Annotated in this window: 90 protein-coding genes and 3 pseudogenes (1 of these 93 running past the window's edge); 43 read left to right on the forward strand and 50 right to left on the reverse strand. The window is 60.3% G+C overall.

The features are described from left to right. Positions 1 to 201: 201 nt before the first annotated feature. Complete coding sequence (locus tag CGA21_RS16225) at positions 202 to 1719, reverse strand: nucleobase:cation symporter-2 family protein (RefSeq protein ID WP_110749210.1); 1518 nt, start codon at positions 1717 to 1719, stop codon at positions 202 to 204. A 255-nt stretch (positions 1720 to 1974) separates the two neighbouring features. Between CGA21_RS16225 and CGA21_RS16230 the strand changes: the two genes are divergently transcribed. Together CGA21_RS16230 and CGA21_RS16235 are read left to right on the forward strand one after the other, a co-directional pair. Then, positions 1975 to 2256: a BrnT family toxin gene (locus CGA21_RS16230; RefSeq protein WP_188264596.1), complete on the forward strand. Its 282-nt coding sequence runs from the start codon at positions 1975 to 1977 to the stop codon at positions 2254 to 2256. A 3-nt stretch (positions 2257 to 2259) separates the two neighbouring features. Next, entirely contained in the window at positions 2260 to 2583 is a 324-nt protein-coding gene (locus CGA21_RS16235; RefSeq protein ID WP_020795516.1) for a BrnA antitoxin family protein, read from the forward strand. A 63-nt stretch (positions 2584 to 2646) separates the two neighbouring features. On the opposite strand, the gene CGA21_RS16240 is transcribed toward CGA21_RS16235, so the two are convergent. Beyond that, positions 2647 to 3474, reverse strand: a complete 828-nt coding sequence (locus CGA21_RS16240; RefSeq protein WP_188264597.1) for an arylamine N-acetyltransferase family protein — start codon at positions 3472 to 3474, stop codon at positions 2647 to 2649. Between the two features lie 96 nt (positions 3475 to 3570). Next, complete coding sequence (gene xth / locus CGA21_RS16245) at positions 3571 to 4365, reverse strand: exodeoxyribonuclease III (protein ID WP_188264598.1); 795 nt, start codon at positions 4363 to 4365, stop codon at positions 3571 to 3573. 155 nt (positions 4366 to 4520) lie between these two features. On the opposite strand from xth, the gene CGA21_RS16250 reads away from it, so the two are divergent. Further along, positions 4521 to 4820 (forward strand): hypothetical protein, encoded by a 300-nt coding sequence (locus CGA21_RS16250; RefSeq protein WP_110749217.1) that lies wholly within the window; start codon positions 4521 to 4523, stop codon positions 4818 to 4820. A 53-nt stretch (positions 4821 to 4873) separates the two neighbouring features. On the opposite strand, the gene CGA21_RS16255 is transcribed toward CGA21_RS16250, so the two are convergent. Then, complete coding sequence (locus CGA21_RS16255; RefSeq protein ID WP_110749219.1) at positions 4874 to 6280, reverse strand: DUF1254 domain-containing protein; 1407 nt, start codon at positions 6278 to 6280, stop codon at positions 4874 to 4876. 123 nt (positions 6281 to 6403) lie between these two features. Then, complete coding sequence (locus CGA21_RS16260) at positions 6404 to 7975, reverse strand: GGDEF domain-containing protein (RefSeq protein WP_188264599.1); 1572 nt, start codon at positions 7973 to 7975, stop codon at positions 6404 to 6406. A gap of 208 nt (positions 7976 to 8183) precedes the next feature. Between CGA21_RS16260 and CGA21_RS16265 the strand changes: the two genes are divergently transcribed. Beyond that, the gene (locus CGA21_RS16265; RefSeq protein ID WP_188264600.1) at positions 8184 to 8654 is read left to right on the forward strand and encodes a hypothetical protein; all 471 of its coding nucleotides are present in this window, start codon (positions 8184 to 8186) and stop codon (positions 8652 to 8654) included. A gap of 7 nt (positions 8655 to 8661) precedes the next feature. On the opposite strand, the gene CGA21_RS16270 is transcribed toward CGA21_RS16265, so the two are convergent. The 3 genes from CGA21_RS16270 to CGA21_RS16280 form a co-directional block, all read right to left on the reverse strand. Continuing rightward, positions 8662 to 9321: a ribonuclease T2 family protein gene (locus CGA21_RS16270; RefSeq protein ID WP_110749225.1), complete on the reverse strand. Its 660-nt coding sequence runs from the start codon at positions 9319 to 9321 to the stop codon at positions 8662 to 8664. A 145-nt stretch (positions 9322 to 9466) separates the two neighbouring features. Beyond that, complete coding sequence (locus CGA21_RS16275; protein ID WP_110749227.1) at positions 9467 to 10255, reverse strand: 6-hydroxymethylpterin diphosphokinase MptE-like protein; 789 nt, start codon at positions 10253 to 10255, stop codon at positions 9467 to 9469. 110 nt (positions 10256 to 10365) lie between these two features. Beyond that, positions 10366 to 12156 (reverse strand): murein L,D-transpeptidase, encoded by a 1791-nt coding sequence (locus CGA21_RS16280; RefSeq protein WP_188264601.1) that lies wholly within the window; start codon positions 12154 to 12156, stop codon positions 10366 to 10368. Between the two features lie 82 nt (positions 12157 to 12238). Here CGA21_RS16280 and CGA21_RS16285 point away from each other — a divergent pair, with 82 nt between their 5' ends. From CGA21_RS16285 to codA, 5 genes are all read left to right on the forward strand, one after another. Then, positions 12239 to 12940, forward strand: a complete 702-nt coding sequence (locus CGA21_RS16285) for a murein L,D-transpeptidase catalytic domain family protein (protein WP_020795526.1) — start codon at positions 12239 to 12241, stop codon at positions 12938 to 12940. A 104-nt stretch (positions 12941 to 13044) separates the two neighbouring features. Then, entirely contained in the window at positions 13045 to 14124 is a 1080-nt protein-coding gene (locus CGA21_RS16290; RefSeq protein ID WP_020795527.1) for a hypothetical protein, read from the forward strand. Between the two features lie 75 nt (positions 14125 to 14199). Further along, positions 14200 to 14556, forward strand: a complete 357-nt coding sequence (queD, locus tag CGA21_RS16295) for a 6-carboxytetrahydropterin synthase QueD (RefSeq protein WP_008056290.1) — start codon at positions 14200 to 14202, stop codon at positions 14554 to 14556. Between the two features lie 83 nt (positions 14557 to 14639). Beyond that, the gene (locus tag CGA21_RS16300; RefSeq protein ID WP_188264602.1) at positions 14640 to 15470 is read left to right on the forward strand and encodes an alpha/beta fold hydrolase; all 831 of its coding nucleotides are present in this window, start codon (positions 14640 to 14642) and stop codon (positions 15468 to 15470) included. Positions 15471 to 15641: 171 nt separating this feature from the next. Beyond that, on the forward strand, positions 15642 to 16889 hold the full coding sequence (gene codA, locus CGA21_RS16305) for a cytosine deaminase (RefSeq protein WP_110749233.1): 1248 nt from the start codon (positions 15642 to 15644) through the stop codon (positions 16887 to 16889). A 110-nt stretch (positions 16890 to 16999) separates the two neighbouring features. On the opposite strand, the gene CGA21_RS16310 is transcribed toward codA, so the two are convergent. Next, complete coding sequence (locus CGA21_RS16310; protein WP_188264603.1) at positions 17000 to 17992, reverse strand: diaminopimelate epimerase; 993 nt, start codon at positions 17990 to 17992, stop codon at positions 17000 to 17002. Between the two features lie 166 nt (positions 17993 to 18158). On the opposite strand from CGA21_RS16310, the gene CGA21_RS16315 reads away from it, so the two are divergent. Next, on the forward strand, positions 18159 to 19310 hold the full coding sequence (locus tag CGA21_RS16315) for an MFS transporter (RefSeq protein WP_020795531.1): 1152 nt from the start codon (positions 18159 to 18161) through the stop codon (positions 19308 to 19310). A 60-nt stretch (positions 19311 to 19370) separates the two neighbouring features. Here CGA21_RS16315 and CGA21_RS16320 read toward each other — a convergent pair whose 3' ends face one another. From CGA21_RS16320 to CGA21_RS16400, 17 genes and pseudogenes are all read right to left on the reverse strand, one after another. Next, complete coding sequence (locus CGA21_RS16320) at positions 19371 to 21788, reverse strand: TonB-dependent siderophore receptor (RefSeq protein ID WP_188264604.1); 2418 nt, start codon at positions 21786 to 21788, stop codon at positions 19371 to 19373. Between the two features lie 99 nt (positions 21789 to 21887). After that, positions 21888 to 22871 (reverse strand): FecR family protein, encoded by a 984-nt coding sequence (locus CGA21_RS16325; RefSeq protein WP_110749241.1) that lies wholly within the window; start codon positions 22869 to 22871, stop codon positions 21888 to 21890. 40 nt (positions 22872 to 22911) lie between these two features. Beyond that, positions 22912 to 23412 carry a sigma-70 family RNA polymerase sigma factor gene (locus CGA21_RS16330; RefSeq protein ID WP_110749242.1) on the reverse strand — a complete coding sequence of 167 codons (501 nt, stop codon included), beginning with the start codon at positions 23410 to 23412 and terminating at the stop codon, positions 22912 to 22914. Between the two features lie 390 nt (positions 23413 to 23802). Continuing rightward, positions 23803 to 23919 (reverse strand): annotated as a pseudogene (locus CGA21_RS16335) (aldehyde dehydrogenase family protein); the annotation flags it as partial. A 63-nt stretch (positions 23920 to 23982) separates the two neighbouring features. Then, entirely contained in the window at positions 23983 to 24888 is a 906-nt protein-coding gene (locus CGA21_RS16340; protein ID WP_110749244.1) for a LysR family transcriptional regulator, read from the reverse strand. 90 nt (positions 24889 to 24978) lie between these two features. Then, positions 24979 to 25515 (reverse strand): 2,4'-dihydroxyacetophenone dioxygenase family protein, encoded by a 537-nt coding sequence (locus CGA21_RS16345; protein ID WP_110749246.1) that lies wholly within the window; start codon positions 25513 to 25515, stop codon positions 24979 to 24981. A gap of 176 nt (positions 25516 to 25691) precedes the next feature. Beyond that, on the reverse strand, positions 25692 to 26711 hold the full coding sequence (locus tag CGA21_RS16350) for a substrate-binding domain-containing protein (protein WP_110749248.1): 1020 nt from the start codon (positions 26709 to 26711) through the stop codon (positions 25692 to 25694). A gap of 174 nt (positions 26712 to 26885) precedes the next feature. Next, positions 26886 to 27848, reverse strand: coding sequence for a cyclase family protein (locus CGA21_RS16355; RefSeq protein ID WP_110749250.1), 963 nt, complete (start codon positions 27846 to 27848; stop codon positions 26886 to 26888). A 60-nt stretch (positions 27849 to 27908) separates the two neighbouring features. Then, complete coding sequence (locus tag CGA21_RS16360) at positions 27909 to 29024, reverse strand: glycerol dehydrogenase (RefSeq protein WP_110749252.1); 1116 nt, start codon at positions 29022 to 29024, stop codon at positions 27909 to 27911. An 86-nt stretch (positions 29025 to 29110) separates the two neighbouring features. After that, entirely contained in the window at positions 29111 to 29848 is a 738-nt protein-coding gene (locus tag CGA21_RS16365; protein ID WP_262927135.1) for an SDR family oxidoreductase, read from the reverse strand. Positions 29849 to 29938: 90 nt separating this feature from the next. Beyond that, positions 29939 to 30643, reverse strand: a complete 705-nt coding sequence (locus CGA21_RS16370; RefSeq protein WP_110749255.1) for an ABC transporter ATP-binding protein — start codon at positions 30641 to 30643, stop codon at positions 29939 to 29941. Then, entirely contained in the window at positions 30636 to 32417 is a 1782-nt protein-coding gene (locus tag CGA21_RS16375) for a branched-chain amino acid ABC transporter ATP-binding protein/permease (RefSeq protein WP_218278456.1), read from the reverse strand. Before CGA21_RS16375 ends, CGA21_RS16370 begins: the two co-directional genes overlap by 8 nt. Positions 32418 to 32428: 11 nt before the next feature. Beyond that, positions 32429 to 33304, reverse strand: coding sequence for a branched-chain amino acid ABC transporter permease (locus CGA21_RS16380; RefSeq protein WP_110749259.1), 876 nt, complete (start codon positions 33302 to 33304; stop codon positions 32429 to 32431). Positions 33305 to 33375: 71 nt separating this feature from the next. Next, a complete protein-coding gene (locus tag CGA21_RS16385; protein WP_110749261.1) occupies positions 33376 to 34587 on the reverse strand; it encodes an ABC transporter substrate-binding protein in 1212 nt (403 codons plus the stop codon). A gap of 357 nt (positions 34588 to 34944) precedes the next feature. After that, positions 34945 to 35781 carry an alpha/beta fold hydrolase gene (locus CGA21_RS16390; protein ID WP_110749265.1) on the reverse strand — a complete coding sequence of 279 codons (837 nt, stop codon included), beginning with the start codon at positions 35779 to 35781 and terminating at the stop codon, positions 34945 to 34947. A gap of 133 nt (positions 35782 to 35914) precedes the next feature. Then, entirely contained in the window at positions 35915 to 37135 is a 1221-nt protein-coding gene (locus CGA21_RS16395) for an alpha/beta fold hydrolase (protein ID WP_110749267.1), read from the reverse strand. A gap of 83 nt (positions 37136 to 37218) precedes the next feature. After that, on the reverse strand, positions 37219 to 38607 hold the full coding sequence (locus CGA21_RS16400) for an MFS transporter (protein WP_110749269.1): 1389 nt from the start codon (positions 38605 to 38607) through the stop codon (positions 37219 to 37221). Positions 38608 to 38928: 321 nt separating this feature from the next. On the opposite strand from CGA21_RS16400, the pseudogene CGA21_RS16405 reads away from it, so the two are divergent. After that, positions 38929 to 39191: pseudogene (locus CGA21_RS16405) on the forward strand (helix-turn-helix domain-containing protein); the annotation flags it as partial. A gap of 10 nt (positions 39192 to 39201) precedes the next feature. Here the strand turns inward: CGA21_RS16405 and CGA21_RS16410 are convergent. Both CGA21_RS16410 and CGA21_RS16415 read right to left on the reverse strand, forming a co-directional pair. Continuing rightward, positions 39202 to 40581 carry an ATP-binding protein gene (locus CGA21_RS16410; RefSeq protein WP_411157075.1) on the reverse strand — a complete coding sequence of 460 codons (1380 nt, stop codon included), beginning with the start codon at positions 40579 to 40581 and terminating at the stop codon, positions 39202 to 39204. Further along, positions 40578 to 41327, reverse strand: a complete 750-nt coding sequence (locus tag CGA21_RS16415) for a response regulator (RefSeq protein WP_050511638.1) — start codon at positions 41325 to 41327, stop codon at positions 40578 to 40580. The genes CGA21_RS16410 and CGA21_RS16415 overlap by 4 nt, the downstream gene beginning before the upstream one ends. A gap of 120 nt (positions 41328 to 41447) precedes the next feature. On the opposite strand from CGA21_RS16415, the gene CGA21_RS16420 reads away from it, so the two are divergent. From CGA21_RS16420 to tynA, 3 genes are all read left to right on the forward strand, one after another. Beyond that, a complete protein-coding gene (locus tag CGA21_RS16420) occupies positions 41448 to 41768 on the forward strand; it encodes a hypothetical protein (RefSeq protein WP_110749270.1) in 321 nt (106 codons plus the stop codon). After that, on the forward strand, positions 41768 to 42439 hold the full coding sequence (locus CGA21_RS16425; protein WP_188264605.1) for a DUF3313 domain-containing protein: 672 nt from the start codon (positions 41768 to 41770) through the stop codon (positions 42437 to 42439). Before CGA21_RS16420 ends, CGA21_RS16425 begins: the two co-directional genes overlap by 1 nt. A gap of 148 nt (positions 42440 to 42587) precedes the next feature. Further along, on the forward strand, positions 42588 to 44876 hold the full coding sequence (gene tynA, locus CGA21_RS16430; protein WP_188264606.1) for a primary-amine oxidase: 2289 nt from the start codon (positions 42588 to 42590) through the stop codon (positions 44874 to 44876). 135 nt (positions 44877 to 45011) lie between these two features. Here the strand turns inward: tynA and feaR are convergent, their stop codons facing one another. From feaR to CGA21_RS16450, 4 genes are all read right to left on the reverse strand, one after another. Beyond that, complete coding sequence (gene feaR / locus CGA21_RS16435) at positions 45012 to 45926, reverse strand: transcriptional regulator FeaR (RefSeq protein ID WP_188264607.1); 915 nt, start codon at positions 45924 to 45926, stop codon at positions 45012 to 45014. Positions 45927 to 46011: 85 nt separating this feature from the next. Beyond that, a complete protein-coding gene (paaX, locus tag CGA21_RS16440) occupies positions 46012 to 46935 on the reverse strand; it encodes a phenylacetic acid degradation operon negative regulatory protein PaaX (RefSeq protein WP_020795541.1) in 924 nt (307 codons plus the stop codon). Between the two features lie 166 nt (positions 46936 to 47101). Then, positions 47102 to 47698: a phenylacetic acid degradation protein PaaY gene (gene paaY / locus CGA21_RS16445; protein ID WP_110749278.1), complete on the reverse strand. Its 597-nt coding sequence runs from the start codon at positions 47696 to 47698 to the stop codon at positions 47102 to 47104. A 116-nt stretch (positions 47699 to 47814) separates the two neighbouring features. Next, positions 47815 to 47955: a hypothetical protein gene (locus CGA21_RS16450; RefSeq protein WP_188264608.1), complete on the reverse strand. Its 141-nt coding sequence runs from the start codon at positions 47953 to 47955 to the stop codon at positions 47815 to 47817. A 92-nt stretch (positions 47956 to 48047) separates the two neighbouring features. Here CGA21_RS16450 and paaF point away from each other — a divergent pair, with 92 nt between their 5' ends. The 14 genes from paaF (at position 48048) to paaZ (ending at position 62571) form a co-directional block, all read left to right on the forward strand. Beyond that, positions 48048 to 48821, forward strand: coding sequence for a 2,3-dehydroadipyl-CoA hydratase PaaF (gene paaF / locus CGA21_RS16455; protein ID WP_188264609.1), 774 nt, complete (start codon positions 48048 to 48050; stop codon positions 48819 to 48821). Between the two features lie 42 nt (positions 48822 to 48863). Then, complete coding sequence (paaG, locus tag CGA21_RS16460) at positions 48864 to 49655, forward strand: 2-(1,2-epoxy-1,2-dihydrophenyl)acetyl-CoA isomerase PaaG (protein ID WP_083349515.1); 792 nt, start codon at positions 48864 to 48866, stop codon at positions 49653 to 49655. A gap of 3 nt (positions 49656 to 49658) precedes the next feature. Next, the gene (paaH, locus tag CGA21_RS16465; protein ID WP_188264610.1) at positions 49659 to 51176 is read left to right on the forward strand and encodes a 3-hydroxyacyl-CoA dehydrogenase PaaH; all 1518 of its coding nucleotides are present in this window, start codon (positions 49659 to 49661) and stop codon (positions 51174 to 51176) included. After that, positions 51169 to 51618: a hydroxyphenylacetyl-CoA thioesterase PaaI gene (gene paaI, locus CGA21_RS16470; RefSeq protein WP_110749284.1), complete on the forward strand. Its 450-nt coding sequence runs from the start codon at positions 51169 to 51171 to the stop codon at positions 51616 to 51618. Before paaH ends, paaI begins: the two co-directional genes overlap by 8 nt. Next, on the forward strand, positions 51611 to 52822 hold the full coding sequence (pcaF, locus tag CGA21_RS16475) for a 3-oxoadipyl-CoA thiolase (RefSeq protein WP_110749286.1): 1212 nt from the start codon (positions 51611 to 51613) through the stop codon (positions 52820 to 52822). Before paaI ends, pcaF begins: the two co-directional genes overlap by 8 nt. Positions 52823 to 52921: 99 nt before the next feature. Continuing rightward, positions 52922 to 54247, forward strand: a complete 1326-nt coding sequence (paaK, locus tag CGA21_RS16480; protein WP_110749402.1) for a phenylacetate--CoA ligase PaaK — start codon at positions 52922 to 52924, stop codon at positions 54245 to 54247. 313 nt (positions 54248 to 54560) lie between these two features. After that, positions 54561 to 55550: a 1,2-phenylacetyl-CoA epoxidase subunit PaaA gene (gene paaA / locus CGA21_RS16485; RefSeq protein ID WP_110749287.1), complete on the forward strand. Its 990-nt coding sequence runs from the start codon at positions 54561 to 54563 to the stop codon at positions 55548 to 55550. A gap of 152 nt (positions 55551 to 55702) precedes the next feature. After that, entirely contained in the window at positions 55703 to 55984 is a 282-nt protein-coding gene (paaB, locus tag CGA21_RS16490) for a 1,2-phenylacetyl-CoA epoxidase subunit PaaB (RefSeq protein WP_020795551.1), read from the forward strand. Positions 55985 to 55992: 8 nt separating this feature from the next. Further along, positions 55993 to 56754 (forward strand): 1,2-phenylacetyl-CoA epoxidase subunit PaaC, encoded by a 762-nt coding sequence (paaC, locus tag CGA21_RS16495; RefSeq protein WP_188264611.1) that lies wholly within the window; start codon positions 55993 to 55995, stop codon positions 56752 to 56754. Further along, entirely contained in the window at positions 56741 to 57274 is a 534-nt protein-coding gene (gene paaD, locus CGA21_RS16500; protein WP_188264612.1) for a 1,2-phenylacetyl-CoA epoxidase subunit PaaD, read from the forward strand. The genes paaC and paaD overlap by 14 nt, the downstream gene beginning before the upstream one ends. Positions 57275 to 57305: 31 nt before the next feature. Further along, positions 57306 to 58382 (forward strand): 1,2-phenylacetyl-CoA epoxidase subunit PaaE, encoded by a 1077-nt coding sequence (paaE, locus tag CGA21_RS16505; RefSeq protein WP_188264613.1) that lies wholly within the window; start codon positions 57306 to 57308, stop codon positions 58380 to 58382. Positions 58383 to 58529: 147 nt separating this feature from the next. After that, a complete protein-coding gene (locus tag CGA21_RS16510; RefSeq protein ID WP_110749295.1) occupies positions 58530 to 58838 on the forward strand; it encodes a DUF485 domain-containing protein in 309 nt (102 codons plus the stop codon). Then, positions 58835 to 60481, forward strand: a complete 1647-nt coding sequence (locus CGA21_RS16515) for a cation acetate symporter (RefSeq protein ID WP_110749297.1) — start codon at positions 58835 to 58837, stop codon at positions 60479 to 60481. Before CGA21_RS16510 ends, CGA21_RS16515 begins: the two co-directional genes overlap by 4 nt. 35 nt (positions 60482 to 60516) lie before the next feature. Further along, on the forward strand, positions 60517 to 62571 hold the full coding sequence (paaZ, locus tag CGA21_RS16520) for a phenylacetic acid degradation bifunctional protein PaaZ (RefSeq protein WP_188264614.1): 2055 nt from the start codon (positions 60517 to 60519) through the stop codon (positions 62569 to 62571). Positions 62572 to 62734: 163 nt separating this feature from the next. On the opposite strand, the gene CGA21_RS16525 is transcribed toward paaZ, so the two are convergent. From CGA21_RS16525 to CGA21_RS16535, 3 genes are read right to left on the reverse strand one after another with little or no spacing between them, the layout of a single operon-like run. Then, positions 62735 to 63643: a helix-turn-helix domain-containing protein gene (locus CGA21_RS16525; RefSeq protein WP_110749300.1), complete on the reverse strand. Its 909-nt coding sequence runs from the start codon at positions 63641 to 63643 to the stop codon at positions 62735 to 62737. Beyond that, complete coding sequence (locus CGA21_RS16530) at positions 63640 to 65058, reverse strand: aminotransferase (protein WP_188264615.1); 1419 nt, start codon at positions 65056 to 65058, stop codon at positions 63640 to 63642. Before CGA21_RS16530 ends, CGA21_RS16525 begins: the two co-directional genes overlap by 4 nt. A gap of 39 nt (positions 65059 to 65097) precedes the next feature. Next, positions 65098 to 66204 (reverse strand): polyamine ABC transporter substrate-binding protein, encoded by a 1107-nt coding sequence (locus CGA21_RS16535; RefSeq protein WP_188264616.1) that lies wholly within the window; start codon positions 66202 to 66204, stop codon positions 65098 to 65100. Between the two features lie 218 nt (positions 66205 to 66422). On the opposite strand from CGA21_RS16535, the gene CGA21_RS16540 reads away from it, so the two are divergent. The 4 genes from CGA21_RS16540 to CGA21_RS16555 all read left to right on the forward strand — a co-directional run bounded on the left by CGA21_RS16540 (position 66423) and on the right by CGA21_RS16555 (position 71426). Beyond that, entirely contained in the window at positions 66423 to 67205 is a 783-nt protein-coding gene (locus CGA21_RS16540; protein ID WP_188264617.1) for an enoyl-CoA hydratase-related protein, read from the forward strand. Next, positions 67202 to 68383 carry an acetyl-CoA C-acyltransferase family protein gene (locus CGA21_RS16545; protein WP_188264618.1) on the forward strand — a complete coding sequence of 394 codons (1182 nt, stop codon included), beginning with the start codon at positions 67202 to 67204 and terminating at the stop codon, positions 68381 to 68383. The genes CGA21_RS16540 and CGA21_RS16545 overlap by 4 nt, the downstream gene beginning before the upstream one ends. A 335-nt stretch (positions 68384 to 68718) precedes the next feature. Next, the gene (locus tag CGA21_RS16550) at positions 68719 to 69837 is read left to right on the forward strand and encodes an HlyD family secretion protein (RefSeq protein ID WP_188264619.1); all 1119 of its coding nucleotides are present in this window, start codon (positions 68719 to 68721) and stop codon (positions 69835 to 69837) included. After that, the gene (locus CGA21_RS16555) at positions 69834 to 71426 is read left to right on the forward strand and encodes a DHA2 family efflux MFS transporter permease subunit (RefSeq protein WP_188264620.1); all 1593 of its coding nucleotides are present in this window, start codon (positions 69834 to 69836) and stop codon (positions 71424 to 71426) included. The genes CGA21_RS16550 and CGA21_RS16555 overlap by 4 nt, the downstream gene beginning before the upstream one ends. 68 nt (positions 71427 to 71494) lie before the next feature. Here the strand turns inward: CGA21_RS16555 and CGA21_RS16560 are convergent, their stop codons facing one another. The 5 genes and pseudogenes from CGA21_RS16560 to CGA21_RS16580 all read right to left on the reverse strand — a co-directional run bounded on the left by CGA21_RS16560 (position 71495) and on the right by CGA21_RS16580 (position 75436). Further along, positions 71495 to 71914: a hypothetical protein gene (locus tag CGA21_RS16560; RefSeq protein WP_110749314.1), complete on the reverse strand. Its 420-nt coding sequence runs from the start codon at positions 71912 to 71914 to the stop codon at positions 71495 to 71497. Positions 71915 to 72186: 272 nt separating this feature from the next. After that, positions 72187 to 72627 carry a carboxymuconolactone decarboxylase family protein gene (locus CGA21_RS16565; RefSeq protein ID WP_110749316.1) on the reverse strand — a complete coding sequence of 147 codons (441 nt, stop codon included), beginning with the start codon at positions 72625 to 72627 and terminating at the stop codon, positions 72187 to 72189. Between the two features lie 118 nt (positions 72628 to 72745). Beyond that, positions 72746 to 74188 (reverse strand): mechanosensitive ion channel domain-containing protein, encoded by a 1443-nt coding sequence (locus CGA21_RS16570; protein WP_110749318.1) that lies wholly within the window; start codon positions 74186 to 74188, stop codon positions 72746 to 72748. 280 nt (positions 74189 to 74468) lie between these two features. Further along, positions 74469 to 74588: pseudogene (locus tag CGA21_RS30420) on the reverse strand (hydrolase); the annotation flags it as partial. Next, complete coding sequence (locus tag CGA21_RS16580) at positions 74570 to 75436, reverse strand: pirin family protein (RefSeq protein WP_188264621.1); 867 nt, start codon at positions 75434 to 75436, stop codon at positions 74570 to 74572. The pseudogene CGA21_RS30420 and the gene CGA21_RS16580, both read right to left, overlap by 19 nt. A 440-nt stretch (positions 75437 to 75876) precedes the next feature. Between CGA21_RS16580 and dkgB the strand changes: the two genes are divergently transcribed. Then, complete coding sequence (gene dkgB / locus CGA21_RS16585; protein WP_110749322.1) at positions 75877 to 76680, forward strand: 2,5-didehydrogluconate reductase DkgB; 804 nt, start codon at positions 75877 to 75879, stop codon at positions 76678 to 76680. Between the two features lie 17 nt (positions 76681 to 76697). On the opposite strand, the gene CGA21_RS16590 is transcribed toward dkgB, so the two are convergent. The 5 genes from CGA21_RS16590 to CGA21_RS16610 form a co-directional block, all read right to left on the reverse strand. After that, complete coding sequence (locus tag CGA21_RS16590) at positions 76698 to 79913, reverse strand: transporter substrate-binding domain-containing protein (RefSeq protein ID WP_110749324.1); 3216 nt, start codon at positions 79911 to 79913, stop codon at positions 76698 to 76700. Then, positions 79914 to 80540, reverse strand: coding sequence for a response regulator transcription factor (locus tag CGA21_RS16595; RefSeq protein WP_188264622.1), 627 nt, complete (start codon positions 80538 to 80540; stop codon positions 79914 to 79916). 111 nt (positions 80541 to 80651) lie between these two features. Then, positions 80652 to 81065, reverse strand: coding sequence for a response regulator (locus tag CGA21_RS16600; protein WP_110749328.1), 414 nt, complete (start codon positions 81063 to 81065; stop codon positions 80652 to 80654). A gap of 146 nt (positions 81066 to 81211) precedes the next feature. Further along, positions 81212 to 82546: a lysine N(6)-hydroxylase/L-ornithine N(5)-oxygenase family protein gene (locus CGA21_RS16605; protein WP_188264623.1), complete on the reverse strand. Its 1335-nt coding sequence runs from the start codon at positions 82544 to 82546 to the stop codon at positions 81212 to 81214. 144 nt (positions 82547 to 82690) lie between these two features. After that, positions 82691 to 83173 carry a sigma-70 family RNA polymerase sigma factor gene (locus CGA21_RS16610; protein ID WP_188264624.1) on the reverse strand — a complete coding sequence of 161 codons (483 nt, stop codon included), beginning with the start codon at positions 83171 to 83173 and terminating at the stop codon, positions 82691 to 82693. A 374-nt stretch (positions 83174 to 83547) separates the two neighbouring features. Between CGA21_RS16610 and CGA21_RS16615 the strand changes: the two genes are divergently transcribed. The 3 genes from CGA21_RS16615 to CGA21_RS16625 are packed head-to-tail and all read left to right on the forward strand — an operon-like array spanning position 83548 to position 88096. Continuing rightward, positions 83548 to 84720: an efflux RND transporter periplasmic adaptor subunit gene (locus CGA21_RS16615; protein WP_188264625.1), complete on the forward strand. Its 1173-nt coding sequence runs from the start codon at positions 83548 to 83550 to the stop codon at positions 84718 to 84720. Beyond that, on the forward strand, positions 84721 to 86694 hold the full coding sequence (locus CGA21_RS16620) for a MacB family efflux pump subunit (protein ID WP_188264626.1): 1974 nt from the start codon (positions 84721 to 84723) through the stop codon (positions 86692 to 86694). A 7-nt stretch (positions 86695 to 86701) separates the two neighbouring features. Continuing rightward, the gene (locus CGA21_RS16625; protein WP_188264627.1) at positions 86702 to 88096 is read left to right on the forward strand and encodes an efflux transporter outer membrane subunit; all 1395 of its coding nucleotides are present in this window, start codon (positions 86702 to 86704) and stop codon (positions 88094 to 88096) included. A gap of 111 nt (positions 88097 to 88207) precedes the next feature. On the opposite strand, the gene CGA21_RS16630 is transcribed toward CGA21_RS16625, so the two are convergent. Further along, positions 88208 to 89827 carry a PvdJ/PvdD/PvdP-like protein gene (locus CGA21_RS16630; RefSeq protein WP_188264628.1) on the reverse strand — a complete coding sequence of 540 codons (1620 nt, stop codon included), beginning with the start codon at positions 89825 to 89827 and terminating at the stop codon, positions 88208 to 88210. A 226-nt stretch (positions 89828 to 90053) separates the two neighbouring features. Between CGA21_RS16630 and pvdM the strand changes: the two genes are divergently transcribed. The 5 genes from pvdM (at position 90054) to CGA21_RS16655 (ending at position 98217) form a co-directional block, all read left to right on the forward strand. Then, a complete protein-coding gene (gene pvdM / locus CGA21_RS16635; protein WP_188264629.1) occupies positions 90054 to 91403 on the forward strand; it encodes a pyoverdine-tailoring dipeptidase-like protein PvdM in 1350 nt (449 codons plus the stop codon). Positions 91404 to 91432: 29 nt separating this feature from the next. Next, positions 91433 to 92713, forward strand: coding sequence for an aminotransferase class V-fold PLP-dependent enzyme (locus CGA21_RS16640; RefSeq protein ID WP_188264630.1), 1281 nt, complete (start codon positions 91433 to 91435; stop codon positions 92711 to 92713). Between the two features lie 154 nt (positions 92714 to 92867). Beyond that, positions 92868 to 93719 (forward strand): formylglycine-generating enzyme family protein, encoded by an 852-nt coding sequence (locus CGA21_RS16645; RefSeq protein ID WP_411157076.1) that lies wholly within the window; start codon positions 92868 to 92870, stop codon positions 93717 to 93719. Positions 93720 to 93959: 240 nt separating this feature from the next. Next, entirely contained in the window at positions 93960 to 95609 is a 1650-nt protein-coding gene (locus tag CGA21_RS16650) for a cyclic peptide export ABC transporter (protein ID WP_188264632.1), read from the forward strand. A gap of 139 nt (positions 95610 to 95748) precedes the next feature. Next, positions 95749 to 98217: a TonB-dependent siderophore receptor gene (locus tag CGA21_RS16655; protein ID WP_188264633.1), complete on the forward strand. Its 2469-nt coding sequence runs from the start codon at positions 95749 to 95751 to the stop codon at positions 98215 to 98217. A gap of 201 nt (positions 98218 to 98418) precedes the next feature. On the opposite strand, the gene CGA21_RS16660 is transcribed toward CGA21_RS16655, so the two are convergent. Continuing rightward, complete coding sequence (locus tag CGA21_RS16660; RefSeq protein ID WP_110749349.1) at positions 98419 to 98751, reverse strand: DUF6124 family protein; 333 nt, start codon at positions 98749 to 98751, stop codon at positions 98419 to 98421. A 589-nt stretch (positions 98752 to 99340) separates the two neighbouring features. On the opposite strand from CGA21_RS16660, the gene CGA21_RS16665 reads away from it, so the two are divergent. After that, positions 99341 to 99844, forward strand: coding sequence for a DUF3304 domain-containing protein (locus CGA21_RS16665; RefSeq protein ID WP_110749404.1), 504 nt, complete (start codon positions 99341 to 99343; stop codon positions 99842 to 99844). Beyond that, entirely contained in the window at positions 99832 to 102174 is a 2343-nt protein-coding gene (locus CGA21_RS16670; RefSeq protein WP_188264634.1) for a T6SS phospholipase effector Tle1-like catalytic domain-containing protein, read from the forward strand. The genes CGA21_RS16665 and CGA21_RS16670 overlap by 13 nt, the downstream gene beginning before the upstream one ends. 173 nt (positions 102175 to 102347) lie before the next feature. Here CGA21_RS16670 and CGA21_RS16675 read toward each other — a convergent pair whose 3' ends face one another. The 3 genes from CGA21_RS16675 to CGA21_RS16685 form a co-directional block, all read right to left on the reverse strand. Continuing rightward, positions 102348 to 103304, reverse strand: a complete 957-nt coding sequence (locus CGA21_RS16675; protein WP_188264635.1) for an alpha/beta hydrolase — start codon at positions 103302 to 103304, stop codon at positions 102348 to 102350. Between the two features lie 171 nt (positions 103305 to 103475). Next, positions 103476 to 115235 (reverse strand): amino acid adenylation domain-containing protein, encoded by an 11760-nt coding sequence (locus tag CGA21_RS16680; RefSeq protein ID WP_188264636.1) that lies wholly within the window; start codon positions 115233 to 115235, stop codon positions 103476 to 103478. Continuing rightward, on the reverse strand, positions 115235 to 115343 hold the end of the coding sequence (locus tag CGA21_RS16685; RefSeq protein WP_188264637.1) for a non-ribosomal peptide synthetase. Its footprint extends 10871 nt past the window's final position; 109 of the gene's 10980 nt are visible here — the last part of the coding sequence; the start codon falls outside the window, past its right edge; its stop codon occupies positions 115235 to 115237. The genes CGA21_RS16680 and CGA21_RS16685 overlap by 1 nt, the downstream gene beginning before the upstream one ends.

Here is a 115343-nt window from a genome sequence, read left to right on the forward strand (position 1 = left end):
GATGGTGCGGGAGGCAATCTTGATCTACAACCAGGAGCGCCCGCACCTGTCTTTAAAATACAAAACGCCCGATGCGGTGCATCGGGCGCTGGGTGAAATAGATGTAAACCTATTTCAGGACTAGACACGTTGTTTTTATTTCAAAAGAAAAAAGCCGACCTGTCTATTCAACAGATCGGCCCTTTTCAGTGACGCCTTGCGTCAGACATGCTCACTGTTCTTGGCCAGCACTGGTCGCGGGTCCACCGCCCCATGTGCCGATTCCACCACTGGAATCTCCTTGCCATCGCAGTCGTGCAACTTGCCGTCGCTGAAGTAATCCCCTTCGCGCAACGCCGCCAGGTCCTGGTAGCGCAACACCCGCTCGGTGCCCGCCGCAAACACCGACTGCTGGTCGGAGTTACCGGCCGTGAGGTGGTTGAAGGTCAGGTTGAGCACGATGGCCATGATTGCCGAAGAGCTGATACCCGAATGGAAGATCGTGGCGAACCAGCTTGGGAAGTGATCGTAGAAGTTCGGCGCGGCGATCGGGATCATGCCGAAACCGATGGAGGTCGCGACGATGATCAGGTTGACGTTATTGCGGTAGTCGACCTTGGACAGCGTGCGAATGCCGCTGGCCGCAACGGTGCCGAACAGCACGATACCGGCCCCGCCGAGGACGGAGGTCGGCACGGCGGCAATCACACGCCCCATGAACGGTAGCAGGCCGAGGATCACCAGGAACAGGCCGCCGGTGGCCACCACATAACGGCTCTTGATGCCGGTCACCGCCACCAGCCCCACGTTCTGGGCGAAGGCGCTTTGGGTGAAGGAGCCGAAGATCGGGGCGATCATGCTCGACAGCATGTCCGCGCGCAATCCGTTGCCCAGGCGCTTGGAATCGACCTTGGTGTCGATGATTTCACCCACGGCCAGGATATCGGCCGAGGTTTCCACCAGGGTCACCATGACCACGATGCACATGGACAGGATTGCCGCGAAGTGGAAGGTCGGCATACCAAAGTGAAAAGGTGTCGGGAAACCGAACATTGGCCCCTGGCCGACGGACGAGAAATCCGCCATGCCAAGGAACACCGCGACGACCGTACCGATGACCATCGCCAGCAGGATCGACAACCTTGAGATGGTGGCGCTGCCGATCTTGCTCAGCAACAGCACCAGCACCAGCGTCACCGCTGCCAACCCGATGTTGGCCATGCTGCCAAAGTCAGGGGCGTGACTGTTGCCACCCATGGCCCAGCGTGCCGCCACCGGCATCAGCGTTAGACCGATGGTGGTGATCACGATGCCCGTGACCAGCGGCGGGAAGAACTTGGTGATTCGCGAGAACACCGGCGTGATCAGCAATCCGATCAGGGAAGCGGCTATGACCGCCCCCAGGATCGACTGAAACCCGCCCTCGCCGCCACTGCTGACAATCGCCACCATGGTCGCGACGCCGGAAAACGACACGCCCTGCACCAGCGGCAACTGACAACCGAAAAACGGCAGACCCAGGGTTTGCAGCAACGTGGCCAGCCCCCCCGCAAACAATGAAGCAGCAATCAACAAACCGATGTCCGCCGGCGACAGCCCGGCCGCCTGCCCAATGATCAAGGGCACCGCGACGATGCCACCGTACATGGTCAGAACATGTTGCAGGCCGTAAGCCATATTCGCGCCGATCCCGAGATTTTCATCTTCAGGCCGTTGGTGTGAAACATGGGGCGTTTTCATGTTAGGGGGTTCCCTGGTTTTTGTTATGCGCACACTGTATTCAAGATCCAGGACAAATGTCTATAGAGTTGTATACAACTTGCCAGTCAAATTATGAACGGTCGTTCATGCAGGCTGTGTGCCATCGCGCATCACATCGTAAAAAACCTTGAAATACATCCGCGCGCCCCATTCTCCCGCGCCCACTAGTCTTTTGAATTCCTGGTGACCATCGGTAGTGATCGCCCCCTTTCATATACATATAAAGTATGCATAATGAAGTCATTCGAAATTCAGTATCACAGGGCGAAGAACGCAGCCAATAAACTCAAGCACCTGGGTATCAGCCTCGCAGATACGGAGCCAGTGTTCCATGATGAACGGGCGCTAACCTTTGAAGACAATCATCATGACGAACAGCGCTGGATCATCATGGGGCTGGACGGCAAAGGTCGTTTGCTGGTCGTGGCGTACACCCACCGTGACCCTAATTTCGTTCGAATCATTTCGGCGCGCCTCGCCAGCAAAAACGAGCGCCGCCAGTATCTGGAGGCTTGACCCATGAAAGACGAGTACGACTTCAGCCATGCCAGGCGTGGGGCAGTTGCCTCCAGCAAAGGCAAGACCCGTATCACCATCATGCTTGATGACGTCGTCATCGAAGCGGCACGCGCGCTCGCGGAGAGCGAGGGTTATGGCTACCAGACCGCGATCAACAACACACTGCGCAGGGCGTTGCTGACCGGGCATGACAAAACAGAAGGTAGCACTGGCAGGCACCTGAAAAAGGGGATCACCGCCTCTGAGTTGAAAAACCTGGAAAAAAAGCTCGCGCAAGCCCTCAGTGAAATTCAGCGGGTGATGGAGCCTGATGCCCGGCCTTAGAAAAGCACGGAAAAGGTGCAAATTGATCCAATCCGCACTTTTTTTGTGTGCACGATGCGTCGACTATTGCGGCGCTATCAATCGCTCAAGTGTGCGCATCAACGATGCATGCGTGGGCACCCGAATCTCGAACTCGCTTTCCAGCACGCCAATCAACTCCTGTAGGTCGGCCACTTCCCGGCGTTCACTGTCCTGCCCTGTACGATGGATTGCAAAGCTGCCGTTATTGAGGGTCCGTCGCCATCCTTCCCCGGTTCGAGCCACCATCAGTTGCCTGGCGAACGGTGATTCGGGGTGGGTCGAGACGTACCAGTTGCCAACGGCGTAATCGATGTCCTCCTGGCGCTGCAGATCGAAGATGTACATGGGTCGCCATTCATTCGCGACCTTGGCGCGAAGGGTGTAGCCGTCAACGTGCTGTTCAATGCGATACGGCTCGTGGGGAGTCCATTGTTCATCGCGGCTGTCGAGCAACAGCGGTGCCGTGGGCACCATGCCGCCGAAGCCGACGTCAGTGATGTAGCGCACGCCATCGAGCGTCACCAGGCTCAAACGGTGCGTACGCGCGGTCCAGGCACCCTCCGGCTGGCCCATGACCACGCGCCCGCTGATGCCCCGCGCGTCGAAGCCGAGCGCCTGGAGCAAGACCAGAAACAGATAGTTGAGTTCGTAGCAGTAACCGCCGCGCCCATCCTGCAGGACCTTTTGCTCGATCGATGCCAAGTCGATGAGCACCGGCTCGCCTGCCAGCGTGGTGAGGTTTTCAAACGCAAAGGCACCGGTGTGACGCAATTGAAGCAGGCGCAGGGTTTCAAGCGTCGGTGCCGGGGGAGCGTCGAATCCCAGGCGCCTTAGATAGGAAACAGTGTTTGCCAGACGTGGCTCGCTCATCGCTTTATCCTTATGCACGCAAGCTGTGGACGCTATGTATAAGGGATGAAGGGGTACGGCCGACAATTGATTTAGCCAATCGTCCGGCAAGAACACTCAACGGCGCTTGCGCGAGCTCAACTGAATCCAGGTGGGCGCATGGTCGCTGGCATGGGGTTCGTTGCGCACCCAGGCATCGACACCGGCGTCCTCCAGGTATGGACTCAAGGCCGGGTTGAGCAACAGGTGATCGATGCGTAACCCGGAGTTTTTCTGCCAGTGCTGGCGAAAATAATCCCAGAAGGTGTAGACCCGCTCATTCGGATACAGGTGTCGCAGAGCATCGGTCCAACCCTGGTCCAGCAGACGCTGGTAACACTCGCGGCTCTCGGGTTGCAGCAAGGCATCCTTGAGCCAGGAACGCGTGTTATAGATGTCGAGGTCGGTGGGAACCACATTGTAGTCACCCGCCAGCACTACCGGATGCTCACTGCCCTGCAGCGCCTTTGCGTAACGTATCAGGCGCTCGAACCAGGCCAGTTTGTAATCAAACTTCGGCCCTGGTTGCGGGTTACCGTTGGGCAAGTACAGACAACCCACCACAATCCCGTGTACGGCAGCTTCCAGGTACCGACTGTGACTATCCTCGTCATCGCCCGGCAGACCTCGACGGCTTTCCAGTGGCTGCGCATCGCGTGCCAGAATCGCCACCCCGCTCCATGACGCCTGCCCCTGCCAGATCGCTCCGTATCCGATGGCCTCAAGCTGCGCGGCGGGAAACGCACTGTCGACCGACTTGAGCTCCTGGAGACAGGCGATATCCGGTTGTTCGCGCTCAAGCCAGGCCAACAGATTTGGCAGGCGGGCGCGCATGCCGTTGACGTTGAATGTCGCAATTCGCAGCTTTTTCATGACCACCGTCCCGTTTGGCTGGGTCTCATGGGTGTGACCGCACGGCCTGCCAGGTGTTCGGCCCACCATAGACTGCCACTCGTCATGCTGCTGGCACCAACCGCCCTGCCCTTCACACCAACTTCAGGTAACGACTCATTTTTTGGAGACGGACCATGAAAAACGCCAGAATCACTTCGCTGTTTCTCGCTGGATTGCTTTGCGCGGCCTCCCTGGCCACCTTCGCAGCCGGCGATGGTGCTGATGCCGCGGGTACTAAATCCGGAGCATCCAGCGGGCCGGTCATGCCACCGGACAACACGCCGAGCTCGCCCTCGGGCGGCAACGCCGGTGACGGCGGTGCAACCGGCTCATCAAGTGGAAGCGCGGGCAGCAACAGCGGTTCGGGTGCCGGAGGGGGCACCGGGGCGGCTGGCGGAGGGACCGGCGGGGCTGGCGGCGGGACGGGCAGCTGAACGCGTAAAGGCAGCCGATGACGGATCATCGTCGGCTGCCTCGATTGCCCGCACTACATCTGCTTGACCGCTGGCGGATTCCACTTGCCGTTCAAGGCCTCGGACTTCGGACCGTACAAGCGCATGGTCAGGTTGAACGGCCCCTTGGGCGCCGGCAGCCAATTGGCTTCCAGGTCCTTGCCAGGGTTTTCATTCTGGAAATAGATATCGAGCGAGCCGTCAGCGTTGTTCTTGAACGGCATCCAGCTGCTGACCGCGAATCGGTTGAGCTCGTTCCCTACCTGGAAACCTTCAGGGTCGTACAGTGTGATCGACCAGAAGGCATTCACTGGAGGCACTTCATCCTTGGCGAAATGCAGCACGTATTTGTGCGCGCCGTCGAGGGCATTGCCATTTACATCACCGATATTCAAGGGATAGATCGCGTCTTCCGGCAGATTCGCGCCGAGCCCCACCTGCGCCACAATCGCGCGTTTGAGGTAGTAGTTGCCGTAGACGCCCATGGTGTCGGTGTTCATCGACCAGCCGTTGACCACTCGTGCGAGGGTAGGCACCTTCCACGCCATCAGTGCTTGCGCGTCCTTGGGCGCAGTCTCCAAGGCAGCTTTTATCTCAGGGTCCAGGGCATCCATGCTGAACGACTTGCCAGGTTCGATGCCAATGCGCTTGATTTGCGCCAGTAGCGGCTGATCGGTGCCGTGGGCCGGATGCACCTTGAGCAGTTCGGCGGCGTAGGCGAAGTAGTCGGCCGCCGACATTGTATCGACCTGGATTTTCGGCGGGGTCTTCATGTCCACGGCCGGGTCGATCTTGACGCTGACCGGTTCAGCACCTTTGCCCAGCCGAGACAACGGCGTCACGGTGTAGCCGGCCTGGATCTTGTGCACCGCCGCGTAGTCCGCCGCGCCATCGGTCTTGGTTCGCCCGATCACCCAGACAAAGGGCGTCGGCGCCGGCAGATGGTTCAGTCCCGCAGGTACTGTGCCGGTCCATCCCGGTGGGGTCACCAGGAACTGCGCTGCGTCGGTTCCGGTGGTGCGCCAGCCTGGCGAAGCGAATACGTCACTCCACATGTCGAGCATCGGCAGCAAATAGAAGCGTCCGGCTGTATCTGGCGCAGCGATGACCAGCGGTTCTTTGGTCAGGTCGAGCCATGCGATGGAATACAACGTGTCGAAATTCGACCGCACCACCCCTTTGAAATCTGCAGGCGGGTACTCAGGCACACTCACAAACATGTTCATCGGGCCTTTGCCAAACTCCTTGCCCGGTTCAATGTTGGTGAATTGCTTGCGGGTGATGTCCATGGTCAACAGCGGATAAAAGTAAACGTAGGCATCCACGCCAATGGCATGCGCTTCTTCGGCGGTGATTTTCGATTGCGCCTGACTGACCAGCGGAAAGACCGCGCTGGACGCAACAATAAGGGCTATGGAGGTCAAAGCTTGGGTTATCGACATAGTGGCGATCGTCCGTGCGATGGGGAGATCTGCCGGAAGTGGCAGAGCTATCGGAACTCTAGACGATCAATTGCACAAGTTCTGACAGGCAGACAATCGGCTACCGCTAGTCGCGCAGCCACGTCAGCGGTCCGATCGCACGAGTGCCTGCACCCCGCCCTCCACCGACAACGTCGCCGAACGGTTCCTGCCCGAATGCTTGGCCTGATACAGCGCAGCGTCCGCGCGCTGGATGAACACTTCCACGCTATCGCGCCCCGTTGGCACGAACGAATAGCAACCGAGGCTGACGGTCACGTATCCGCAGGGCGATCCCGAATGGCTGATGTTCTTGTCCATGACGCCGCGACGGATCTGTTCGGCAATGTTCATGGCGCCCTGAATATCGGTGTCAGGCAGCAACACCGCAAACTCTTCGCCACCGTATCGCACTGCCAGATCGGCTTTGCGATGGCAGCAACTTTTCACGGCACGTGCCACTTCGGCCAGACAGTGATCGCCCACCACATGACCGTAGGTATCGTTGTAACGCTTGAAAAAATCGATATCGAGCATGATCAGGCTCAGCGGGCTGTGTTGCCGGGCGCCGCGCCCGAATTCGATATCGAGGGCCCGCTCGAACAACCGGCGATTGGCCAGGCCGGTCAGGCTGTCGTGGGTGGCAATCAGCTCAAGTGCTTGCTGAGCTTGTCGCAAGTCCGCCTCGACCTGCTCACCCACACGCACCTGGCGTATGAACACCCAGCCGATCAGTCCGATGCCCAGCATGACCAGCACGACGATGGCGCTGGAGCGAAATGCCGTGTCGTACCAGTCCGCGAGAATCGAGTCCCGCGACGATGCCGCCGAGACCACCAGCGGGTAGGCCTCCAGCTGCCGATAACCATGCAGGCGGACAATCGAATCCATCTCTGAGGCGAACATCGCGTTGCCGGAAGTCGCGCGAGGCAGCAGGTTCTGAAAGATTTCACCCTTGGCCAATGACGTACCGATCTGCGCTTGCACATAGGGCCGACGGGCGAGCAACGTGCCATCGGTCAATGCCAGGAACATCGCGCCGTTGTCATCGATACTGAAGCTTTTGAAGAACTGCTCGAAGTACGACATCTTGATGCCGGCCAGCAGCACCCCCTGGAACTGCCCCTTCCTGTCATTGACCCGCTTGGAGATCGGAATGATCCATTCGCCATTTTCCCGACTGCGGATGGCCGGGCCGATGTGCGCCACGGAAGAAATGTTCTGCTGGTGAAACCTGAAATATTCGCGATCGGCCACGCCGTTGCCGCGAGGCAGTGCTTCAAACGAGGTCACGACCCACTGGCCCTTTTGGTCGAACAACAGGATGCCGTGCAATTGATCCAGCGCCTGCACCCGCCGGACGAAGGTCTTCTGCAAACGTGGACGTTGGGCTGGGCCGAATCCGTCGGCCTGAATCCAGTCCACCAGGCTGGTCAGCACCAGATCGGCTTGCATGAAGGTGTCTTCGGCCTGCTGCGCCATGGCCCGCGTCAGGTTCGACGAGGCGACCTGGGCCTGGCTCAGGTCATGGCGCCGGGACTGCTCCAGTTGCAGATAAAGCAAGGCGCACAGGCATAGGCACACCGCGCCGATAAACAACACTGCGGCGTTGCGCAGCGGTATGCGTTTCAAGGCGATCCCTTGGGCGTGATACAACTCATCAAGGCGTGTTGGCAAAAAGCGCTCCCTGAAAGGACAAGGCACGAGCGACACCCCCATGCCTCTGGTTTTGGGCGCCAAGTCTACGATGTTACCCGCGGGAAAAGCGCAGCAGATGCCAAATGTTTAACCATCCCCTGGAAACTGTCAGCGACATGACACAGGACAACTGCCACATCACCATCAAGGAGCTACGATGAGTGTTACACCACGACAGGGAAATGAAATGAGCAAGGCAGACGAGCTGGCCGTAAAACTGAAACAGACCCGGCCCTCCGGCATCGATCAGGCGATCGACAGTTGGCCGGGCCAGGTCTATGAGCTGTATCACCGGATCGAGGCCTGGTTACAGCCATTGACCGAGGCCGGCCTGGTCCTGCGGCGCAACCCCACTCACGTGTTCGAGAGCCACCCACAGGGTGACACCTTCGACTATGCCATCGACCAACTGGTGATCACCGGCAATCGCCAAAGCATCACGCTCGATCCCGTCGCGCGCTTCACGGCGGATGGCGAGGGGCGGGTCGAAATCCACTGCAAAGGCAACGAACTGGCCCTGTTGCGCACCGTGGACGAACACGGCGCAACACATTGGTGGCTACAAGTGATCGAACAAGCCGCAGCGCAACCGGATGCGGTCGCGCTGACCGAAAACAATCTGCTGTCGGTGGTCCAGGCAGGACTGGAGCTCGGGTGAAGCACCATCACCGCAAAGGTGGAACCCGGATATCACCGGCACGGCATTGTGTCTTCACTCCGGTGCCACAAGACGCAAACGCCAGGTCCTTGTCCATGCAGACCCGAACCTCCGACAACTGCGGCCCGTTGCAGATCACCGCAATGCCATCCCCCGGCAACCCCGGATTGCTCTGGCGAAACATCTGCTCAATGTCCCGGGCTGAAAAATAAAGCGTGTTATTCAAGGGTTGCAGTTGCTCGGGAATCCTGACCGCGCCCAAGGCCTTGTCGGAGGCCTCCAGGTAACCGATGGCACCTAGGCCGCTGCACGTGCCGTGCTTGGCCCATTCGTGCTCGAGCAGCTTGTTGGTCGGGAATAGCATCAAGCCCTTCGCCCGCTCCTCTGGCGAAAGCTTCACCCTCGGCGCGCAGGACTTCGGCCAACCACCCCGGGCGTATTGCGGCCAGAGGCCGTGAAGTACAAAGCCATAGCCTTTGCCGGAACATTGCGCGTCGTCACGATGGGTCAGGCAGTAGGTAGGAGACCAGGACAGCACCAACAGATAGTAGTCAAACACCCCCGCCACGGATGGCGGCCTGGCGCTCCCTGAATCCCGGGCGCTGCTCGGGCCCACGCTGGCGAACGTCAACACGATCAGCGCGACCATGGCGTAAAGTCTTTTCATCGGCACGTTCCTTCGAGGTGATTTCATTGGAAATAACACCGACCGACACTGGACCGGTCAAAAGCCGATACTTTGGCACAGCCACGAACGCGCTCCACCAAGAGAGTCATTCGAAATGTGTGATGTCGTGCAGAAGAACAATCCGTCAAAGCAACCTGTCGAGCTCTTCCAGGGTCATCCGTGGAATCAGTCGCGATGGAATTTTCGAGACGCCGGACAAGTTGTAGACCTGAAAATCCTCGTTGATGACTTGCTTCGACAGGATCTCGAACGACGGCAGGATTCTCGTCTGAAAATGGTCGTCGAGCACGCAGGGTGAAACGAATTTGCCTGGCGTTTCATAGAAGCGCCCCGCTGTCGGGTCCAGGTCGACGCCCACCAGGAACACCCGATTGAATCCCAGGTGGTAGGCGAGCTGCAAAGCCAGGTAGGCGACGGTACGCGCGTCAAAAAAACCGCGTTTGAGGTTCTTGCTGAAACCCAGGGTTTTACTCCGCCCCCTGCCTAGCTTGCGGACCCTGACAAGGTCTTTGTCAGTCCTGAAAAAATCACTCCACACCAACTTGGGTGCCCGGCTTAGCAAGTACAGCTTGCCTTGGGGCTTTAGCGAGGTGTGCCAGACATGTTTTTCCCACAGCGCAACCCGCTCGCTGATGCGCATGGCCTCGGTGAACAATTCCGGCTGCTGCTCGGAAAACCCCTGGTCGGTACACACATAAAAGTACGGCTTGATACCTGTACCCGTGAATTTCGAAATGGCACCGTTCATGCTGATCATTGGAACGCCAGCATACCTGTGCAACGGGAAATCCTTGGCCGATTTACCCGACGCCACGATGAACACGGGTCCCTTTTGAATGTTGCGACACTCATCCAGGTCGTGCACCCGAAGCGCCCGGGTAATGAGTGTCGTTTTTTTGTCGGCAACATCCATCGTCAATGTCCCTATCCCTATCCCTATTTAACTGAACAACTGTGACCCATTTTCATGTCCATGGTTCTCAATGGGTCCCCCCGGCCTGGCTTCTCGCCAAGGCGCCAGGACTACAGCGTGTCTTGCCCCCTAACGACCAGTGACGGCTCTGCTCGTTGCAACTCCAGGGCAGGCAACTTGGAAGGCTGGTTCAAGAGTCGCAGCACTGGCGAATCGTAACCGTAAACGTCCGGTTTGAACGTCACCCGTCCGTCGTTATTCAGATCCACTGTCCAATAGGCCAGCAGCACGGGCACCTTGACGGGAAGGCTGATGTTTTGAGTCTTGCCGTTGGCCAGTTGCTTTTGAATACCCGCCGCGTTCCAGCGCACAGGGTCGTTGAACAGCAGTTCAACCAGCTGCAATGGATTCTCCACCCGGATGCAACCGGAGCTGGTGGCACGCATGGATTTGGAGAACAGCTCGCGATGCGGGGTATCGTGGAGGTAGATCGCATAGTCGTTGGGGAACCGGATCACCACCTGCCCGAGCGAGTTATCCGGGCCGGCGTCCTGGCGCAGGGTGATGCCGCGCGCATTGGACCAGTCGACGGTCGACGGGTCGAGCGTGTTGCCTTGCCGATCCAGGGCGCGAATCCGGTTGGCCGCCAGGTAACCGGGATTCTGCTGGATCTTGGGCAACATATCCTTGACGAGAATCGTTGGCGGAACGGTCCAGGTGGGGTTGAAGGTGACGTAGGTGATTTCGGACTGGAACACCGGCGTGCTGCGAAACGGTTTGCCGACCTGCACCCGGGAACGCCAGATCGGCTGACCGTCGCGGTACAGGGCGACCTTGTAGCCAGCGATGTCGACGATGACAAAGGTGCCTTGCAGCTTATAGAGCAACCAGCGCGCCCGCTCCATGTTCACCCGCACCTGGTCGATTCGCGCCTCGACCGGTACATTCAGCGCCGCCAGGGTTCCCGCGCCCGCCACGCCATCTGCGCCGAGGTATTGTTCCAGCTGATATTTCTTCACCGCGGCAATGACACTGTCGTCGTAATCGGTACGCTTGGACTTGTGCGGGTCCAGGTACCCGGCGGCCACCAGGCGCGCGCGCAATTGCTTGACAGCTGCATTGTCCATGCCGGGCTTGAGCGACTGCCCTTCGGCGACTTTCGGCCAACCACCGGCATCGCGCACCTTGCGCAACTGCGCAAGGCTCTCGCGCAGGCGGCGATAAACGGCCTCCTGGGGCGGCGCTTGGGCGAAAGCACGAGCCACGTCGTGATCATCCAGGGCGGTGAAGAAGGTGTTCATGTCTTCGCGAGGATCGATGCCCTCGGGTTCGAAGTTCCAATGAAAATCCAGGCGTGCCGGGTCAACCTTGCCCCGGCGCAATTGCAGCAACGCCGTGACGTACGTGCGGGTCGCCGCAATATCGAACGCCGCCCATTGCGCCGGGGTTGGTGCCGTGGCCTGCAACGCCAGTTGCGCCTGGGCCAGTTCACCGGCCCGATAATCGGCAGGAACCAAGCCATCGGCCTGGGTATCATCCAGGCCCTTGAGCAACTGGCTGACATCTCGCCCGTTCCTCCACGCGGCGCGGAAATTGCGGTGTGAATAGAAATCCAGCACCACCCGGGCCACATCCACCCGTTGATGCTTGCGTGAGGTCAGCAGCGGAGGAAATGCTGATTGCAAGGGTTCGAGCTGCGCCTGGATCGCCTGGCCGATTTCGTCATCGGGTGCTGCACCAAGCACGCTCACGGACACCGGAGATACCGGAGATACCGGAGATACCGGAGATACCGGAGATACCGGCACGATCGGCGAAGTTTCACCCACAGCAGTGCCGCTGATCAGAAAGACCATAAAAAATACGCGGCTTATGACGAATAACCTTGTTAATTGACCCATGGATAATCCTTAATCGCCTGTAATCAAAGGGCTAGCGTTCAACTCGCTGCTAGACTCGACATATTCCTGATGAGACATTTTTATGGCGCTACATCGCTTTGGCTTCCTGACAGCCCTGTTGCTGACGTCGGCTATCCTTCCATCAGCCTACGCCGATTCGCTCGAAGTCGCGCTGGCCAAAGCTGCTCCAAACGCCAATGCCAAGGTCATTGCCCTGGCGGTTCGCGCAACACAGTGTACCCGTGCCCAAGGTGCAGCACCGGCACAGAGACTAGCAGTGATCGATTATTCCCTGCCTTCTACCGAACAGCGCCTGTGGGTATTCGACCTGAAAAAACGCAAGCTGCTGTTCCACGAACTGGTTGCCCATGGCCGTAACAGCGGCGAAAACATGGCGACCCAGTTCTCCAACCAGAACGAAAGTTTCGCCACCAGCCTGGGCCTGTACCGCACCCAACAGAGTTATGTCGGCCAGAACGGTTATTCGTTGCGCATGGAAGGCCTGGAGCCTGGCTTCAACGATAACGCCTTCGACCGGGCAATCGTCATTCACGGCGCGCCCTATGTCAGCCCCGTGCTGGCCCGCGCCAACGGCCGGATCGGCAGGAGCCTCGGCTGCCCGGCGGTCAGGCCGGCCATCGCTCACCGCCTGATCGACTCGATGAAAGATGGGCAGCTGCTGTTTTCCTATTACCCGGACCAGCGCTGGCTGAAATCCTCTTCGTACATCAATTGCGGCAGCGGCACGGTGGCCTCGTCGGACAAGGTCACGTCACGCCAGTAAACCGACTGCTGAAGCGGGTATCTACTAAAGGCGGACATTGCATCACGGAAATTGCGTCATCCACACGCTTATAATCCGCTCGTTCGCCCGCATTCGAGACCGGTATGACCGCTATCCATATCAAGTTCCCCTCCCTGACCCTCAAGGCCGGCGCCAGGGCGCTGGCCCGCATTCGCGAGCGTGGCTTGAGCGCTGCGGACGTCGGCACGCTACCCGGTGCCGCTGGCGGTCCCAAAGCCCTGGGGATTCAGGGTCTGGACCTGGCATTGTTCGGCGAATGGCTGCCGGCGGCACCGCGCGAGCGCTCGTTGATCGGCGCATCGGTGGGCTCCTGGCGCTTTGCCAGCGCCTGCCTGCCGGATGCTGCCGAGGGCTTGCGGCGCCTTGGCCACCTCTATACCGAACAGAATTTCGCCAAAGGCGTAACCATGGCGCAGATCAGCCAAAGCTCGCGGCGCATGCTCGATGATCTGCTCGATGGTCGTGACGCGACCCTGCTCGACAACCCCTACTATCGCTTGAACATCATGGTAGTCAAAAGTCACGGCTTGCTCGCGGACGACCACCGTGGCCGCCTGGGATTGGGCTTGTCGTCGGTGATCGCCGATAACCTGCGCGGTCGTGCGCGGCTGGCCCGGCACTTCGAACGGCTGATCATCCATGACCCGCGCCTGGCACCACCGGTCAACGCGCTGAACGACTTCCCGTCGCGCTTCGTCGCACTGGACACCTCCAATCTACGCCAGGCCCTGCTGGCCTCGGGTTCGATCCCGATGGTGATGGAAGGCGTGCGACACCTGCCGGGCGCTGGTGCGGGCACGTTCCGCGATGGCGGCCTGCTGGACTATCACCTGGACCTGCCCTACAGCGGCAACGACATCGTGCTTTATCCGCACTTCACCGACCGGGTGATTCCCGGTTGGTTCGACAAGACCTTGCCGTGGCGCCGCGCCTGCCCTGCGCGCTTGCAGGATGTCGTACTGCTGGCGCCATCGAAGGAATACCTGGCGCGCCTGCCTTATGGCAAATTGCCGGATCGTAATGACTTCAAGCGCTTCATGGGCGACGCCCCGAGCCGCCAGAAATACTGGCGCACGACGATGGAGGAAAGCCGCCGCCTGGGCGACGAGTTTCTCGAACTGACGGCCAACGGTCATCTCGCCGAACGCTTGCTGACCCTTTAGTCAGGACAAGCTGTTAAACTCGCCGTCTGCCCACATCGCCGCGGCGATCGCCACCTGAACAGAGCTCAAACCACTGTGGAAATTTTCAAAGAGTTTACCTTCGAATCCGCCCACCGCCTGCCTCACGTCCCGGACGGCCACAAATGCGGCCGCCTGCACGGTCACTCGTTCAAAGTGGCGATCCACCTCAGTGGCGACCTCGACCCGCACACTGGCTGGATTCGTGACTTCTCGGAAATCAAGGCGATCTTCAAGCCGTTGTATGAGCGCCTGGACCACAACTACCTGAACGATATTCCTGGCCTGGAGAACCCGACCAGTGAAGTACTGGCCAAATTCATCTGGGCTGAACTCAAGCCGCTGCTGCCGGAATTGAGCGCCATCCGGATTCACGAGACCTGCACCAGTGGGTGCATCTATCGCGGCGAGTGAGCCAATCGATGAAAAAAACCACCGCGACCGGTGGTTTTTTTATGCCTATGCTTTGCCCTTGCATCCGCCAAGAGGACACGCAAATGACTGACTGGCCGCTGGCTCAAAGCTATCGTTTCAATGGGCATAACGTTCGCTACGCCGTGCGCGGCGATGGGCCGCCGCTGGCGTTCGTGCATGGCACGCCCTTCTCTTCGTTTGTCTGGCTCCGGATTGCGCCGCACTTCATCGCCACTCACCGGGTGTACTACTTCGACTTGCTGGGCTACGGGCAATCGGAAAAGGTCGATGGCGATGTTTCCCTGGGTGTGCAAAACCTACTGTTGGCCCAATTGCTGGAACACTGGGGCCTGGACCGTCCGGATGTGGTGGCCCACGACTTTGGTGGCGCGACCGCCCTGCGCAGCCATTTACTCAACGGCAAGGATTACCGCAGCCTGACATTGATCGATCCGGTGGCGCTAACGCCCTGGGGTTCGCCGTTCGTGCAGCATGTCCGACAGTACGAAGGCGCTTTCAGTGGTGTGCCGGATTACATCCAGCGAGCCATCGTGGCGACTTATATTCGCGGGGCAATCAAGCGAGACATCCCGGATGACGAACTCGCACCCTACGTGCAACCGTGGTTGGGCGATCCTGGGCAAGCGGCATTCTATCGGCAGATCGCACAAATGGACGAACGCTACACCCGCGAGGCCGAAGGGCTGTACCCGACGATTCGCTGCCCGGTGCAGATTCTCTGGGGAAAGGACGACCAATGGATTCCCATCGAACGCGGTCGGGCCTTGCAGCAGATAATTCCTGGGGCGCAGTTTCATGCGGTGGCCAACGCCGGGCATATGGTGCAGGAGGATGCACCTGAAGCCATTATCGCTGCGCTGATGCGTTTTTTGCCGTTGGCTATGACGGCCTGATAGCGCGCCCCGGCGGCCTTGAATTTTGGGTTGGTCTTTAAGTCGTCATCGCTGGAGAGCCAGCGCCTACAGTAGAGAGTGCGCATCCGCGAAAAGACCACTGGCGGCATTCGCCGCTGCCGAGCTAACGTAGAGCTATTGTCCAAACGGTTCTCTGAAAGGATCTGCCCGATGCACATCATCAACGCCCGGCTGCGCAACCAGGAAGGCCTGCATGAGCTGCACCTGGAAAACGGCCTGATCAGCAACATCGCCCGGCAGACCGAAGCGCCGACCCTGGGCCCCGACGATCTGGACGCCGGTGGCAACCTGGTGGTACCGCCCTTTGTCGAGCCGCACATCCACCTCGACGCCACCCTGACCGCTGGCGAGCCGCGCTGGAACATGAGCGGCACGCTGTTCGAAGGCATTGAGTGCTGGGGTGAGCGCAAGGTCACCATCACCGAAGAAGACACCAAGGTCCGTGCCAGGAAAACCATCAGGGCCCTCGCCGCCCATGGCATCCAGCACGTTCGCACCCACGTCGACGTCACCGACCCGCAGCTCACGGCGCTCAAGGCCCTGCTCGAGGTGCGCGAAGAAAGTCGGCATCTGGTCGACATGCAGATCGTCGCTTTCCCCCAGGAAGGCATCGAGTCATACCGCAATGGCCGCGAGCTGATGGAAGAAGCCATCCGCATGGGTGCCGATGTGGTGGGCGGCATTCCGCACTTCGAGTACACCCGCGACCAGGGCGTCAGCTCGGTGAAGTTCCTCATGGACCTGGCCGAGCGCACCGGCTGCCTGGTGGACGTGCATTGCGATGAAACCGACGACCCGCAGTCACGCTTCCTGGAAGTGCTGGCCGAAGAAGCCCGCAGCCGCGACATGGGCTCGCGGGTCACCGCCAGCCATACCACGGCCATGGGCTCGTACGACAACGCCTACTGCGCCAAGCTGTTTCGCCTGCTTGGGCACGCCGGCATCAGCTTCGTCTCCTGCCCTACCGAAAGCATTCACCTGCAGGGGCGTTTCGACAATTTTCCGAAACGCCGGGGCGTGACCCGGGTCAACGAACTGCTGGAAGCCGGCATGAACGTATGTTTCGGCCAGGACTCGATCGTCGACCCCTGGTACCCGCTGGGCAACGGCAACATCCTGCGGGTGCTCGAAGCCGGCCTGCATATCTGCCACATGCTCGGGTATCGCAACCTGCAAAACGCCCTGGACCTGGTCACCGTCAACAGCGCCAAGGCCATGGCCCTGGGCGAGCGCTACGGGCTTGAACCCGGACGGCCGGCGAACCTGCTGATCCTCTCGGCGGAAAGCGATTATGAGGTGATTCGCAGCCAGGGCTTGCCGCTGTATTCAGTACGCGGCGGCAAGGTATTGATGAAGCGCACGATGCCGGTGGTGGAGTTCTCCAGCGAACAGATCTGAAGGTTGCTGTGATTGGAATGCCCCCTTCGCGAGCAGGCTCGCTCCCACAGTTTTGTGAACGACAAAAAACTACTGTGGGAGCGAGCCTGCTCGCGAAGGCGATCTCAAATTCACCTCACTAATCGAGCCGTACCAAACAGGCTGACCCGACTCAGCTCCCCCTGCTCCTCTTCCAGCAAAATCGGCGCCGTACCACCCGGCATCACCACGTTCACCTCCCCGGCACTCACCCACCCTATCCGCCAAGCCGAACACGCCACTGCTGAGGCGCTGGTGCCGGATGATGCTGTCGGCCCTTCACCACGTTCAAATACTCGCGCGATCACTCGCTGCCCGGACTCACGCATCGCCCATTGCAGATTAATCCCCGCCGGGCAGGGTTTACCCGCACCAGCAGGCATCGCATAGGCGATTCGCATCAGTCCCTCGGCCAATGGCGATTGCCTCATTTGCTCATTGCCCGGCAAGGCCTCGGCACTGTCCACCAGCGTCACACAATGCGGATTGCCGACCCGGGCAAACTGACTGCGCGTCCAGGCGCTATTGAGTGCTGACAACTGACGCACGTGGCTGAGCTCACGGCCGTTCAACTGCACAGCTTCAACGTCAACGGCACTGACCGCCGATGGCCCGAAGCCAGGCTCGCCCAGGTCTAGCCAGAAACCCTGCGCACCCTCGACTTGCGCGGCTTTCACCGACGTTTGCCCCGGCGAGGGTGTGTCGGATTTGTCGTGATGCACCCTGAGTACGCAGGCTTCATCGCTCGGAAACAGTCCCTGATCGCTCAACGCCTGGGAAAAAATCGTCAGCCCGTTGCCGCTGCGCTCGGCCAGGGTGCCGTCGGTGTTGACGATCAACAGGTCAAAGGGCGGCGATGACTGAAACGGCCCGACCAGCAAACCGTCGCTGCAATGATCCTTGCTGCCCGGCGGTTGCGTGCCGGGCGCCCAGGCACAGCACGCTTCGATGGCCGCCAGCGCCCAGTCCTCGCGAGTTTGCGCGGCGCGGTCGGCCTGATCGGGCACGTCGATGCCATGCTGGCGCAGCGCCTCGGGCGCCACCACCTTGTAGATATTGCCCCGTGCATCGTACATCCGCGCCATGGCGCCCTCCCTGTTGGACATCTGGTTCTGGCACAACATATCGCGAAACACCGTCTGGCTGTGCAAGGATGTCAGCTTGTGGGCGTGCCAGATCACGGACGCTGAGCGAACCCTCGGGGCCAGATCACTGTCAGTTGCAGACGCGACGTTTTTTCCAAGGATTGATATGACCAACCTCAACACCCAGACCTCATTCGTGCCAGGGCGCCTGGAACAGATGTCCACGCGCGTCGCCTTTTTCATCGCCGGGTTCGGCATCGCCGCGTGGGCGCCGCTGGTGCCCTATGCCAAGGCGCGGGCCGGGCTGGACGAAGGCACCCTGGGTTTGTTGCTGCTGTGCCTCGGTGTGGGCTCGATATTGGCGATGCCTATAGCTGGAATCCTGGCCACGCGCTTCGGGTGCCGCAAAGTGGCGACCGGTGGCACCTTGCTGATCTGTGCGGCGTTGCCTTTGCTGGCCACGGTATCGTCGATTCCGGCCTTGATCGGCGCATTGTTCATGTTCGGCGCGGGCCTGGGCACCGTGGATTCGACGGTGAACCTGCAGGCGGTGATCGTCGAACGCGCCAGTGGCAAAAACATGATGTCGGGGTTTCACGGGTTGTTCAGCCTGGGCGGAATCGTCGGCGCGGCGGGCGTCAGTGCGTTGCTCGGCCTGGGGCTTGCGCCACTGGGGGCGATGCTGGTGGTCATCGTGTTGCTGCTGGTCGCACTGCTCAAGGCTGCCCCGCACATGCTGCCCTATGGCAGCGAAAGTTCGGGGCCGGCCTTCGCTGTTCCCCACGGTATCGTGCTGTTTATCGGCGGGATGTGTTTCATCGTGTTCCTCGCCGAAGGTGCCGCCCTGGACTGGAGCGCGGTGTTCCTGGTGCAGGAACGCGGCATCGACAAGGCCTACGCCGGCCTGGGTTACGCGGCTTTCGCACTGACCATGACGGTGGGCCGGTTGACCGGTGACGCCATCGTGCGTCGCCTGGGCGCAACGCGGGTCATTGTCTTCGGTGGGGCGGCGGCGGCGGCCGGTCTGTTGCTGGCCACGTTCGCCCCCAGCTGGGAAGCGGCGCTGGCGGGCTATGCGCTACTGGGAGCCGGATGCTCGAACATTGTCCCAGTGCTGTATACCGCGGTGGGCAAGCAGACCGTGATGCCGCAAAGCATCGCCGTGCCGGCCATTACCACCCTGGGTTACGCGGGGATACTCGCAGGGCCTGCGGTGATCGGATTCGTCGCCCATGCCGCCAGCTTGAGTTTTGCCTTCGGGTTGATGGCGCTGTTGCTGCTGGCGGTTGCGATTGGCGGGAGAGTGTTGAAGGTTTGAAGCGAAAAGATCGCAGCCTGTAGGAGCTGCCGCAGGCTGCGATCTTTTGATCTTCAGCTTTTAAAAACCGACACTGGCCTGGACGAAGAACGTGCGCGGCGTGCCGACGTACATGCCCGCGTTGTTGTCGCTGGAGCGGGTGAAGTACTGCTTGTCGAAGATGTTTTTCACCCCGGCCCCCAGCTTCAGGTTCGACACCTGCGGACCGAAATCATAGCCGGCGCGCACGTTCCAGGTGACGTAGCCCGGAATGTCGCCATACTGCCCATCCGCCGTGCCTTCAGTGATGTAGTTGTTGCTGAAGCTGCCGTCAGCATTCACCGCCACGCCGGGGGAGCGTTGCTTGGACTGGGCGAAGGCATCCAGGTTGTAGGTCCAGCGATTGATGTCGTAGCGCAGGCCGGCGGTTGCTACCTGGCGCGAGTAGAACGGCAGGTCACGCCCCTTGAAGTCCGGAATCTCTCCTTCATAGACGGCACGGGTGTAGGTGTAGCCGGCATTGGCGGTAAGACCGGCCAGCCGTGGGTCCAGCGCCGCCATGTCGTAGTGCACCGATGCCTCGATGCCCCGGTGCGTGGTAGCGCCGAGGTTGGTCCAGCCCGCATCGTTGCTGATGTATTGCAGCTCTTTATCGAAGTCGATGTAGAACAGCGTCACTTCACCGCCCCACACCTCATCGTTGTAACGCGTACCGAGCTCGTAGGTCTTGGCCTTTTCCGGTTCCAGGCCATTGGCCGTTTCGTCACCTGCGCCACCCTGGCCGAGCTGAAAATACTGCAGGGAGCCGAACGAGGTTTCGTAGTTGGCGAACAGTTTCCAGGCATCAGACATGTGATACATCACGCTCAGCGCCGGCAGCGGCTCGTTACTCTCGATGCTGCGGCGTTTTTCCTGCACTGGCTTGCCTGCAGTGTCGAGCACCGGGCGGTCATGCCACTCGGTCTGGATATGCTCGAAACGTACACCCGGAGTGATGGTCCAGTTGCCGACATCGATTTTGTTGTCGTCATACACCGCGTGGGCTTCAGTACCCCCGGTACGGTCCTGGTACACATGGCCGTCCGAACCCGGACGCGCGACCGGCTCGTTGTTGACCAGCGCCAGGCGGCTGGCTTCTTCGTGCATGCCTTCTTTCAGGTAGCGATAACCGACGCTCACTTCCTGGGTCGTCTGGCCGACGTCGAACACGTGGGACACACGCGGTTCGATGCCATAGGTGTAATAGGTGCGCGGAAACGAACCCAGGGTCTTCTGGTCGCGAGCGGCGATGTTGCTGCCACGGAAACTGTCGGAGTAGTAGGTCAGCACTTCGGCCTGGGTACGGTCGTCGAGTTGCCGAATCCACTTGAACGACACGTCCTTGCGGCGGCCGCTGAAGTTATCGTGGTCGCGGTCGGACTGGAACGGGTCGGCGTCATACTGGGCCTGGGTCAGGCCGCCGGGCATGTCGGCTTTGGCATCGTAATAGTGGAAGTTGAGGCTGAAGTCATCCACATCGGTCGGCGCCCAGTGCGTCTTGAGAATCACGTCGTCGATGTCATTGCCATTGTTGCTTTTGCGATAACCGTTGCCGTTCACCCCGGAATACAACAGCGCCACGCCCATGCCGTTGTCGGCGGTGCCGCCGGCGAACAGCGTGTCGATGTGCTTCCAGCCACCGTGTTGGGAGGTTTCCAGGGTGCTGCCGATTTCAGCCGAGGCTTGTTCCGGGATCGCACGGGTCACGAAGTTGATCACCCCGCCCACGTTCTGTGGCCCGTAACGCACGGAGCCGGCGCCGCGCACCACGTCGATGCTGTCGAGGTTGCCGGAGGAAATCGGCGCCATGGACAACTGCGGCTGGCCATAGGGGGCGAAGGCCGCCGGCACGCCATCGATCAACACGGTCGAGCGTGGCGACAGGCGCGAAGTCAGCCCGCGAACGCCGACGTTCAGCGAGATATCACTGCCACCGGTACCGTTGGCCTCCTGCACTTGCACACCCGGCACGCGCTTCAATACGTCGCCGACGTTCATCGCGCCTTGCTCGATCATGGCCTCGCGGCGAATCACGGTACGGGCGCCGGGGTGGTTCTGCACCACCGCGGCATCGGCATCACCGAGCCAGTCGCCCACCACCTTGATGTCAGTCATGCCCAGCTCCAGCGGGCCGTCTGCCGCAGGGGCCGGTAGCAGCGTTACCGAGCCTTCATCGATCTGGTATTGCAGGCCGCTGCCTTGCAGCAACTGGCGCAGCGCTTCTTCCGGCGCGATATTGCCATCCACTGCCGGGGCCTGTTTGCCGGCCACCAGTTCCGGACTGAAAAAAACCTGCAGCGACGTCTGCTGGCCCAACTGGCTCAGGGCCTGCCCCAAAGGTTGCGCCGGGATGCGGATAGCCTCTCCAGCGAATGCCTGGGGCAGCGCCAGGTTGACCGCCAGTGCAAGGGCCAGCGGCAACCAAGGGGAATTGTTGTTTTTAGCGATGGTTTTTTTCACGTCGAACGTAGTCCCTGAAGATCGCAAAAGTGTGCGCTTGTTAATGCAAACCAGTTGCAGTTGAACAGGAAGACGCTGAACTCGAAAAAAACCTGAATTTTATTTTGAAATTATTTCCTGACTGCCGTCATCGAGCGTGCGCACGGCCACCGGAAGGATGCTCGGCAAGGCCTTGAGCAACGCGTCGGTGTTGTCGGACTTGAACACGCTGGTCAGGCGCAGATTGCCCACTGCGGCATTGCCAACCTTGAGTGGCTTCTCGCGATAACGCGAGACCTGTTCGGCGACATCGGCCAGGCTGGCGTTGTTGAACACCAGCTTGCCGTTGCGCCAGGCCGTCAGTTCAGCCGGGTTGACCGGATAGGCCACAGCGACCTTGCCCCCGGCATCGACATGGGTACCGAGACCCGCGGTCAATCTGATGAAATCATCGGCGGCGGCATCGCGCCCCTGCACCTTGACCGTGCCCTGCTCCACCACGACCCGGGTTTCGGCGCTGCCCCGGCGTACATCGAAGCGGGTTCCGGTAACCGTGACCTTGCCACTTCCCGCCTCAACGACAAAGGGACGAAGGCTGTCATGCTGGACGCTGAACATCGCCTCGCCTTCGCTCAGCTCAATGGCGCGACGATTCTTCTCAAAGCGCACCTGAATCCGGCTGCGGCTGTCCAGGTCGACCATCGAACCATCGGGCAAGGCTACCTGGCGACGCTCGCCCAGGGCTGTGGAAAACTCGGCCGTGTAAGGCGACGGTTGCTTCAACCCGTTGAACAGGCCCAAGCCGACTGCCACCGCCAACACACTGGCGGCCACGGCATAGCGCAATATCGGTCGACGTTTGCTGCGTGACGGTGTTTCTTCGCACAACGCCCGCAGACGGGCCACCGGCACCAGGTCGGCGGCTGTCCACAGGCCCTGGAGCAACGCGAATTCGTCCCGGTGTTGAGGGTGTTCATTCAGCCAGCGTTCGAATTGGCGATGAGCATCGACATCCACGGCGGGTTCCTGCAAACGCACAAACCAGCGCGCCGCTTCATCGCGAACCGTTGTTTGCCCGCACGCACAATCACGAGTATCCATCATGGAAGTTCCTGTTGGGCCGGGGATGAATAACCACACCGCATCATGACTGCAACCCGTCCAGGCGGTCGCGCAGATGCCGCAGGGTGCGGATCATATACTTTTCCACCATGTTCCTGGACAGCCCCAGGCGTTCGGCGATTTCAGCCTGGGTCAAGCCCTCGATCTTCTGCCAGACAAACACCTTGCGGCAGTTGACCGGCAGTTCGGTGAGTGCCCGCTCGATGGAATCGGCCAACTGGATCGCCTGCATGAAATGCTCCGGGTCGCCGGACGACGACACACTGAGATCAATTGCCCCTGACTCCATGGCACTCCGTCGATCCTCACGTCGATAACCGTCCACCGCGATGTTGCGCGCAGTCTGGTGCAGATAGGCCCGGGGTTGCTGCACCGCCGCCGAATCCGACTCGAGCACGCGCACGAAGGTATCGTGGGCCAGGTCCTCGGCCTGCTGACGGTTTCTCAGGCGACGGGTCCAGGTGCCAATCAACTCTTCGTAATGCTCGAAAAAGCCGTGTCTGCGGGGCAGCTTGGGGGTCATTGCGGTGTGCTGTGGAGACGAGGACGTGAATAGTAATGCTTCCTATTAACTCAGCGCAATGGCATGCGCCGAGCGGCGCAACTGTAGGTTTTAATCACGCGAACGCCCCCTCCTACCCTCTGTCGATAGGGAAAGTTTTAGCACTGCTCAACATCTCCTAAATATCTCGTTGCTGTGTAACGCGAAACCTAAATTAACGGCAACTACGTATGCGCAATGCCCACTTTGCAGTGCGCACTACGCCTTGCACTTTCACTTCTTGAAAAAACACAATGGCAAATAGAAAACACGTACTTATAAAAACTCTTAGATAAAAACAAAAATCAACCGTCTACTAAGAAAGTAATTGCCAGCGGGTTTTTTGGTATCATAGGAGCTGCTCCTATCGGCGCCGGCATCATGCATACCCCCAGCCAGCAAAGTTGCCGACGACGGAGACTCTTCTGACGGTTTTGCAACAACGGTATTACCACACGCAAAACGCGCTGAAGCTGCTTCCGCATGAATTCGTAGCGTCCAGGTATCACGCCTTGCGTGATTAAACCGGTTGCCTTGGCTCTGAACCCGCGCTCAAGTTACCTTCCAGGGATTCTGCCGCCACTTGTTCTGGAAAAACTCGATAAACACTCGGATGCGCGGACTGAGGTGTTTTCTGTCTGAATACAGCAGATAAACCGGTTCAACGACGCCAGACCTGAACTCTTCGAGTATCGGCACCAACGTTCCAGCTTTGATGTCCATCCCGATATGGAAATCGGCAAGCTTCACAATGCCCGCACCTGACAGTGCCATGTCCCGCAGCAAATCTCCCTGAGTGAAAGACGCGCTGGCGGTAACCGGTACCGAGACGCCCTCGCCCTCCTGAAGAAACGACCACTTGTTCCATGGGCTGACAAAGCTGAAGTTAAAGCATCGGTGGTCCAATAAATCCGCCGGAACCTTGGGAATCCCGTGCTCGGCCAAGTACTGCGGCGACGCACAGATCAACCATTCGCACTCACCGATGCGCTTGGCGATACGTGAGGAGCTGGGCAACACCCCACTGTGAATGGCGATATCGAGCCCTTGCTCAAAGTGATCGACAAACTGCGCGCCCAGTTGAATTTCAACATCCAGGGCCGGATACAAATCCAGGAATTCTGGCAACCAGGGCACGATCTGGTGTTTGGCGAAAGAAGTCATCGTGTGGAGCCGAAGCGTGCCACTGACCCTGGACGGTAACGCCTCGGCCAGGGAGTCCGCCTCGTTCATGGCTTCAACAACCGCCTTGGCGCTACGCAGGTAAGCGGCTCCCTCCTCGGTCAGCGTCAGAATGCGTGAGCCTCTCTGGAAAAGCCGAACTTGCAGTCGGTCCTCCAATCGAGTGATCAATTTACTGACTGCCGATGGAGTAATGTTATGTGCGCGAGCAGCAGCCGAAAAGCTTCCACACTCGGTAGACCAGATAAAGGCGAGTAGCTGTGAATAATTGTCCATGCCCTATCCTAACGTAAATTGTTCAAACTCATGCTCCCTCAGCTACCATGAAAAAACGCGCCGAAGCGCGTTTTTTTCATACGGTCGGAGTTACCGGATGAACTGCTCAATGTAGTCGTCTGGCAAACCCAGCGTTTTATAGTGAGCGCGGGCAGATTCAAGCTTGGTGAAAACGTCTTCATAGCCCACTGCAACACCCTGAGGATCGACGTAAGTGTAGCCACCTTGAACGTGGAACCAGGTGATCATTTCTTCGACGTCTTCAGGAACGAACAGGGTGTGGGTTTCACCTGGAGGCTCATACGCAAAGGAGCCCTCTTCGGCTACCCAATCGTGTTCGAGGTAATACCAGCGACCCTTCAGAACGATCGCATGTACGCCGCCGGTGTGCCGGTGACGAGAAAGCACGCCGGCCTGACGCACACGCAGAAGATTGATGTAGTACCCGCCACTGGTGTTGAGCAGAAGAGGCTTGAACGAAACAGATTTGGTGACCGGAACCCACAACTCGTCATCTTCCAGCCATTGGGTCATTACACCCGGATGAACCATGTCTGGCGTCATGTAAGGAACTTGGGGCAACTGATACGGAATCGCGAGTTCATCAGGTTTGACAGGAGTATTCATTACTGGACCTCTCAGTTTTTATTAACGAATTCACAGCACGATGATTGCGCTCTGATTTCCGCTGACTGAAAGGTTATGGCAGTGATCCCTCGATGAAAATAGCTACATTTTCAAACCACCTGTGACTTAGAGTCATAGGGGACGAGAGCCCTCCGTCGGGCATTTAGCCGTCGGAATCAGGACTTCACAGGGGCGGTGCTTTGCCTTACTACAAGGTCAATTTGAACGCGCTCACGCCTGGCAACCGGGCGGCCTTCGATCATCGCAATAATGTTATTAGCGCTACTGATGCCAATATCGGTTGTGGGTACACAAACAGTCGTGAGCGCTGGTACTGAAACCGCCGCGAAGTCGATGTCATCAAAACCGGTAATGGACAACTCTGTGGGCACATGAATGCCTTGTAAGCGTGCTTCTGCTATTGCCCCCATGCAGGTTACGTCCGTACTACAGACAATTGCAGTTGGCCTTGGCGTCAGCTCCATCGCTATTCTGAGACCCGCCCGGCCACCTTCCAGCGTAAAAGGCTGTTGAATGATCTGAGTGGGCGCCAGCTCGATGCCCGCCTCCTTCAACGTATCGGCAACCCCCTTGAGCCGGTACTTAGCCCGCTCGTTGTAGGCCATAACGCCACTGATCATTGCAATGTTCTTGTGGCCCAGGTCCACAAGATGTTTGGCCACCATGCGTCCCCCCTCCTCGTTGCTGAAACCGACGCAAGGGTGAGGATGAGAACCGTCCAATGACCACATCAGGATGAAGGGACAATGCGAGGCATTCAGTGCGTCATAAACCGCGGGACGGTGCTCGGTCCCTACCAGCAGCAAGCCCTCGACCCCCCGCTCAATCATATTGCGCACACTGATCAGTTCACGCTCCTGATCATACTCATGGGAGGAAATAATCAGGTGGTAACCCAATTCATTCAGACGCTGCTGAAGCGCCTGCACGGCTTCGGCGAAAACGGGGTTATTGAAGGTGGGGAAAACGGCACCGATGCTATGAGTTCGGCGCGAAGCAAGTGCCCTTGCGGCTCCATCTCGTACATAGCCGAGCTTGAGCACCGCCGCCGCCACTTTTTCCAGCGTCGCAGGTTTTACCAGATGTGGGGTTGAGAGCGCACGGGACGCACTGCCGATGGAGACTCCCGCTAATTCGGCAACGTCTTTTAGTTTGGGCTTTTCGTTGTTTTTCATCGGAGGGTCAGCATTCCTTGATCGGCACAGTGACTGACGATCGCCGCCAATCAGCGTCCAAGCCTCGGTTCTTCGAGACAGGATCAGTCGTCATGCTAACAATTATTCAAATTCGAAGAGATGATTTGAATACGCTAAAAAGAGGGGATTCGCAAATCCCCTAAAGCGTCGTAACTATTTGATCACGATCGGGTTGACCGGCGCACCGGTACCACCCACCACTTTCAAAGGCGCTGCGGTATAAAGAAATGTCCATTGATTGTCCTCGGCGCAATCCGCCGCCAGAGGATCCAGTTGCGCGATCTCGGTTAACGTGACGCCCAGGTTACGCATCAGCGCGTTGTGAAGAGGCAACGCCACTCCCGACACAGGATCAACGGTCACTTCATTGGCGATGGTGTCAGTCACAAGGTTGGGAATTTCCATCTCGTGAAACCAATTAACCAACTCTGGGCTGTAGGTGAGGCCTGGCTCGATAAAATCTTTATAAAACTCTTCTGGATCCCGGTAGTAAAAAGAGCCAATCCAACCGGTTCTGATAATCAGGATGTCACGCTTCTGAATCGTCACGCCTTGCGCTTGCGCGGCGTTCATCAAGTCCAAGTGATTGAACGTCTCTCCTGGGTCAAGAACGTCTTTGCCGCGATACCGCGCCATGTCGATCAGAATGCCTCGCCCGACCACGCCTCGCTCGCCGATCGGCGCAACGCTGGCCTTTGCCAGCGAGCCGATGGTGGTATCGGCGTTGTAGCCGTTCCAGATTTGATCGTCATACCAGACGTGACCCAGCGCATCGTATTGGGTCGACCCCTGCAGATGGAAAAACATCACATCATCGGCATATTCATAAGAGCCCGGAAAGTGCGGGCCCTTGCCGCAGTTGTAATGGCCTCTGTCCATGATATTCATCCGCTTCGCCTGCGAGCGCCCGGGCCAGATCGGGTCGCCTTTAGGATCGGCCATTCGGACCTGCAAGGTGAAGGTTTTGCCTTGTTTGACCTCGGCAATACCCTTGAGCACTTCAACGCCAGTCAGATAGTTGAGGGCACCTACTTCGTCGTCCGGACCCCACTTGCCCCAGTTTTTAGGTGAGTCTTTCAGCAGTTCGTGAACATGAGGTACAGTTTTTTCGTTCATTTTTTTGATCTCACTTTTTATAGTTGTAAGGCAGCACGGTGTCAGTCGATTAACGCCGAATCACAAAGCGGATGACGTCACGTTTGTCAGGCGCGAACCGATGTTGTCAGCCGCTGCCAACCCATTAACGAGGCGCTCGTAATTCAAGGCTGGATTCATATTTTTGGCGTAGGCAGCCGATAAAGTGGCTTCCACCATGGTGTTGATTTGCGCCGTAGTGAACGGGGTATTCTGACCCAGTTCAGCGAATGTGACGGGCAGCTTCACGTCATGCAGCAGGCGCGCAACCTTATCGATCTCCTCGACGGGACGCCCCTCTACAGCCATCTGCACCAACGTGCCGAAAGCCACCAGCTCACCGTGCAGCATCGATGCCATCGCAGGTATGGCCGTCAGCCCCCGTACCAATGCATGGGACAGAGACAGTCCACCACTTTCAAAACCCACACCACTGATCAAGACGGTGCCCTCGATGACACGCTCAACGTCATCATTAACCTCATTACGACAGACAGCCTGGTAAGCCGACACGCCATACTGCATCAGCGTTTCGAAAACTATATCGGTCAGCTTCAATGCAGTATGCAGCGCCGGTGTTCCGAAGGAGTTATTGCCGCCCGAGGAGTAGCACTGATGGGCTTCGAATTTTTTACTGATCGCATCACCAATGCCCGCAGCAAAAAACCGCGCCGGCGCCTGAGCGATGACATGGGTATCAACGATGACCGCTGAGGGGTTCATCTTCAGGAACTCCACTCCTACCACTTTATGATCATCATCGTAGAGAACGATCAGTCGACTGGTGGGTGCATCACTCGACGCAATGGTCGGGCAAACGATGATAGGGACGTTGAGATTGACTGCCAGTCCCTTCGCCGTATCAATGGTCTTGCCGCCACCCAGCGCGATGATGGTGTCTGGCGAGTGCACCAAGGCTTGTTCCGATAACCGGGCAATGGCCGCATGTGTGCATTCCCCCGGGAACTCAATGTGCAGAGGCTCGAAGCCGTGCGCTTGCAAGGCCGTGCCCACCTCCGGCCACAGATGCCTGGCGACGAACTCATCGCAGAGTACCAGCGGGCGTGATCGCCCCATGTCGATCAGTATCCTGCCCAGCTGTTTCAATGCTCCAGGTCCCTGCTCGTACCGTCCCGGGAAACCCATCGTTTTAACCATGGCCAACGTCCTCCAAAAAAATCGCTGCCGCTTAACACCGAGTTGTCAAAGCGCTTTTTAAAACGCCAAAAACGTTACTTCGCTCGTCACCGCATTAACCATCCGCCCGCGACGTCAACGACTTGGCCAGTAATAAAATCGCTTTCATTTGATGTGAGGAAACACGCCGCCCTGGCCACTTCAAGCGGTGTGCCCAGCCGGCGCAACGGCGTCTCGTCGACCACGGCCTGATTGGCCTGCGCTGAAACGGTCTTGAGCAAAGGGGTTTCGATCCGCCCTGGCGCCAGCGCATTGGCCGTGATTCCGAACGGCCCCAGCTCGCCGGCCAAGTGGCGGGTAAAACCGATGACCGCCGCCTTGGTCGCGCTGTAGTGAGCCGCGACAATTGGCAAAAAAGCGCTGCCGGCGACTGAAGACATATTGACGATGCGCCCAAATCCGCGCTCTACCATGCCGGGTGTCAGCACCCGGACGAGGTTAAAGGAACCATTGAGGTTGATATTGACCACCCGCTGCCATTCCTCGGGCGCCATCGTCCAGATCGGCGCGGGAGCGCCGTCGTGTTTGGGTGATATACCGGCGTTATTGATCAAAGTGTCGATTGGGCCCAACTCATGGACCAAGCGCTCACAGGCGTCAGCGCACGCTTGATAATCCGCGACATCGGCCTGCGCCCAGCCGACCGTAAAACCTGCCTCACGCAGTGCCTCGGCCTGCTGCTGCACCTTCGCGGCGTCAGCATCGACCAGGGCCACAACAGCGCCTTCCTGGCAATACAACTCAGCGATCGCAGCACCAATGCCGCCACCGGCACCAGTGACCAATACGACGCGCCCGGAGTGTCTAGAATTTGTCATAGCCTGTTCTCATCTTTGTTGCGGAGTTAAAAAGTGCACAGCCACAGGTCAACTCGATCAGAGCCCCAGGTAGGCACGCTTGACATGAGGGTTATCGAGAAGCTCCTGGCCCGTGCCGCTCAGCACTACCTCGCCGTTTTCAAGTACGTAGCCTCGATGCGCGATACGCAGGGTATGGACGATGTTTTGCTCGACGATCAGCACGGTTGTTCCCAGCTCCAGGATCTTGTTGATGATCTCGAAAACCTGTGAGACCAGCAGCGGCGACAAGCCCAACGACGGCTCGTCGAACATCAATAGCTTTGGTTCGGCCATCAGGCCGCGAGCGATGGCAACCATCTGTTGCTCACCGCCCGAAAGCGTTCCAGCGTTCTGATCCAGGCGCTCACGCACTCTCGGGAAGAGATCGAGGACATCGTCGAGGCGCTTCTTGTAACCGGCACGCGCGCTGCGTTTGTAGGCGCCCATCAACAGGTTGTCGCGCACGCTGATGAAGGGAAACAACTGCCGCCCTTCCGGTATCAACGTCAGGCCCGCATCGACGATCTGGTCTGGGCGACTCCCCTCGATGCGCTGCCCTTCGAATTCAATCGTGCCCTGAGAAGGCGTGACAATGCCGCACAAGCTGCGCAGGGTCGTGGTTTTACCGGCACCGTTCGCACCAACGATGGTGACGACCTCACCGGCATTGACCTCAAAGGAAACGCCACGAAGGATTTCAGTACCGCCATACCCGCTATGGACGTTATTGAGTTTAAGCATGGCTGTACTCCTTACCGAGATAAGCTTCGATAACCTGAGGATCGTTGATCACATCGTGGGGGGCGCCCTGCATGAGAAGCGTGCCCGAACTGATCACGATGATGCGGTCCGACAAGCTCATCGTTGCTTGCATGAGGTGTTCGATCATCAAAACGCTGACACCTGAATCGCGGACCCTGCGAATAACAGCTATCGCCTTGACCACATCCGTTGGATTGAGTCCGGCCATCACTTCGTCCAGTAACAAGATCCGCGGACGCGTTGCCAGAGCGCGCGCCATTTCAAGTCGCTTCATACCACCGACAGTCAGGTTGCGCGCCCGCGTGTCCAGTAGAGCAGTGAGTTCGGTCAGTTCTGCGACTTGCTCGGCGATCGCCCTCGCCACCTTCGTATCAGCCGTATGCATGAATGCACCGAGCATGATGTTTTCGCAGACACTCAGGTCAGCGAACGGCTGGACGATCTGAAAGGTGCGTCCGATACCCGCTTTGGCGAACTCGGCCGGGCTGCTAGGGGTCACCCATTCTCCATTGGGCAAGCGAACTTTGACCTGCCCTTTGGAAGGCAGAAGAAAACCGGAAAGCTGGTTGAAGACGGTGGTTTTGCCGGCGCCATTCGGGCCGATTACGCCGACGATTTCACCTTCAGCCAAACTCAGCGAAACGTCATTGGTGGCATGAAGCCCACCAAAGAATTTGTGTAGGTTTTCCGCAATCAGAATCGGTTCGCCACGTGTGGCCGATTGTGGTTCGGGCGATGATGGTGTTGTCGATCCATTGGCAACCACGAGCGGCCTGCGCCCACCCGGGAGGTTATCGATCCAGCCGAATACGCGCGCCCCGAATCGCCCCACCAAGCCTTGAGGAATCGTCAGTACCACAACGACCAGCACTATGCCGTAGACCAGACCATGCACACCGCTGCCCAGATCGCCCAACCAGCCGCGCGCCAATTCTGCCAATGGCAACACCAGCAACGTACCAATCAAGGGACCCGAGACAGTACCCAGTCCGCCTATCAGGGCAAACATGGCGATCTGAATCGACATTTCCAGGGAAAACATGGAGCCGGGCTCGATAAAGGTCAGGTACATCGCATGGAAACTGCCCACCAGGCTGGTTAGAAATGCCGACAACACCACCGCGATCAGTTTGACCTTGACCGAGTTCACACCCACCGCGTGCGCAGCGTCCTCACGCTCACGAACAGCAATCAGGTAATAACCCAATCGAGAATTTTTGATCTTCCACGACACAGCCAGGGTAATGATGAGAAAGCCAAAGGCGATCAACAGATAGGGCCAGCGAGGGCGAAACAACATCCACTCGACACCCAATTTGAGGGGTACGCCCAAACCTGCAGCGCCGCCCGTCACGTCATGTTGATTGATCGCCATCAAACGCACGACTTCCAGCACCGCAATCGTTGCCAGGGCAAAAAACGGCCCACGCAATCTGAAGCACGGCCAACTGATCAACACCGCGACAACAGACGACAAGATCGCGCCGACAAACATCCCAATCCAGGGACTGATGCCGAGGTTGATCATCAGCAGCGTGGTTGTATAAGCGCCCACACCATAAAACACTGCATGACCGAGCGAGAGTTGACCGGCGAAACCTCCGACGATGTTCCAGGCACTAGCGAGCGCTGCATAACTGCAAATCAGAATGAACAAGTGATAAACGAAAGGAGATCCAGCGGTGAGCGGAATGATCAGCAGTAGAGCCAATACCAATACGCTGACATAGACACGCGGATGCAGAATATTCATGACCATTCTCCTTATTCAGACCCGCGACCGGCGCCAAAAAGCCCTGTCGGACGGAACACCAAAATGCCAAGGAAGATCGAGAAATAAACGACCTCCTTCAGATCTGGCGCAATGTAGTAACCGGCAAGACTGTCGACGATGCCAATCAGCATCGAGCCGATGAGAGCGCCAGAAAGACTGCCCAGACCGCCGAGTACAACGATCACAAATGCGGTCAGGACAAAGAACGTGCCTACCGTAGGAAAAACCGGGTATTGAGGTGCGATGAGACCAGATGCAACGCCCAGGCAGGCGCAGCCCAAACCGAATGCGAATATGTAGATTTTCTTTACGTTGACGCCCATCAACTGCGCCGCGTTGCGATGCTGCGCAGTGGCCCGAACGGCTCGACCCAGGAAGGTGTTTTGCAAAAACCAGTGAAGGCCCGCGACCAGGGCGAGTGACATTGCGAAGGTGATCAACTGACCACTGCTTACGCGAAATGCGCCCATGGTGACGGTACTGGTGCCAAAACTAATGTTCTGCACAGTCATGACGTCGGCACCGAAGATCAACAGCGCGCCGTTCATGAGGGCAATCGAGACGCCCACGGTCGCAAAAATCTGGATGTGCCCTTCGGCGCTGAGCAACGGCTGAATGATGAACCGTTGCATGGCAGCGCCAGCGGCAAACAGAATGATCGTGGTGGGAATGATCGCGACATAGGGATGAATGCCAAAATGAGCGTTCATCAAATACACCGCGTACAGACCTATCATCAAAAACTCGCCGTGGGCGAAGTTGACCACCCTGACGATGCCGAAGATAAGGGTCAGGCCTATGCTGATAATGGCTAACGTGCCACCGAGCAATAAGCCGTTCAGAAGCAGCTGGATGAAAATTTCCATGGTTTGCGCCCTCTTTTCGAGCGAGCGAATCCGTGAAGCTCAAAGATCAAGCTTCAACAGGATTACGGGCTTCAGGGTTGGTCGGAAAAACGCGCTTTTGTCACGGCCGCAGCTTCGGGGTAAACGGTTTTCAGTACCCCGTCCTGCCATTGCATGATTGCCGTATTGGCTCGTTGGTTTTGGCCATTTTCAGCGAACTTGGCTCCGATACCTGCGGCCGTACCGCCGACAGGAATATCCACACTCGCGACCGATGCACGGATCGCATCGGCGTCCAGGGACGCACTTTTTTCCATAGCATCAAGAAAGACTTTCGCACCAACATAGTTGATCAGGCTATGACCTGATCGCGGCTCACTGCCAAAGCGATCTTTGTAGGCTTTGGCGAACGCACTGATGCCTGGAGCTCCATTTTCATTGGTTTGAAACTGAGGAAAATCCACGTCCAGAACACTTTCCATGTTTTCAGCGCCGACGACCTTCACGGTGTCCTGCATGGAATATCCGCCACCCGCACCGACTACGGCTTTAGGTTTGAAACCGGCTTCACGGATCTGACGGAAAAACAGTGTCGTATCGTTCTGATAACTGGTCTGCAATACCACGTCCGCTTGTGCACCTTTCAAGCGAAGAATCAGCGACGAGAGGTCCACGGCTTTGGCCGAATACGGAAGCACCTCGACCACGTTCAGCCCTTGCTCTTGCGCCAGCTGCTTCTGGAACCCGGCGATGGTCGTACCGTACAATGCATCCTCATGGATGATGGCGATCTTGAGTTGCTTGGGGTCGACCTTCAGCGACGGCCCCACGATGTGCGTAATCGCGGCAATAGTCCCTTCAGCGAAATTCCTGGCGGTTGGATTGCTGCGCATGATGTATTTGAGGTCACGCTCGGTAATGTTGTCGGAGACGGCACCGAGCTCGAAATAGGGCACACCGGCCATTTCCGTGACTTGCGTGGCAGCAAATGACAGCGCTGAGGAATAGCTGCCGAACACGGCGGTGACATTTTCAACAGAAGTCAGTTTACGGGCGGCACTTACAGCCTGGCCTGCATCAACCGCATCGGCTTTCAGCAATTTGATCTGCTCACCTTTCAAGCCTCCGGCAGCGTTACGTTCTGCAACCGCGAGTTCGAGGCCGCGATAGCTCTCATCCCCTAGCAGAGCCAGAGATCCACTGAGGGGATAAAGGGCACCGATTTTGATGTCCGCATGTGCGGCAATTGAGGTAGTCACGGAAAGTACGACGCAGGCGGTTTTAACCCAGTTTTTTGTACTCATTGTTGTTATCTCCTGGTTTGGCGCCAGCGTATTCGGGCACCATTTGAACCGCTTCATATCTTTTGATCGACGCTCATGAAAACCATCGCGCACGTGGATATAAAGAGTCCTGTTTTAAATTTGTTATTAACCAAGTTAATTTATGAAGCGCTTCATATTTATTGTAAAAAATTTATCAGTGTCAAGCGCTCAGTTAGGATCGCCGATCTGAAAACGATTCAAATTTTCGTAGCCCACGGGCATGAAAAAACCTGAAGCGCCCGCGGTATGCAGGCGCTCCAAAAATGAGACTGATAGAGACAATAGGTGCTCGTGAAAGCATCAGGACTTAAACGCTGTGAACGAAAAATGTTGCCCTCATACGCGTGGGTTTGAGTAGAACTCGATGATCGCGGGGAGTACCTGTTCGGGCGCTTCCAGGGTCGGGCTGTGCCCTATCTTGCTGAGGCGGATCAATTTCGAATTGGGCAACTCTCGCTTCATTTCATCGGACCACGCCGGAGGTCGTGGCATGTCTTCCTCTCCGTTGATAATCAGTACTGGGATGTTGATCGATGACAACAGCGCGACAGAGCTTTCACGGTGCATAACGCCCTTCATGGCAGGGCGCAGCGCTTTTGGCAGTGCCTCAATACGCTTGCGCCAGTACGCCAGCAGCTCTTGTTTTTCAGGGTTATTGCGTGTGGTTTTGCCGAACATCACCTCCATGGTCATGTCGAGGATGTCACCTGTGAATCCTTGCTCACCCGCGTCGATAACCCATTGTGCAAATCGCGCCCCTTGTTCCGGCGGCTCACCGCAGGCCGATGACCCAGCCACCACCAGAGACCGAAACAGATTCTGTCGTTTGGCGATCAGTCGGAAGGCTACATCGCCGCCCATCGACTGCGCCATGACGTTGATGTCCTTGAGCTGCAGCTCTTCAATCAACGCGGCCATGTCGTCAGCACACTGGTCCATGGTGATGATGTCGACATCATCCAGTGCGCTTTTACCCTGCCCTCTGAAGTCAGGTCGTATGACCCGAAACTTTCCCGCTGCAGCCTGAACCAGGCCGTCAAACATAGTTCCATCGAGAAAGCAGGAGTGAAGACAAAGAACGACGGGAAGATGGGCCTCACCGGTATCTTCGACCCAAAGCGTCGTGCCATTGACTTTAATATTTTTACCCTTCGAATTGGCGCTCGGCAGCATGTTGATTCTCCTCAAAGACAAGCTTTCAAATGAGCGAACAAAGTAGTGCGCGCACCACGCTCATCTATTTTTTTAAAGTGAGGGGGCTGCATATCGTTGCAGCCACCTTGGTTATCTTTCGACGTCGAGCGTGTCAGTCAGCATTTCCAAGCCCTGCTTCATGCAGGAAGCTTCGGACGGTGTCACAGAACTCAAGAGGGTTCTCAGTCATTGGGTAGTGACCAGTGCCTGCAAGCACTGCAATCTTGCTGCCGGGAATTCTTGATGCCGTTTCTTCGACTTTTTCCTGGTAGACCAACCAATCAGCATCACCGCGGAGCAGCATCACCGGCGCCTTGATTTTGCCTACCTGGGAGCGTTGGTCAAAATTGGCGTAGCCAGTCAGGTCTCCAAGCATGACTTGCGGCGTCGTGCGCGAAATCTGCCAGACAACTTCCTGAGCGCGGTCGGGCGGAGTTCGATAGCCCGTCATCGAACGCGACCAAGCACCAATGATTTCCGTACCGTTCATGAGCAGCATGTCGAGAAAGAAATCCGAAACTGTTGGCGTGTAATCAGCACCTTCGGCTGAAATGATCGCGCCGTAGGCGTCAGGTTTACGGGCGCCCAGCTCCAACACAAGGTTGCCCCCCATGGAACACCCGATGATCGCCGGACGCTCCAGACCCAGGGCCTGCATCAACCGCTCGTTGAACTCGGCGTGACGTGTCAGGCTATGAAACGGACCGGAAGCCGGTAGCTCCGATTTTGAATGTCCGGGTGCATCGATTGCGATCACCCGAAACTCATCGGAAAGGCCGTCAAGTACATGGCGATACATGAGCGAGTCCTGGGACGCGGCATGGAAGCAAACGATGGGGTGACCCTCCCCCGCCTCCTCGTAATAAACGCGGATACCATCAACTGTAATGTAGTGCCCGGTGGTCTCCTTGCCCGACGGTTTAGGGCCGGGGGACCAGGAGACGGTGCTTTCTCCTTTTGGCTTGCCTACACGCTTCATGGCATCAAATGCCCGAGCCATGACATCTACGTACTGCCAGGCAGCGACAACATTCCCTTCCAACTCGAGCTTGCCCAATCCTGGCGACAGAGCCTCGAACCAGTCAATCTTGCCATCTAGAACGCGCTGCCACTCTTCATCGGGGCCCGAAACTACGATATCGGCGCCCAGTGGACTCCCTTCAGGAAAAACCGCGACAACCTTGCCAGATAGAACGGCCAGAGTGGAAAAACCACTGTCGTGCTTGAACTGAATCCGGCCATCGAAATAGCGCGCCGCTGCTGTCCAGTCAGCGTCGCTGTTGAGCTCTTCGGCAAATTGATTCAACCACTGACTGTCTTTGATAAGTGACATGGTGCTTTCTCCTGACATTGGACATCCCCGCGAGGGAATTTTTTATAGGGTGCAGGTGTGCCTTTCTGAGTTTGATAACGACCTCAGGTCGCCATGTTGCAAGACGCTTTGGAAACCAGGGCCTTATCGTGCTTGAGGAACCAGCCCGTGGTTTCGCGGGTAAAGAAGGCCGTGACGAACGCCGCAACGATCATCAGTCCGGAGATGAAGTACAGCGCGTAGTTGTAGCCTGACACTTGATCGAAGCCACCACCGGCACCAATGAACATGCCAATCACAAAGGGGCCGAAGCCGCCTGCGTAAATGCCCACGTTAACAATGGAACCCGCGATTCCGCTGGTGCCGGGCTTCGCCGAGTCAAAAGCAATTGCATACAGCAGCGTGTAGGGCGCATTCATCGCGAACCCGGCGAACAGTTGAATGCAGATCAGCCAGGTCAGGCTCACTGACGAGAACTTGAAGAGGTACATACCGATTGCCAGCCAGGCGAACACGACGATCAGGCACAACTTGCGACCCAGCCGATCCGAGATCCAGCCCCATGCTATTTGCCCGAGCCCTCCGGTGATGGTGAACAGCACCGAATAGGCTGCCGCCTCAGCGAAGTTGTAATGGGCCACGAACGCCAAGTATTGCGGCAACCAAAAACTGATCCCGAAATAACCGACGATAGCGAGCATCGAGACCAGCGCGATGGTGCTGATATTCGGATTGCGGATTGCGGAGCGAAAAGCACCTTCGGGAGCAACGACAGTCCCTTGTGCCGCGCTCAGTGCCGGAACGGTTTCACCTGCATCACGCACATGATCAACGAAGGATTCGTAGCGCTTTTTGGTGCAGAACCACCAATAGATGGAGAAGATGATGATCATCGGTACTGGGAACAGGAGGAAAGCCAGGCGCCAATTTTCAGGACCGTATGCATTTAGCAATGCACTGATCGCCAGGCCTCCGATCAGCGTGCCCCACGGATAGCCCGTGTGATGCAGACCCAATGCAAATCCGCGCCGCTCGCGAGACCACCACTCGGACAACGAAGTGACTTCGATCGCTTCACCGGCGCCACCGAAGGCGTGGGAAATCACCTGCAAGGCCACGAGCATGCCCAGCGATGCAGTCAGAAAATTCAAGCCAGTCAAAAAGGTGAACAGCGTGTAGGCAATTACGATCGGCAGGTGACGATACTTGCGCATCCAGCCCTGCCCGCCTTTATCCGCCCAGATCATGCAAGGCACGGCGATCAAGGACGTTGCGATGGTGATGAACGCCGCGAGCAGCCCCGTCAGTTCTGCGCTGGTTTTGAATTCGCTCGTGATCGAGGGCAACACCATGAAGAACATCTGACGTGAGTTAGCGTCCATGGCATAGACAAGCCAGAGCAACGCCATTGCTCCCCACGAGGCGGCTCCAGCGCCTTTGGAAACCCGTGTGAACGACGCAACGGCACCAACTTTATCTTGAGCGAGTCCCATAGGATTATCTCCCGCTGAGTATTATTTTTATTGTCCCGACTGATGATCAGAGCAGAGCACGCGTATCGTCGGGTTTGCAGGTGGTTGCCAGACACAAAAAGCGTTGGAAAACCGCCGTGCCTAAGATTACGGCTCGACAAGATTTGATGGATATAGCTAGAAAAGCACACCTGCTTTGAATTTTCGGCACAGGTTGACGACGCATGAGAAAACCTCAAGCCCTAGAGCGTCGACGACCACTGAGTCTCGGATGTCTGTCGGGTAAGGGGATATTCATGGGGTGTGAATGGCGCCGGTGACTGCGCAGGCCCGACGTTTCAGCCATCGCTGGCCAGGTCGCCCCAGGCCTTCGCGATGAGCCCCGCCACCTTCAAGCGCAAACTGCAAAAACACGACACCGGATTTCAACAGGTGGATTTGGCCCGCAAGCACGTGGCGTTCGACCTGTATCAGTTCAAGGGATTCAGTAAAGAAGAAGTGGCGGATTACCGGAGATTCAACGACGCGCGAACTTTCGTCGCGCCTTCAAGCGCTGGACCGGCAGCACACCCAACCTGATCCGCGAGATGTTTAGAACACGTTGAAAATCGCCGACTAACGCCCGATCGCCTTTGCGCTGCCAGTACCCGGCAGTTCCACACGCGCCACCAGCCCAGCGCCTTTGCGATTGCGCAGTGTCAGCTCCCCACCCTGCTCTCGAACGATCGCCCGCGCAGCAGACAATCCCAGCCCCACGCCACCGGTATCCCGGTTGCGTGAGGTCTCCAGACGGTAGAAGGGATCGAACACCTGTTCGAGGGCGGACTCGGGTATGCCGGGGCCCTCGTCACTCACTTCGATGCAGACCATTCGCCCTTCATGCCTTAGCTCGATTGCCGGTTCATGTGCATATTTCACGGCGTTTTCCAGCAGGTTGACGATCACACGTTTGATCCCGAGCGGGCGGCCGTCGTACACCAGGTGAGCGGGACCCGTGAAGTGGACGACGATGTCCTGGTCGCGAAAGTCATCGACGATCGTTTGCAGCAATTCCGAAAGGTCGAATGCCGTGGCGTGCTCCCCTTGGCTTTCATCACGGAAAAAACCCAGCGCCGCGTTGATCATCGTTTGCATTTCTTCGATGTCGCGCACCATTTTGCGCTGCTGCTCCAGGTCGTCCATGAATTCGCTGCGCAGACGCATCCGGGTCAGGGGCGCGCGCAAGTCGTGGGAGATGGCCGCGAGCATCTGCGTACGCTCGCTGAGAAAGTGCCGGATCTGCGCCTGCATGGTGTTGAAGGCAATGGTGGCCTGGCGTATTTCATGGGGGCCTTCGATCTTGATCGCCGGCGCGCGCAGGTCATCGCCAAAGCGCCGTGCAGCGCTGGCAAAACGTTGCAGCGGACTGGCCAATTGTCGCGTGGCAATCCAGGCGACCAGCAGGGTAGCCACCAGCCCCAGGGCGATGATGATCGCAATCCGTACGCTGGAGTCGAGCCCCCAGCTGCGTTCCGGCGGGGTGAACGACAGCCAGCTGCCATCGCGCAGCTCAACCAGTGCCACGTAGTGCGCCTGGGGGCTTTCGTCCGGCCAGTCGCCGGGGTTGAAGACTCGAATATCGCGAGGAACATCCCCCAGCAATTGCTGCAGCGGCGAATGCTCGTGCCCCACCTGCATACCGCCCGGCGGCAGATGGAAGTCGGCCCGCCGTTCGTGCCAAACCACCTCAAGCATCGGATGGCTGGCGGCAGAGGCCAACGACGAGCGCAACGGCACAGGCGCTGCCTCGATCACCCGAACATTCGCGGCCATTTGCTCGAGCAGGCCGGTGCGCTCAATGGGCGGACGGCCCCAGGTGCCGGCGAGCTGCACGAACAAGCCGTTGAGGGCCAGGGACGCGAGCATCGCCGCGACGATTGTCAGCGCAATGCGCGACCTGAGGGTATCGCGAGGGACTATTCGCGGAACCATTCGAGCGACCAGGCGGCGGATCATGAGCGGGTCACCTTGGCGCAGAACATATACCCGCCGTTACGTACTGTGCGAATCAGATCCGGGCGCTTGCTGTCCGGCTCGATCTTGCGTCGCAGCCGACTGACCTGCACATCGATGCTGCGGTCATAGGCATCGTGCCCCTGGCCACGCGCCAGGTCGATCAGCTGTTCCCGGGTAAGAATGCGCTGTGGATGCTCGAGAAAAACCCGCAGCAGATCGAACTCGCCCGCGGACAACGGAATCATCACGCCCTCGGGCGAACGCAATTCACGACAAGTGATGTCCAGGTGCCAATCGGCGAATGTGATGATCGGACGCGAGGGCTCGAGCCCCGGGCTTTTCTCGCCGGCGCGACGTTGCACGGCACGCAGCCTGGCAAGCAGCTCCCGAGGATCGAATGGCTTGGTCAGGTAATCGTCGGCGCCCAGTTCCAGGCCGACAATGCGGTCGCTCAGTTCACCCATCGCGGTCAACATGACGATCGCAATATCCGTCCGTGCCCGCAGTTTCTGGCAGAGGCTCAGGCCACCTTCGCCGGGTAGCATCAGGTCCAGGATGATGATGTCCGGGCGGTTCTTTTCGATCATCGCCCACATGGCCTCACCATGGGTGGCCAAGTCCACCTCATAGGCATGCTGAACAAAAAACTGTTTCAGCAGGGACAGGATTTCCACATCGTCGTCGACGATCAGCAGTCTGCTCACGTTCGGGGATCCACGGCCAAAAAAGAGCGTATCTAAAACCATTCCGGTGCCAGGGTCATATATTTCAATCCAGCAACATTTCTACTTGCATGACATCAATCGGACATACGGTCGCAACCCACTTGCGGCACCCTGCGCGAATTCCAACTCACGAGGTCTTCCATGCAGGGTTCGAACAGCACCTACGCAACCGAGACAACCGACAGCGCTCACACGGTGATCCTCAACCAGCGCACCAGTGCGCCAGGGCAAGACGAGCCGATTCTATTCCAGCAATCGTGCCTGGGCCTGACCGACGATCGAACCCAGGTCGTGCTGCGCCGCTATTTCGAGCGCTACAGCCCAACCACCAGCAACTGGGTGGAATACATCCACCGCGTGCCGATTGCCGAGTTTACCCAGTGGATCATGGCCAACGGCGATCTGCGTATCGAATGCTCGGAAGACCTGCCAGGGTCCACCCTCCAATCAGGAACCCCTTGATGAGAAAGCGCTTCTCGCTGCCGCTATTGGCCGCTGTAACCCTCGTCCTCTCGGCGTGCAGCAACAAAAAAGTCGCATCCCCCGACAGCTATTCAGGCTTTCTGAACGACTACAGCGCCCTGACCGAGCACCAGTCACCTTCAGGCCAACCGGTGCTGAGCTGGGTAAACCCCAAACTTGAGCTCGACCGCTACACCCAGGTTTATATCGAACCGAGCCAGTACTACCCGCAGCCCAAACCCAGCGAGCGCCTTCCCCAGACCACGCTCGGCGACACGACCTGGTACTACGATGCGGTGCTCAAGTTTGAGCTGGGCAAGGTCTTGACCGTGGTCACCACCCCGGGGCCCAAGACCCTGATCGTGCGACCGGCAATCACCCGAGTGAGCGCCAGCACCCAGGGCCTGCGCTATTACGAATGGCTACCGATCACCCTGGTTGCAGCAGGCGTCAGCACCGCCACCGGGATCCGCGACCAGGACAGCGAAATTGCCACCGAGGTCGCTTTTCTCGATGGCGAGACCAGGACCCTTGTCGCCAAAGTGGTGCGCGTGGGCACGGGGATACCGCTGGAGAACGACAAGCAGGTCATCACCACGGCAAACATCAAGGGCGTGCTCGACGGCTGGGCCAGCGACCTGCGCAAGTCGTATCTGGCGATGCGTAAATAAAAAGGCTGCTTGCCAATCGGGATCCAATGGGGAAAATTGATTCAGGCAGGCAGTCAAAGCAATCTGGCAGGAATCCAAATGCAGGTTTCGACGGGATGTAGCAAAGTGCAAGCATGCCAGTCACCGGCTTTTCCCCAGGAATGCACCCATGTCCAGCGCCAAAGCACTGCCAAAAAGATCACCGCTTGCCCGGCTCGCCCTGGCCATCTCCCTGAGCGTCCTCGGCCTGCCCATGTGCGTGGGCAATGCCCAGGCCCACGGCGGCCAAGCCGAAATGGTGCCGCTGCAGGCAGGCCTTGAGGAATTTGGCGCCACGGTCAAATGGGACGACTACTCGAACCTGTTCACCATTGCCAAGGACGGTGTCTACCTCAAGGTCAAGCCGGATAGCAAAGTAGCCATGCTCAACGGCAAGCGCATGGAGCTGACGGTGCCCGTGGTGTTCAAGGGCAAGACCGCCTTCATGTCCAAGGACTTCATCAACCAGGTGTTCCAGTCCGGCCTGGACACGACCTTTGTCGTGGAGACCCGACCCAACCCGCTCAACCCCCTGAGTGCGGACGAAATCACCGCGGCGGTGGACATCGTCAAGCAATCGGAACATTACAAGCCAGGTTTTCGCTTCACCGAAGTCTCGGTCAAGGCGCCGCCGAAGGATCAGGTGTGGAACTTCATCTACACCGGGCAAAACGTGACCCAGCCGCGCCAGGCCAATATCGTCGTGCTGGACGGCAAGCACGTGATCGAAGCGCTGGTGGATCTCGACAGCAAGGCGTTGCAATCCTGGAAGCCCATCGAAGGCGCCCATGGCATGGTGCTGCTGGATGATTTCGCCACGGTGCAAACCGCTGTCGAAACCAGCCCCGAATACGCACAAGCCCTGGCCAAGCGCGGCATCAACGATGTGAAGAAAGTCGTCGCCACGCCGCTGACCGTCGGATACTTCGACGGCAAGGACGGGCTGGCCCAGGACAAGCGCCTGCTGAAGATCGTCAGCTACCTCAATGTCGATGACGGCAACTACTGGGCGCATCCGATCGAGGGCCTGGTGGCGATTGTCGATCTGGAGCAGAAAAAACTGATCAAGATCGAAGACGAAGCGCTGGTTCCGGTCCCGATGAAACCGACGCCCTACGACGGACGCGGGCGCAAGGGCGTGGCGGTCAAGCCGCTGGAAATCATCGAACCCGAAGGCAAGAACTACACCATCACCGGCAATAGCATTCACTGGCAGAACTGGGACTTCCACGTTCGCCTCGATTCGCGGGTCGGCCCGATCCTGTCCACGGTCACCTACGACGACAAGGGCAAGAAGCGCAAGATCATGTACGAAGGCTCTCTGGGCGGGATGATCGTGCCTTACGGCGACCCGGATGTGGGCTGGTACTTCAAGGCATACCTGGATTCCGGCGACTACGGCATGGGCACCCTCACCTCGCCTATCGCCCGTGGCAAAGACGCCCCGGAAAACGCCGTGCTGCTGGACGCCACCATCGCCGACTACACCGGCGCACCGACGTCGATTCCGCGCGCCATGGCGGTGTTCGAGCGCTATGCCGGCCCGGAATACAAACACCAGGAAATGGGCCAGCCCAACCTCAGCACCGAACGGCGTGAGCTGGTGGTGCGCTGGATCAGTACCGTCGGCAACTATGACTACATCTTCGACTGGGTCTTCCAGCAGAACGGCACCATCGGCATCGACGCCGGCGCCACCGGCATCGAAGCCGTCAAGGGTGTGAAATCCAAAACCATGCACGAAGAAACCGCCAAGGAAGACACGCGCTACGGCACCCTGCTCGACCACAACATCGTCGGCACCACGCACCAGCACATCTATAACTTCCGCCTGGACATGGACGTCGACGGCGAGAGCAACTCGCTGGTGGAAGTGAACCCGGTGGTGCTGCCCAACGACCGTGGCGGGCCGCGCACCAGCACCATGCAGACCGAAACCCGCGTGGTCAGCACCGAACAAAAGGCCGCGCAGAAATTCGACCCCTCGACCGTGCGGCTGCTGAGCAACTTGAGCAAGGAAAACAAGGTCGGCAACGCGGTGTCGTACCAACTGATTCCCTATGCCGGCGGCACGCACCCGGTGGCCAAGGGCGCCAACTTCGGCACGGACGAATGGCTGTACCACCGCCTGAGCTTCATGGACAAGCAGCTGTGGGTGACGCAATACAACCCTGAGGAAAAGTACCCGGAAGGCAAATACCCGAACCGCTCGGACAAGGACTCGGGACTGGGGCAATTCACCCAGGATAACCATTCCATCGAGAACACCGACGACGTGGTCTGGCTGACCACCGGCACCACCCACATCGCCCGGGCCGAAGAATGGCCGATCATGCCGACCGAGTGGGTGCATGTCCTGCTGAAGCCGTGGAACTTCTTCGATGAAACGCCGACGCTGAATCTCAACGCCCCGAAATAACCAGGCAATGCACATGCTCCCTGTGGGAGCGGGCTTGCTCGCGAAGGCGTCGTGTCAGTCGACATTAATGTTGATGACACACCGCTTTCGCGAGCAAGCCCGCTCCCACAGGGGTTATGTGTTGCTCAATGGAAATCACGCATGCCGCTTGCGATATTCCCCCGGCGCAATGCCGAAGCGAGATTTGAATGCCGTGGAAAAATAGCTCGAATCGGAAAAACCCCAGGAGTACCCCAGCACCGACAACTTCTGCTCCTTGCCCGATTGACGCAGGGTTTCGGCACACAGGTCCAACCGACGGTTCTTGATGTAGCGCGCCACCACCAGGCCTTTCTTGGCGAACATCCGGTACAACCCACGGGTCGACATGCCGACTTCCCGCGCCAGCCATTCCGGGCACAGCTCTTCGCAGCGGATGTGCTGGTCGATGACGCTCAAGGTCTTGCGGAAGGTGCGCTCGTGCGGATCCGTGCAATCGTCGCCCTGGCTGATGGCCGGGCGCAGCAGGCTGACAATGGCCTCCAGGGTCGCCTCGCTTTCCTGGCGACTGAGGTTCTGCTGGCGCGTGGCATCGATGATCAAGCGGTGCGAAAGCATGGCGATGGGCGATGTCGCGGCAATCCGATGGCCGCACTTGACCGGGTTGAAGCGCAGCGTCTGCTCCACCAGTTGGTACGGCAGGATCAGCGACAATTGGCGGGAGTTTTCGCTGTAGGTGAAGTCGCTGGGCCGCGCAGCATCGATCAACGTGATGTCCCCGGCGGACAGCTGGACCCTGTCGTCGCCCTGGGCCATGCCCGCGGTGCCATCGAGCTGAAACACCGCAAAGTACTTACCGTCCTCGCCCGCCGCGACTTCCTGCGGCGTGCGGTACAGCCGCGCCTGGCAAGCATCGACGAAGCTGAGCTTGAGGGCATCGCTGCGGTGTTCGCGAATCTGCCCGGCAAAGCCGGTTCCCAGGGGTTGGGCGTTGAAGGCGCCACAGATCTGGTTGATCTGGTGGATCCACTGATCGAACCCATCCTGGCGCTGTGCGGTTGTAGAAATCATGTCGGGCCTCACGCAGGCTTATTTTTATTGTCTACGTCAATCAACAGGTTCTCCTGAACAGCGACTCTCCCTGACCGTCGACGGGCTATTTCAGCCCGCCAAACCGTCGATAAAAACTCTCGCCTACATCCGGTAGCGGTCCGTCGGCGGTTTCCAGTGCACTGTTCAGCCATTCCTCGGCCTTGGCGTAGATCAAACGGTAAATGTTGCGGCACAACTGCCGGGCTGCTCGCCCTTCCCAGTCGCCGGGCAACAACTCGTCCGGCAATTGCGGGTCGCGCAGCAGCAGTTTGCGGTATTCGTGAATAAGCAGGATCCGCGCCAGGAAGCAGTCGGCTGGCTGCAGGTTTTCCTGTTCGCGCAGGGCTTGCCACAGCGGCCGGAACAGCTGGATGAATTCGCTGTAGTGGGTCGCCAGCTCCTCGATGTTCCAGCTCTCGCGCACCTGCAGGCGCAGGGCCTTGGAGGCGAGTACGTCTTGAGCGGTGGTTTCGAAGACGATGGTTTCTTCCTGGGCGCCGAGGTCCAGCAGCGTCGCGTTGACATCCGTGCGATCGCTGCGCGGACAGGCCAGCACCACCGGCGAAATCGCACCAAAACCTTGCCATTCCAGTTCTTCGCGCACTTGCTTGCGCTTGTCCTGGGTCAGTTGCGACAGCATCACCAGGCACCAGGAACCATCCCAGGCCGGCATGCTGGTGCTGTAGACCCGTTTGAACGCCTTGTCGAAACGCCGGCGACCGGTGCCGGTCAGGCTGTAGTAACTACGACGCCCCACCTTCTCGGCGGTCAGCCAGCCTTCCTTGGTCAGGCGAAAAATCGAGGTACGGATCAGCCGCTCGTTGATGCCGATCGGTTCGAGCAACTGGATCAGGCTGCCCAGCCAGACGGTCCCGCCGTGGGGTTCGATGGCATCACCGTACAGGGTGATGATCAAGGAACTGGCACGGATCGGTGTCTGCTCTTGAAAGCGTGTAATCAGATGGTTCAAGGGTATCAGGGACGACATGGGCGTACCGGGCTGAAAAAAGAAAAGGAATATACCGAAAACCTGCCTGTTAATCGCAGCTCCCCTTGTGGGAGCGAGCCTGCTCGCGAAAGCGGTGTACCAGTCACCATCAATATTGGAGGTCAGACCGCATTCGCGAGCAGGCTCGCTCCCACAAAGGTTGTGTTCACAAGGTATTGCCTTTCGGTCGAAGGCCACGGTCGCTGATTCGCGGCCGATCCGGCTCCGGCTCCGCCAGCGGCTCGCACACCTGCATCTGTGTGAGGCAACGCTTGGCCAGCTCCTGATACTCACGAGTACCGGCCTGCTTCCACGCCACTTCCTGATCGCTAAGCATGCGTTTGACACTCGCCGGCGCGCCCATGACCAATGATTGCTCGGGGCATTCGAAGCCGGCCTTGACGAAGGCCGCCGCCGATACGAAGGACCGCGGGCCGATGCGTGCGTTGTCCATCACCACCGCATTCATCCCCACCAGCGCATCGGCGCCGATCCGGCAACCGTGCAGCACGGCACCGTGGCCGATGTGGCCATTGCGCTCGACCACGGTGTCGCTGTCGGGGAAACCATGCATCACGCAGGTGTCCTGAATGTTGGCACCCTCCTCCAGCACGATCCGCCCGAAATCACCGCGCAGGCTGGCCAGCGGCCCTACATAACAGTGGGGGCCGATGATCACGTCACCGATCAACACGGCGGACGGATGCACATAGGCGCTCGGGTCAACCACCGGGGTCAGGCCATCAAGGCTGTAGCAGGTCATGGCAGGTTCCTTGGCAAAGCGATGCATATATTGACTTATTTTGTATCACATCGCTTTTACCAGCACAAAGATTAAAAAGCGTATCACTTGATGGCGGCGTTCCAACGGGGTGCATTTCAACCGCCACAACCCTCGACAACACCAATAAAATCAATACTCATAGCGTAATAGCCTGCTTCATTCACACCACCTTTGGAAATCACAAATCCGACAATAGGACACATTAAATCGTTTTTTATGTTGATTTTACGTATCACGTTATAGGTATACTCCGGCAAAACCGGCCCCTGCGGTCGATCCAATAACAAGCCGGCCTCAGCGCCGAGCGTTCACCGTGAGGGCATCCGCCATGCCTCAAACCCTTGCCGTCGAATTCATCGAGCCTGGCGTACGCCTGATTACCCTGCAGCGCCCACAAGCGCTGAACGCCCTGAACACCCAGTTGCTGGGTGAGCTGGCGGATGAGTTGAGCATCGCCCAAGCCGACCCCGAGACCCGCGCCGTGGTCATGACCGGCAACCGCAAAGCCTTCGCCGCCGGTGCCGACATCAAGGAAATGGCCGAGCGCGACCTGGTCGGCATCCTCGATGACCCGCGCCAGGCCTCATGGCAAGCCATCACCCGCTTCAACAAACCGCTGATCGCCGCCGTCAACGGCTTCGCCCTCGGCGGTGGCTGCGAACTGGCCATGCACGCCGACATCATCATTGCCGGCGAAGACGCGCGCTTCGGCCAGCCGGAAATCAACCTCGGGATCATGCCCGGCGCGGGCGGCACCCAACGCCTGCTGCGCGCCGTCGGCAAATCCATGGCCATGCAGATGGTCCTGACCGGCGAGCCGATCGACGCTCGACAGGCCCAGCGCGCCGGGCTGGTCAGCGAAGTCACCCAGCCTGAATTCACCGTCGATCGCGCTCTGCAGGTTGCCCGCCAGATCGCCGCCAAGGCACCGCTGGCGGTACGCCTGGCCAAGGAAGCGCTACTCAAGGCCATGGACACCGACCTCGCCAGCGGCCTGCGCTTCGAGCGCCATGCCTTCACCGTGCTGGCCGGCACCCGCGACCGCGACGAAGGCATTGCCGCCTTCCAGGAAAAACGCACACCGACTTTCACCGGCCAGTAACCCGGTTACCCGCCTTACGAATTCCACGAGAGCGCCAAGACCATGAACTTCGAACACATCCTGTTTTCCATCGAGGCCGGCGTCGCCCTGCTCAGCCTCAATCGCCCGGATCAGCTCAACAGCTTCAACACCCAGATGCATGGCGAAGTGAAGGAGGCGCTCAAGCAGGTGCGGCAAAACCCCGACGTGCGCGTGCTACTGCTGACCGGCGAAGGCCGTGGCTTCTGCGCAGGGCAAGACCTGAGCGACCGCAATGTCGCGCCGGGCAGTGCCGCGCCGGACCTGGGCGAGTCCATCGAGAAGTTCTACAACCCGCTGATCCGCCAACTGCGTGACTTGCCGATGCCGGTGATTTGCGCGGTCAACGGCGTGGCCGCTGGTGCTGGCGCCAACATCCCACTCGCTTGCGACCTGGTGCTGGCAGCGCGTTCGGCCAGCTTCATCCAGGCCTTCTGCAAGATCGGCCTGATCCCTGATTCCGGGGGAACCTGGACCCTGCCGCGCCTGGTCGGCATGGCCCGCGCCAAGGCACTGGCCCTGCTCGGCAATCGCCTGAGCGCTGAACAGGCCGAACAATGGGGGCTGATCTACCGCTGTGTGGAAGACGCCGAACTGCGCGATGAAGCATTGAAACTGGCACAACACCTGGCCACCCAGCCGACCTACGGCCTGGCGCTGATCAAACGCAGCCTGAACGCCAGCATGAGCAACAGCTTCGATGAACAGCTGGAGCTGGAGCGCGACCTGCAACGCCTGGCCGGGCGCAGCGAGGACTATCGCGAAGGCGTGGGCGCCTTCATGGAAAAACGCACCCCAAGCTTCAAGGGACGTTGAGTCATGAGCGCATTGAACACCTCTGCACGCATCGCCGTGATCGGCGCCGGCGCCATGGGCGCCGGCATTGCCCAGGTAGCCGCACAGGCCGGGCATCCGGTGTTGCTGCTGGACAATCGCCCCGGCACTGCGGCCCAGGCCATTGAAGGCATCGACCGGCAACTGGGCAAACGGGTCGAGAACGGCAAGCTGTCCGCCGAGTCGCGCAGCGCAACCATCGCCCGTCTGCAGGCCGTGGAAGCCATCGAAACCCTGGCCGATTGCGATTTGATCATCGAGGCCATCGTCGAGAACCTCGAGGTCAAGCGCGCGCTGTTCCGCCAGCTGGAAGGCATCTGCAGCGCGCAATGCATCCTGGCGAGCAACACTTCGTCGCTGTCGATCACCAGCATTGCCGCGCAGCTGCAACGCCCGCAACGCCTGCTCGGCCTGCACTTCTTCAACCCGGCACCCGTCATGGCGCTGGTGGAAATCGTCTCGGGCCTGGCCAGCGATCCGGCTTTGGCCGAATGCCTGTACGACACCGCCAAGGCCTGGGGCAAAAAACCGGTGCACACCCGCTCCACGCCGGGTTTCATCGTCAACCGCGTGGCCCGGCCGTACTACGCCGAAAGCCTGCGCCTGCTGCAGGAAGGCGCCGCCGATTGCCCCACCCTGGATGCGCTGATGCGCGAGGCCGGCGGCTTTGCCATGGGCGCCTTCGAGCTCACCGACCTGATCGGCCATGACGTTAACTACGCCGTGACTTGCTCAGTGTTCGATGCCTATTACCAGGACACGCGCTTCCAGCCGTCGCTGATCCAGAAAGAGTTGGTAGACGGTGGACGACTGGGGCGCAAGAGCGGACAGGGTTTCTACGCTTACGCCCAAGGCGCCGAGCGCCCGCAAGCGGCTGAAATCAGCAGTGCGGCGACCGTCGATGTTTGCGTTGCCGAAGGTGACCTGGGGTTCGCCCAAGGCCTGCTCGTGCGTCTGCAAGCGCAAGGCGTTGAAGTCCTCCAGCGAGATGGCCGCGGTTTGCTGCGCGTGGGTGATGCCGTGCTGGCCCTGAGCGACGGACGCATGGCGTGTCAGCGAGCCCGGGAAGACGGGTTGCGTAACCTGATTCTGCTGGATCTGGCGTTCGACTATGCCAAGGCCCAACGTATCGCTATCAGCCATGCAGCCGGCATTGATCCGCAGGCACTCGAACAAGGCATTGCCCTGCTGCAACGGGCCGGGCTCAAGGTCAGCCTGCTCAGCGACAGCCCGGCCCTCGCTGTCCTGCGCACCGTGGCGATGCTCGCCAACGAGGCCGCCGACGCCTTGTTGCAAGGCGTGGCCTCGGCCGCCGACATCGATCTTGCGATGCGCGCCGGGGTCAATTATCCCCAAGGTCCGCTGGCCTGGGCCGATGCCGTGGGTCTGCCGCACATCCTCAAGACGCTGGACAACCTGCAAGCCGCTTATGGCGAAGAACGCTACCGGCCATCGCTGCTGCTGCGCCGCCGCGTAGCCGAAGGGAGAAACTTCCATGACTAACCACGAAGCGATGAACCTGGCCAGCGCCTGCGCGCAAGCGTTGTTCCAGCGCGACAACGCCAGCCAGGCCATGGGCATGCGCCTGCTGTCCGCCGGCCCCGGCACCGCTCGCGTGGGCATGACCGTGCGCGAAGACATGGTCCAGGGCCACGGCACCTGCCACGGCGGCTACCTGTTCGCCCTCGCCGACTCGGCCTTTGCCTTTGCCTGCAACAGCTACAACGAAGCCACCGTGGCCATCGGCTGCAGCATCGACTACATCGCCCCGGCGCGCCTGGGCGATACGCTCAACGCCGACTGCATCGAGCAAAGCCGCTCCGGGCGCACCGGCAACTACGACGTACGCATTGAAAACCAGCAGGGCCAGTTGATCGCCCTGTTCCACGGCAAGTCCTACAAAGTGCGCGGCCCGGTGCTGGCGCAGGAGACCCCCAATGAATGACGCCCTGATCATCGACGCCGTTCGCACCCCGATCGGCCGCTACGCCGGAGTGCTGAGCAGCGTGCGCGCCGACGACCTCGGCGCGGTGCCGCTGCGCGAACTGCTGCGCCGTCACCCGCAAGTGGACTGGAACACGGTGGACGATGTGATCTACGGCTGCGCCAACCAGGCCGGCGAAGACAACCGCAACGTCGCACGCATGTCGGCACTGCTGGCTGGGTTGCCGGTCAGCGTACCCGGCACCACCCTCAATCGCCTGTGCGGCTCCGGGCTGGATGCGGTCGGCACCGCGGCGCGGGCGATTCGCAGTGGCGAAACCGGGTTGATGCTGGTCGGCGGCGTTGAATCGATGTCCCGCGCTCCACTGGTGATGGGCAAGGCCGAACAGGCGTTTTCCCGTGCGGCCGAAATCTTCGACACCACCATCGGCTGGCGTTTCGTCAATCCGCTGATGAAAAAGACGTACGGAATCGACTCCATGCCGGAAACGGCAGAAAACGTTGCCGAACAGTTCAATATCTCCCGGGCCGATCAGGACGCCTTCGCCCTGCGCAGCCAACAACGCGCCGCCGCTGCCCAGGCCAACGGACGCCTGGCGAAAGAAATCGTCGCGGTGCAAATTCCCCAGCGCAAAGGCCCGGCCAAAGTGGTCGAGCACGACGAGCACCCACGCGGCGACACCACCCTTGAGCAGTTGGCCAAACTGGGCACGCCGTTCCGTGAAGGCGGCAGCATCACCGCCGGCAATGCCTCGGGCGTCAACGACGGTGCCTGCGCGCTGCTGCTGGCCAGCCCCGAAGTGGCCAAGCGTCATGGCCTGACCGCTCGTGGCCGGGTGGTGGCGATGGCGACCGCGGGCGTCGAGCCGCGCATCATGGGTATCGGCCCGGTTCCGGCCACCCGTAAGGTGCTGGAGGTTGCAAACCTGAGCCTGGCGGACATGGACGTGATCGAGCTCAACGAAGCCTTTGCCGCCCAGGGCCTGGCCGTCCTGCGCGAACTGGGCCTGAGCGACACCGACCCGCGGGTCAACCCCAACGGCGGCGCCATCGCCTTGGGCCACCCGTTGGGCATGAGCGGCGCACGCCTGGTGACCACCGCCCTGCATGAACTGGAGGAGCGCAATGGCCGCTACGCCCTGTGCACCATGTGCATCGGCGTGGGCCAAGGGATCGCGCTGATCATCGAGCGTCTATCCCAATAAAGAATCGCGATTCCCGGGGAGCCGAGAGGTATCCTTGGGGCATGCACTCAAAGCCCCTGCATGCAGGGGCTGGAACACAAAAACAATTCGAGTGAACACATGAACATGCCAATTGCCCAAGCCGTGCTAGATCCCGTGCTGGACCCGCTGGAAACCGCCAGCATCGACGAGCTGCGCCAGCATCAGCTGGAGCGCCTGCGCTGGAGCCTGAACCACGCCTACAACAATGTGCCGCTATACCGTCAGCGTTTCGATGCCCTGGGCGTGCACCCGGACGACATCAAGTCCCTCGACGACCTGGCGAAATTCCCCTTCACCACCAAGTCCGACCTGCGCGACAACTACCCCTACGGCATGTTTGCCGTGCCGATGCATGACATCGTGCGCCTGCACGCGTCCAGCGGCACCACCGGCAAGCCGACCGTGGTCGGCTACACCCAGAACGACATCGACACCTGGGCCAACGTGGTGGCGCGCTCGATCCGCGCGGCGGGTGGCCGGCGTGGCGACAAGGTGCACATTTCCTACGGCTACGGACTGTTCACCGGCGGCCTCGGTGCACACTACGGTGCCGAACGCCTGGGTTGCACGGTGATCCCGATGTCCGGCGGCCAGACCGAAAAACAAGTGCAGCTGATCAAGGACTTCCAGCCGGACATCATCATGGTCACGCCGTCCTACATGCTCAACATCGCCGACGAGATCGAGCGCCAGGGAATCGACCCGCACAAACTGGCCCTGCGCCTGGGCATCTTCGGTGCCGAGCCATGGACCGCCGAGCTGCGCAGTGCCATCGAGCAGCGCCTGGGCATCACCGCGCTCGACATCTACGGCCTCTCGGAAATCATGGGGCCCGGTGTCGCCATGGAATGCGCCGAGACCAAGGACGGCCCGACCATCTGGGAAGACCACTTCTACCCGGAAATCATCGACCCGGTCACCGGCGAAGTGCTGCCGGACGGGCAGATGGGCGAACTGGTGTTCACGTCCCTGAGCAAAGAAGCGCTGCCGATGATCCGCTACCGCACCCGCGACCTGACGCGCCTGCTGCCGGGCACTGCGCGGCCGATGCGGCGGATCGACAAGATCACCGGACGCAGCGATGACATGCTGATCATCCGCGGGGTCAACGTGTTCCCCACGCAGATCGAGGAGCAGGTACTGAAAGTCAAACAGCTTTCCGAGTGCTATGAGATCCATCTGTATCGCAATGGCAACCTGGACAGCGTTGATGTGCACGTGGAGCTCAAGGCCGAGCACCAGCACCTGAGCGAAGAACAGCAGAAGGCTGTTTGCGGGGAGCTCGGCAAACACATCAAGACGTACATCGGGATCAGTTCGCGAATCGTCCTGCAGCCTTTCCATTCGATCAAGCGATCCGAGGGCAAGGCCTGCCACGTCGTGGACAAACGCCCTAAAGCATGACTGCTGCACCCCTTTGAGCCCCGCTGATGCGGGGCTTTTTTTTGCCCCTTCACCGCCCTGCATGCACCTGTGGGAGCGAGCCTCTGTGGCGAGGGGATTTATCCCCGTTGGTCGCGCAGCGGCCCAGGAGAATGGGACTGCTGCGCAGTCCAACGGGGATAAATCCCCTCGCCACAAAAGCTGCCCCGAAACCACCACTCATCCCAAAGCGATACAAAAAAAATGCGACACGTCATTTTCTGTTTGATATTAGTTTCTGTATCGCTTATAAAGTTCTCCATGCCCTCGAACAGATTCACGGCGGGAGACCCCCATGTACGCACAGCTCGTAGAAACAGGCGTAAAGCGCATCAAAGACCTCTCGGAGATGTCCGATGAGGAGCGTGCCTTCCAGGAAAAAATCGATTCAGAAATCAAGATCGAAGCCAAGAACTGGATGCCAGATGCCTACCGGCAAACCCTGATCCGGCAGATTTCCCAGCACGCCCACTCGGAAATCGTCGGCATGCTCCCGGAAGGCAACTGGGTCACCCGTGCGCCAAGCCTCAAACGCAAATTGCAATTGATGGCCAAGATCCAGGACGAAGCCGGTCACGGCCTGTACCTGTACAGCGCCATGGAAACCCTGGGGGCCGACCGAGATGAAGAGATCGCCAAGCTGCACAGCGGCAAGGCCAAGTACTCGAGCATCTTCAATTACCCGACGCTGAACTGGGCCGACATGGGCGCGGTGGGCTGGCTGGTGGATGGCGCGGCGATCGTCAACCAGGTGGTGCTGCAGCGCACCTCCTACGGCCCCTACTCCCGGGCGATGATCCGTATCTGCAAGGAAGAGAGTTTCCACCAGCGCCAGGGCTACGAAATCCTCCTGACCATGATGCGTCACGGCACTCAGGCGCAAAAGGACATGGTCCAGGACGCGATCAACCGCCTGTGGTGGCCGTCGCTGATGATGTTCGGCCCAAGCGACGAACACTCGCCAAACAGCGCGCAATCCATGGCCTGGAAAATCAAGCGCCAGAGCAACGACGAACTGCGCCAGCGCTTCATCGACCAGACCATCCCGCAGCTGGAACTGCTGGGCTGCACCTGCCCCGACCCGGACTTGAAGTGGAACGCCGAACGCGGCCACTACGATTTCGGCGAGATCCAGTGGGACGAATTCTACGAAGTGCTCAAGGGCAACGGCCCGTGCAACACCGAACGCGTCGCTACCCGCCGCAAGGCGATTGAAGACGGCGCGTGGGTTCGTGAAGCCGCCGTCGCCCACGCCCGCAAAAAACAAAACAAGAACGCCGCTTGATTGATCTTCGGCGGCTTCCATGCCGCCAAAAGATCGCAGGCTGCGCCAGCTCCTACAGGAGCCGGTGATCCCATGTAGGAGCTGCCGAAGGCTGCGATCTTTTGATCTTCAGCCCCGTCAGCAAAAAACCGAACAGATGTGGAGTAACTGAAATGTCCGAGTGGACCCTCTTCGAAGTCTTCGTGCGCAGCAAGCACGGCCTCAACCACAAGCACGTCGGCAGCGTGCATGCCGCCGACACCACCATGGCGATCGAGAACGCCCGCGAGCTGTACACCCGTCGTAGCGAAGGCGTGAGCCTGTGGGTCGTACCCTCAAAGCTGATCACCGCGTCGTCGCCGGATGAGAAAGACCCGCTTTTCGATCCATCGGACGACAAGGTTTACCGCCATGCCAGCTTCTACGAGCTGCCAGCCGAAGTCGGGCACATGTGAGGTCGACCATGAATAACAAGACCGATCTGATCGAATACCTGCTGCGCCTGGGCGACAGCGCCCTGATCCAGGGCCAGCGCCTGTGCCAGTGGTGCGGCAAGGCCCCGGCGCTGGAAGAAGAGCTGGCACTGATGAACGTCGGCCTCGACTTGGTGGGCCAGGCGCGCAACTGGCTGGACTATGCCGCCGAGTTGCTGGACGACGGCCGCGACGCCGACGACCTGGCGTTCCGCCGCGGCGAGCGCGCCTATCGCAACCTGCTGCTGGTGGAACAACCTAACGGCGATTACGCGGTAACCATCCTCAAGCAGTTCCTGTATGACGCCTGGCACCTGCCGGTCCTCCAGGGCCTGAGCCAGTCCAGCGATGAGCGCATTGCCGGGATCGCCGCCAAAGCGGTGAAGGAAGTCACCTATCACCTGCGCCGCTCCGGCGAGTGGGTCGAGCGCCTGGGCGACGGCACCGAGGAAAGCCACCAGCGCATGCTCGCGGCGATTCCCGAGGTCTGGCGGTTTACCGTTGAATTGATCGCCGCCGATGACAGCGAACAGCGCCTGTGCGAAGCCGGCATCACCCCGGACATCGCCAGCGTGGCGGCGCAGTGGCAAGCCAAGGTCAACGACATTTTCGCCAGCGCCACCCTGCCCGTGCCGGCAGCACCGAGCTATTTCTACCTGAATGCGCGCAAGGGCCTGCACACCGAGCACCTGGGCATTCTGCTGGCCGAAATGCAGTTCCTGCCACGAGCGTACCCCGATGCAACCTGGTGAATTGATCGCCAGCGACCAGGGCGCCCGGCCGGTACAACCGAGCGACTTAACCGCCGCCTGGGCGATCCTGTCGCAGGTCATGGACCCGGAAGTGCCAGTGGTCAGCGTGGTGGACCTGGGGATCGTCCGCGATCTCGACTGGCAGGCCGGGCATTTGCACGTGGTGGTCACCCCGACCTACTCCGGCTGCCCCGCCACCGAAGTGATTGAGGGTGATATCCGCCAGGCGCTGGAACAGGCCGGCTTCCAGGCACCGAACCTGGAACGCCGGTTGACCCCGGCCTGGACTACCGACTGGATCACCGACAGCGGCCGCGAACGCCTGCGCGCCTACGGCATCGCACCACCTGAAGGCAGCACCAGCAAACGCAGCCTGCTCGGTGAGAGCCCGGTGATCGCCTGCCCGCAATGCGGCAGCGTCCACACCGAAGTGCTCAGCGAGTTTGGCTCCACCGCCTGCAAGGCGCTGTATCGCTGCATCGAGTGCCGGGAACCGTTCGACTATTTCAAGTGCATCTGAGCGGCGTGCGCCGTCCAGCTGGAGAACAACAATGAGCAAATTTCACAGCCTGACCATCAAGGATGTGCGCACCGAGACCCGTGACGCGGTGTCCATCGCCTTCGAGATTCCGCAGTACCTGCAGGACAGCTTTCATTACACCCAGGGCCAGCACCTGGTGATGCGCACCCAGCTGGACGGCGAGGAAGTGCGCCGCTCCTACTCGATCTGCACCGGCGTCAACGACGGTGAACTGCGGGTTGCTATCAAGCGCGTGGCAGGCGGTCGTTTTTCCGCGTTTGCCAACGAACAGCTCAAGGCCGGGCACAGCCTCGACGTCATGCCTCCCGCCGGGCATTTCAGCGTGGAGCTCGATCCTGCGCGCCACGGCAACTACCTGGCCGTCGCCGCCGGCAGCGGTATCACGCCGATCCTGTCGATCATCAAGACCACCCTGGAAACCGAGCCCCACAGCCGCGTCACCCTGCTCTACGGCAACCGCTCCAGCTCCGGTGCACTGTTTCGCGAACAGCTTGAAGACTTGAAGAATCGCTACCTGCAACGCCTGAACCTGATCTTCGTGTTCAGCCGCGAGCAGCAGGATGTCGACCTGTACAACGGCCGGATCAACGCCGAGAAATGCGAGCAGCTGTTCAGCCGCTGGCTCGATGTCAAAGCCCTCGATGCCGCCTTCATCTGCGGCCCGCAGGACATGACCGAGACCGTGCGCGACAGCCTCAAGGCCAAGGGCATGGCGCCTGAGCGCATTCATTTCGAACTGTTCGCCGCCGCTGGCAGCCAGCAGAAACGCCAGGCCCGCGAAGCCGCCCGCCAGGTCGATGCAGCGGTCAGCCAGATCACTGTGATCAGCGATGGCCGTGCCCTGGCCTTCGACCTGCCGCGCAACAGCCAGAGCATCCTCGATGCCGGCAACGCCCAGGGCGCCGAACTGCCCTACTCGTGCAAGGCCGGCGTGTGCTCGACGTGCAAGTGCAAGGTCATCGAAGGCGAAGTGGAAATGGACAGCAACCACGCCCTGGAAGACTACGAAGTGGCCGCCGGCTATGTGCTGTCGTGCCAGGCCTTCCCGATCAGCGACAAGGTGGTGCTGGATTTCGATCAGCTCTGAAGATCACCACAACCCTTGTAGGAGCCGGCTTGCTGGCGATGAGGCCCTTGAGATCACCAGTGAACATCACGCCGCCATCGCCAGCAAGCCGGCTCCTACAGGGGAAAAACCGTGTTCACCCAAAAAAACAAAAAAAGGACGCTACCCATGACACCCCAAGACATAGAACTCATCCACCAGCACCCCGACTTCCTCCAGCTGGTACGCCGCAAGCAGGCGCTGTACTGGTCCCTGTCGCTGATCATGCTGGTGATCTATTTCGGCTTTGTCCTGCTGGTGGCGTTCTCCCCCTCCACACTCGGCCAGTCCCTGAGCGGCGGCGTGACCACCGTGGGCATGCTGGTGGGCGTGGTGATCGTGGTGCTGGCCTTTGCCTTGACCGGTTTCTATGTCTATCGCGCCAACAACGTGATCGATCCGCTGAATGAAAAGCTCAAGCAGGAGTGCGCCCGATGAGCCGTCCTCTCGCGTTGTTCCTGCTGCCGCTGGCACTGATCACCGATCTTGCGGTGGCCGCCGAGGGCGCTTCCCGTCCACTGAACTGGAACGCCATCGGCATGTTCATGCTGTTCGTCCTGTTCACCCTCGGCGTAACGCGCTGGGCCGCGTTGCGCACCCGCTCGGCCAGTGACTTCTACACCGCTGGCGGCGGCATGACCGGCTTCCAGAACGGCCTGGCGATTGCCGGCGACATGATCTCGGCAGCGTCATTCCTCGGCATTTCCGCGATGATGTTCCTCAATGGGTACGACGGCTTGCTCTATGCATTGGGCGTCCTGGCCGGCTGGCCGATCATCCTGTTCCTGATCGCCGAACGCCTGCGCAACCTCGGTAAATACACCTTCGCCGACGTGGTCTCCTATCGACTGGAACAGACGCCCGTGCGCCTGACTTCGGCCTTCGGCACCCTGACTGTGGCGCTGATGTACCTGGTGGCGCAGATGGTCGGCGCCGGCAAGCTGATCGAATTGCTGTTCGGCATCGACTACCTCTACGCGGTGATGCTGGTCGGCGTGCTGATGGTGTTCTATGTCACCTTCGGCGGCATGCTCGCTACCACCTGGGTGCAAATCATCAAGGCGGTGATGCTGCTGTTCGGTACCAGCTTCATGGCGTTCATGGTGCTCAAGCATTTCGGTTTCAGCACCGAAGCGATGTTCGCCGGTGCCACCGCCGTACACGCCAAGGGCAGCGCGATCATGGCCCCCGGCGCCTTGCTGTCCAATCCGGTCGATGCCATTTCCCTGGGGCTGGGCATGATCTTCGGCACCGCCGGCCTGCCGCATATCCTGATGCGTTTCTTCACCGTCAGCGATGCCAGGGAAGCGCGTAAAAGCGTGTTCTACGCCACCGGTTTCATCGGCTACTTCTACTTGCTGCTGATCATCGTCGGCTTCGGCGCGATCGTCATGGTCGGCACCGATCCGGCGTACCGCGATGCCAGCGGCGCGATCATCGGCGGCGGCAACATGGTCGCCGTGCATTTGGCCCAGGCGGTCGGCGGCAACCTGTTCCTCGGTTTCATTTCGGCGGTCGCCTTCGCCACCATCCTCGCGGTGGTTGCCGGGCTGGCGCTGTCCGGCGCCTCGGCGGTGTCCCACGACCTGTATGCCTGCGTGATGCGCAAGGGCCAGGCCAGCGAGCAGCAGGAAATGCGCGTATCGCGAATCGCCACCCTGTGCATCGGTGTGCTGGCGATCATCCTTGGCCTGCTGTTCGAATCGCAAAACATCGCCTTCCTGTCCGGGCTGGTTCTGGCCATCGCGGCCTCGGTGAATTTCCCGGTGCTGTTCCTTTCGATGTACTGGAAAGGCCTGACTACCCGTGGCGCGGTCAGCGGCAGCCTGATGGGGCTGGTGTCGGCAATCGTCTTGCTGGTGTTGAGCCCGGCGGTATGGGTCAACGTGCTGCATCACGACCAGGCACTGTTCCCCTATTCCAACCCGGCACTGTTTTCCATGAGCCTGGCCTTTTTCAGCGCCTGGCTGTTTTCCGTCACCGACCGTTCGCCACGTGCCGCCCTTGAGCGCGGCCGTTACCTGGCGCAGTTCATTCGTTCCATGACCGGCATCGGCGCGTCTGGCGCCAGCCAACACTAATTCTTGACTTGATGACCAAACCCGGAGCATTTGCAATGTCCCACGCCCCTACCCTGCAAAGTTTCATCGCCGGCCGCTGGATCGGCCAACAAGGCGCGCAAATCCTGCGCAGTGCCATCGACGGCCATGAAATCGCACGCACCCATGAAGAGCGTCCGGACTTCGCCGAAGCCATCGAACACGGCCGCCGCCAAGGCGTCAGCGGCCTGATGGCGCTGGACTTCCAGCAACGCGCCCAGCGTCTCAAGGCCCTGGCCCTGTACCTGGCCGAACGCAAGGAACAGCTCTACGCGATTTCCCACCACAGCGGCGCGACCCGTGCCGACAGCTGGATCGACATCGAAGGCGGCAACAGCACGCTGTTCACCTACGCCAGCCTTGGCTCGCGTGAACTGCCGTCGGGCAACGTCGTCCACGAAGGCCCGGCGCTGCAACTGAGCAAGATGGGCACCTTCGCCGGCACCCACATCCTGGTGCCACGCGGCGGTGTCGCGGTGCACATCAACGCCTTTAACTTCCCGATCTGGGGCATGCTGGAAAAATTCGCCCCGAGCTTCCTCGCCGGCATGCCGTGCATCGTCAAGCCAGCCAGCGCCACCAGCTACCTGACCGAAGCCGTGGTGCGCCTGATGGACGAATCCGGGCTGCTCCCGGCGGGCAGCCTGCAATTGATCATCGGTGGTACCGGCGACCTGCTCGACCGCCTGCAAGGCCAGGACGTGGTGACCTTCACCGGTTCCGCCGACACCGCGGCCAAGCTGCGGGTCAACCCGAACCTGATCCGCAACTCGGTGCCGTTCACCGCCGAAGCCGACTCGCTGAACTGCGCGATCCTCGCCCCGGACGTCACCCCGGACGATGAAGAGTTCGAGCTGTTCATCAAGGAAGTCGCCCATGAAATGACCACCAAGGCCGGGCAGAAATGCACCGCCATCCGTCGCGCCATCGTGCCGGCCAAGCACATCGATGCAGTCGCCACGCGCTTGCGTGATCGCCTGGCCAAAGTGGTGGTCGGCGACCCGTCGGTGGAAGGCGTGCGCATGGGTGCGCTGGCGTCCCACGATCAGCAGAAAGACGTGGCCGAGCGCCTGGAAATGCTGTTGCAGAACAGCGACCTGCTGTTCGGCGCCCGCGACGGTTTCGAACCGCGCGGCGCGAACGTCGACAAGGGCGCGTTCTTCGCCCCGACCCTGTTGCAGGCCCGCGATCCGCACGCCGAAGGTGGCGCCCACGACATCGAAGCGTTCGGGCCGGTCAGCACCCTGATGGTTTATGACGATCTGGACGAAGCACTGGCCCTGGCCGCACGCGGCAAGGGCAGCCTGGTGGCCAGCCTGGTGACCAAGGACCCGCAAATCGCCGCCAAAGCAATTCCGGTGGCCGCTGCCCTGCACGGTCGTCTGCTGGTACTGGACCGCAACTGCGCCGGTGAATCCACCGGCCACGGCTCGCCCCTGCCGCAACTCAAGCACGGCGGCCCGGGTCGTGCCGGTGGCGGTGAAGAACTCGGTGGCCTGCGCGCGGTGAAACACTACCTGCAACGCGCGGCGGTACAAGGCTCGCCGACCATGCTGGCGGCGGTCACCGGTGAATACGTGCGCGGCGCCAAGGTCATCGAAACCGAAGTGCACCCATTCCGTCGCTACTTCCAGGACCTGCAGATCGGCGAGTCGCTGCTGACCCACCGTCGCACCGTCACCGAGGCGGACCTGGTGAACTTCGGTTGCCTGTCGGGCGACCACTTCTACATGCACTTCGACGACATCGCGGCCAAGGAATCGCAATTCGGCAAGCGCATCGCCCACGGCTACTTCGTGCTGTCGGCGGCGGCCGGGCTCTTTGTATCCCCTGGCGTCGGCCCGGTACTGGCCAACTACGGCCTGGACACCCTGCGATTCATCAACCCGGTGGGCATCGGCGACACCATCCAGGCGCGCCTGACCTGCAAACGCAAGATCGATCAGGGCAAGAAGAGCCCGCAAGGCGTTCCGCAAGGGGTGGTGGCGTGGGATGTGGAAGTGACCAACCAGCTCGGCGAGCTGGTGGCCAGTTATGACATTCTGACCCTCGTGGTAAAACGCGAGGATTGATCAGGCCTCTTGGTTGACCACAGCTCTTGTGGTCAACCTGGATGAAATGTGGGAGCGGGCTTGCTCGCGAAAGCGGAGCACCAGTCAATGAAAATGTCGACTGACACACCGCTTTCGCGAGCAAGCCCGCTCCCACAGTTGGTTCTGTGTTCGGCTGAAATACTCAATGCCCGCGCAACCACTCGATAAACAACGCAAACAACTCCGACTGCGAGCCCACCCCCAGCTTCAGATACAGGTTCTTGCGGTGCATGCGCACGGTTTCCGGTGAGATGTTCATCTGGCTGGCAGTGGATTTCACCGAGTGCCCCCGCAGCACCATGTGCGCCACTTCGCGCTCGCGTTCGGTGAGCAGGTCGCAACCGAATTGCTCGAACGCCGCTTGCACCCGGTGCTTGAGATCATCGCTCAGGCCTTGATCGTCATCGCCCTGGTTCTCGCTCCTGCGCAGCAGGCCACGCCGGCTGAATTCGCTGATGAATTCACGCACCAGCGGCTCGACGGCGCGCAGCAGGTTCAGTTGATCGACCCGCAGGCATTCACCGCCGAAACCTTGATAGAGGCTGACGGAGATCTTGGTGTCATTGCCGGTATCGACGATGTAATAGCTGTCTTCCGAACAACCTGCATTCAGGTAGTAAGCCTTGTAATAGTCACTGTCGAAGAAGTTGTCCGGGGCAATTTCTTCCAGGTGATAGAAGCCTTGCGCCAAACCCTGCTCCACCGCCAGGCAGAAGGGATCGAGCAAGTACCCACCGGCAAAATAGCGCTCAAGAATCGAGACCTGATACTCCTGGGCAATCCCGCGCTGATACAGCAGCTGGGGCGCGCGGTCCTTGCGCTCCAGGCTGATCATCATCGACTCGATGGACACCAGCTGCGCCAACGCCGTCGCCAGGTATTGCAAGGCATCAGGCTCATCGATATGGGCGAATGCCTCGCGCATTCCCCCATGCCATTTATGCAGTGCCCCGAAGGGCATTGCGATCAGCGTTTCGTCGTTTGGTTGGCTCATGACCCGCAGTCTAGCGGGTGAACAGGGTCTTGGTAACAGCCTGACCGATGAAGTCATTGGCCGGCGTACTGGCCGCTTGCTTCAAGCTCGGCCGCCACTTCCAGGATGCACTCGCGCAGGATGTCGACGATCTCATCGACCTGTGCATAAGTCAGGATCAGCGGCGGCGACATCACGTTAAGGTGCATGATCGGCCGCACCAATAGCCCCCTCGCTTGTGCCCGCACATGGATTTTCTCACCAATGTTGATCGCGTCGGCGAACAACGCCTTGGTGCGTTTGTCGGCGACGAACTCCACGCACGCCATCAATTTCAGGCAACGCACATCACCCACCAGGGGCAGATCGCGCAACGTGGCCAGGCGCTGCTCCAGGTAGCCGCCAACATCCTCGACGTGGGCCAGCAGGTTTTCCCGCTCGATGATTTCGATGTTCTTCAACGCCGCCGTGCAGCACACCGGATGGCCACTGTAGGTGAAGCCATGGGTGAAGCAGCGGCCCTGGCCCGGCTCGGCAATGACCTTCCAGATGCGGTCGGAAAAGATGCACGCGCCCAGTGGCAGGTAAGCCGAAGTCAGGCCCTTGGCGGTGGTGATGATGTCGGGCTGGACGTCGAACACATCCTTGGAGGCAAAGAACTTGCCCAGGCGGCCGAAGGAAGTGACCACTTCGTCGGCGACGAACAGGATGTCGTAGCGTTGGCAGACTTCCCACATGCGCTTGAGGTAACCCTTGGGTGGAATGATCACCCCGCCTGAGCCCATCACCGGCTCGGCAAAGAAACCGGCGACCTTGTCTGCGCCGATCGACAGGATCTTGTCCTCAAACTCCTTGACCAGGAACTCGAGGAACTGCGCCTCGTCCATGCCCTCCGGCGCGCGGTAGGGATTGGGGTTGGACACGTGGTGAATCAGCGGGTTGGCGTAATCGAATTCCGGCACCCGGTCGGCCGCTTTATTGCCAATCGACATGGTCAGGGTGGTGGAGCCGTGGTACGCGTTGAAACGGGCGATGACATGTTTCTTTTCCGGCAGGCCGCGGCAATTCTGGTAGTACTGGATCAGCCGGTACGCGGTGTCCACGGCGGTTGAGCCGCCGGTGGTGAGGAACACGTGGTCGAGGTCACCGGGCGCCAGGCTGGCGAGTTTTTCGCACAACTCGATGGCCACGTTGTTGGACATGTCGGAAAACGGGTTGGAATAGGCCAGCTGTCGCACCTGATCGGCAATGGCCTGGGCCATTTCCTCACGGCCCAGGCCAATATTGGTGCACCACATGCCGCCCACGGCATCGAGGAAACGGTTGCCCTGGGTGTCGTAGATATAGGCGCCATCACCGGCGACGATGTTCAAGGAGCCTTGTTCGGCATGTTCGTCGAACATGTGATAACCGTGCATATGGTGGGCCTTGTCGGCCTTGACCAGCCGGGACTCGTCCGCTGGGGAAAAAACGCTGCGTGTTGGCGTCGCCATAAATAAACCTCTAACCGGATTGACTAACGAACGAACGAATCAGATGCCGCTTTTCACCGTGCTCCAGACACGGGTCATGGCGCGCATGTCCTTGGCGTCCTGGGTCTTCTGCGGGAACAGGCGCTCGCGGGTGGCGTCATCGGGGTAAATCGCCGGGTTATTGCGCACGTCGGCATTCAACAAAGGCGTGGCCGCCGCGTTGCTGTTGGCGTAATGGATGTAGTCGGTGACGTCCGCCATCACCTGCGGTTGCATCAGGTATTCAAGGAATTTGTGCGCATTGGCGACATGGGGTGCGTCCGCCGGGATGTACATGTTGTCGAACCAGATCAACGAGCCTTCCTTGGGGATGAAGTAGGACAGGTTGATGTTCAACTTGGCTTCTTCAGCGCGGGCCATGGCCGTCGCGTAGTCGCCGGACCAGGTCATGGCCATGCACACATCGCCGTTGGGCAGGCTGGTCAGGTAATTGACCGAGTCGAACTTGCGGATGTACGGCCGCACGGACAACAGCAGTTCCTGCGCCGCCTTCAGGTCATCCGGCTTGGCGCTGCGCGGATCACGGCCCAGGTACTTGAGTGCCAGGGGAATCACTTCGGTGGGCGCATCGACCAGGGTCACACCGCAGTCGGCGAAGCGCGCGACGATCTTCGGATCGAAAATCATCGCCAGCGAGCCGATCGGCGCATCCGGCATGCGCTCCTTGATCTTGTCGACGTTGTAGGTGATGCCGTTGCTGCCCCAGGTATAAGGTGCCGAGTAGGTTGGGCCCGGATCGAACCCTTGCAGGTCGTGCAAGACTTTCGGGTCCAGGTTGCTCCAGCCCGGCAGTAGATTCTTGTCCAGTGGCTGGAACACCTTGGCCTGAATCAGTGGCGGCGCGAGGGATGCGTTCAGCACGATCAGGTCGTAACCGGAGTGGCCGGTAAGCAACTTGACCTGCACCGTTTCATAGGCATCGAAAGTGTCGTAGATCACCTTGATACCGGTGGCCTTTTCAAAATCGGCCAGGGTTTTCTCACCGATGTAGTCCGCCCAGTTGTATAGCCGCAGCGTATTGGCGCCGTCCGGCTCCCCAGCGTGGGCACTCAGGGTCAGCGGTACAACAAACAGACTGGAAATCACCTTAAGCAGTGTCTTGCCCATAGCAAATGCACCTTATCAAGCGAGTTCGGCTCTGGATGAGCGGATGAACCTACTATTGGTGGATTCGCCAGGCGGCACCATACCCCGAATGGGTGTGTGGGCGGTTTTGCCGACGCCATATGGCAAAAAGCATCAGCTCGGTTGACCCGTTTTGTCATAGCTGCGGGGTTCACCTGCCGCTTAAAGTGACCGTCGAACCGACTCTGCAAGAGCCCGCAATGACCGACCTGATCAAACAAGACTATCGCGGTGGCGTGCTGACACTGACCATCGATCGTCCCGACAAGCTCAACGCCCTGACCAACGCCATGTACACGCGCTTGGCCGACCTGCTGTTTGCAGCTGACGAGAACGACGAAATCGGGGTGGTCATCGTGACCGGTGGCCCGAACTGTTTCACCAGTGGCAACGACCTGGTGGATTTCCTGCAAGAGCCGCCAACGCACCTGGACAGCCCGGCATTTCGCCTGATGCGCGCCGTGACCCACCTGCAAAAGCCATTGATCGCGGCGGTGTGCGGAGCCGCCATCGGCATCGGCACCACCCTGCTGCTGCATTGCGACCAGGTGCTGGTGACCCGTAATGCCAAGCTGCGCACGCCGTTCGTCAATCTGGGCCTGTGCCCCGAGTTCGGCGCCAGCCTGCTCCTACCACGCCGACTGGGCCAGGCCCGCGCGGCGCGTCTGCTGTTGTTGGGCGACAGCCTTGATGGCAGCGAAGCGGTGGCCTGGGGCCTGGCCAACGAAGCCTTCGATGACGGCGAGCAGTGCCTGGCCGCGGCGGCAAAAATTGCCCAGCGCTTCCTGGCGATGCCCCAGCAAGCCTTGCGCCAATCCCGGCAACTGATGACCCAGGCCGGCATGGCCGAACTGCAAGCCACCCTGCGCGAAGAAAACCTGCTGTTCATCCAGCGCCTCAACACCGTTGAGGCAAAAACGGCCTTGAACGCCCTGCTCAATCGCAGTACAGATAAGAATCCAGCAAAAGGAACACAGCCATGAACACCCCGGAAATTTACGTCGTCAGCGCCGCCCGTACCGCCATTGGCACCTTCGGCGGTTCACTCAAGGACGTGCCACCGGCCGATCTCGCGACCACCGCCGTGAAAGCCGCCCTGCAAAAGGCCGCCGTTGACCCGGCGCTGGTCGGTCATCTGGTGATGGGCCATGTGATCCCGACCGAAACCCGTGACGCCTACATCTCCCGCGTTGCCGCCATGAACGCCGGCATCCCGAAGGAAACCCCGGCCTACAACGTCAACCGCCTGTGCGGTTCGGGTTTGCAAGCGATCATCAGCGCGGCGCAGACCCTGCTGCTGGGCGACGCCGACATCGCCATCGGCGCCGGTGCCGAGTCCATGAGCCGAGGCCCGTACCTGCTGCCATCCGCCCGTTGGGGCGCGCGCATGGGCAACGTCCAGGCCATCGACTACATGCTCGGCATCCTGCATGACCCGTTCCAGAACATCCACATGGGCATCACAGCGGAGAACGTTGCCGCACGCAACGGCATCACCCGCGAAATGCAGGATGCCCTGGCCCTGGAAGACCAGAAACGCGCAGCCCACGCGATTGCCAACGGCTACTTCGTTGATCAGATCGCGACCGTGGAAATCCCGGATCGCAAGGGCACCAAGCTGTTCAACGTCGACGAGCATCCACGCGCCACTTCGCTGGAACAACTGGCTGCAATGAAGCCGGCGTTCAAGAAGGACGGCTCGGTCACCGCCGGCAACGCCTCGGGCCTCAACGACGGTGCGGCCGCACTGGTCATGGCCACCGGCGCTGCGGTCCAGGTCAACAACCTGCGCCCACTGGCCCGCCTGGTCAGCTACGCCCACGCCGGCCTCGAACCGGAACTAATGGGCCTGGGCCCGATCCCGGCCACGCGCCTGGCGCTCAAGCGCGCCGGCCTGACCGTCGCCGACATGGACGTGATCGAAGCCAACATTGCGTTCGCCGCACAGGCCTGTGCCGTCAGCCAGGAGCTGGACCTGGACCCGGCCAAGGTCAACCCGAACGGCTCGGGCATCGCCCTGGGTCACCCGGTGGGCGCGACCGGCGCGATCATCGCCACCAAGGCCATCCACGAACTGCAACGCATCAACGGCCGTTACGCACTGGTGACCATGTGCATCGGCGGTGGCCAGGGCATCGCGGCGATTTTCGAACGAGCCTGACCCCTCCCCTGCAGGACCTGTTGGATCTGAAGGACCTGTAGGAGCTGTCGAGTGAAACGAGGCTGCGATCTTTTGACCTGAACAATCAAGGTCAAAAGATCGCAGCCTGCGGCAGCTCCTACAGGGTTGTGTCTTTCCAAGCGAGCCTCGCGTTGGCAGCTTTACCGATAGTTCAAGAATGCGCATGCATCTTGCAAACGTCCCCTATCCGCCAGTGTTTCGTTCATTTTCTCCTCGATAACTACCTGACAGCCGGCAGCAAAAATCATTTGCGACAAAATATGACATGCGTCATATTACGTTCGTAATTTAACGGCTTCCACAGGTAATCCTCCATGACCAGCATGCCCACCGTAGAGCCTGACCTTGCTGTCCCGGTGAACACTCCCAAGCCGCTGCTCAAACGCCTGCTGCTGCCGACACTGGGCATCGCCGCGTTGGTACTTGCTGGTATGTACGCCGCACACTGGTGGACCGCCGGCCGGTTCATCGAGGAAACCGACGACGCCTATATCGGTGCTGACGTGACGGTGATCGGGCCGAAGGTGGCGGGTTATATCGATCAAGTGCTGGTCACCGACAACCAGCAGGTCAAGGCCGGCGATGTGCTTGTCCGTCTCGATTCGCGCGACTATCGCGCCAACCTGGCCAAGGCCGAGGGTGCGGTGGCCGCTGAAGAAGCCCTGCTCGCCAACCTCGACGCCACCGAACAGCTGCAACAGGCCGTGATCGGCCAGGCCCGTGCCGGTATCGATGCCGCCGGTGCCGAAACCGCCCGTTCGCGCGATGACGATGCACGCTACAAAAAACTGGTCAGTACCAACGCCGTCTCGGTGGAAAGCGCGCAACGGGCCAACGCTACGTTCAAGACCGCCCAGGCCCAAAGCAACCGCGCCCAGGCTGAGTTGCTGGCGGCGCAACGGCAGTTGAACGTGATCGCCACGCAAAAACAACAAGCCCGCGCGGCCTTGATTCAGGCCCGCGCCGAGCGCGACCTGGCGCAGCTGAACGTCGGCTACACCGAACTTCGCGCACCGGTGGATGGGGTGATCGGTAATCGACGGGCACGGGTTGGCGCTTATGCCCAGGCCGGTTCGCAGTTGCTGTCGGTCGTACCGACCAGCGGCCTGTGGGTCGATGCCAATTTCAAGGAAGATCAACTGGCGCGCATGGTGCCGGGGCAGCGAGTAATCATTCACGCCGACGTGCTTTCGGGCCAGGAATTCCATGGTCATCTGGACAGCCTGGCACCGGCCAGCGGTTCGCAATTCAGCGTGCTGCCACCGGAAAATGCCACCGGCAACTTCACCAAGATCGTCCAGCGGGTACCGGTGCGCATCCATCTCGACCCGGCCGACAGCGTGCTCGGCCACCTGCGCCCCGGCCTGTCGGTCACCGCCGAAGTGGACACCCGCAAGGAGCCTGAAACGCCAGCCGTGGCCAGCGCGCCATGAGCCGCGCCCTCGCCGCCCCGGCACTACCGTTCAATGCCGCGAGCATGGCCACGGCGACCAAGGTCTTCGCCTTCGCCAGCATGTGCATCGGCATGTTCATTGCCCTGCTGGATATCCAGATCGTCTCGGCATCGCTGCGTGACATCGGCGGCGGGCTCTCCGCCGGCACCGATGAAACCGCCTGGGTACAGACCAGTTACCTGATCGCCGAAATCATCGTGATCCCCCTCTCCGGCTGGCTGTCCCGGGTGTTCTCCACGCGCTGGTTGTTCTGCGCCTCAGCGGTGGGTTTTACCGTGACCAGCCTGTTATGCGGCGTGGCCTGGAACATCCAGAGCATGATCGCCTTCCGCGCCTTGCAAGGGTTTCTCGGCGGCTCGATGATTCCGATGGTGTTTACCACGGCGTTCGTTTTCTTCACCGGCAAGCAGCGGGTGATTGCCGCCGCAACCATTGGCGCGGTGGCGTCCCTGGCGCCGACCCTGGGGCCGGTGATCGGTGGCTGGATCACCGATGTATCGTCCTGGCACTGGCTGTTCTACATCAACCTGGTGCCGGGGATTTTCGTCGCCATAGCGGTGCCGATGCTGGTGAAGATCGACCAGCCTGAACCATCACTGCTCAAAGGCGCCGACTATTTAAGCATGGTGTTCCTGGCGCTGTTCCTCGGCTGCCTGGAATACACCCTCGAAGAAGGTCCGCGCTGGAACTGGTTCAGCGACCGCACGATCCTGACCACGGCGTGGATCAGCGGTCTGGCCGGCCTGGCATTCATTGGGCGCACCTTGCACGTGGCCAACCCGATCGTCGACCTGCGGGCCTTGAAAGACCGCAACTTCGCCCTCGGTTGTTTCTTCTCCTTCGTCACCGGCATCGGCCTGTTCGCGACCATTTACCTGACACCGCTGTTCCTCGGCCGGGTACGCGGCTATGGTGCGCTGGACATTGGCCTCGCGGTTTTCTCCACCGGCGTGTTCCAGATCATGGCGATTCCGCTGTACGCCTTTCTGGCCAACCGCGTCGACCTGCGCTGGATCATGATGACCGGTCTTGGCTTGTTCGCGATGTCGATGTGGGATTTCAGCCCGATCACCCATGACTGGGGAGCAAAGGAGTTGCTGCTGCCGCAAGCGTTGCGCGGAATCGCCCAGCAACTGGCGGTACCGCCGGCGGTGACACTGACCCTCGGCGGCCTGGCGCCAGCGCGACTGAAACACGCTTCGGGGCTGTTCAACCTGATGCGCAACCTGGGCGGTGCCATTGGCATCGCCGCCTGCGCAACCATCCTCAATGACCGCACCAACCTGCATTTCACCCGATTGGCGGAGAACCTAAACAGCACCAACGAAGCGCTCAATCAGTGGCTGTCCCAGGTCGGCCACAACTTCGCCACCCTCGGCCAGAGCGGCGACGTGGGCGTCACCGCCAGCCTGCGCCAGCTCTGGCTGCTGACTTACCGCGAGGCGCAAACACAAACCTACGGCGACGCCTTCCTGATGATCATGGTGTGCTTCATCGTCGCCACGGCGATGGTGCCCTTGATGCGCAAGGTGCAACCTCCGGCAGCGCCGAGTGCGGATGCGCATTGATGGACTACGATAGCAGCGTATTTATCACATCAATGAAAATCGCAGTAAATCAAATGAAAGCGTTCAGATCAGGAGGGAATGATTATTTGATTGAACCCCAAGATACCAAGCTCAATGTTCACTGTGAACTCTGATTGATCAGGCGCACGCACTACATAATCAAGGGTGGCGGAGAATTCCTGTTTGGCGCGATTAAAAATCAAATCAATGAACCCACTGACCCCACGCCAATTTTCAACTGCCTCGCCACCATAACGGTGAATACCGAATGCCCTAGCATAGCCGTCATGTTTACCGGTTTGAATATTAGCGGGTAGTTCAAAAATTACGACCTGACCGGAAACTGGCGTATTTCCTGTATGAGCCTCAAATCGCAAAAGTCCTGAATGATCGATCATCATTATTTTATTGGGTACCAAGGGGCCCAACGGACCAAGCTCTCCGTTGCACCAGCCACTTGCATTAATAATCTTGTCTGTTTCAATCATGGTATTTCCCTATTATTCATCTGTCTCACCGGTATTCGGAGAGTGAGAAAAAGCATAGCGCCTTGCATCACTCCTAACACCTGTTACATCTGACAGGTTTAACCTGAAATAGACAAACGCACGACTGACAATGAACAATTCACTCATTGCCGAACTGCATTTTCATGGTCTTGATCCAGATAGAATAATTGGGTTAATCCATCACTGTATTGTTGATATCTCTGCAATGCGAAACACCACTGGCAGAGACATCAACAATGAACGCCAATCAATCAGGCCTGAGGCGTCTTGCGAAAGCCCACCGCCAGGCGGTTCCAGCTGTTGATGGTGTTGATTGCAACGGTCAGGTCGACCATTTCCTTGGGGGTGAATTGGGCGGCGACCACTTCGTAGTCTTCATCGGGCGCATGGGTCAGGCTGAGCTGGGTCAGCGATTCGGTCCAGAGCAGTGCGGCGCGTTCGCGCTCGGTGAAAAAGGGTGCTTCGCGCCAGGCCGTCACGGCAAACAGGCGGCGCGGGGTTTCGCCGCCCTTGATCGCGTCGGCAGTGTGCATGTCGATGCAGAAGGCGCAGCCATTGATTTGCGAAGCGCGCAGCTTGACCAGTTCGATCAGGGGCTTTTCCAGTGGCAGTTTGGAAACGGCGGTTTCCAGGGCGATCATGGCTTTGAGGGCGTCAGGGGAAGCGGTGTAGAAATCGACACGTTGTTGCATGGCATGCTCCTGGGCAAGTGGGTGTGTCACTACGTTAGCTCCGTGGCCTGTATGCACAAATAGCCAATCCGGCAGAAGTCGAGGAGGCCAATGACCCGCTTAGCGACCATGCCCCCCGTCACACCCGACTGCGTAACCACTGCAAAAACCCTTTCTTCGGCACCACGGGGGGTACATCGGCGATCAGTGACTGTGCCTTGTTCAGTCGGAAATCCAGCAAGGTCTTCATCGCATCGTTGATGTCCTGGCGGGCATCCAGGCAAGGCTTGAGGTACTGCTTTTCGATGCGATAAAGCGTGCAGGGGGTTTTCGCGGCGAATTGGGCGGGCAACGCACTGTCGGTGAGAATACCGGCCTCGCCGATCACCTCCCCCGGCCCCATGCGTCCGGATTCGATGGGCGTGCCGTGACGGTTCAGCGTGACCGAAACCACCCCGGACTCGATGATGAACAAGTGATCACTGACCTGCCCCGCCTCCAGTATCGTCTCGCCGGTGCGGAACGATTGCAGGGACATGTTCTGGCTGAAGGTTTCTTTCTCATCGTGGCGCAGGCTGGAGAACAGCGGCGAGGTATCGAGCAGCGCCCGTGGCCGTGTGAGGTCGCTCGCCGGGTTGGCCTCGACGCTCGACAGCAAATGGATCCCGGAGGCGCGCAAATGCCGGTACGCCAGATCGAACAGTTGATTACGTACCGAGCGCTTCTCGCTCATCGAGGCGACAAACCCGCTGATTTCGTATTCGTTGCCGGCAGCACTGGAGCTTTTGAGCGCTACTTTGCCGCCGGGCGAAGTCAACAAGGTTCGGCAGCCCTGCATCGCTCGCTCAAGGGCATCGATCACGATTTGCGGACGGACATGGGGGCTGACCTGCAGGCTGATCGAAAGGCCGAACATATCGCTGGGACGGCTGAAGTTGGTGATCTTGGCCTTGGCCGCCAACGAGTTGGGAATCACGATCATGCTGCCTTGGGAAGTCTGCAGGCGCGTGGCCCGCCAATCGATATCGATGACCCGGCCTTCGGTGCCGTCGATGGCGATCCAGTCATCCAGTTGATAGGGCTTGGTGGTGTTCAGCACGATCCCGGAGAACACGTCGCTAAGGGTGCTTTGCAAGGCCAAGCCAACGATGATCGCCAATGCACCGGAGGTAGCCAGCACACCTTTGACCGGTAGATTGAGCACGTAAGCCAAGGCTGCGATGACCGCGACCAGGAAAATCACGGCTCCGAGCAGGTCCTGCAACAGTCGCCCGGTGTGCCCTACCCGCTGCATCATGCCCGCACCGATCAGCACGGTCAGGGTGCGCGCAGCGAACAGCCACCAGCCGATCTGCAAACCGGTGGCCGCCAGGTGCAACGGCACGTTGTCATCCCAGGGCGCGGGTTCCAGCGGGTTCATGCCTTCGTTGAACAGTACCAGGCTGAACAGTGAGAAAATCGCCACCCGCACCAGCAGTTTCACGTTGTGGCCACGGGTACCGATCAAGCGCCACAACACCAGATCGGTCAGGATCAGGAGCAAGGCGCAAACCAGCGGGTGTTCGGTCAGTAACGACAGCATCTAGCAGCTCCGGCACGGGTGATTAACGCAAATATCGCACACATTGTAGGAGCTGCCGCAGGCTGCGATCTTTTGATCTTCGGCGATTTGCAAATCATGCAAAATCAAGATCAAAAGATCGCAGCCTGCGGCAGCTCCTACAGGGGGCGATATGTCCGGGTTACTTGGTCAGGGTGTTGTAGCCCGATGTCGTTGCGCCGGTCGCGGTACAGCTCACAGGCCAGGCCGAACGGGTCCGCGTGTGTTATCGATGCCGAAAAAGTCGGCGTGGGTACCCCGGTTAGCGCTGCGAATCCAGCGCTTCATGTTCGTTCGCCACTTGTTGAGCCTTGAGGTAGCTCTCGATCAACAATTGTAGATCTGGAGTGGTTGCCCGAGGCATCAACCGTGCATCTGGCCGAAGCGACCGGATTGGAAGTCGGCGAACGCCTGGTGGATTTCCTGCTCGGTGTTCATCACGAACGGACCGTGGCCGACGATCGGCTCGTCGATCGGTTCGCCACTGAGCAGAAGCACCACAGCGTCTTCGCTGGCTTGGAGGGTCATCTGATCGCCCTTGCGGTCGAACAACGCCAACTGCCCTTGACGCACCGACTCCAGGCCGTTGACTTCAATCGTGCCGCGCAAAACCACCAGTGCGGTGTTGCGTCCTTCATGCAGATCCAGCGTAAGCAACTTGCCGGCATTCAGGCGCAGGTCCCAGACGTCGATTGGGGTAAAGGTGCGCGACGGCCCTTTGTGGCCTTCAAATTCACCGGCGATCAAGCGCAAGCTGCCGGCGTCGTTCTTCAGGGCAATGCTCGGGATGTCGCCATCGACAATGGTCTGGTAACCGGCATCGGCCATTTTGTCCTTGGCCGGCAGGTTGACCCACAACTGCACCATTTCCAGGGTGCCGCCGCTCTTGGCGAAAGCTTCGGAGTGAAACTCTTCATGGAGAATCCCCGAGGCGGCGGTCATCCATTGCACGTCACCGGGGCCGATCTTGCCGCCACTGCCGGTGGAGTCGCGATGTTCCAGTTCGCCCTTATAGACGATCGTCACGGTTTCGAAACCACGGTGTGGATGCTGACCAACGCCGCGTCGCGCGGTGGTCGGGGTGAATTCAGCGGGGCCGGCGTGATCCAGCAGCAGGAACGGGCTGATGTGCTTGCCCAGGTTGTCGTAGGAAAACAGCGTGCGGACCGGAAAACCATCGCCAACCCAATGGGCTCGTGGGCTGGTGTAGATACCGATGATATTTTTCATGGTGTCTCCTGATGAGGTGGGTGAAGCCATGGACAGAGCTTAAAACCGTGACCTTTGCTGCGCTAGACTGCAAAAATCAGCTTTAGCGTTCTATCTGGAGAACGATGGTGGAAGACCTCAACAGCGCCGCCGAACTGATCGAACGTAACCGTTCCGAACCCGATGGTTACCGATGACCTGTTGGCCTTGCGCCACGCGGCGGTAGCTGGCATCGGCATTGCCCACCTGCCCGGGCATTCAGATAGCCCGCGTTATCGTTAACGTCCATCGCGACGGTGCGACGATTCGACATGCTCGCTCCTACAGGGGAATGCATTCCAGACCACGCGCCATCGATTCTTGATTTCCAGTAAACATTGCTTTGCCCATCCAGCGGTTTTTCTCACGGATGCGGGCGCGGATACTCGCGTCCATTCCCACTGCAACCTCTGGAGTCATTCATGTCCATCCCCGCTTTCGGCCTGGGTACGTTTCGCTTGCAAGGCCAGGTGGTCATCGATTCGGTGAGCACCGCCCTGGAACTGGGTTACCGGGTCATCGATACCGCGCAGATCTACGAAAACGAAGCCGAAGTCGGCCAGGCTATCGCTGCCAGCGGCATTGCCCGCGAAGACCTGTTCATCACCAGCAAGATCTGGGTCGCCAATTTTGCCAAGGATCGCCTGATCGACAGCCTCCGGGAGAGCCTGCACAAACTGCAGACTGACTATCTGGACTTGACCCTGATCCACTGGCCGTCGCCGCAAGACCAGGTGTCGGTCGAAGAGTTCATGGGCGCCTTGCTTGAAGCCAGGGACTTGGGCCTGACCCGGCAGATCGGTGTCTCCAACTTCACGGTCGACCTGATGAAACAGGCGATAACCGCTGTCGGCGCGCAGAACATCGCCACTAACCAGATCGAATTGCACCCCTACCTGCAAAATCGCCAGGTCGTCGAGTTCGCGCAAAGCCAGGGTATCCAAATCACCTCGTACATGACCCTGGCTTACGGTGAAGTGCTCAAGGATCCGGTGATTACGCAGATTGCCGATCGTCTGCAAGCGACCCCGGCACAAGTCACCCTGGCCTGGGCCCTGCAACTGGGTCATGGCGTGATTCCTTCGTCGACCAAACGCGCCAATCTCGCCGGCAACCTCAAGGCTAGCGCCATCACGTTGAACGATGCCGACATGGCATTGATCGCCAGTCTGGATCGCGGCTATCGACTGACCAGCCCCAAGGGCCTGGCGCCGGCCTGGGATTAAGCCGCCGGGTTCAAGCCTCAGCCCTGACCAAGGGTTTTTTCCAGGCGCGTCATGGCCTTGTGCAACTGATCGACGGCTGCGTCGATCAATGCGGCATCGCGCTCGGCACAAGCACGCTCCAGTTGCTCGCAACACGCCACCAGTGCCTGTGCCCGGACCATTTGCGCCCCACCCCTGATGCGGTGCGCCAGGTCTTTCAAGCCATGGCGATTACCGCTGGCATGTTCTTGCAGAAGACGCTCACGATCTTCGCGGTTGGTCACGGCCAGATCGTGCAGCAGTTGCACGATCAATTCACTGTCTGCCCCGGTGTAGCGTTGCAACCCGGTTAAATCGATTTCGGTGATGGGGGGCGCTTCGGGCACGCCTGCCGACTCGACGGGAAATCTGCTGCTCAACCATGCGCTCAGGTCGACCAATCGAATGGGTTTGAACAGACAATCGTCCATGCCCGCTTCAATGCAACGCATTTTTTCCTCGGGTTGCGCGCTGGCAGTGAAGCCTAGAATCAACGTCGGCGGCCCCACCTGGAAACGCTCCTCATCGCGGATCGCCCCCGCCAGTTCATAACCGCTGACCACCGGCATGTTGCAGTCGGTGACGACCAGATCGCAGACGTGTTTGCGCCATTGCTCGAAGCCTTGCTGGCCGTCCTCTGCGAGCAGAACCTGGTGCCCGAGGTAACTCAGTTGCCGCGAAAGCAGCAACCGATTGGCCGGGTAATCGTCCACCACCAGAATCGTCAGCGGGCGGGTCCTTGCCGGCGGTTCGCCCGGCGCCATTTCACCGGCGGGCAACGTCTCCAATGCCAGCAGTTCCAGGCTGATGTCCAAACGGGTACCGCGCCCCAGGACACTGGCGAGTTGCAATCGCCCTCCCATCATTTCGCACAGCGTGCGGCTGATCACCAGCCCCAGGCCGGAGCCCTGCCGGCCGGATACCTGGCGATTCCCGACCTGCACGAACGGACTGAACAAGCGTTGCTGGTCAAAGTCGCTGATACCACTGCCGCTGTCCTCGATACACACATTGACCGTGACACGGTCCGGCGATACGGGCACAACCTGCAACTTCAGGCTAACTTCGCCTTTGTGAGTGAACTTGATGGCATTGCTCAGCAGGTTGGACAGCACCTGCTTGAAACGCGTGGGGTCGATCAACACATCGCGGTCGCTGTGCTCATCCAGCTCGATGCGCCACAGCAGGTTCTTCTGCCGGGCCAGGCCTTCGAAGACCCGACACACCGACACCACCAGCGCGTGCAGATTGGTGCGCTCTGGCATCAGGGACAAATGTCCGGATTCGATTCGGGCAATGTCCAGGATGTCGCCGATCAACGCCAGCAACTGTTGCCCGGCACTTGACGCCACCTCGATGGCCGCGCGGTCGGTGATGCCCTTGTCGGCGGATTTGAGTGCCAGTTCAAGCATGCCGATCAAGGCATTCATCGGCGTGCGGATTTCATGGCTCATGGTCGCCAGGAACGTGGTCTTGGCGCGATTCGCATCGTCGGCGGTGTCCTTGGCCTCCTGCAATCGGGCAAGCCATTGCTGGCGCTGGCGGATCTGCCGGCGCTGCCAGGCTATCCACACCAGGGCAAGGAGAAGCAACGCGCCCGCGGCAGCGAACGCCTGGAAAATCGTCTGTCGATGACGCAGCCAGTAACTCTGCTCCACCATCAGGTCATTGCGCCAGGGCATTATCAGGTCGTCGATTTCTTCGGGAGGGATACTGAGCAAGGCCTTGTCCAGGATCGAATGCAACTCGGTGTCGTCGCGACCGGTCGCCAGGGTACTGCGCGCGGGATCGATGCCCACGGTACTGGTGACCTGGAGGCGATCACGGTACTGCCGGGAAATCAGGTAACGGGCACTGATCAATGAGTTGATGCCACCTTGTGCCTTGCCTTGGGCAACCATTTCCATGGCATCGGCCGACAGCGGCGCGTCCACACAACGGATCGACGGGAAGTATTGGCGAATGAACTCGCCAGCGATATTGCCCTGGGTCAGCGCCAGGGTTTTCCCGGCCAGATCATCCAGGGTCCTGGGGCTGTCCGGCGCCAGGCGCGTTACCAGCACGGAAGGGCTGGTCAGGAACGGCCGGGTAAACAGCAAGTCTTCCTCACGCCGGGAACTCAGGCCGATGCCGGCCAACACATCAACCTGGCCGCTCTTGATCGCCTGCAGCATCTCGGCGACTGAGCGCATGCCCCGGATGTCGAATTGCAAGCCGGTGCGCAGGCTGATTTTCGCCAACACATCGACCCCGATGCCGCGAAACTTGCCTTCACTGTCCACGAACGTTATCGGCGGGATGTTCTCGTTGATCGCCACACTCACGCGCGGGTGACGGTCGAGCCAACGTTGCTCGGCCACGCTCAATTGCAGCGACTGCGTGCCCGGCATGGACACCCCGCTCGCACCCCAGCGGCGCAGTATGTTCATTTGTTCGTTGGCCGTTATCGCCGTCAGGGCCTTGTTGACAACGCGCAGCAGCGCCGGGTTGTCGCGGGCCATGGCAAAGGCGAAGCGCCCCGGTTCCATGGGCGAGAAGTCAGCCAGTTGGACGTTGTTCAGGTAGTTTTTGCTGATCAGGTAATGGGCGCTGATCGCATCGCCCAGATAGACATCCGCCTGGCCAAAGGCGACTGCGCCGACCGCTGCCAGTGTCGAGGGGAAAAGCTGGACCTGCGCTTCAGGATAAAACTGCTGCACGCTTTGTTCAGGCAAGTAGTGGTAGAGCGTTGCCAGGCGCTTTTCAGCCAGCGTCGGGTCCAGTGCCTGGTGCGAGTCAACTCGGGTCACCAATACCGGCTGATCCACCGCATAGGCGTGGGACATTTGTAATTGGCGGTCCTGGGACTCGTAGCTGTTGGACGTTCCCAGAAGGTCTGCCGCCCCTTGTTTGACGGCTCGAACGGCGTCTTCGCGGGCGGGATAGCGTTGGACTTCGATCTCCACCTGAAGCAGTTGGCGCAGCAGATCGGCATAGTCGGCCGTCACCCCCTCAAGCGTGTGATCGGTGGTGATGTCAAAAGGTGGATAATCCGGGGCTGAGACGGCAAGCACCAAACGGGCTTTCTGCTGCAACCAGCGCGAGTCGGCCACCGATAACGGCAGCACCTGGCCTTCCGCGCTGGAACGGCCCAACAACGCCAATGTCTGCGGCTGCGCAAAGACACTCGATGCCCCCAGGCAAAGAGCCAACAGCAGGTATCGAATAGCGTTCATTCAGACCAAAGCATGACGCTGGGCAAGGTCACGCAGATGCACCGACGACTTCACGTTGAGCTTTTCAGTCAAGCGGGTTTTGTAGGTGCTCACGGTCTTGTGGCTCACGTGCAGGATTTCGGCGATTTCCTTGTTGCTCATACCCTGGGCCAGATACTGGAAAATCGACAACTCGCGGTCCGAGAGGCTGTCGATCATGTGTTTTTCACTTCGTAGCGCCTGGCTCACGGACACCGAACTCGAGGGCAATCGGGTGAAAAAGGTGTAGCCGGCCATCACGGCACGCACGGCTTTGTGCAGATGCTCCAGATCGTTGGTCTTGGGGACGTAGGCCACGGCACCCGCGCGCATGCAACGATCCTGGAAAAACGCTGGCTCCTGGGCGGTGAACACCACCACCCGGCAGTACACCTCTTCCATCTGGATCCGTGCCAGTACCTCAAGACCGTCGAGTTTCGGGAGTTTGAGGTCCAGCACCAGCAGTTCAGGCTTATGTTCGCGGATCATCGACAAGACTTCGTTACCGCTTGCCGCTTCAAAGATGTGCTTGTATCCCTCCAGCTTGAGTACGATTTTGACTGCACCGCGAATCACCGGATGATCGTCCACAATCAACGCGCACTTCATGGCAACTCCCTATGCATAAACACAACATTCGGACACTGATGGTCCATGGGCAAGAGCCCGCACGGGACACAGTAGCTGCGCCTGAACTCTTGCACATATAACTCGATTGAACTACCTGACAGAAATGACAGTCCCGACGAACGGTCGGGGCCGATCGACGATTGCCATAAAACGCTGGATCGTCGCCAGGTCCGGCACCAAGGCGTGGCTCACCTGCACCTTGTGCCGCTCACAGGCCGCAATGACAGGGAGTCGTGCGCGCTGACCATCGAAGATCAGAGCGTGCGCAAGCTGCTCGTTGTCGAGACAGAAATCCAGCAGGTCCAGCTTGCCATGCGCAAGGCCAGCATTGATGACCAGCAGATCGAATGGCGCGCAGCCATATTCGACCAGGTTCAGAAGCTCGTCGAGGCTTTGCACCGGCGCCACGCGAAAGTAATCGAGCTGGTTGAACAACCGCTCTATTTTCATCCGGTTGAAGTGTTGTTCGTCGGCGATCAGGATGCGAAAGGACTTGCTGGGCAACGTGCCCCCCCGGGTCAGATTGATGAGGGGGCAAGGCTACGGAAGACCTACGACGCATTCTGTAGGAAAAATCCGAAATATCACCCGAAAAGTCTGACGCGAGGCGCGGGTTTGCGACGAAGGCGACCTCACAGCCGCCGAAGATTTCAGCTGGCAGTCGCCAGGAGCAGATCCGCCATCGATCGATGCCCGCGCTGCTTGCCATGGTCATACAGCGAACCGGCGATCTCGTGCGCACGAATCGGCAGGATCGACAGCAGTGTGTCGCTCAAGCCATGGCTGGCCTGGCAGAAGCCCTGCATATAGATGCCGGCCTTGCAGCGCTCATCGGTGATCAATTTGTAGTTACGATCCACCTCGAAATCACCCAGGTACTGTTCCAGCGGGGCCAGCAGCTTGCGGTGCATCTGCCGCTCGTAACCGGTGGCCAGCACCACGGCGTCATAGAGACGGACCGCGACTTCGCCAGTGGCGTTGTTGCGCAGGGCCAGCTCGATGCCAAGCTCGGTGGCGCTGGCGCTTTCAAGGGTGGTCAGGGTACGGAACGCATGGCGAGCAATGCCCGAGACTTTCTGCCGGTAGAAAATTCCGTAGATGCGTTCGATCAGGTCAATGTCCACCACCGAATAGTTGGTGTTGTGGTATTCGTTGACCAGGCGCTCACGCTCGCTGCTGTCCTGCTGGAACACCAGGTCGGTGAACTCCGGCGAGAACACTTCATTGACGAACGGGCTGTCGTCCGCCGGTTTCAGGGCAGAACCGCGCAGGATCATGTCGACCTGCACCGACGGGAAGCTGTCGTTGAGGTCGATGAAGGCTTCCGCCGCGCTCTGCCCGCCACCGATGATTGCAATGCTCATCGGCTGGTTGTTCACGCACGGCTGCCTGGCCATCTGCGCCAGGTACTGCGAATGGTGGAACACGCGACTGTCGCCCTTTAGTCCCTTGAACGCCTCGGGGATGCGCGGCGTGCCGCCCGCGCTGACCACCACCGAACGGGCGGTTCGTACCTGTTGATGTCCTGCGCTATCGCGAGAAATCACCCGCAGCGCTTCGACTTGCTGGTTGTGCAGCACCGGTTCGATAGCCAGCACTTCTTCGCCATAACGGCTCTGTTTCTCGAATTGCGCAGCTACCCAGCGCAGGTAGTCGTTGTACTCCATGCGGCAGGGATAGAACGTGCCCAGGTTGATGAAGTCCACCAGGCGACCGTGAGCCTTGAGGTAATTGACGAACGAGTAAGGACTGGTCGGGTTGCGCAGGGTCACCAGGTCCTTGAGGAAGGAGATCTGCAGCTCGCTTTGGGTCGACAGGGTGTTGCCATGCCAGCTGTAGTTGGCTTGCTTGTCAAGAAACAGTACATCCAGTTCGCCCTGGGTCGGCCCGCGTTCTTGCAGGGCGATGGCAAGCGCCAGGTTCGAAGGGCCGAAACCGACGCCGATCAGGTCGTGAACGATGGGCGATGCAATTGCCTGTGTCATTTCCAGTGTCCTCTGGATGAACCCCGAGCGGCGGGGAGATAAGCCTAAGTGACCTGGCCGGCCTTGAGCACGACAGCAGGTCGTCTGTTGATTAGGAACGAGGACAGTGAAATAAAATTTAACAAGAACGGATCAGCGCGAGGATCAATGCGCATCCCATTGGCGCATCCGCACCCGGCAATGCTTCATGGCGTTGACGATGTGCTTTTCTACCAGAGCCTTGGAGATGCCCAGGTGTTCGGCGATCTGCGGGTGTGACAGGCCTTCGATCTTGCGCAGCAGGAAACTCTCGCGGCACAGCCGGGGCAATTCCGCCAGGGCGCGTTGCAGCATGTCCAGGCGCTGGCCGTGATCGAGGCTGCTCAGGGGTGAGGGGCTGAAATAGCGCTCTTCGTTGTCGAGCACCTCCAGCGACTCGACCTGGCGCAATGCATTGCGTCGGTGATCGTCGATCACCAGGTTCAATGCCGTGCGATACAGGAACGCCCGGGGCTGCTCGATCGGCGTGTCACTGGAGCGTTCCAGGACTCGCAGGTAAGCGTCATGCACCACATCTTCAGCCACCTGGCGGCTGCCCAGCTTGGCGTTGAGGAAACACACCAGCTCTCGATAGTAGTTTTCCAACATGACTCCCGTCCGCACGGGTGCGGTTTCTGTCCTTGAAGCAACCTGTCGGCCACAGTGGCACGGTAGTGGCAATTTGAGATGCGTAATTTATAGTAATTCTCATATAGATTTAAAGTATTGCTTTGTCTTGCCCGACAAATAGTAGGAACTGCCGAAGGCTGCGATCTTTTGATCTTCTGCTTTTAGGCTCTTGCTCTTGGGCAAACGGAGATGCGCTAAAGATCAAAAGATCGCAGCCTTCGGCAGCTCCTACAGGTGTTACGCCATATGTCCGGGGCTAAATTCCCCAGCAGTTTCCTCGTTTACTGGACAGCTCCCCGTCCCTATTCAGCTGTTTTGAACGACGGGCCAAAATCCTTTGGCCGGAACCCCGCATGAATCGTCCCCGTCACACCCGACGCGCCCTGCTGGTAGCACTCAGCCTGATCCCTCTTATCTCCGTCGCCGCCTGGCAATTCATCCCGTCCGGGCGCGACCGGTTCGCCACCGTGCAGGTGACCCGCGCCGACATCGAAAGCAGCGTCACGGCCTTGGGTACCCTGCAGCCCAGGCGTTACGTGGACGTCGGCGCCCAGGCGTCCGGGCAAATTCAAACGATCCACGTGGAAGTCGGTGACATGGTCAAGGAAGGCCAACTGTTGGTGGAAATCGATCCCTCCACGCAACAGGCCAAACTCGATGCCGGGCGTTTCTCCATCGAAAACCTCAAGGCGCAGCTTCAGGAGCAACGCGCGCAACACGACCTCGCCCAACAGAAATTCCAGCGCCAGCAACACCTCAAGGCCGGCAACGCCACCCGCGAAGAAGACGTGCAGACTGCGCAGGCCGAACTGCGCACCACCCAGGCGCGCATCGACATGATCCAGGCGCAGATCCGCCAGGCCCGGGCCAGCCTGCGCAGCGATCAGGCCGAGCTCGGCTACACCCGGATCTATGCGCCCATGTCCGGCACCGTGGTCGCACTGGATGCCCGCGAGGGCCAGACCCTCAACGCCCAGCAACAGACACCGCTGATTCTGCGCATCGCCAAACTGTCGCCGATGACCGTCTGGGCCGAGGTCTCCGAAGCCGACATCGGCCACGTCAAACCCGGCATGAACGCCTGGTTCACTACCCTCAGCGGCGGCACCCGGCGCTGGAAAAGCACCGTGCGGCAGATTCTGCCCGTGCCGCCCAAACCCCTCGACCAGACCAGCCAAGGCAGCGGCAGCCCTGCCAGCTCAAGCAAAAACGGCAGCGCACGGGTGGTGCTGTACACCGTGCTGCTGGATGTCGATAACGCCGACAACGCGCTGATGGCGGAAATGACCACCCAGGTATTTTTCGTCGCAGGCCAGGCGCAAAACGCCCTGACCGCGCCGATCGCCGCCCTGCAGGCCGGCGTGCAAGCCGACAGCCAGACCGCACAAGTGGTGGCCAGCAATGGCCGCATCGAACAACGCACCGTGCGCACCGGCATCAGCGACCGCCTGCGGGTGCAGATCCTAGACGGCTTGCAGGAAGGCGATCACTTGTTGATCGGCCCGGCCGACGGGAGTGGCGGTTGAATGCACACGCCCCTGATCGACCTTTCAGACATCCGCAAAGCCTACGGCGGTGGCGACGCGCCTGAAGTCCATGTGTTGCGCGGCATCGACCTGTCGATCCATGCCGGGGAATTCGTGGCGATCGTCGGCGCCTCCGGTTCCGGCAAGTCGACTCTGATGAACATCCTCGGCTGCCTCGACCGTCCGACTTCGGGCGAATACCGCTTCGCCGGAGAAAACGTCGCCGCCCTGGACAGTGACGAGCTGGCCTGGCTACGCCGCGAAGCCTTTGGTTTCGTGTTCCAGGGTTATCACCTGATTCCGTCCGGTTCGGCCCAGGAAAACGTCGAGATGCCGGCGATCTACGCTGGCACTCCGGCCGCCGAACGCCATGCCCGCGCCGCCGCCCTGCTCGAGCGCCTCGGCCTGGCCACGCGCACCGGCAATCGTCCACACCAGCTCTCCGGTGGCCAGCAGCAACGGGTGTCCATTGCCCGCGCCTTGATGAACGGCGGCCATATCATCCTCGCCGACGAACCCACCGGCGCCCTCGACAGTCACAGCGGCAAGGAAGTCATGGCGCTGCTCGACGAGCTGGCGAGCCAGGGCCACGTGGTGATCCTCATCACCCATGATCGCGAGGTGGCGGCGCGGGCCAAGCGCATCATCGAGATTCGCGACGGCCTGATCATCAGCGACAGCGCCCGGGACAATCGCGCCGCGCAAACCTCTGCCAATCCCGGTGCATTGCAAGCAGTGGACCTGCGCAAGCGCCTGACTGAAGGCGCGCAAGCCAGCGGTGCCTGGAAAGGCGAGCTGGTCGAAGCGGTGCACGCCGCCTGGCGGGTGATGTGGATCAACAGGTTCCGCACCGCGCTGACCCTGCTGGGGATCATTATCGGCGTGGCGTCGGTGGTGGTAATGCTGGCCGTCGGCGAAGGCAGCAAGCGCCAGGTCATGGCCCAGATGGGCGCATTCGGTTCCAACATCATTTACCTCAGTGGCGCGTCCCCAAACCCGCGTACGCCGCCGGGTATCGTCACCCTGGACGAAGTCAAGGCGGTGGCGAGCCTGCCCCAGGTGATGCGCATCATGCCGGTCAACGGCCAGGAAGCCGGAGTACGCTTCGGCAACCTCGACCACCTGAGCTACGTTGGCGGCAACGACACCAACTTCCCGGCGATCTTCAACTGGCCGGTGGTGCAAGGCAGCTACTTTACCGAGGCCGATGAACGAAATGCCGCGGCGGTCGCGGTGATCGGCCACAAGGTGCGAACCAAACTGCTCAAGGACGTGGCCAATCCCATCGGCCAGTACATCCTGATCGAAAACGTGCCGTTCCAGGTGGTCGGCGTGCTGGCGGAGAAAGGCGCCAGCTCCGGCGACTCCGACAGCGACGACCGCATCGCCATCCCCTACTCCGCCGCCAGCGTGCGATTGTTCGGCACCCACAACCCGGAATACATCGCGATCGCCGCCGCCGATGCGCGCAAGGTCAAGGAGACGGAACAGGCCATCGAGCAGTTGATGCTGCGCCTGCACAACGGCAAGAAGGATTTCGAGCTGACCAACAACGCGGCGATGATCCAGGCCGAAGCGCGCACGCAAAACACCCTGTCACTGATGCTCGGTTCGATTGCCGCGATCTCGCTGCTGGTGGGCGGCATCGGCGTGATGAACATCATGCTCATGACCGTGCGCGAACGGACCCGCGAGATCGGCATCCGCATGGCCACCGGTGCCCGCCAGCGCGACATCCTGCGCCAGTTCCTCACCGAAGCGGTGATGCTTTCGGTGGTCGGGGGCCTGGCCGGGATCGCCCTGGCGCTGATCGTCGGCGGCGTGCTGATCCTCAGCGAAATCGCTGTCGCGTTCTCCTTGATAGCGGTGCTGGGCGCCTTCGGCTGCGCCCTGGTCACCGGTGTTGTCTTCGGCTTCATGCCGGCCCGCAAAGCGGCCCGACTCGACCCGGTCACGGCCCTTACCAGTGAATGATCTTTCCATGAAGCCGCAACTGAGTTTGCTGACCCTTTGCCTGCTGCTCGGCGCCTGCGCCAGTCCCGCCCAGCGTCCGGACAGCGGCATTACGCCGCCGGCCGCCTGGCAATCACCCCACACCACGGCTCCCAGCCGCGACAACCAGCAATGGTGGAACCGCTTTGGCAGCCCACAACTGGGACGCCTGATCGAACAGGCCCGAGTCGGCAGCTACGACCTGGCTGCCGCCATTGCACGGGTGCGCCAGGCAAAAGCCGAAACCGTGGTCGCCGGTGGTTCGCAGTTACCAGGAGTCCAGGCGGGGGCGAACGCCAACCGGCAGAAGTTGCTGCGCGGCAATGGCTACAGCCAACTGGATGCCGACAGCGACAACAGCGCCGTGGACTATTTCAACGCCAACCTGACCGCCACTTACGAAATCGATTTCTGGGGTGGCCAGCGCGCTTCCCGCGACAGCGCGCAATTCGCGTTGCAGGCCAGCGAGTTCGATCAGGCGACGGTGGAGCTGACGTTGCTCAGCGGGGTCGCCAACACCTATGCGCAAACCCTTTCGCTGCAGGAGCAGGGCCGTATTGCCGAGCTGAACCTGGCCAACGCGCAGAACGTGTTGAAACTGGTACAGACTCGCTTCGATTCCGGGTCCGCGACCGCACTGGAACTGGCCCAGCAAAAAAGCCTGGTGGCCGCGCAGCAACGCCAATTGCCGCTGGTGCAGCAACAGGCCAGGGAGGCGCAGATCAGCCTCGCCACCCTGCTTGGCCGCCCGCTGCAGGAACTGGTGCTGGGCCGGGAACATTTCGATCAATTGTCTTGGCCCGCCATTGACGCGGGCGTACCCAGCGAACTGCTCAGCCGGCGCCCGGACATCGCCCGGGCCGAAGCGCAACTGGCCGCTGCCCAGGCCGACGTCACCGTCGCCCGCGCCGCCATGTTGCCGACCCTGACCCTGAGCGCGGAAATCGGCTCCGGTGCCGACCGTGCCGGTGACATCCTGCGCAGCCCCTTTTATAACCTCACCGCCGGGTTGCTGGTGCCGGTGTTCAACAACGGGCGCCTGGGCGCCGAGCGCGACAAGGCCACAGCGCGCCAGGAAGAGCTGCTGGAAGCCTATCGTGGTGCGATCATCAACGGTTTCGCCGACGTGGAAAAAGCCCTCAACAGTATTCGTGGGCTGGACGCACAACGGCAGTGGCAAAGCGAGGAACTGAACCAGGCGCAGACCGCGTTCAACATCGCACAAAGCCGCTATGAAGCGGGCGCCGAGGATTTACTGACGGTGCTGGAAACCCAGCGCACGTTGTATGCGGCGCAGGATTTGAATGTGCAGCTAAGGCTGTCACGGATGCAGGCGAGCATAGCGTTGTACAAGGCACTGGGTGGGGGGTGGCAGGTTCTATAAATTCGGCGCCTGTCAGGCCGTCTTCGCGAGCAAGCCTGCACCCACAATGGACCTGTGTTTGCAGGACCAATGTGGGAGCGGGCTTGCTCGCGAAGAACGATAACGCGGTCGTCAGGCCTGACTTTGCTTGGCCTTCAAATTCCGCGCATACCAAGGCCGCTGCGGTACCTTCCTGAACAAATTCACCAACTTCTGCTCATCCTCGCCAAAGGTAATCCGCAACGCCAGCTTCATGGTCTCCGGGTCCATCTCCACCGACTTGCCCGCCTGCAACCCGGGCGTGGTGTTGCAACCATGGGTACCCGGCCCCAGCCACGGGTCGTCGATCTCGACCCAACGCCCCGGCGCGAACCACTGCACGCCATTGACCTCAAGCCGACTCACCTGCCCCGGATGAAAGCGCTCATGGGCGCGGAACCAGTCTTCCAGGCGATCGTCGATCCAGCCGTGGAAGTGCCAGAACACCGGGTTTACGTGGGACGAGAACGGATCGCCAAGGAAGTCGTTTTCCGGCGCATACCAACGCGCGGAAAAGTCCGCCGGATCCCGGGCGAACGGCACTGGCTGGCCGTTGGACGGATCGCGCGGCACCGAGGCCCAGCGCATGTGCAACCAGTCATGCAAACCCAGTTCGACCTCTGAGCCAAACTGCCCCAGGGTCAGCTTCGACAGGTAACGCGGGTCGCGGTATTGCGACTCCCAGACCTGGAAATTGCTGTGGTAGGTCTCGGCAGTCTTGATGTCGCTGACCCATTGCGAGTACTCGTCATCGTCTTCGGCCAGCCAGGTGGGCGGCAGCGCCGTGCCGTCGTGGTTGTCGAAATACCGGGCGAAGCCGATGCGGTCCCGGACCAGCTCCGGTTGCGGCAAGGGGAACTGCGTCCACGACGGCAAGTGCTGCATCGAACGCGCCGTGCCGAGCATGTGCCGGTGCATGAAGAAAAAGTCCACGCCCGAGCCGTTGCGATCCTTGCGTGTGCCACGGGCGTCACGTTCCTTGTCCCGGGGTCCGGGTTGCCAGCCAATGCCGCGCAAGGCGTCGCGCTTGTCTTCGGGCAAGGTGTGCCATTTATCCCGGGACGCGTGCCACAGTTGATGGAACAAGCGATGCTCCGGGGACGTCAGACAGGCCAGCAGCGGTGGATTCAGAGCCGTGCGCTCGCGGGCTTCGGGGAACACCTTCTTGACTGCGACAAAGCGATTGTCCTGGGTCGTCATCATCAAGGGGCGATCCAGATCCAGCACGCGACCACTGAGGCTGCCGCTGCCGGCATTGCCGAAACCGGCCCAGACTTCATCCAGCGCCATGCTGAACTCGTAGTCACAGCTGCCTCGGGCGCTGAGCAGGCGCCAACTCAGCTGCGCCGGCTTGACCCCGGCCACATCGCCCAGCACCTGATATCGCGGTGCTTCGTTTGAACGCAAGCGCTCGGCGGTGTCGAGAAAACCCACCAGGCCACGACCCTTGTGGCCGATGTCGAGAAACAGCTCCAGCCCGTCCAATGGCAAGCCTTCAAGCCCGGCATCACGTCCTTTGAAACGGATCTGCCAAACACCACGAAGTGTATCCGCCAGGCGTTGGCCGGTGACATCCGCCACCTCGAACGACGCTTCGCCGGGGGTGATCGTCGGGTCCGGCTTCGTCCATTGGCGATGCCCATAAAAAGCCGCGGGCACAGCCGCGCCGGTCAGCGCCAGGCCTGCCATGAACCATCGTCGAGAAATCGTCATTGCCCTACCTGTGTCAGCCATGAAGCAGGCTTTATCCAAGCTAGAACGTTTGTTCCCTTCCAAAATTTATGGTGCAGCCAAAAGATCGCAGCCTGCGGCAGCTCCTACATGAAATGCCTGCCCCTGTAGGAGCTGCCGCAGGCTGCGATCTTTTCAGGAGCACCTAAATTCCTTGGTCGATCACTCGTTCCTCCCAGATAGCAAAGGCTCCCTGACTGAGACGGCAATGACAAAACCACGTTCGAAAAAGGCTCTTTTCATTGGCCTGCCGCTGGCCCTGGCGATCTGCGCGGGTGCAGGCTTTGCGGCCTGGAATTACGGGTTCAAGGACAATCCCGGCTACCCGGTCAACGTGATGAAGCAGGCCGAAGAACTGCATGAGCGCCTTCTCTCGTTCGACAGCCACATCACCGTACCCATGGACTTTGGCACCGCAGGCAGTGAAGCCGACAAGGACGGCAGCGGCCAGTTCGACCTGGTCAAGACCGGACGCGGACGCCTGTCCGGTGCGGCCCTGACAATTTTCGGCTGGCCGGAAATCTGGAACGGTCCCGACGCGCCGCATCGTCCCACCGCAGGCTTCGTCGAAGAGGCTCGCTTCGAGCAGGAAACCCGCTACAAAATCATCAGCGCCCTGGTGCGCGACTTCCCCAACCAGGCCGCCATCGCTTACACCCCCGACGATTTCCGGCGCCTGCATGGCGAAGGCAAGTTCGCGATCTTCCTGAGCATGCTCAATGCCTACCCGCTGGGCAACGACCTCAATGCCCTGGATCAATGGGTGGCGCGGGGCATGCGCATGTTCGGCTTCAGTTATGTGGGCAACAACGCGTGGGCCGATTCATCCAGGCCGCTGCCATTTTTCAACGATTCCCGGGATGCCCTCGGCGGTCTCTCGGACATCGGCAAGCAGGCGGTGCAGCGCCTCAACGACCTCGGCGTGATCATCGATGTGTCGCAGATGTCGACCAAGGCCCTGGAGCAAGTGGCCCGGTTGAGCCGCACGCCGATGGTGGCCTCACACTCCGCCCCGCGCGCCCTGGTGGACATTCCGCGCAACCTCAGCGACCACGAAATGCAGTTGATCAAGGACAGCGGCGGCGTGGTGCAGATCGTCGGCTTCCCGACCTACATCCGCCCACTGAGCCAGGCCACCCAGGACAAGCTCAACGCCCTGCGTGCGCGTTTCGACCTGCAACCCCTGCAAGGCCTGGAGATGGCGTTGATGCCGGGCGATCCGATCATCACCGTGTGGTCGGAACAACGGTTCGGCGAATACGCCAGCCAGCTCTACGCCATCGTCGACGAAGAGCCCAAGGCCACGCTCAAGGACTACGGCGACGCGATTGACTACGCGGTGAAAAAAATCGGCATCGATCACGTCGGCATCAGTTCCGACTTCAACGATGGCGGCGGCCTGGATGGCTGGAAGGATGTCAGCGAGGCACGCAACGTCACCGCCGAACTGATCAGCCGTGGCTACAGCGAGGCCGACATCGCCAAACTCTGGGGCGGCAATTTCCTGCGGGTCTGGGACCAGGTCGAGAAATCCGCCAGACCCGTCGCCAAGAACTGATGCCATTTTTGCCAAGCGAAACCCAAGCCATGACCAACCGTCGTTCATTCCTCAAGCAGGCCGGCATTCTCGCCGCCGGCCTGCCCCTGGCTGCTGGCGTGAACCTGCCAGCGATAGCCGGCAATCCGCCGCCTTTGCCCAAGGGCAAATGGGCGCAGTTACGCCAGCTATTCAATCAGGACCCGAACTACCTGCATTTCGCCAACTTTCTCGTCACCTCGCACCCAATGCCGGTGCGCAACGCGATCGAGATGCACCGCGCCAACATCGATCGCAACCCGGGCCGGGCCATGGACTGGGACCTGCAGGAAACCGAGAAACGCGAACACAACGTGCGGGTCTGGGCCGGACGCTACCTGAATGCCAAACCCGAGCAGATTGCGCTGACCGGCAGCACCACTGAAGGCCTGGCGATGATCTATGGCGGGATTCATGTAAGGCCGGATCAGGAAATCCTGGTCAGCGAACACGAACACTATTCCACGAATTACACACTGGAATTTCGTCAGCAACGCCAGGGCACGAAAGTACGCAAGCTCGAGCTGTTCCAGAACAGCCGCGACATTTCCGTGGACGAAGTGCTGGGCTCGATTGCCCAAGGCATCCGCCCGCAAACCCGTGTGCTGGGCATGACCTGGGTGCAATCGGGCAGCGGTGTGAAACTGCCGATCGGCGAAATTGGCAAGCTGGTTGAAGAGTACAACCGCAAGCGCGACGAAAAGGACCGCATCCTGTATGTGGTCGACGGCGTGCACGGCTTTGGCGTCGAGGACCTCGACTTTCCCGACATGCACTGCGACTTCTTCATTGCCGGGACGCACAAATGGATGTTCGGCCCGCGTGGCACGGGGATCATTTGCGCCCGCTCCGCCGAGGTCCGGGACGTCACGCCGATCATTCCGACCTTCAGTGAATCCACCGATTTCGCGACCATCATGACCCCCGGTGGCTACCACAGTTTCGAACATCGCTGGGCTGCGGACGAAGCGTTCAAGCTGCACCTGGATCTGGGCAAGGCCGAGGTCCAGGCGCGCATTCATCAACTCAACAGCTATGCCAAGGATCGTCTGCTGGAGCAGCCGCGGATCGAACTGGTCACGCCAAGGAGCCCGCAACTATCCGCCGGTTTCACCTTCTTCCGGGTCAAGGACCAGGACTGCGAAAAGGTCGCCAGCGGGCTGATGCAGAACCGCGTGGTCTGCGACTCGGTGGACCGCGACGCTGGCCCGGTGATCCGCATCGCTCCGGGCTTGCTCAACAGTGAACACGAAATCGACCGCTTCATGGCCCTACTGAACGAAACCGCCTGAAACCACCATTCACTGTAGGAGCGAGCATGCTCGCGATGGTCGCCAGAACACTGCGGATATTCAGACACCCCGCGTTATCGTTGACGTCCATCGCGAGCATGCTCGCTCCTACAGGGTTCGCTCTTCTTTATCGAGATAGAAAATGACCCGTCACATGTTAGCCCTCGCCCTAACCGCCCTAATCGCCGGCCTGCTCCCCTGCGCCGCACAGGCCGCCACCCCACCGCCAGCGGGCAAGGTATTCAAGGACTGCAAGAATTGTCCGGAAATGGTCGTGCTGCCCGCCGGCACCTTCACCATGGGCACCCCGGATGACGAAGTCGGCCGCGAGCCCGATGAGGGTCCGATGCATGAGGTGACCTTCGCCAAACCCTTCGCCATGAGCCGCTACCAGGTCACTGCCGGTGAATGGGATAGCTATATCAAGGAAAGCGGCGTGACCATCGCCAACGGCGATACCCGGCCAGGTCGCGAGTGCATCGCCAGCAAGCCGCGTTACCCGCAGGGCCCGCGCCAGCCGGCGGTGTGCATGAACTTCGACGACGTGAAGCACTACGTCGCCTGGCTGTCGAAGAAAACCGGACAGCGATACAGCATGGTCAGCGAAGCCCAGCGTGAATACACCGCACGCGGCGGCACCCAAGGCCCGTTTCCCTTTCCGTTCGATGATGGCAAGGGCTACAGCATCGCCAGGCACGCCAACACCTACGGCCCGGCGGACGGCTACAGCTACAGCTCGCCGGTGGGCAGCTACCCACCGAACGCCTTCGGTATGTATGACATGCACGGCAACGTCTATGAATGGGTCGAAGACTGCGAACACCCGAACTACGTCGGCGCCCCTACCGACGGCAGCGCCTGGCTGGAACCCGACTGCGAAGCGGTGCGCATCCGCGGCAACGACTGGGGCGAAGCCCCGGTGTTCTCCCGCTCCGGAAACCGCAACAGCCAGTACCCTCAGGAGCGTGGGGACTGGATAGGCTTTCGCATCGTACGCGAGCTCTAAGCCCGTCTGGGTCAACGTGTAATCGTTCTTCGCGAGCAAGCCCGCTCCCACATTTGATCGCATTCCGCCTGATGAAATACGGTCGAATGTGGGAGCGGGCTTGCTCGCGAAGGCGTCTTATCAATCGCAGAACATTTCGACTGACAACCCGCTGTCACCACCAGTCACCACCCTCTAAATTAACCCCTCGACCAGACGTTCTACTGGGTATCTGCCTTCCGACCCAAGGAACCGTCTTCCATGACCCAGCCTACCCGAGGCGCCATCGGCGAATTGTTTGCCCTGCTCAAACCCTTTCGACTCATCGTCGCCGCATCCATAATCCTGGGCATGGTCGGCGGCCTGAGCGTCACGGTATTGCTGGCGACCATCAACAATGCCCTGCATTCGGACAGCGGCCTGACCCAGGGCGTGGTCGCGCTGTTCGCCGGCCTGTGCCTGCTGGCGCTGGCCAGCTCGATCTGCTCCGACATCGGCACCAACTACGTCGGCCAGCACATCATCGCCAAGCTGCGCAAACAACTGGGGGAGAAGGTGCTGTCGGCGCCGATCGAGCAGATCGAGCGTTACCGCAGCCATCGCCTGATCCCGGTGCTGACCCACGACGTCGACACCATCAGCGACTTCGCCTTCGCCTTCGCACCGCTGGCGATTTCCCTGACCGTCACCCTGGGATGCATGGGCTACCTGGCGATCCTGTCGTGGCCGATGTTCCTGATCATGGTGGCCGCGATCCTGATCGGCAGCGCGATCCAGGCCTACGCCCAGAGCAAGGGCGTGCAAGGTTTCATGGCCGCCCGCGACGCTGAAGACGAGCTGCAAAAGCACTACAACGCCATTGCCCAAGGCGCCAAGGAACTGCGCATCCACCGCCCTCGCCGCCAGCGCATGTTCAGCTCGGGCATCAAGGGCACCGCCGAATTCATCTGCAACACCCAGGTGCGTTCGATCAACACCTTTGTCATCGCCAAGACCTTCGGCTCAATGCTGTTCTTTGTGGTCATCGGCCTGGCCCTGGCCCTGCAAACGTCCTGGCCGAGCCCCGACAAGACCGTCATGAGCGGCTTCGTGCTGGTGCTGCTGTACATGAAAGGCCCGCTGGAGCATTTGATCGGCACCCTGCCGATCGTCAGTCGTGCGCAGATCGCCTTTCGCCGCATCGCTGAACTGTCCGAACAGTTTTCCACCCCGGAACCGCACCTGCTGCTCAGCGACCAAGACAAGGTCAAACAGGCCGTGCACGAACTGCAACTGGCGGACGTGCGCTACGCCTTCCCGGCGGTCGAGGGGGCGGCGCCGTTTCAACTGGGCCCGGTCAACCTGTCGATCAAACAGGGCGACATCACCTTCATCGTCGGCGAGAACGGCTGCGGAAAGACCACCCTGATCAAATTGCTGCTGGGCCTGTACACGCCGCAACAGGGGCAGATCCGGGTCAACGGCGAGGCCATCGACGCGCACAACCGCGATGACTACCGCCAGTTGTTCACCACCATCTTTGCCGACTATTACCTGTTCGATGACGTGGTCCAGGGCGATACGCAGATCCCCGAAGACGCTAACAAATATCTGCAGCGCCTGGAGATCGCACACAAGGTCAGCGTCAAGGACGGCAACTTCACCACCACCGACCTGTCCACCGGCCAGCGCAAGCGCCTGGCGCTGGTCAATGCCTGGCTGGAAGAGCGGCCGGTGCTGGTGTTCGACGAGTGGGCGGCCGACCAGGACCCGACCTTCCGACGGATTTTCTACACCGAGCTGCTGCCGGACCTCAAGCGCCTGGGCAAGACCATCATCGTGATCTCCCATGATGACCGTTATTTCGATGTCGCCGACCAACTGGTGCGCATGGAAAGCGGCCGGGTCGTCACCGAGCTGGTGCCGGCCTGATCACAGGTCTCATCAACGCTCCCACAGGTTTTGCTTTTTTCAGGATTTCTTTTCCGGTTTCACAATCGCATCTCGTCTTAATAATCATTCCCATTAATAAAAAATCTGCACGACACTTTTTCAGGAGCACAGGCAAGTAATGCGATCTCTTCCACGCCGTACCCCTCTCGCGCTGGCCGTACAGCGCCCGTCACTGCACAAAACGCTGTTGACCAGCGTCCTGCTGACCGCCACGTTGCTGGGGAGCACGATGGCCAACGCAGCGCCTGTAAAAGTGAGTATTGCCGTGCAGCCGCTGTCCAGCGCGCTGACCCAACTGGGCATGCAGACCAACCTGCAAATCCTCTACAGCCCGGACCAGGTAGCCGGCATCAAGTCCCGCGCGGTGTCCGGCTCACTGGAGCCTTCCGCGGCCCTGGCCGAGATGCTCAAGGGCACCGGCATTTCGTTCCAGATCAACGGCAACAGCGTGACGCTGGTGTCGGGTGGCTCGTCGAGCCTGCAACTGGGCGCCACCACCATTTCCGGCAAGGCCCTGGGCCTGACCACCGAAGGCACCGACTCCTACACCACGGGTGCGACCACCACTGCCACCAAGTTGCCGCTGACCCTTCGTGAAACGCCGCAGTCGGTGACCGTGGTGACCCGTCAACAGATGGATGATCGCGGCGTCCAGAGCGTCGGCGATGCGCTGAAGAATACCCCCGGTATCACGTCCCAGAAGTACGACAGCGACCGTACCGAGTTTTCCGCACGGGGCTTTGCCATCACCAACTTTCAGTACGATGGCGTCAACATCCCCTACGACGGCGTGTACGGTGAAAACCCGAACAACACCGACGACGCTGCCAGCCTCGATCACATCGAAGTCATCAAGGGCGCGACCGGCCTGATGACCGGTGCCGGTGACCCGGCCGCCACCGTCAACCTGGTGCGCAAGAAACCGACCAGGGACTTCAAGGCTTCGGTCAGCGGCACTGTCGGTTCCTGGGACAACTACCGCACCGAAGGTGACATCTCCGGCTCACTGACCGAATCCGGCAACGTGCGCGGGCGCTTTGTCGGTGCCATGCAGGACAAAGATTCGTACATCGACCACTACAGCCAGAAGAGAGACCTGTACTACGGTGTTCTGGAAGCCGACCTGACCGACGATACCCTGCTGACCCTGGGCGTCGACAAGTCCAGCGCCACCCCTCGCGGCAGTTCCTGGACGGGTAACACAGTCTACTACGCCGACGGCGGCAAGACCGACTTCTCCCGCGGCTTCAACCCGGGCGCCGACTGGAGCCGTCGCGACTTCGACAGCACCACCTACTTTGCATCCCTGGAACAAGCGCTCGCCAACGACTGGAAATTCAAGGCCAGCTTCGACCAGAAAACCACCGATCACGATACCCAACTGGCCTCGGCCAGCGGTGGTTACCCGAACCGCGATACCGGCGAAGGCATGTTCTTTTATCAGGGGCACTGGGAAGGCCATCGCGTGCAGAACACCGCTGACGTGAACGTCTCCGGCCCGTTCACCCTGGGCGGTCGCGAGCATGAAATGGTGGCCGGTTTCATGGCCGCCCACTCCCGTCAGACTGGCGCAACCTATGGCACCCCCACCGACTCCGATGGATCGGTACCGGGAAACATCTTTGACTGGACAGGCCATATCGCGAAACCGGACTTCCCGAAAAACGGCAAGTACGAGCGCACCCAAAGCCAGAACGGCGCTTATCTGGCCACGCGCCTGCGCCCGACCGACGACCTGTCGTTCATCCTTGGCGGTCGCGTAAGCACCTACAAGTACAACGAGGACTACACCTACTACCCTGGCGCCGGCCTGGCCGACACCCACGCCAGCTACAAGGAGCACGGCGTCGTCACGCCTTACGCCGGTGTGGTCTATGACCTGGACGATACCTACTCGGTCTACGCCAGCTACACCAGCATCTATCAGCCACAAATCAACAAGGATGCCGATGGCAAGACCCTGGACCCGGTTGAAGGTGACAGCTACGAAACCGGTCTGAAAGCGGCCTACTTCGAAGGCAAACTCAACGCCAGCCTGGCCTTCTTCCGCATCGAGCAGGACAACGTGGCCGAGTCGATCGGCACCAATGAGATTACCGGTGACGGCATTTACAAAGCCGTCGACGGTGCCACCACCAATGGCGTGGAACTGGAACTGGCCGGCGAACTGGCCCAGGACTGGAACGTATCGGCCGGCTACACCTATGCCCGTACCCGCGACAAGGATCACCAACGCATCTACGGTTTCCCGCTGGCCACCAGCAAACCGGAACACGTGGTGCGCACCTTCACCACTTACCGCCTGCCCGGCGCATTGGACCAGTTCACCGTCGGTGGTGGCGTCAGCTGGCAGAGTGCGTTTTACGGCCAGAGCTTCAGCCCTACCGATGGCAGCACTTCGCTTAAGCAAGGCGGCTACACCCTCGTCGACCTGATGACCCGTTATCAATACGACGACCACCTGAGCTTCACCGTCAATGCCTACAACGTCTTCGACAAGCGCTACCTGACGGGCCTGGGCAACTTCGGCACCACCTTCTACGGAGAGCCGCGCAACATGCAGATCACCGCGAAGTACGACTTCTGAGGCTGAGCTGAACTAAAAAATGCCCGAATTGAGAGATGCGGGCATTTTTGTATGGGCCGATATTTGCGGTGCATGTGATGCCGCCTTCGCGAGCAGGCTCGCTCCCACAGGGGGATCTTCGGTGTGCACAAAATCCGCGTTCATCTCGGCCAGTTGTTGGAGCGAGCCTGCTCGCGAAGGCGGCCCTCGCCCCAACATTGATTATTCAGGCGGATCGATCCGGTCCAACGCCCGGTTCACCGCCAACTCCCCCAACATGATCACCTGCGCAATCCCCAACAACGAATGACGACCTGTCCCTTCCATATGATCCGCCAGATCCAACGCCATGACATTGGCCGAAGCCAGCGATTCACAGGCATGCGCCAGCAGGGTTTCGACATCGAGCTCAGGGTTGACGAAAGACATGCTGCAGAGCTTGCGTGGGGTGGACTGGATGTCGGCGGCCGAGGGGATGCGGTCGTTGGGGTTGTTTGGGTCAGAATTTTCCAATGTTGGATCGGGGTCCGGCGGATTCGGTGTCACCTTGAACATATTTGCAAACTCCCTGGATGGAGCCGCTACCACCTAGCTACTAAACGAAGGGTGGCGGCTGTGCGCAGGTTAGTAGACCGGGGGAGTTAGCATTAACCGGCGCGCCGAAGCGCCCTGCGCACAGCCACCATCAAGTTCAGGCATATGAATACCTGACTGAAGGGAGCGCTATGCACCTAACTAACAACCCTCGGGCTACTAAACCCGATCACTGACAATCAGTGACCCGATCCAAGTTACCGAGCGACCCCAAGGCGCACAAGCCGGCGGATTCTGGAGTAACTGTAGGCAACGACGCAAGGTGCTGTGGCTTTCATGAAGTAACTGGGTGGGGCTATTAAATAGACTTGAACCCCTCCACGGGAGAGCTGTGAAAAGAGATCAATCCGCGCTCGATCTGCCCCGTCCAAAGTCGCTGTTCCCCTCCCCTTCGAAAAGACCGTAAAAAATCCTACATCAAAAGCGCTACGACACAGAGACCAATCCTACACGCGCCGTAGATGTTTCCTATATCCCCGCCTGTTTACTTTTTGAGAGGTTTTCATCCCATCAAGGAGTCTATGCAGATGAAGGAGCCAAGTGCATGCGAATGAGGAAACTCAGCGGGCTGTGGTTGCTAGGTGGATTGGCACTGATATTGTTTGGTTGCACTTCTTCGGACCATGAAATGGCCGGAGGAAACATCCAGGCAATAAATCACACAGTGCATGCCATCAACTGGTTGTCGGTCAATGGCTACCGGGCTCATGGCGGAGGGGGTAGTTCGTGCTGCATTATTATGCCAACCAAATGGCGCCCTGACTTGAAGGCTAATATTGAATGGGAAGTTGACCCTAATCCTTCTGTAAAACTTCCATCAGTAACATCATCAGCATTTCGTGAAGCTTATGCAAAACATGCAGCAAGCTACACAATATATAGTAACACAGTAGATATTCCGGAGTGGCCCGACACAGAATCTTGTGATCTGAAGGTGCATTTTTTAACTTGCAATCGTGTGAAGGTAACTACCGCGTGCGCGGTATATGGCCGACCGAATTATCCAATCAAGGAACCTATGCAGATGAAAGAGCCAACCGTATGTCAAAAATGAATGATAAATCCAAAGCTAATGCTTGGGCGCCACCAGCCTTCCCTTTAGAGGGGCGTCTTCCGGTGGATGTTCGGATCGTCACAAAAAATTATCAAAAACACACTTATGAGGAGGATCGCTTCCAGCGGACACCTGATGCTCAAGGGCTGTGCTCACAAGCTTTCTGTTGTTGCCATAGCCTGCACATCAGCCTGTTTTTCGATGGTACGAATAACAATGACAACAACGACACCAAGAACAATCACCCGAGCAACATCGCCAAGCTGTTCCATGCTTCGCTTCAAGACATTGAGGCTAATAAGAACGGTTACTTTTCCTACTATATGCCCGGTGTGGGCACGCCCTTCCCTGAAATTGGCGAATTGGACTACAGCGAAGACGGACTGAAATATGCCACCGGCGGTGAAGACCGCATCAACTGGGCTCTGGTTTCCGTCTTTGACGCTTTGCATACGGCGCTTAACGGAACTCCACTTTCTCAGGATCGTCGTAAGAAAGCCGTCGACTCTATGAGCACGTGGAAAGCCCCACTGATGTTTCGCGCCGGCCCCAGCAAGCGGCGGCGGGTGATGAAAGAAGTGCTCGGTACCTTGCTAGACCGCGTGGAGCGGGCCACACCCAAGGTATTGGGCGTCAAGCTGTACATATACGGGTTCTCCCGCGGCGCAGCAGAAGCCCGGACCTTCGTCACCTGGCTCAGCCAGTTGTTCGAAACCCCGGAGGGGGCGGAACTACCGTCACAGAGCCTGATCGGCCTGCCGGTGAGCGTCGAATTCCTTGGCGTACTGGACACCGTGGCCTCAGTGGGCATCGCTAACGTAGCGCCATTTTTTGCCGGGCACATGGACTGGGCCGACGACAGTCAGTTGCTGCCAGACGTAAAAGCCTTTCCGAAGCTCGTCAAATGTTGCCGGCATTTCGTTGCGGCTTTCGAACAGCGCGCATGTTTTCCGCTCGATTCGATCCGCAACGAGGATGGCCAATACCCAGCCGATTCCTATGAAGTGGTGTACCCCGGCGTGCACTCCGATGTCGGGGGAGGCTACCCGCAGCATGATCAGGGCAAGGCCCGTGGCGGTACGGACGAACTTTTGTCGCAGATTGTCCTACACGATCTTTACGCCGAAGCCTTTGCTGCGGGGGCACCGTTGCAGGTTCCGGAGGCAGCACTACCGAAAAGTTTGTTGCCGTATAAGGGATGGCGTGAGATGGGGCCGCAAACATCGTCTGAGTTTGTGATCAATCAAGAACTAATTGGGCGCTTCAATGCCTGGCGTGAAACCCTCCCCGGCATAGCCACCGAAGTCCCTTCCAGAACCTCACCTTCGGAGTATCAGCCACAACAACTGAGTGCCACAGTGGAGGACACCCTGGCCGATCAACTTGGCTGGATCACCGGCTGGCGCATTGGCCGTTATGCCAACGACTCACTGCAAAATAACGACAGCTATAAACTCCAGCCTTTCTTCACTCAGGCGACAGAGGCAACGGCCGAGGAAGCCGAGAAAGGGCGTGAGAACTATAAGAAACAGCAAGATATCGCCCTGGGAAATCGCCTGAAATCACCACAAGCGGCAACGAATCATCCCGGCCCGCCGATCTATGAGCCACAGATCGACAAGACCCAGCTCAGCCAGGCCGCCGCCGAATTCAAGCGCGACTACCGGGGCCTCAAACGCGAGCAGACCCACTGGAGCGCCGAGATCACCGATGTGCTGTTGCGCGACACGATCTACCTGCTCAATGAGAACGACGAGGCACGGGATCACGCGGCTATTCGTGAAGCGGGCGAGCGACGTGCCAAGCAACTGTTTAGTGACGACTGGGGTACGCCGAGCAAGGATCCAGTCATGGCCCTGTTGGTGGCGCTGTTCGATGACCAGGTGCACGACTCACGCGCATGGTTCATGCATGACAAGCTGAAATCCCGGGAGCTGTGGGCCGGTTACTTCTTCTACCGCATGACCTACTTCGGCAATGACAATAGCCGCGAGCTGTCGCCGGTGGTGGTGGCTGGGCGGGTATTGGGCGTGGCGATGCTGGCCGGGGCCACGGTGTATGGCATCAAGCGCGGCGGTGCACTGGGTGGGGTCGGCGGGTTGGTGGCGGGAATTGGTGGAACAACCATCGGCTACCAGGTCATCGACAAGGCCAGCGGCCTGGCCCTGCCGTTCCTGCCCGGTGCCGAGCAACTTTTGCAACCTACCGCCCACATTGGCGAGTTGGTGACCGGCCTGAAATGGCAGATTGCTTCAGAAGACTACGCGCAGCGCATTGATAGCGTCACCGCCATGTTGCGCGCATCGGGCAACTTGTTCGAGCTGACCTGAGGGGTTCTTACCAGAGGAGATGTTCGGCAAATCCAAAACCCAGGTTGCAAACAGTTCATTTGTGGGAGCGAGCCTGCTCGCGAAGGCGATAGACGCCCCACCAAAAGTCCTTGCGCCGAACACAAAAAGGCCGCCATCCCTTTTTTGGAGATGGCGGCCTTTTTCATCTCAGATCACAACCGCGAACGCACCCACCCCGCCACTTGCGCATGAATCCCTTCCACCTCCCCCAACAACCCCGCCATCCGCAAAAAGTCATGAGTCATACCCGGCTGCTCCAGCAACGTCACCTCATTCCCCGCCGCCCGCAAGCGCTCGGCGTAGGCCAAGCCTTCATCATGCAATGGATCATAGCCAGCCAGGTAGACCAGCGCCGGCGCCAAACCCGACAGGTCTTCGGCCAGCAGTGGCGAGCAGCGCCAGTCGGCCAGGTCCGCAGGCGTGCGTGCGTAGTGGGCATAGAACCAGTCCAGAGTCGGGGTTTCCAGCAAGTATCCCTCGGCGAAATCCCGGTGTGAGGCACGGTGGGTGGTGGCGTCGGTCACGGGGTACACCAGCAGTTGGGCCTTGGGTTTCAGCGCCAGTTCCGCAGGCTCGCGTACGGCGATGATCGACAACACCGTGGCCAGTGTCGCGCCGACGCTGTCACCAGCCAGTGCCACGCGGGTGGCGTCCAGGCCACGGGCGGCGCCTTCGCGTACCAGCCAGTTGCCGGCGTCGCAGGCGTCTTGTACCGGGGTTGGGAATCTCCATTCGGGGGCCAGGCGATAATCCACGGTCAACACGGCAAAACCACCCTGGGCTGCGAGGCGACGACATAGGGCGTCGTGGGAATCGAGGCTGCCGACCACGTAGCCACCGCCGTGGAAGTACAGCATCACCGGTTGCAGGCCGTCGACGGGTTGGCCGTCGCGATACAGGCGTGCCGCGAGGCTTTGGCCGTCGCGGGCGGGGATGGTGAAGTGGTCGCAGGCGATGTGGTCCAGTGGTACATCGAGGAAGCTGGAAGAGGCCTCGAAGTCGATCCGTGCCTGTTCTGGGGTCTGTTCGTGCATTGGGCGGCTTTTGCCGGTGAGGCGGCCGAACTCGGCGAGTTCGAGGAAGGCTTCAAGTTCTGGCAGTAGGGCCATGGGGGGAATCCTTTTGCACAATAAGATCAATAATCGGTTCGAAGCGAGGGCGAATACCCTGTGGGAGCGGGCTTGCTCGCGAATGCGGAGTGTCAGTGAACATTCATGTCGCTGACACTCCGCATTCGCGAGCAAGCCCGCTCCCACATGGGTTTTGCGCATGACTGGCGGTTACGCGATAGCCGGGCTGTGCTCCAATAGCTGTTCAAGTTCGTCGAGCAACTCTTCACCGCGCAGCAACTCGTAGTGCCCGCCCGCCAACAGACGGTCCGTACCGTGTTGGCCCACCTGGGCCTCGAACACCCGGCGTTCGTCGTCGCGCCCGGCCATCCACCATCGATGGGCACCGACCTGTACCTTCGGCAATTGCCGCTGGGCCAGGGCGAGTTGTTTGAGCGACGAGCCGGTGGCGAAGATTTGCGTCAGTTCACTGGTGCCCAGCGCTGCGTGGTCATTAGAGCCATGCATCGCCGCTTCGATCACCGCGGCGGCACCTTCGCGCTCGTTGAGGCCTTCGGCTTTCAAGGCAATCAATGCCTGTGCTTGTTCAGACGGTTGACCGAGGACAAACTTCAGGAAGTCGGCCAGGTCTTCGCGCCAGTCCCCCGCTTCGGCGGTACCCGCCACATAACTGTCGACCAGCCCGGCAAAGGCCACCGTCTGCCCCTGGCTCTCCAGTTCATGGGCGACCAATTGCGTCAGCGCGCCACCCAGCGACCAGCCGAGCAGGTAGTACGGGCCTTGAGGTTGTTGTGTACGGATTCGCTGCACATAGGCCTGCGCCATCGCCAGCAACGACACATCCTGCCATTGCGGGTCGAGCAGCATGCGGCATTGCAGGCCGTACACCGTGCGCCGGCCTTCCAGGCGACGGGCCAGCGGCTCGTAGTCGAACACCGTGCCGAACCCGGCGTGCAGGCAGAACAGCGCCGGCACCTTCGCCACCCGACCATTCAAGGCCAGCAACGGGTCCGGCGCACTCGAAGTCTCGGCAGCCTGGTAGCCGCTGAGTTCAGCGATGCAGGGTTTCTGCATCAGGTCGCGCAGTTTCAGTTCGAAGCCCAGTTGCGGCTGGCTGCGCACCCGCGAGATGACTTTAAGCACCTGCAATGAGTCGCCGCCGAGTTCGAAGAAATTGTCGTCGATGCCCACTTGCGGCACGCCCAATACCTCTTGCCAGATTGTCGCCAGCGCGCATTCCAGCGCGTTACGCGGCGCGCGGTAACCGCCAAGCGTCCATTCCGGCACCGGCAGTGCACGACGATCAAGCTTGCCGTTGGCCGACAGCGGGAAGCGCTGCAGCACCAGGATCCGCGCTGGCACCATGTAGTCCGGCATCTGAGTTTGCAGCTCGGCCTTCAAGCGCCGATCCAGCCCGGCAGCGGCAGCAGCGGCCGCCACTACATAACCGACCAACTGTTTGCCGGTGGGCGTGTCGTGCACCACCACGGCGGCATCCTGCACCCCTGCGCAATCACGCAGACGGGCTTCGATCTCGCCCAGTTCGATACGGAAGCCGCGAATCTTCACTTGCTGGTCGAGCCGGCCAAGGTAGTCGATCAACCCACACTCGCGCTGGCGCACCAGATCGCCGGTGCGGTACATGCGACCACCGGCCGCGAACGGATCGGCAATGAAACGCTCGGCGCTCATGCCCGGTCGCTGGTGATAACCCCGTGCCAGGCATTCGCCGCCCAGGTACAGTTCGCCGCTGACACCGACCGGCAACGGATTGAGGTCGGCGTCGAGGATGTACAGGCCACGGCCCGCCACACCACGGCCAATCGGCGCATAGGCCGCCTCGCAGGTTTCGCTGGCTTGCGCACGCCACAGCAACGGCGTGACCACGGTTTCGGTCGGGCCATAGCCGTTGACCAGGCGTTGCGGACGCAAGGCGCGCTTGACCTGCTCGAAGCTGGCGTCGGGCACCGCATCACCGCCAAAGCAATACACCTCGACCGCCGGCGGATTGCCCAGACGCTCGGCCACTTCGGCCATCTGTTGCAGGTACGCCGGCGGGAAGCAGGCGACGGTGACGTTTTGGCGGTTCAGCACCTCCAGGGTCTGTTCCGGGGTCCACAGATTGTCTTCACGAATCACCAGGCTGCCACCGGCCAACAGCACGCTCAGCCAGCGTTCCTGGGCACCGTCGAAGGCGAACGACATGAAGTGCAGTTCGCGGCTGCGCGGCGCCAGTTCGTAGAGGTCGATGATGCCGCGACAATGCCGGGCAATCGGTCCACGTTCCACCGCCACGCCTTTGGGCTGGCCGGTGGAGCCGGAGGTGTAGATCAGGTACGCCAGGTGTCCCGACAGTGGATGGGAAACCGGGCACTCGATGTTGCCAACCAGGCTCGTCTGATCCAGCAACACGCGTGGCGGGCTGTCGGCCAGTACCAGGCGATCATCCAGGTCGCTGTCGCACAGCAGCAGGCTGGCGGCCGAATCATCGAGCATGTAGGCCAGGCGCTCGGCCGGGTATGACAGGTCCAGCGGCAGATAGGCCGCGCCGGCCTTGAGCACGGCAAGGAACGCGACGAGGGTGCGTTCGGAACGGGGCAAGGCTACCGCCACCAGGCTTTCCGGGCCAATGCCTCGACTGATCAACAGCTGCGCCAGCGCATTGGCCTGCTGTTCAAGATCGGCGTAGCTGACTTCACGATCCTCACAGAACAAGGCGATTTTCTGCGGTTGGTTGCGCACATGCTGATTGAAGCTGTGCAGCAGATCAGGGTTGTCGCTGCAGCCTTGCGGCAGGCTCACGCGCGCTTCGGGCAGGCCGATGTTACCGAGCAGACAGTCCGCATCCTCTGGCAACGCACGCAGCAAACCTTCCAACTGTGCACGAATGCGCTGCACTTGCTGTTCACTGAAGCGATCTCGCAGGTACAGGTACTCGACTTCCAGGCCCTGATCGTTGGCGCTGACCATCAAGTCCATCGGGAAGTTGGTGACGCCGCCGCTGCCGACTTCGGCGAAGCGCAGCTCACCTTCCTCGCCCCCTTTCAAGGCACGGTCCACCGGATGGTTTTCAAACACGATGATGCTGTCGAACAGACCCTGGCCACCCTGCCCCGCCCAGCGCTGGACGTCGGACAATGGCGTGTGTTCGTAGTCGCGCACGGCCAGGTTGTAGTCCTGCAAGTCGCGCAGCCACTCGCCCAGCGGCTGGTGCGGGTCGAGGACCTGAATCACCGGCAAGGTGTTGATGAACAGGCCGAGCATGTCCTCGGCACCGGCCAGCCCCGTCGGCCGCCCCGCCACCGTGGCCCCGAACGCTACGCTGCGTTGGCCGCTGTGCCGTTGCAGCAGCAACAGCCAGGCGCCTTGCACCAAGGTATTGAGGGTGACGCGCTGACGTTTGGCGAAACGGTGCAACTTGCGCGTAGCCTCGGCGTCGAGGTCGCTGTACATCACGCCGTGGCCGGAACCTGCGGCACCCGAAGCCGAGGCCAGGATGGTCGGTGCCTCGAGCGACGCCAGGCGCTCACGCCAGAAGGTTTCTGACTGCGCCTGGTCCTGGCGCTGCAACCAGGCGATGTAGTCGGCGTAACGCCCGGTCAGCGCCGGCAGGCTGTCGTGGTGGTACAGGCGCAGCATCTCGCCCAGCAGGCGCGAGGCACTCCAGCCATCGAGCAGCAGGTGATGGTAGATCCAGATCATCTGGTACCGTTCTTCACCCAGGCGCACCAGGATAAAGCGCATCAGCGGCGGGCAGCTCAGGTCGAAACCCTTGGCCTGTTCGGCGGCGGCCAGTTCGCCCAGCGCCTTTTCCGTGTCGCGGTGCTCACGCCAGTCGAGTTCCTCGATCGGCAACTCGACGCTGGCGAACACCGCTTGCAGCGGATCGGCCAGGCCATCGCGCCAACGGAACGCGGCGCGCAGCACTTCATGACGCTCGATCAAGGCTTGCCACGCCGCGCGGAATCGCGGCACCTGCATGCCGCCCACCGCCACGCTCAACTGGTTGACGTAGGGGTTGAGCTGCGGCGATTCGAGGCAATGAAACAGCATGCCCTGCTGCATCGGCGACAGCGGATACAAGTCTTGTAAGCCTTCGCGGGCGGTGGAATCGATGTGCGGCACCAAGGAAAATTCCTCGACTGCAGGCACTTCGACCAACACGGCTTCACGACGGCTCGCCACCGCGGCCAGTGCACGAATGCTCTGCTGCTCGAACAACTGCTTGGGACTGAATACCAGCCCGCGCTGCCCGGCCCGGCTCACCGCTTGCAGCGAAATGATCGAATCACCGCCCAGTTCGAAGAAGTTTTCGGTGACGCCCACCGAGTCCAGGCCGAGCAAGTCCTGCCAGATGTCCACCAACAGCGCTTCGGCAGGCGACGCGGCGGCCACTTGATCCTGAGTGTGTCGAGTCGCCTCAGGCGCTGGCAAACCCTGGCGATCGAGCTTGCCATTCGGCGTCAGCGGCAACGCGGCCAGGCACATCAGATGCGCCGGCAGCATGTGCGCCGGCAAGCGGCTGCGCAGGTGCGCCGTCAAAGCGTCACGCAGCGCCTGCTCGTCAGCCAGTGGATCGCGCGGCACCACGTAGCCCACCAGTTGCCGGCCCACCGGACCGTCGCGATCAATCACAAAGGCTTCACGCACGCCTTCATGTTCGAGCAGGCAGGCTTCGATTTCGCCGAGTTCGATACGGAAGCCGCGAATCTTCACTTGCTGGTCGATACGGCCCAGGTATTCGACGACACCATCGGCACGGAACCGCGCCAGGTCGCCACTGCGGTACAGACGCGCCCCCGGCACGAACGGATCGGGCACGAAGCGTTCGGCAGTCAGGTCAGGACGCTGGTGATAACCACGGGCAACGCCCTCGCCGCCCAGGTACAACTCACCCGCCACGCCAACCGGCAACGGCTGCAAACTGCTGTCGAGGATGTAGGCGCTGCGGTTGCCCACCGGCCGGCCAATCGGCATGAACGCCGAGTCGAATTCGGTGTCCGGATAGGCCTGCCAGATCAGCGGCGTGATCACCGTTTCGGTCGGGCCATAACCGTTGATCAAGCGCTTGGGTTGCAGGACTTGCTGCACTTCGTCGAACGCATGCTTGGCCATGCCCTCACCGCACGGGGTGTAGGAGCGGATCGGCAGGTCACGCCCGGCTTCGCCCATGAAATCGGCGATCTGCCCCAGGTAGGTCGGGGTGAAACAGGCGATGGTGATACCGTGCTTTTCGATCTCGGCGCAGGTGCGCTCCACGCTCCACAACTCGTCGTCGCGCGGCATCACCGCCGAACCGAACACCAGGGGCGTCAGCCAGCGCTCGTGGGCGCCGTCGAAGCTGATCGAGGCAAATTGCAGTTCGCGGTCGTCCGGGGTCATGCCGTACAACTCGCCGATCTTTACGCAGTGCATGGCCAACGGGCCGTGGGCCACGCTGACGCCTTTGGGCCGCCCGGTGGAACCGGAGGTATAGATCAGGTAGGCGAGGTTTTCTCCACAGGTCAGGTTGACCGGGTTGCTGTCAGGCATGCCCGCCAGCGCTTCGCGGTCGATTTCCAGCACCGGCAAGCCTTCGGGCAGTGGCAGTTTTTCCCGCAGCCAGGATTGGCTGACCAGCAGGCAAATACCGCTGTCGTCCATCAGGTAGCGCAGGCGCTGCGCCGGGTAGGCCGGGTCCAGCGGCACGTAGGCGCCTCCGGCCTTGAGGATCGCCAGCAGGCCGATGATCATCTCTGGCGAGCGCTGCATGGCCAGGCCGACCCGCACTTCCGGGCCGATACCCAAGGCGCGCAGGCGATGGGCCAACTGGTTGGCACGGCGATTGAGTTGGTCGAAGCTCAGCTCGAGGTCATTGAAGATCAGCGCCGTGGCGTCAGGTCGGATAATCGCCTGGGCCTCGATCAGTTGATGCACGCACAGCGGATTTCTTTCTGCGGTGAACGGCGGGTTCCACTCCAGCAATTGCTGCGTGCGCTCCACCTCGGTCAGCAGGTCCAGCTCGCTCAAGGCCGCTTGTGGTGCAGCCACCATCGCCGTCAACAACGCGGCCAGGTGCTCGCTCATGCGCACAATCGCCTTGTGGCCGAAGTGGCTGCACTGGTAACTCCAGTTGATACTGAGTTGGTTTTCCACGGTGGCCGCCAAGGTCAGCGGGAAGTTGGTGCGCTCGTGGTTTTGTGGAATCGAGAAACTCACGCCAGCCGGTGCGCCCTGCTGCAAGGCCTCGGCCACCGGGAAGTTTTCGAACACCAGCAAGCTGTCGAACAGTGGCTCGCCGGCCCGTCCGGCCCAACGCTGGATATCGCCCAGCGCGGTGAATTCGTGTTCACGCAGTTCCAGGTTCTGCGCCTGCAAACGCGTCAGCCATTGCTCGACACTTTCGACGGCGTCCGGACTGCTGATCACCGGCAGGGTGTTGATGAACAGCCCGAGCTGGCTTTCCGCCCCCGGCAAATCCACCGGACGCCCCGCCACCGTGGCGCCGAACGCCACGCTGCGTTGGCCGCTGTAGCGTTGCAGCAGCAGTGCCCAGGCACCTTGCACCAAGGTGTTAAGCGTCACTTTCTGCTGACGGGCAAAGTCGCTGAAGCGCTTGCTGGTGGCGACGTCGAAGGTCTGGCGGTGATCGGCAAATACGTTGTCCGACAGATTGTTATGGGTCAGGCTTTCAGCCAACAGGGTCGGGTTGTCGAGTGTCGCCAGTTGCTCGCGCCAGAACAGCTCGTCGGCCTGGGCATCCTGACGTTGCAACCAGCCAATGTAGTCGGCGAAACGCCCGGTTGGCGCCGCGACGTCCTGACCGGCATAACGCTGCAGGACTTCACTGAGCAGCAGCGAATGGCTCCAGCCATCGAGTAGCAGGTGATGGTGGGTGTAGATCAGTTGCTGGCGCTCGTCGTCCAGACGCACCAGGGTCAGGCGCATCAGCGGTGCGCGGGTCGGATCGAGTTGCAGGCGTTCGCTGTCGGTCAGTTGCACCAGCGCCTCGGCCTGATCGACGCGGTTGCGCCAGTCGAGGCAGGTCAGCGGCAATCGCAGGTGACGATGCACCAGTTGCACCGGCGCCTCGAAACCTTCGGGGAAGTGGAAGCTGCTGCGCAGGATCGCGTGGCTGTCGAGCACGGCTTGCCAGGCACGGCCCAAACGATCGGCATCGAGGCCACGGGCTTCGACACTGAGCTGGTTCACGTAGGCGCCGGATTCGGACTCATACAGGCTGTGGAACAGCAGACCCGCCTGCATGGGCGACAGCGGGTACACATCCTCGATCTGCCCGGGCGGCACTGGCAGCGCGTCGAGTTGTGCCTGGCTCAAGCGCGCCAGCGGGAAGTCCGCCGGGGTCACGCCTCCCGCTCCGTCACTCAGGCAATGGTCGATCAGCGCCAACAGTTCAGCGCAGAAATCGTTCGCCAGGGCTTCGATTTCGCGCAGCTCGAAGCATTCGCGGCTGAAGGTCCAGTCGAGTTTCAGTTCACCGCCATAGACCTGGCCGTCCACCGACAGCCAATTCGGCAACGGCGCATGCGCCGACTGCGCAGCGCCGCTGGATTCGCGAGCCGGCGTGAACAAGGCATCCTTGGCAAAGCTCTGGTCGAACTGGCCGAGGTAATTGAAGGTCACCCGGGCCTGTGGCAATGCCGTCAGGGCCGCTTGCGCCGCTGCATCGCCCATGTAGCGCAACAGGCCGTAACCCAGGCCTTTGCCGGGGATTTCTCGCAGTTGTTGTTTGATCGCCTTGATCGAGCCGCCGAGGTCGGCGGTCGGCGTCAGGCGCACCGGGAACAGGCTGGAGAACCAGCCGACGGTGCGGGTCAGGTCGATGTCGTCGAACAGCGCTTCGCGGCCATGGCCTTCGAGCTGGATCAGCGCCGACTCGTTGCCGGTCCAGCGGCTGAGGGTACGCGCCAATGCGGTCAGCAGCAGGTCATTGACTTGAGTGCGATAGGTCGCCGGCGCCTGTTGCAGCAGTTGGCGGGTCTGCTCGCGGTCCAGACCGACGCTGACGCCTTGGCGCAAATGCCCGGCCTGATTCGCTTGTGCATTGGCCAACGGCAACGAGTCACTGGCACCGTGCAGATGGCTCTGCCACCCGCTCAATTCCTTCATGGCCGTTTCGGACTTCGCATAAGCATCGAGCTTTTCGCCCCAGGCCTGGAAGGCACTGCTTTTGGGGGGCAGTGCCTGGCCTTGATAAGCGGCCTGCAAATCTTCCAGCAGCACCCGCCAGGAAACCCCGTCCACGGCCAGATGGTGGATGACCAACAGCAAACGCTGGGCTCCATCGGCCTGGGCGATCAGCGCCACGCGCAGCAATGGCCCGTCTTGCAGGCTGAGACTGCGCTGGGCTTCGTCGCACACCGATTCGAGCGACGCATCGCTGGCAACGCGAGCGGTCCAGAGCATGTCGATGACATCGGCACTGTCAGCGCCGACGTAGCGCGCCGACCATTGCCCGTCGACCTGGCTGAAACGCAAGCGCAGGGCATCGTGTTGCTTGAGCACCCGTTGCAAGGCGCCTTGCAGGCGTGGCAGTTCGAGGGTTTCGCGCGGCGTCAGCAACACCGCCTGGTTCCAGTGGGCGCGCTGCGGGATAGCTTGCTCGAAGAACCAGCGCTGGATCGGCGTGAGTATCTGCACGCCGTCCACCGGCCCTTGATGCGCCAGGGGCGCCGCCTGTTCTTTCACGACAGCGGCCAGGGCCTGCAAGGTCTGCTGCTGGAACAGGTCGCGCGGTTGCAAGCCGAGACCGGCACGCCGTGCGCGGCTGACCACCTGGATCGAAATGATAGAGTCACCGCCCAGTTCGAAGAAGTTGTCCTGGCGCCCGACCTGCTCCAGGCCCAGCACGTCCTGCCAGATCTGCGCCAGCACGCGCTCGTGTTCGCTGCGCGGGGCTTCGAACCCGCGCTGGCTGACCTGCGCGGTGGGGGCCGGCAGGCGCTTGCGCTCGAGTTTGCCGTTGGGGCTCAGGGGCATGTGTTCGATCAGCACGGTCTGCGCCGGCACCATGTAGTCCGGCAGGCTGCCGAGCAGATGGCTTTTCAGGGATTCGCGCCAGCTGCCTTGCTGCACCGCATCGGCACCGAGTAACGCACGATCCTGCGGCACGATGTATGCCACCAGCTGCTTACCGCTCGGGCCATCGAGGGCCAGCACCACGGCTTCCTGCACGCTGGCATGTTCTTGCAGGCGCGCTTCGATTTCCCCCAGTTCGATACGCAGGCCGCGAATCTTCACCTGATGGTCGATCCGCCCGCCGTACTCAATGGCGCCATCGGCACGGTAGCGCGCCAGGTCGCCGGTGCGGTACAGACGTTCGCCGCTGCCAAACGGGTCGGCCACGAAACGCTCGGCGGTCAACGCGCCACGGCGATGATAACCCCGGGCCAGGCCGATACCGCCCAGGTACAGTTCGCCCACCGCGCCCAGCGGCAAAGGTTGCAGTTCGCTGTCGAGGATCAAGGTGCGCAGGTTGGCGATCGGCCGGCCGATCGGCACGCTGTCGCGGCTCTCCTCCACACAGGTCCAGTGGGTCACGTCGATCGCCGCTTCGGTCGGGCCATACAGGTTGTACAGTCGGGCTTGCGGCAGAGCGCGCAGAGTCTGGCGTTGCAGTTCCATCGGCAATGCTTCGCCGCTGCAGATGATGCGGGTCAGTGAGGTGCAGGCCAGCGCCTCATCGGCAGCGATGAAGGCCGAGAGCATCGACGGCACGAAGTGCAGCGTGGTGATGGCTTGCTCGACGATCAGTGCAGCGAGGCGTTGCGGATCGCGATGCTCGCCTGGAGCGGCGATGACCAGCGTCGCACCTTTCATCAGTGGCCAGAAAAACTCCCAGACCGACACGTCGAAACTGAAGGGCGTCTTTTGCAGCACGCGGTCGCTCGGCAGCAAGTTGTAGGCCTGCTGCATCCACTCGAGGCGGTTATGCAAGGCTACATGACGGTTGCCCGCGCCTTTCGGTTTTCCGGTGGAACCGGAGGTGTAGATCATGTAGGCGAGGTTTTCGCCGACAGCGAGGTTGGGCAGATCATCGCCCGGCAGTTCGCTCAGCCACTCGGAATGCGCTTGCAGGCACAGGGTGCGCACGCTGTCCGGCGTCGGCAGTTGCGCCAGCAGGTGCTCCTGGGTCAACAGCAGGGCAATGCCGCTGTCCTCGATCATGTGATCCAGGCGATCGAGCGGGTATTGCGGGTCCAGCGGCACGTAGGCGCCGCCCGCCTTGAGGATCGCCAGCAGGCCGACGACCATTTCCAGCGAACGCTCGCAGGCGATCCCGACGATCACTTCCGGGCCGACACCCTGGGCGCGCAAGTGATGGGCCAGGCGGTTCGCCCGCTGGTTGAGCGCGGCGTAGCTCAGGGACTGGCCCTGGAACACCAGCGCCGTCGCCTGGGGATTTTCCACCACCCGCGCTTCGAAATGCCGCTGTACGCAGACTTCGCCCGGATAGTCTTGAGCGGTGTCGTTGAGGTCGTCGAGGATGCGCAGGTGCTCGTCGGCATCGAGCAACGGCAATTCGGCCAGCGGGGTTTGCGGGTTCGCCAGCACCCCGGCCAGCAGGTTGCGCCAATGCCGGGCCAGGTGCTCGATGCGTTCGGCGTCGAACAGGTCGGTGGCGTAGGTCAGGCTGGCGAACAGCTTGTCGCCCTCTTCCTGGGTGTCCAGTTGCAGGTCGAACTGGGTGGTGTGCGCCGTGGCGTTCAGCGCCTCGACCTGCAAGCCGGCCAGTAAGCCGCTGACCGCTGCGGGTTTGGCCTGCTGGTGGTTGAACATCACCTGGAACAACGGGCTGTGGCTCAGGCTGCGTTCGCCTTGCAGCGCCTGCACCAGGCGCTCGAACGGCAGGTCCTGGTAATCCTGGGCATCCAGGGCAAAGGCGCGGGTCTGGTCGAGCAGTTGACTAAACGGCAGCTGGCCATCGAGTTCGGCGCGCATCACCTGGGTGTTGACGAAAAAGCCGATCAAACCACGGGTCTCGGTGCGATTGCGGTTGCCGATCGGCACACCGATGCGCAGGTCGGATTGGCCGCTGTAGCGATAGAGCAAGGCCTGGAAACTGGCCAGCAACAGCATGAATGGCGTGACGCCGCGCTGTCTGGCCAGGGACATCAGGCCGGTGGCGAGCGTGGCATCCAGGGCGAAGTCCAGACGAGCGCCGTGCTGGCTCGGTTGTGCCGGACGCGGGCGATCGGTGGGCAACGCCAGCAACGGCTGTTCGCTGCCGAGCTTTTCACGCCACCAATCGAGTTGACGTTCAAGCTCGCCGGCTTCCATCCAGCGCCGCTGCCAGGCCGCATAGTCCGAATACTGGATCGGCAACGCTGCAAGTCCAGCGCTCTGGCCTTGGCAATGGGCCGCGTAGAGCCTTGAGAATTCGTCGACCAGCACGCCCATCGACCAGCCATCAGTGACGATGTGATGCAGTGTCAGCACCAGCACATGATCATCAACGTCCAGCTGTAAAAGGCTGACGCGCAACAGCGGGCCGTGTTGCAAGTCGAACGGCCGGGCAATCTCCGCCTCGACTTTTTTCATCGCCGATTCAAGGCGCAGCGCCTCGGGCTCGGCGCGCAGATCGTGCTGTTCGATGGGCAGCGTGTTGAAGCTCGCCAGGGCTTGCATCACCTGGCCGTCTTCCTCGACAAAACGGCTGCGCAGGCTCTGATGACGCTCCAGCAGCACGTCGAAACTCTGTTGCAGCGCCGCAAGATTCAGTGGCCCCTGCAGACGCAGGGCCGCAGGAATGTTGTAGGCGCTGCTCTGCGGGTCGAGCTGCCAGAGGAACCATTGACGCTGCTGCGCATAGGACAATTCGAAAATCGCTTGCGGCGTGGTGGCGGGCGGGATCGGCAACTGGCCGAAGCTCACGCCCTGCTCCTGCATTTTTGCCAGAAACTCACGGCGCTTGTCGGCCGGCAGGCCAGCGAAGCGAGAGGCGATACGCGAGGCGGTGCTGTGTTCCATCAGTTGATCTCCATCTCGTCCAGAAGCGACTCAAGCGCATCCAGGCGTGCAGCGTTGTCAGTCGGGGCTTGTTGCCAGGCGTTGGCGGCATAAGCCTGAAGGTCGTTG

Source organism: Pseudomonas sp. PSB11 (assembly GCF_014596605.1).
Lineage (GTDB): Bacteria > Pseudomonadota > Gammaproteobacteria > Pseudomonadales > Pseudomonadaceae > Aquipseudomonas > Aquipseudomonas umsongensis.

Excerpts from the sequence above, each read along its gene's own strand:
- CGA21_RS16225 (WP_110749210.1), bottom strand. The coding sequence starts at position 1,719 with ATGAAAACGCCCCATGTTTCACACCAACGGCCTGAAGATGAAAATCTC.
- CGA21_RS16230 (WP_188264596.1), top strand. The coding sequence starts at position 1,975 with ATGAAGTCATTCGAAATTCAGTATCACAGGGCGAAGAACGCAGCCAAT.
- CGA21_RS16235 (WP_020795516.1), top strand. The coding sequence starts at position 2,260 with ATGAAAGACGAGTACGACTTCAGCCATGCCAGGCGTGGGGCAGTTGCC.
- CGA21_RS16240 (WP_188264597.1), bottom strand. The coding sequence starts at position 3,474 with ATGAGCGAGCCACGTCTGGCAAACACTGTTTCCTATCTAAGGCGCCTG.
- xth (WP_188264598.1), bottom strand. The coding sequence starts at position 4,365 with ATGAAAAAGCTGCGAATTGCGACATTCAACGTCAACGGCATGCGCGCC.
- CGA21_RS16250 (WP_110749217.1), top strand. The coding sequence starts at position 4,521 with ATGAAAAACGCCAGAATCACTTCGCTGTTTCTCGCTGGATTGCTTTGC.
- CGA21_RS16255 (WP_110749219.1), bottom strand. The coding sequence starts at position 6,280 with ATGTCGATAACCCAAGCTTTGACCTCCATAGCCCTTATTGTTGCGTCC.
- CGA21_RS16265 (WP_188264600.1), top strand. The coding sequence starts at position 8,184 with ATGAGCAAGGCAGACGAGCTGGCCGTAAAACTGAAACAGACCCGGCCC.
- CGA21_RS16270 (WP_110749225.1), bottom strand. The coding sequence starts at position 9,321 with ATGAAAAGACTTTACGCCATGGTCGCGCTGATCGTGTTGACGTTCGCC.
- CGA21_RS16275 (WP_110749227.1), bottom strand. The coding sequence starts at position 10,255 with ATGGATGTTGCCGACAAAAAAACGACACTCATTACCCGGGCGCTTCGG.
- CGA21_RS16280 (WP_188264601.1), bottom strand. The coding sequence starts at position 12,156 with ATGGGTCAATTAACAAGGTTATTCGTCATAAGCCGCGTATTTTTTATG.
- CGA21_RS16285 (WP_020795526.1), top strand. The coding sequence starts at position 12,239 with ATGGCGCTACATCGCTTTGGCTTCCTGACAGCCCTGTTGCTGACGTCG.
- CGA21_RS16290 (WP_020795527.1), top strand. The coding sequence starts at position 13,045 with ATGACCGCTATCCATATCAAGTTCCCCTCCCTGACCCTCAAGGCCGGC.
- CGA21_RS16300 (WP_188264602.1), top strand. The coding sequence starts at position 14,640 with ATGACTGACTGGCCGCTGGCTCAAAGCTATCGTTTCAATGGGCATAAC.
- codA (WP_110749233.1), top strand. The coding sequence starts at position 15,642 with ATGCACATCATCAACGCCCGGCTGCGCAACCAGGAAGGCCTGCATGAG.
- CGA21_RS16310 (WP_188264603.1), bottom strand. The coding sequence starts at position 17,992 with ATGGCGCGGATGTACGATGCACGGGGCAATATCTACAAGGTGGTGGCG.
- CGA21_RS16315 (WP_020795531.1), top strand. The coding sequence starts at position 18,159 with ATGACCAACCTCAACACCCAGACCTCATTCGTGCCAGGGCGCCTGGAA.
- CGA21_RS16325 (WP_110749241.1), bottom strand. The coding sequence starts at position 22,871 with ATGATGGATACTCGTGATTGTGCGTGCGGGCAAACAACGGTTCGCGAT.
- CGA21_RS16330 (WP_110749242.1), bottom strand. The coding sequence starts at position 23,412 with ATGACCCCCAAGCTGCCCCGCAGACACGGCTTTTTCGAGCATTACGAA.
- CGA21_RS16340 (WP_110749244.1), bottom strand. The coding sequence starts at position 24,888 with ATGGACAATTATTCACAGCTACTCGCCTTTATCTGGTCTACCGAGTGT.
- CGA21_RS16345 (WP_110749246.1), bottom strand. The coding sequence starts at position 25,515 with ATGAATACTCCTGTCAAACCTGATGAACTCGCGATTCCGTATCAGTTG.
- CGA21_RS16350 (WP_110749248.1), bottom strand. The coding sequence starts at position 26,711 with ATGAAAAACAACGAAAAGCCCAAACTAAAAGACGTTGCCGAATTAGCG.
- CGA21_RS16355 (WP_110749250.1), bottom strand. The coding sequence starts at position 27,848 with ATGAACGAAAAAACTGTACCTCATGTTCACGAACTGCTGAAAGACTCA.
- CGA21_RS16360 (WP_110749252.1), bottom strand. The coding sequence starts at position 29,024 with ATGGTTAAAACGATGGGTTTCCCGGGACGGTACGAGCAGGGACCTGGA.
- CGA21_RS16370 (WP_110749255.1), bottom strand. The coding sequence starts at position 30,643 with ATGCTTAAACTCAATAACGTCCATAGCGGGTATGGCGGTACTGAAATC.
- CGA21_RS16375 (WP_218278456.1), bottom strand. The coding sequence starts at position 32,417 with ATGAATATTCTGCATCCGCGTGTCTATGTCAGCGTATTGGTATTGGCT.
- CGA21_RS16380 (WP_110749259.1), bottom strand. The coding sequence starts at position 33,304 with ATGGAAATTTTCATCCAGCTGCTTCTGAACGGCTTATTGCTCGGTGGC.
- CGA21_RS16385 (WP_110749261.1), bottom strand. The coding sequence starts at position 34,587 with ATGAGTACAAAAAACTGGGTTAAAACCGCCTGCGTCGTACTTTCCGTG.
- CGA21_RS16390 (WP_110749265.1), bottom strand. The coding sequence starts at position 35,781 with ATGCTGCCGAGCGCCAATTCGAAGGGTAAAAATATTAAAGTCAATGGC.
- CGA21_RS16395 (WP_110749267.1), bottom strand. The coding sequence starts at position 37,135 with ATGTCACTTATCAAAGACAGTCAGTGGTTGAATCAATTTGCCGAAGAG.
- CGA21_RS16400 (WP_110749269.1), bottom strand. The coding sequence starts at position 38,607 with ATGGGACTCGCTCAAGATAAAGTTGGTGCCGTTGCGTCGTTCACACGG.
- CGA21_RS16410 (WP_411157075.1), bottom strand. The coding sequence starts at position 40,581 with ATGATCCGCCGCCTGGTCGCTCGAATGGTTCCGCGAATAGTCCCTCGC.
- CGA21_RS16415 (WP_050511638.1), bottom strand. The coding sequence starts at position 41,327 with ATGGTTTTAGATACGCTCTTTTTTGGCCGTGGATCCCCGAACGTGAGC.
- CGA21_RS16420 (WP_110749270.1), top strand. The coding sequence starts at position 41,448 with ATGCAGGGTTCGAACAGCACCTACGCAACCGAGACAACCGACAGCGCT.
- CGA21_RS16425 (WP_188264605.1), top strand. The coding sequence starts at position 41,768 with ATGAGAAAGCGCTTCTCGCTGCCGCTATTGGCCGCTGTAACCCTCGTC.
- tynA (WP_188264606.1), top strand. The coding sequence starts at position 42,588 with ATGTCCAGCGCCAAAGCACTGCCAAAAAGATCACCGCTTGCCCGGCTC.
- feaR (WP_188264607.1), bottom strand. The coding sequence starts at position 45,926 with ATGATTTCTACAACCGCACAGCGCCAGGATGGGTTCGATCAGTGGATC.
- paaX (WP_020795541.1), bottom strand. The coding sequence starts at position 46,935 with ATGTCGTCCCTGATACCCTTGAACCATCTGATTACACGCTTTCAAGAG.
- paaY (WP_110749278.1), bottom strand. The coding sequence starts at position 47,698 with ATGACCTGCTACAGCCTTGATGGCCTGACCCCGGTGGTTGACCCGAGC.
- paaF (WP_188264609.1), top strand. The coding sequence starts at position 48,048 with ATGCCTCAAACCCTTGCCGTCGAATTCATCGAGCCTGGCGTACGCCTG.
- paaG (WP_083349515.1), top strand. The coding sequence starts at position 48,864 with ATGAACTTCGAACACATCCTGTTTTCCATCGAGGCCGGCGTCGCCCTG.
- paaH (WP_188264610.1), top strand. The coding sequence starts at position 49,659 with ATGAGCGCATTGAACACCTCTGCACGCATCGCCGTGATCGGCGCCGGC.
- paaI (WP_110749284.1), top strand. The coding sequence starts at position 51,169 with ATGACTAACCACGAAGCGATGAACCTGGCCAGCGCCTGCGCGCAAGCG.
- pcaF (WP_110749286.1), top strand. The coding sequence starts at position 51,611 with ATGAATGACGCCCTGATCATCGACGCCGTTCGCACCCCGATCGGCCGC.
- paaK (WP_110749402.1), top strand. The coding sequence starts at position 52,922 with ATGAACATGCCAATTGCCCAAGCCGTGCTAGATCCCGTGCTGGACCCG.
- paaA (WP_110749287.1), top strand. The coding sequence starts at position 54,561 with ATGTACGCACAGCTCGTAGAAACAGGCGTAAAGCGCATCAAAGACCTC.
- paaB (WP_020795551.1), top strand. The coding sequence starts at position 55,703 with ATGTCCGAGTGGACCCTCTTCGAAGTCTTCGTGCGCAGCAAGCACGGC.
- paaC (WP_188264611.1), top strand. The coding sequence starts at position 55,993 with ATGAATAACAAGACCGATCTGATCGAATACCTGCTGCGCCTGGGCGAC.
- paaD (WP_188264612.1), top strand. The coding sequence starts at position 56,741 with ATGCAACCTGGTGAATTGATCGCCAGCGACCAGGGCGCCCGGCCGGTA.
- paaE (WP_188264613.1), top strand. The coding sequence starts at position 57,306 with ATGAGCAAATTTCACAGCCTGACCATCAAGGATGTGCGCACCGAGACC.
- CGA21_RS16510 (WP_110749295.1), top strand. The coding sequence starts at position 58,530 with ATGACACCCCAAGACATAGAACTCATCCACCAGCACCCCGACTTCCTC.
- CGA21_RS16515 (WP_110749297.1), top strand. The coding sequence starts at position 58,835 with ATGAGCCGTCCTCTCGCGTTGTTCCTGCTGCCGCTGGCACTGATCACC.
- paaZ (WP_188264614.1), top strand. The coding sequence starts at position 60,517 with ATGTCCCACGCCCCTACCCTGCAAAGTTTCATCGCCGGCCGCTGGATC.
- CGA21_RS16525 (WP_110749300.1), bottom strand. The coding sequence starts at position 63,643 with ATGACTTCATCGGTCAGGCTGTTACCAAGACCCTGTTCACCCGCTAGA.
- CGA21_RS16530 (WP_188264615.1), bottom strand. The coding sequence starts at position 65,058 with ATGGCGACGCCAACACGCAGCGTTTTTTCCCCAGCGGACGAGTCCCGG.
- CGA21_RS16535 (WP_188264616.1), bottom strand. The coding sequence starts at position 66,204 with ATGGGCAAGACACTGCTTAAGGTGATTTCCAGTCTGTTTGTTGTACCG.
- CGA21_RS16540 (WP_188264617.1), top strand. The coding sequence starts at position 66,423 with ATGACCGACCTGATCAAACAAGACTATCGCGGTGGCGTGCTGACACTG.
- CGA21_RS16545 (WP_188264618.1), top strand. The coding sequence starts at position 67,202 with ATGAACACCCCGGAAATTTACGTCGTCAGCGCCGCCCGTACCGCCATT.
- CGA21_RS16550 (WP_188264619.1), top strand. The coding sequence starts at position 68,719 with ATGACCAGCATGCCCACCGTAGAGCCTGACCTTGCTGTCCCGGTGAAC.
- CGA21_RS16555 (WP_188264620.1), top strand. The coding sequence starts at position 69,834 with ATGAGCCGCGCCCTCGCCGCCCCGGCACTACCGTTCAATGCCGCGAGC.
- CGA21_RS16560 (WP_110749314.1), bottom strand. The coding sequence starts at position 71,914 with ATGATTGAAACAGACAAGATTATTAATGCAAGTGGCTGGTGCAACGGA.
- CGA21_RS16565 (WP_110749316.1), bottom strand. The coding sequence starts at position 72,627 with ATGCAACAACGTGTCGATTTCTACACCGCTTCCCCTGACGCCCTCAAA.
- CGA21_RS16570 (WP_110749318.1), bottom strand. The coding sequence starts at position 74,188 with ATGCTGTCGTTACTGACCGAACACCCGCTGGTTTGCGCCTTGCTCCTG.
- CGA21_RS16580 (WP_188264621.1), bottom strand. The coding sequence starts at position 75,436 with ATGAAAAATATCATCGGTATCTACACCAGCCCACGAGCCCATTGGGTT.
- dkgB (WP_110749322.1), top strand. The coding sequence starts at position 75,877 with ATGTCCATCCCCGCTTTCGGCCTGGGTACGTTTCGCTTGCAAGGCCAG.
- CGA21_RS16590 (WP_110749324.1), bottom strand. The coding sequence starts at position 79,913 with ATGAACGCTATTCGATACCTGCTGTTGGCTCTTTGCCTGGGGGCATCG.
- CGA21_RS16595 (WP_188264622.1), bottom strand. The coding sequence starts at position 80,540 with ATGAAGTGCGCGTTGATTGTGGACGATCATCCGGTGATTCGCGGTGCA.
- CGA21_RS16605 (WP_188264623.1), bottom strand. The coding sequence starts at position 82,546 with ATGACACAGGCAATTGCATCGCCCATCGTTCACGACCTGATCGGCGTC.
- CGA21_RS16610 (WP_188264624.1), bottom strand. The coding sequence starts at position 83,173 with ATGTTGGAAAACTACTATCGAGAGCTGGTGTGTTTCCTCAACGCCAAG.
- CGA21_RS16615 (WP_188264625.1), top strand. The coding sequence starts at position 83,548 with ATGAATCGTCCCCGTCACACCCGACGCGCCCTGCTGGTAGCACTCAGC.
- CGA21_RS16620 (WP_188264626.1), top strand. The coding sequence starts at position 84,721 with ATGCACACGCCCCTGATCGACCTTTCAGACATCCGCAAAGCCTACGGC.
- CGA21_RS16625 (WP_188264627.1), top strand. The coding sequence starts at position 86,702 with ATGAAGCCGCAACTGAGTTTGCTGACCCTTTGCCTGCTGCTCGGCGCC.
- CGA21_RS16630 (WP_188264628.1), bottom strand. The coding sequence starts at position 89,827 with ATGACGATTTCTCGACGATGGTTCATGGCAGGCCTGGCGCTGACCGGC.
- pvdM (WP_188264629.1), top strand. The coding sequence starts at position 90,054 with ATGACAAAACCACGTTCGAAAAAGGCTCTTTTCATTGGCCTGCCGCTG.
- CGA21_RS16640 (WP_188264630.1), top strand. The coding sequence starts at position 91,433 with ATGACCAACCGTCGTTCATTCCTCAAGCAGGCCGGCATTCTCGCCGCC.
- CGA21_RS16645 (WP_411157076.1), top strand. The coding sequence starts at position 92,868 with ATGTTAGCCCTCGCCCTAACCGCCCTAATCGCCGGCCTGCTCCCCTGC.
- CGA21_RS16650 (WP_188264632.1), top strand. The coding sequence starts at position 93,960 with ATGACCCAGCCTACCCGAGGCGCCATCGGCGAATTGTTTGCCCTGCTC.
- CGA21_RS16655 (WP_188264633.1), top strand. The coding sequence starts at position 95,749 with ATGCGATCTCTTCCACGCCGTACCCCTCTCGCGCTGGCCGTACAGCGC.
- CGA21_RS16660 (WP_110749349.1), bottom strand. The coding sequence starts at position 98,751 with ATGTTCAAGGTGACACCGAATCCGCCGGACCCCGATCCAACATTGGAA.
- CGA21_RS16665 (WP_110749404.1), top strand. The coding sequence starts at position 99,341 with ATGAGGAAACTCAGCGGGCTGTGGTTGCTAGGTGGATTGGCACTGATA.
- CGA21_RS16670 (WP_188264634.1), top strand. The coding sequence starts at position 99,832 with ATGTCAAAAATGAATGATAAATCCAAAGCTAATGCTTGGGCGCCACCA.
- CGA21_RS16675 (WP_188264635.1), bottom strand. The coding sequence starts at position 103,304 with ATGGCCCTACTGCCAGAACTTGAAGCCTTCCTCGAACTCGCCGAGTTC.
- CGA21_RS16680 (WP_188264636.1), bottom strand. The coding sequence starts at position 115,235 with ATGGAACACAGCACCGCCTCGCGTATCGCCTCTCGCTTCGCTGGCCTG.